The sequence below is a fragment of the Bartonella sp. AA126HLJHH genome (assembly GCF_042197425.1).
Lineage (GTDB): Bacteria > Pseudomonadota > Alphaproteobacteria > Rhizobiales > Rhizobiaceae > Bartonella.
In genome coordinates this window covers 116,880-232,222 of record NZ_JBHIRU010000001.1, presented here as the reverse complement: position 1 = coordinate 232,222, position 115,343 = coordinate 116,880, and the positions used below count along the sequence as shown (strand labels likewise).

General features: G+C 36.5%; 83 protein-coding genes and 1 tRNA gene (2 of these 84 cut by a window edge). 40 read left to right on the top strand and 44 right to left on the bottom strand.

Going from position 1 to position 115,343, the window contains the following annotated elements; genetic code table 11:
• Nucleotides 1–494, top strand: partial view of a hypothetical protein gene (locus ACFIQC_RS00795; protein ID WP_375629108.1) — the 3' portion only. 4 nt of this gene lie to the left of the window's left edge; only the last 494 of its 498 coding nucleotides appear in the window; its start codon lies beyond the left edge, outside the window; it ends in the stop codon at nucleotides 492–494.
• Nucleotides 495–689: 195 nt separating this feature from the next.
• The gene (locus tag ACFIQC_RS00790) at nucleotides 690–1,157 is read left to right on the top strand and encodes a hypothetical protein (RefSeq protein WP_375639857.1); all 468 of its coding nucleotides are present in this window, start codon (nucleotides 690–692) and stop codon (nucleotides 1,155–1,157) included.
• A 23-nt stretch (nucleotides 1,158–1,180) separates the two neighbouring features.
• Here the strand turns inward: ACFIQC_RS00790 and ACFIQC_RS00785 are convergent, their stop codons facing one another.
• The 6 genes from ACFIQC_RS00785 to rho form a co-directional block, all read right to left on the bottom strand.
• Entirely contained in the window at nucleotides 1,181–2,077 is an 897-nt protein-coding gene (locus ACFIQC_RS00785) for a ParB/RepB/Spo0J family partition protein (RefSeq protein ID WP_375629114.1), read from the bottom strand.
• Nucleotides 2,078–2,118: 41 nt separating this feature from the next.
• Nucleotides 2,119–2,916, bottom strand: a complete 798-nt coding sequence (locus tag ACFIQC_RS00780; protein WP_273790170.1) for a ParA family protein — start codon at nucleotides 2,914–2,916, stop codon at nucleotides 2,119–2,121.
• A gap of 6 nt (nucleotides 2,917–2,922) precedes the next feature.
• Nucleotides 2,923–3,570: a 16S rRNA (guanine(527)-N(7))-methyltransferase RsmG gene (gene rsmG, locus ACFIQC_RS00775; RefSeq protein WP_375611339.1), complete on the bottom strand. Its 648-nt coding sequence runs from the start codon at nucleotides 3,568–3,570 to the stop codon at nucleotides 2,923–2,925.
• Nucleotides 3,570–5,438 carry a tRNA uridine-5-carboxymethylaminomethyl(34) synthesis enzyme MnmG gene (gene mnmG / locus ACFIQC_RS00770; protein WP_375629117.1) on the bottom strand — a complete coding sequence of 623 codons (1,869 nt, stop codon included), beginning with the start codon at nucleotides 5,436–5,438 and terminating at the stop codon, nucleotides 3,570–3,572. The genes rsmG and mnmG overlap by 1 nt, the downstream gene beginning before the upstream one ends.
• Nucleotides 5,439–5,544: 106 nt before the next feature.
• A complete protein-coding gene (gene mnmE / locus ACFIQC_RS00765) occupies nucleotides 5,545–6,852 on the bottom strand; it encodes a tRNA uridine-5-carboxymethylaminomethyl(34) synthesis GTPase MnmE (RefSeq protein ID WP_375620894.1) in 1,308 nt (435 codons plus the stop codon).
• 31 nt (nucleotides 6,853–6,883) lie between these two features.
• Nucleotides 6,884–8,149, bottom strand: a complete 1,266-nt coding sequence (rho, locus tag ACFIQC_RS00760; protein ID WP_015857121.1) for a transcription termination factor Rho — start codon at nucleotides 8,147–8,149, stop codon at nucleotides 6,884–6,886.
• Nucleotides 8,150–8,701: 552 nt separating this feature from the next.
• Between rho and ACFIQC_RS00755 the strand changes: the two genes are divergently transcribed.
• The 6 genes from ACFIQC_RS00755 (at nucleotide 8,702) to polA (ending at nucleotide 15,521) form a co-directional block, all read left to right on the top strand.
• Complete coding sequence (locus tag ACFIQC_RS00755; RefSeq protein ID WP_375645374.1) at nucleotides 8,702–9,541, top strand: pyruvate, water dikinase regulatory protein; 840 nt, start codon at nucleotides 8,702–8,704, stop codon at nucleotides 9,539–9,541.
• Entirely contained in the window at nucleotides 9,538–10,134 is a 597-nt protein-coding gene (locus ACFIQC_RS00750; protein ID WP_375639837.1) for a Maf family nucleotide pyrophosphatase, read from the top strand. Before ACFIQC_RS00755 ends, ACFIQC_RS00750 begins: the two co-directional genes overlap by 4 nt.
• The gene (locus ACFIQC_RS00745) at nucleotides 10,127–10,999 is read left to right on the top strand and encodes a shikimate dehydrogenase (RefSeq protein WP_375645375.1); all 873 of its coding nucleotides are present in this window, start codon (nucleotides 10,127–10,129) and stop codon (nucleotides 10,997–10,999) included. The genes ACFIQC_RS00750 and ACFIQC_RS00745 overlap by 8 nt, the downstream gene beginning before the upstream one ends.
• A complete protein-coding gene (coaE, locus tag ACFIQC_RS00740) occupies nucleotides 10,996–11,583 on the top strand; it encodes a dephospho-CoA kinase (protein ID WP_375612770.1) in 588 nt (195 codons plus the stop codon). Before ACFIQC_RS00745 ends, coaE begins: the two co-directional genes overlap by 4 nt.
• 4 nt (nucleotides 11,584–11,587) lie before the next feature.
• A complete protein-coding gene (gene dnaQ / locus ACFIQC_RS00735) occupies nucleotides 11,588–12,295 on the top strand; it encodes a DNA polymerase III subunit epsilon (RefSeq protein ID WP_375706604.1) in 708 nt (235 codons plus the stop codon).
• 298 nt (nucleotides 12,296–12,593) lie between these two features.
• Nucleotides 12,594–15,521: a DNA polymerase I gene (gene polA, locus ACFIQC_RS00730; protein ID WP_375706603.1), complete on the top strand. Its 2,928-nt coding sequence runs from the start codon at nucleotides 12,594–12,596 to the stop codon at nucleotides 15,519–15,521.
• Nucleotides 15,522–15,526: 5 nt separating this feature from the next.
• Here the strand turns inward: polA and ACFIQC_RS00725 are convergent, their stop codons facing one another.
• The 7 genes from ACFIQC_RS00725 to ihfB form a co-directional block, all read right to left on the bottom strand.
• On the bottom strand, nucleotides 15,527–16,390 hold the full coding sequence (locus tag ACFIQC_RS00725) for an endonuclease/exonuclease/phosphatase family protein (protein ID WP_375620887.1): 864 nt from the start codon (nucleotides 16,388–16,390) through the stop codon (nucleotides 15,527–15,529).
• Between the two features lie 112 nt (nucleotides 16,391–16,502).
• Entirely contained in the window at nucleotides 16,503–17,276 is a 774-nt protein-coding gene (locus ACFIQC_RS00720; RefSeq protein ID WP_375611347.1) for a Bax inhibitor-1/YccA family protein, read from the bottom strand.
• A 1,123-nt stretch (nucleotides 17,277–18,399) separates the two neighbouring features.
• Nucleotides 18,400–18,903 (bottom strand): signal peptidase II, encoded by a 504-nt coding sequence (gene lspA, locus ACFIQC_RS00715; RefSeq protein ID WP_375611348.1) that lies wholly within the window; start codon nucleotides 18,901–18,903, stop codon nucleotides 18,400–18,402.
• Complete coding sequence (locus tag ACFIQC_RS00710; RefSeq protein ID WP_375611349.1) at nucleotides 18,893–19,747, bottom strand: TrmH family RNA methyltransferase; 855 nt, start codon at nucleotides 19,745–19,747, stop codon at nucleotides 18,893–18,895. Before ACFIQC_RS00710 ends, lspA begins: the two co-directional genes overlap by 11 nt.
• 2 nt (nucleotides 19,748–19,749) lie before the next feature.
• Nucleotides 19,750–20,682 carry a class I SAM-dependent methyltransferase gene (locus tag ACFIQC_RS00705; RefSeq protein ID WP_375620886.1) on the bottom strand — a complete coding sequence of 311 codons (933 nt, stop codon included), beginning with the start codon at nucleotides 20,680–20,682 and terminating at the stop codon, nucleotides 19,750–19,752.
• A gap of 171 nt (nucleotides 20,683–20,853) precedes the next feature.
• Nucleotides 20,854–21,150 carry a lipopolysaccharide assembly protein LapA domain-containing protein gene (locus ACFIQC_RS00700; protein WP_273790185.1) on the bottom strand — a complete coding sequence of 99 codons (297 nt, stop codon included), beginning with the start codon at nucleotides 21,148–21,150 and terminating at the stop codon, nucleotides 20,854–20,856.
• A 7-nt stretch (nucleotides 21,151–21,157) separates the two neighbouring features.
• Entirely contained in the window at nucleotides 21,158–21,436 is a 279-nt protein-coding gene (ihfB, locus tag ACFIQC_RS00695; protein WP_273790186.1) for an integration host factor subunit beta, read from the bottom strand.
• Between the two features lie 183 nt (nucleotides 21,437–21,619).
• Here ihfB and lptC point away from each other — a divergent pair, with 183 nt between their 5' ends.
• From lptC to rlmN, 6 genes are all read left to right on the top strand, one after another.
• Nucleotides 21,620–22,264: an LPS export ABC transporter periplasmic protein LptC gene (gene lptC / locus ACFIQC_RS00690; protein WP_375611351.1), complete on the top strand. Its 645-nt coding sequence runs from the start codon at nucleotides 21,620–21,622 to the stop codon at nucleotides 22,262–22,264.
• A 76-nt stretch (nucleotides 22,265–22,340) separates the two neighbouring features.
• Nucleotides 22,341–22,940, top strand: coding sequence for an LptA/OstA family protein (locus tag ACFIQC_RS00685; RefSeq protein ID WP_375639809.1), 600 nt, complete (start codon nucleotides 22,341–22,343; stop codon nucleotides 22,938–22,940).
• Nucleotides 22,941–22,946: 6 nt separating this feature from the next.
• Nucleotides 22,947–23,741, top strand: coding sequence for an LPS export ABC transporter ATP-binding protein (gene lptB / locus ACFIQC_RS00680; protein WP_012754448.1), 795 nt, complete (start codon nucleotides 22,947–22,949; stop codon nucleotides 23,739–23,741).
• Nucleotides 23,742–24,653: 912 nt separating this feature from the next.
• On the top strand, nucleotides 24,654–25,118 hold the full coding sequence (ptsN, locus tag ACFIQC_RS00675; protein WP_375611353.1) for a PTS IIA-like nitrogen regulatory protein PtsN: 465 nt from the start codon (nucleotides 24,654–24,656) through the stop codon (nucleotides 25,116–25,118).
• Between the two features lie 1,886 nt (nucleotides 25,119–27,004).
• Nucleotides 27,005–27,508, top strand: coding sequence for an invasion associated locus B family protein (locus tag ACFIQC_RS00670; protein ID WP_375611465.1), 504 nt, complete (start codon nucleotides 27,005–27,007; stop codon nucleotides 27,506–27,508).
• A 41-nt stretch (nucleotides 27,509–27,549) separates the two neighbouring features.
• Nucleotides 27,550–28,776 (top strand): 23S rRNA (adenine(2503)-C(2))-methyltransferase RlmN, encoded by a 1,227-nt coding sequence (gene rlmN, locus ACFIQC_RS00665; RefSeq protein WP_375706602.1) that lies wholly within the window; start codon nucleotides 27,550–27,552, stop codon nucleotides 28,774–28,776.
• A 789-nt stretch (nucleotides 28,777–29,565) separates the two neighbouring features.
• Here the strand turns inward: rlmN and ACFIQC_RS00660 are convergent.
• The gene (locus tag ACFIQC_RS00660) at nucleotides 29,566–30,207 is read right to left on the bottom strand and encodes a LysE family translocator (protein WP_375612781.1); all 642 of its coding nucleotides are present in this window, start codon (nucleotides 30,205–30,207) and stop codon (nucleotides 29,566–29,568) included.
• Between the two features lie 170 nt (nucleotides 30,208–30,377).
• Here ACFIQC_RS00660 and ACFIQC_RS00655 point away from each other — a divergent pair, with 170 nt between their 5' ends.
• The 6 genes from ACFIQC_RS00655 (at nucleotide 30,378) to trxA (ending at nucleotide 42,708) form a co-directional block, all read left to right on the top strand.
• Entirely contained in the window at nucleotides 30,378–31,613 is a 1,236-nt protein-coding gene (locus ACFIQC_RS00655) for an argininosuccinate synthase (protein ID WP_375639799.1), read from the top strand.
• 373 nt (nucleotides 31,614–31,986) lie between these two features.
• Entirely contained in the window at nucleotides 31,987–33,648 is a 1,662-nt protein-coding gene (locus ACFIQC_RS00650; RefSeq protein WP_375706601.1) for a lysine--tRNA ligase, read from the top strand.
• Nucleotides 33,648–35,222, top strand: coding sequence for a peptide chain release factor 3 (locus tag ACFIQC_RS00645; RefSeq protein WP_375639794.1), 1,575 nt, complete (start codon nucleotides 33,648–33,650; stop codon nucleotides 35,220–35,222). Before ACFIQC_RS00650 ends, ACFIQC_RS00645 begins: the two co-directional genes overlap by 1 nt.
• A gap of 386 nt (nucleotides 35,223–35,608) precedes the next feature.
• Nucleotides 35,609–38,728, top strand: coding sequence for a double-strand break repair protein AddB (addB, locus tag ACFIQC_RS00640; RefSeq protein WP_375706600.1), 3,120 nt, complete (start codon nucleotides 35,609–35,611; stop codon nucleotides 38,726–38,728).
• Nucleotides 38,729–38,730: 2 nt separating this feature from the next.
• Nucleotides 38,731–42,207, top strand: a complete 3,477-nt coding sequence (gene addA, locus ACFIQC_RS00635; protein WP_375706599.1) for a double-strand break repair helicase AddA — start codon at nucleotides 38,731–38,733, stop codon at nucleotides 42,205–42,207.
• 177 nt (nucleotides 42,208–42,384) lie between these two features.
• A complete protein-coding gene (gene trxA / locus ACFIQC_RS00630) occupies nucleotides 42,385–42,708 on the top strand; it encodes a thioredoxin (protein ID WP_273790200.1) in 324 nt (107 codons plus the stop codon).
• A gap of 659 nt (nucleotides 42,709–43,367) precedes the next feature.
• Here the strand turns inward: trxA and tsaE are convergent.
• The 11 genes from tsaE to gyrB form a co-directional block, all read right to left on the bottom strand.
• Nucleotides 43,368–43,838, bottom strand: coding sequence for a tRNA (adenosine(37)-N6)-threonylcarbamoyltransferase complex ATPase subunit type 1 TsaE (tsaE, locus tag ACFIQC_RS00625; protein ID WP_375612787.1), 471 nt, complete (start codon nucleotides 43,836–43,838; stop codon nucleotides 43,368–43,370).
• Nucleotides 43,839–43,889: 51 nt separating this feature from the next.
• Nucleotides 43,890–46,355 carry an ATP-binding protein gene (locus ACFIQC_RS00620; protein WP_375639777.1) on the bottom strand — a complete coding sequence of 822 codons (2,466 nt, stop codon included), beginning with the start codon at nucleotides 46,353–46,355 and terminating at the stop codon, nucleotides 43,890–43,892.
• Nucleotides 46,356–46,389: 34 nt separating this feature from the next.
• Nucleotides 46,390–47,787, bottom strand: a complete 1,398-nt coding sequence (ahcY, locus tag ACFIQC_RS00615; protein ID WP_375620877.1) for an adenosylhomocysteinase — start codon at nucleotides 47,785–47,787, stop codon at nucleotides 46,390–46,392.
• Nucleotides 47,788–48,500: 713 nt separating this feature from the next.
• Entirely contained in the window at nucleotides 48,501–49,499 is a 999-nt protein-coding gene (locus tag ACFIQC_RS00610) for a complex I NDUFA9 subunit family protein (RefSeq protein WP_375620876.1), read from the bottom strand.
• Nucleotides 49,500–49,543: 44 nt separating this feature from the next.
• Nucleotides 49,544–50,863 (bottom strand): bifunctional folylpolyglutamate synthase/dihydrofolate synthase, encoded by a 1,320-nt coding sequence (locus tag ACFIQC_RS00605; RefSeq protein WP_375620875.1) that lies wholly within the window; start codon nucleotides 50,861–50,863, stop codon nucleotides 49,544–49,546.
• Between the two features lie 4 nt (nucleotides 50,864–50,867).
• A complete protein-coding gene (gene accD, locus ACFIQC_RS00600; protein ID WP_375611366.1) occupies nucleotides 50,868–51,788 on the bottom strand; it encodes an acetyl-CoA carboxylase, carboxyltransferase subunit beta in 921 nt (306 codons plus the stop codon).
• A gap of 1,006 nt (nucleotides 51,789–52,794) precedes the next feature.
• Nucleotides 52,795–53,493 carry a sulfate transporter family protein gene (locus ACFIQC_RS00595; protein WP_375620874.1) on the bottom strand — a complete coding sequence of 233 codons (699 nt, stop codon included), beginning with the start codon at nucleotides 53,491–53,493 and terminating at the stop codon, nucleotides 52,795–52,797.
• Nucleotides 53,494–55,370: 1,877 nt separating this feature from the next.
• Nucleotides 55,371–56,792: a bifunctional phosphopantothenoylcysteine decarboxylase/phosphopantothenate--cysteine ligase CoaBC gene (gene coaBC, locus ACFIQC_RS00590; RefSeq protein ID WP_375645390.1), complete on the bottom strand. Its 1,422-nt coding sequence runs from the start codon at nucleotides 56,790–56,792 to the stop codon at nucleotides 55,371–55,373.
• 69 nt (nucleotides 56,793–56,861) lie between these two features.
• Complete coding sequence (gene ubiB, locus ACFIQC_RS00585) at nucleotides 56,862–58,448, bottom strand: 2-polyprenylphenol 6-hydroxylase (RefSeq protein WP_375639764.1); 1,587 nt, start codon at nucleotides 58,446–58,448, stop codon at nucleotides 56,862–56,864.
• Between the two features lie 2 nt (nucleotides 58,449–58,450).
• Complete coding sequence (gene ubiE, locus ACFIQC_RS00580; RefSeq protein ID WP_375612796.1) at nucleotides 58,451–59,233, bottom strand: bifunctional demethylmenaquinone methyltransferase/2-methoxy-6-polyprenyl-1,4-benzoquinol methylase UbiE; 783 nt, start codon at nucleotides 59,231–59,233, stop codon at nucleotides 58,451–58,453.
• 118 nt (nucleotides 59,234–59,351) lie between these two features.
• Nucleotides 59,352–61,784 carry a DNA topoisomerase (ATP-hydrolyzing) subunit B gene (gene gyrB, locus ACFIQC_RS00575; RefSeq protein ID WP_375706598.1) on the bottom strand — a complete coding sequence of 811 codons (2,433 nt, stop codon included), beginning with the start codon at nucleotides 61,782–61,784 and terminating at the stop codon, nucleotides 59,352–59,354.
• A gap of 1,257 nt (nucleotides 61,785–63,041) precedes the next feature.
• Between gyrB and ACFIQC_RS00570 the strand changes: the two genes are divergently transcribed.
• Nucleotides 63,042–63,947, top strand: coding sequence for a transporter substrate-binding domain-containing protein (locus ACFIQC_RS00570; protein ID WP_375612797.1), 906 nt, complete (start codon nucleotides 63,042–63,044; stop codon nucleotides 63,945–63,947).
• An 11-nt stretch (nucleotides 63,948–63,958) separates the two neighbouring features.
• On the opposite strand, the gene ACFIQC_RS00565 is transcribed toward ACFIQC_RS00570, so the two are convergent.
• Nucleotides 63,959–65,491 carry a YifB family Mg chelatase-like AAA ATPase gene (locus tag ACFIQC_RS00565; RefSeq protein WP_375612798.1) on the bottom strand — a complete coding sequence of 511 codons (1,533 nt, stop codon included), beginning with the start codon at nucleotides 65,489–65,491 and terminating at the stop codon, nucleotides 63,959–63,961.
• Between the two features lie 409 nt (nucleotides 65,492–65,900).
• Between ACFIQC_RS00565 and ACFIQC_RS00560 the strand changes: the two genes are divergently transcribed.
• Entirely contained in the window at nucleotides 65,901–67,865 is a 1,965-nt protein-coding gene (locus ACFIQC_RS00560; RefSeq protein ID WP_375629174.1) for an autotransporter assembly complex family protein, read from the top strand.
• Nucleotides 67,865–72,523 carry a translocation/assembly module TamB domain-containing protein gene (locus tag ACFIQC_RS00555; protein WP_375706597.1) on the top strand — a complete coding sequence of 1,553 codons (4,659 nt, stop codon included), beginning with the start codon at nucleotides 67,865–67,867 and terminating at the stop codon, nucleotides 72,521–72,523. Before ACFIQC_RS00560 ends, ACFIQC_RS00555 begins: the two co-directional genes overlap by 1 nt.
• 2,242 nt (nucleotides 72,524–74,765) lie before the next feature.
• Here ACFIQC_RS00555 and ACFIQC_RS00550 read toward each other — a convergent pair.
• The 3 genes from ACFIQC_RS00550 to infC all read right to left on the bottom strand — a co-directional run bounded on the left by ACFIQC_RS00550 (nucleotide 74,766) and on the right by infC (nucleotide 77,646).
• A complete protein-coding gene (locus tag ACFIQC_RS00550) occupies nucleotides 74,766–76,532 on the bottom strand; it encodes an ABC transporter ATP-binding protein (RefSeq protein ID WP_375692994.1) in 1,767 nt (588 codons plus the stop codon).
• Nucleotides 76,533–76,596: 64 nt separating this feature from the next.
• Nucleotides 76,597–76,782, bottom strand: coding sequence for a hypothetical protein (locus ACFIQC_RS00545; protein ID WP_375620867.1), 186 nt, complete (start codon nucleotides 76,780–76,782; stop codon nucleotides 76,597–76,599).
• Between the two features lie 345 nt (nucleotides 76,783–77,127).
• Nucleotides 77,128–77,646 (bottom strand): translation initiation factor IF-3, encoded by a 519-nt coding sequence (infC, locus tag ACFIQC_RS00540; RefSeq protein WP_026500140.1) that lies wholly within the window; start codon nucleotides 77,644–77,646, stop codon nucleotides 77,128–77,130.
• 196 nt (nucleotides 77,647–77,842) lie between these two features.
• Here infC and ACFIQC_RS00535 point away from each other — a divergent pair, with 196 nt between their 5' ends.
• From ACFIQC_RS00535 to dapE, 3 genes are all read left to right on the top strand, one after another.
• Nucleotides 77,843–78,622 carry an alpha/beta hydrolase gene (locus ACFIQC_RS00535; protein ID WP_375612802.1) on the top strand — a complete coding sequence of 260 codons (780 nt, stop codon included), beginning with the start codon at nucleotides 77,843–77,845 and terminating at the stop codon, nucleotides 78,620–78,622.
• A 31-nt stretch (nucleotides 78,623–78,653) separates the two neighbouring features.
• Entirely contained in the window at nucleotides 78,654–79,400 is a 747-nt protein-coding gene (locus tag ACFIQC_RS00530; protein WP_375673681.1) for a M48 family metallopeptidase, read from the top strand.
• A 222-nt stretch (nucleotides 79,401–79,622) separates the two neighbouring features.
• Nucleotides 79,623–80,795 carry a succinyl-diaminopimelate desuccinylase gene (gene dapE / locus ACFIQC_RS00525; protein ID WP_375706596.1) on the top strand — a complete coding sequence of 391 codons (1,173 nt, stop codon included), beginning with the start codon at nucleotides 79,623–79,625 and terminating at the stop codon, nucleotides 80,793–80,795.
• 1,601 nt (nucleotides 80,796–82,396) lie between these two features.
• Here dapE and hemW read toward each other — a convergent pair.
• The gene (gene hemW, locus ACFIQC_RS00520) at nucleotides 82,397–83,596 is read right to left on the bottom strand and encodes a radical SAM family heme chaperone HemW (protein ID WP_375629182.1); all 1,200 of its coding nucleotides are present in this window, start codon (nucleotides 83,594–83,596) and stop codon (nucleotides 82,397–82,399) included.
• Nucleotides 83,593–84,240: an RdgB/HAM1 family non-canonical purine NTP pyrophosphatase gene (rdgB, locus tag ACFIQC_RS00515; protein WP_375629186.1), complete on the bottom strand. Its 648-nt coding sequence runs from the start codon at nucleotides 84,238–84,240 to the stop codon at nucleotides 83,593–83,595. Before rdgB ends, hemW begins: the two co-directional genes overlap by 4 nt.
• A gap of 513 nt (nucleotides 84,241–84,753) precedes the next feature.
• Here rdgB and hrcA point away from each other — a divergent pair.
• On the top strand, nucleotides 84,754–85,824 hold the full coding sequence (hrcA, locus tag ACFIQC_RS00510; RefSeq protein WP_375620862.1) for a heat-inducible transcriptional repressor HrcA: 1,071 nt from the start codon (nucleotides 84,754–84,756) through the stop codon (nucleotides 85,822–85,824).
• Nucleotides 85,825–85,958: 134 nt separating this feature from the next.
• Complete coding sequence (grpE, locus tag ACFIQC_RS00505) at nucleotides 85,959–86,621, top strand: nucleotide exchange factor GrpE (RefSeq protein ID WP_375620861.1); 663 nt, start codon at nucleotides 85,959–85,961, stop codon at nucleotides 86,619–86,621.
• A 106-nt stretch (nucleotides 86,622–86,727) separates the two neighbouring features.
• On the opposite strand, the gene thpR is transcribed toward grpE, so the two are convergent.
• The 6 genes from thpR to ACFIQC_RS00475 all read right to left on the bottom strand — a co-directional run bounded on the left by thpR (nucleotide 86,728) and on the right by ACFIQC_RS00475 (nucleotide 91,776).
• Nucleotides 86,728–87,267 (bottom strand): RNA 2',3'-cyclic phosphodiesterase, encoded by a 540-nt coding sequence (gene thpR, locus ACFIQC_RS00500; RefSeq protein WP_375620860.1) that lies wholly within the window; start codon nucleotides 87,265–87,267, stop codon nucleotides 86,728–86,730.
• Nucleotides 87,268–87,895: 628 nt separating this feature from the next.
• A complete protein-coding gene (locus ACFIQC_RS00495; RefSeq protein ID WP_012754483.1) occupies nucleotides 87,896–88,189 on the bottom strand; it encodes an HPr family phosphocarrier protein in 294 nt (97 codons plus the stop codon).
• Nucleotides 88,190–88,206: 17 nt separating this feature from the next.
• Complete coding sequence (locus tag ACFIQC_RS00490) at nucleotides 88,207–88,605, bottom strand: PTS sugar transporter subunit IIA (RefSeq protein WP_375611386.1); 399 nt, start codon at nucleotides 88,603–88,605, stop codon at nucleotides 88,207–88,209.
• A 136-nt stretch (nucleotides 88,606–88,741) separates the two neighbouring features.
• Complete coding sequence (locus tag ACFIQC_RS00485; RefSeq protein WP_375611387.1) at nucleotides 88,742–89,206, bottom strand: HPr kinase/phosphatase C-terminal domain-containing protein; 465 nt, start codon at nucleotides 89,204–89,206, stop codon at nucleotides 88,742–88,744.
• 23 nt (nucleotides 89,207–89,229) lie between these two features.
• Nucleotides 89,230–91,014, bottom strand: coding sequence for a stimulus-sensing domain-containing protein (locus ACFIQC_RS00480; RefSeq protein ID WP_375629192.1), 1,785 nt, complete (start codon nucleotides 91,012–91,014; stop codon nucleotides 89,230–89,232).
• Nucleotides 91,015–91,053: 39 nt separating this feature from the next.
• Nucleotides 91,054–91,776 (bottom strand): response regulator transcription factor, encoded by a 723-nt coding sequence (locus ACFIQC_RS00475; RefSeq protein ID WP_005774392.1) that lies wholly within the window; start codon nucleotides 91,774–91,776, stop codon nucleotides 91,054–91,056.
• 386 nt (nucleotides 91,777–92,162) lie between these two features.
• Between ACFIQC_RS00475 and lysM the strand changes: the two genes are divergently transcribed.
• Nucleotides 92,163–92,618, top strand: a complete 456-nt coding sequence (gene lysM, locus ACFIQC_RS00470) for a peptidoglycan-binding protein LysM (RefSeq protein WP_375606145.1) — start codon at nucleotides 92,163–92,165, stop codon at nucleotides 92,616–92,618.
• 110 nt (nucleotides 92,619–92,728) lie between these two features.
• Here the strand turns inward: lysM and ACFIQC_RS00465 are convergent, their stop codons facing one another.
• Nucleotides 92,729–93,283: a copper chaperone PCu(A)C gene (locus ACFIQC_RS00465; RefSeq protein ID WP_375611390.1), complete on the bottom strand. Its 555-nt coding sequence runs from the start codon at nucleotides 93,281–93,283 to the stop codon at nucleotides 92,729–92,731.
• A gap of 960 nt (nucleotides 93,284–94,243) precedes the next feature.
• Here ACFIQC_RS00465 and dnaK point away from each other — a divergent pair.
• The 5 genes from dnaK (at nucleotide 94,244) to lepA (ending at nucleotide 104,262) form a co-directional block, all read left to right on the top strand.
• The gene (dnaK, locus tag ACFIQC_RS00460) at nucleotides 94,244–96,136 is read left to right on the top strand and encodes a molecular chaperone DnaK (RefSeq protein ID WP_273790233.1); all 1,893 of its coding nucleotides are present in this window, start codon (nucleotides 94,244–94,246) and stop codon (nucleotides 96,134–96,136) included.
• A 158-nt stretch (nucleotides 96,137–96,294) separates the two neighbouring features.
• A complete protein-coding gene (dnaJ, locus tag ACFIQC_RS00455; protein WP_375639743.1) occupies nucleotides 96,295–97,437 on the top strand; it encodes a molecular chaperone DnaJ in 1,143 nt (380 codons plus the stop codon).
• A 1,720-nt stretch (nucleotides 97,438–99,157) separates the two neighbouring features.
• Entirely contained in the window at nucleotides 99,158–100,063 is a 906-nt protein-coding gene (argB, locus tag ACFIQC_RS00450) for an acetylglutamate kinase (RefSeq protein WP_375611391.1), read from the top strand.
• Between the two features lie 32 nt (nucleotides 100,064–100,095).
• Nucleotides 100,096–101,010 carry a DMT family transporter gene (locus ACFIQC_RS00445; RefSeq protein WP_375706595.1) on the top strand — a complete coding sequence of 305 codons (915 nt, stop codon included), beginning with the start codon at nucleotides 100,096–100,098 and terminating at the stop codon, nucleotides 101,008–101,010.
• Between the two features lie 1,446 nt (nucleotides 101,011–102,456).
• A complete protein-coding gene (lepA, locus tag ACFIQC_RS00440; protein ID WP_375611467.1) occupies nucleotides 102,457–104,262 on the top strand; it encodes a translation elongation factor 4 in 1,806 nt (601 codons plus the stop codon).
• 574 nt (nucleotides 104,263–104,836) lie between these two features.
• Here lepA and dapD read toward each other — a convergent pair.
• Nucleotides 104,837–105,685, bottom strand: coding sequence for a 2,3,4,5-tetrahydropyridine-2,6-dicarboxylate N-succinyltransferase (dapD, locus tag ACFIQC_RS00435; RefSeq protein ID WP_375620857.1), 849 nt, complete (start codon nucleotides 105,683–105,685; stop codon nucleotides 104,837–104,839).
• Between the two features lie 106 nt (nucleotides 105,686–105,791).
• On the opposite strand from dapD, the gene ACFIQC_RS00430 reads away from it, so the two are divergent.
• Nucleotides 105,792–106,655, top strand: a complete 864-nt coding sequence (locus ACFIQC_RS00430; RefSeq protein WP_375639740.1) for an LOG family protein — start codon at nucleotides 105,792–105,794, stop codon at nucleotides 106,653–106,655.
• 32 nt (nucleotides 106,656–106,687) lie between these two features.
• Here ACFIQC_RS00430 and truA read toward each other — a convergent pair whose 3' ends face one another.
• Genes truA through def form a run of 3 tightly spaced genes read right to left on the bottom strand, consistent with a single transcriptional unit; the run spans nucleotide 106,688 to nucleotide 108,898 of the window.
• Nucleotides 106,688–107,431: a tRNA pseudouridine(38-40) synthase TruA gene (gene truA / locus ACFIQC_RS00425; RefSeq protein ID WP_375706594.1), complete on the bottom strand. Its 744-nt coding sequence runs from the start codon at nucleotides 107,429–107,431 to the stop codon at nucleotides 106,688–106,690.
• A gap of 1 nt (nucleotide 107,432) precedes the next feature.
• Nucleotides 107,433–108,362 carry a methionyl-tRNA formyltransferase gene (fmt, locus tag ACFIQC_RS00420; protein ID WP_375706593.1) on the bottom strand — a complete coding sequence of 310 codons (930 nt, stop codon included), beginning with the start codon at nucleotides 108,360–108,362 and terminating at the stop codon, nucleotides 107,433–107,435.
• Complete coding sequence (gene def, locus ACFIQC_RS00415) at nucleotides 108,362–108,898, bottom strand: peptide deformylase (protein ID WP_375649083.1); 537 nt, start codon at nucleotides 108,896–108,898, stop codon at nucleotides 108,362–108,364. The genes fmt and def overlap by 1 nt, the downstream gene beginning before the upstream one ends.
• A 90-nt stretch (nucleotides 108,899–108,988) precedes the next feature.
• On the opposite strand from def, the gene ACFIQC_RS00410 reads away from it, so the two are divergent.
• On the top strand, nucleotides 108,989–110,170 hold the full coding sequence (locus tag ACFIQC_RS00410; RefSeq protein WP_375629208.1) for a DNA recombination protein RmuC: 1,182 nt from the start codon (nucleotides 108,989–108,991) through the stop codon (nucleotides 110,168–110,170).
• Nucleotides 110,171–110,281: 111 nt separating this feature from the next.
• Complete coding sequence (locus tag ACFIQC_RS00405) at nucleotides 110,282–110,869, top strand: hypothetical protein (protein WP_375629210.1); 588 nt, start codon at nucleotides 110,282–110,284, stop codon at nucleotides 110,867–110,869.
• A 1,602-nt stretch (nucleotides 110,870–112,471) separates the two neighbouring features.
• Here ACFIQC_RS00405 and ACFIQC_RS00400 read toward each other — a convergent pair.
• Both ACFIQC_RS00400 and ACFIQC_RS00395 read right to left on the bottom strand, forming a co-directional pair.
• Nucleotides 112,472–112,547, bottom strand: a tRNA-Ala gene (locus ACFIQC_RS00400).
• Between the two features lie 117 nt (nucleotides 112,548–112,664).
• Nucleotides 112,665–113,045, bottom strand: a complete 381-nt coding sequence (locus ACFIQC_RS00395; protein WP_375611400.1) for a TIGR02300 family protein — start codon at nucleotides 113,043–113,045, stop codon at nucleotides 112,665–112,667.
• A gap of 187 nt (nucleotides 113,046–113,232) precedes the next feature.
• Here ACFIQC_RS00395 and aroA point away from each other — a divergent pair, with 187 nt between their 5' ends.
• From aroA to rpsA, 3 genes are all read left to right on the top strand, one after another.
• On the top strand, nucleotides 113,233–114,561 hold the full coding sequence (aroA, locus tag ACFIQC_RS00390) for a 3-phosphoshikimate 1-carboxyvinyltransferase (RefSeq protein WP_375639730.1): 1,329 nt from the start codon (nucleotides 113,233–113,235) through the stop codon (nucleotides 114,559–114,561).
• A complete protein-coding gene (gene cmk, locus ACFIQC_RS00385; RefSeq protein ID WP_375629216.1) occupies nucleotides 114,558–115,205 on the top strand; it encodes a (d)CMP kinase in 648 nt (215 codons plus the stop codon). The genes aroA and cmk overlap by 4 nt, the downstream gene beginning before the upstream one ends.
• A gap of 132 nt (nucleotides 115,206–115,337) precedes the next feature.
• On the top strand, nucleotides 115,338–115,343 hold the 5' portion of the coding sequence (rpsA, locus tag ACFIQC_RS00380; RefSeq protein WP_026500132.1) for a 30S ribosomal protein S1. The gene runs 1,695 nt beyond the window's last position; the window shows 6 of its 1,701 coding nt (coding positions 1–6); its start codon is at nucleotides 115,338–115,340; its stop codon lies off the right edge, out of view.

Sequence of the window (115,343 nt, the reverse complement as noted above, 5' to 3'; positions counted from 1 at the left end):
TTAAGTTCGTATTACGTTTGTTCCTCCTTTTTCTTTTCGTGATACATATTCAACTAACAAGGGCAGAGGAAAAGGAAACAGATAATTCTTCTCTTATATCATCTCTCATTGCAAATTATCCCTTAACAGAAGATTTTCTTTTAAAGCTGGAAAAAATTGAAAAAGAATGTAAAAACTTACTTCCAGAAACAAAAAATAATCTTATAACTTATGATTCTAGTATCCACTCTAGTATTGAAAATTACACTACCTATATTTCTAGTAAACCAAAACTTGTAAATATTTTAAAAGAAAATAATATAACATCGAAAGATTTTGCTTCAGGAACCTTAGCTCTTAAAGAAATATCAACGCTTCTCATATTTGTACCTGAAAAGGAATATTCTACTGAGAAAAATACTATATTTCTAAACAATCTTGAATTTGTTAAAAAACATTTTTTTAAAGCGACAATTCTTTTAGATAGCTGTGAAAAACTCATTTTGAGCAACTAATCAGCTATGACACATTAAAAATATCATCCCATTAATCTAATAAAAAAGTCCGTGCATTAAAAATCACCGTGTTTTTATCATTCCTAATAATTGTGTTTATTTCGACTATATTTAACAAATGTTTTTATAAAAATAAAGAATAACAGACGAAAAAATATTTATTGAAATTCAAAAAAGAAAGGATAATTTTTAGTCATGTTTAAACTTCTTTTGTGCTTTTTCTTCATTTTTCCTTTTGCATCATACGCTCAAGAAAAAAAACAAGAAATAGATGATCTTTCTTTTATACCGCCTTTCATTGCAAATTATCCCTTAACAGAAGATCTTCTTTTAAAGCTGGAAAAAATCAAAATAGAATGTAAAAATTTATCTTCAGAACCAGAACAAATAAATAAAAAAAGTGACTTCAATACTTATAATGATAATATTGAAAAATACGCTGCCTATATTTCTAATAATCCAAAACTTGTGAATATTTTAAAAGAAAATAATATAACACCGAAAGAGTTTGTTATTGCTCACCTAGCACTTCAAGCGACATTGTATGTACTTACTGATGAAGAAAATTCTACTTATGAAAAAAACTTTTTACCTTCAAGCAATATAGAATTTGCTAAAGAGCATATGTATAGAATAATAAAAATTTTAAAAGATAACTGTTAAAAAAATCTTTTTAGAACAATTGATTAACTTTGTAAACGCCGACAAATTTCATCTAATTGTTCTAATGAAGAGTAATGTATTTTTAAATCTCCACCTTTTTTACCATGTCGAATAATAACTTTCATTCCTATCACATCTGCAAGTAATTTTTCTAAAGATTTTGTTTCAGCATCTTTCTCCAAATTGGTACGTTTTTTAGTTTTAGGATTAGCTTGCTCATATGCAAGTATTTCTGTTTGACGTACTGAAAGCCCTTCACGAATAATTTTCTCAGCTAAATTTTGTGGATCATCAACGGTTATAAGACAACGTGCATGACCTGCAGAAAGTTGTCCATCAGTTAAGAATTGTTGTACTTTTTCTGGAAGTTTTAACAAACGAAGCGTATTTGCAACATGACTACGACTTTTTCCTATAACTTGCGCTAAATCTACTTGCGTATAATCATGTTCATTTAGAAGCATCTCATATCCCTTTGCTTCTTCGATAGGATTAAGATCTGCACGTTGAACATTTTCAATAATTGCCAATTCCAAAGCCGTTTTATCGTCCACATCACGAATAATAACGGGTAATTGACTTAAATTTGCACGTTGTGCTGCACGCCAGCGCCGTTCACCCGCAATCAATTCAAACTGATGAGGATGATCTCTTAAAGGCCTCACAATAACCGGTTGAACCACACCGTGTTGACGAATTGATTGTGTCAAATTATCAAGCTCTGTTTCAGTAAAATGACGCCGAGGATTGTGAGGATTACATGAAATAGATTCAATAGAAATAAATCGCTCAGAAAGACTACCGGATTCATTTAATTTATCAAAGCTTGATGAACGTGCAATATTGTTGTTTAAATTGATATCTCCAATCAATGCCGCTAATCCACGTCCTAGTCTTTTTTTTGATAGATCATCGTTCATAATTTTGCTCTTTGAGTTTTCTTACAAAAAATTTTACATTTTTAAGCAGCAGCACGTGCTTGTTTTTCACGTTGAATCATTTCTGATGCTAGACGCAAATAAGCTTGGCTCCCAGCACATTTAAGATCATAAAGCAATACAGGTTTGCCAAAAGAAGGCGCTTCTGATACTCTTACATTTCGTGGAATAACAGTACGATAAACTTTATCTCCCATAAAAGAGCGTACATCTTCAACAACTTGATTTGAAAGGTTATTACGTCCATCATACATTGTTAAAACAATACCTTGGATCTCTAAAGATGGATTAAGTACGGATCGCACTTGTTTTACTGTTTCAAGTAATTGACTTAAACCTTCAAGTGCTAAAAATTCACACTGCATAGGCACTAAAACAGAATCCGCAGCCCCCATAGCATTAAGTGTTAAAAGATTAAGGGAGGGAGGACAATCAATTAAAATATAATTGAATTTTTTTTCCATTTCCGGATCATCATAGAGAGCTTTACGTAAACGTTGTATGCGATCTTTTGATGAAGAAATTTCCATTTCCACACCTAAGAGATCAAGTGTAGAAGGAACTATATAAAGATTGGGTACGGCTGTTTTTAAAGCCGCCTGTGTAATTGAAACGCCCGAAACCAAAACATCATAAGAAGATAAAGGACGGCTATTACGATCAATCCCTAAACCTGTACTAGCATTACCTTGTGGATCAACATCCATAATAAGGACATTTTCACCAATAGCCGCTAAAGCTGTAGCAAGATTAATTGCTGTGGTTGTTTTTCCGACTCCACCCTTTTGGTTTGCAATAGCGATAATTCGTGTTTCGCTCATTTTGCTCTACCCTCTATATGATCGAATATGAGAAATTTCCAAAATAACAGAATTTTCATCAACTTTACTTTTATGTTTTAACAGATCAAAGTGCCAATTGGCAGAGGCATTTTTTATTTCTGTAGCGTAATCCCGACCTTTTTGCAAAAGAGCTATTGTTTTTTCTGTTAATAAAGGAAAAATGAGTTGTAAAAGAGTATCAAGCGGCGCTAATCCCCGTGCTGTTATAATATCAGATATGGGAATTTTTTGATATATATCTTCAATTCTAGCGTGATAAACCGTTGCTGGAAGATTAAGTTGAGCAATAACTGTTCGCAAAAAAGCAACTTTTTTCCCATTACTTTCAACAAGATTAATATGTCCTGCTTTTTTTTCTTTCAAAAAGATAGCAATCACAATTGCAGGAAAACCTCCTCCTGATCCTAAATCACACCAATGTAAAGAATGAGCATACAAAGGAAAAATTTGTGCTGAATCTAGAATATGTCGTGTCCATAGATCTGGTATAGTTGTAGCAGATATCAAATTAATATGTGCATTCCACTGAAGTATTAAAGACTCAAACTGAATTAAATTTTCCATCGTTTCACGTGAAACAGAAGGAACAATATTTAATAATTGTTGATATTTTTTTTCTGTAGAAAAATTCATTAAGCTGTTTTAGCCTTTTCACGTCGTTGACGTTGAATATGTGTAATAATAAGCGATAACGCGGCGGGTGTCATGCCATCAATTTTTTGTGCATCAGCAATTGAACGCGGCGACACTTCTTGAATTTTTGATTTAAGTTCATTTGAAAGACCTGAAATTGCCTGAACATCGAGAGAAGAAGGAATTTCTAAACGCTCATCTCTCTGAAGAGAGGCAATATCTTGTGCTTGTTTATCTAAATAAACCGCATATTGTGCTTCAATTTCTAAAGATTCTGCTGTTTTAGAATCAATTGTTTTTAATTGTGGCCAAAAATCTGAAAGACGCTCTAAGGTCATATGAGGATAAGCAAGAAAATCATAAGCCGAACGCCGAATTCCATCATGATTAACATGTAATCCATGAGCAGAAGCTTCATTGGGTGTTAAAAAAAGATTTTGACATATTGATCGTGCTTGATCAAGCCGTTGTTGTTTTTTCTGATAACATTCCCAACGTATTTTACTTACAATACCCCATTTTTGTGCCAAAGGTGTTAAACGCGTATCAGCATTATCAGATCGTAAAGATAAACGAAATTCAGCACGTGATGTAAACATCCTATAAGGTTCACAAACACCACGTGAAACCAAATCATCAATCATAACACCAATATAAGCAGTAGAACGACTTATAAGTATTTCATCTAATTTACCTACTTTACGTGCAGCATTTAATCCAGCTAAAAGTCCCTGTGCTGCTGCTTCCTCATATCCTGTTGTACCATTAATTTGGCCTGCTAAAAATAAACCTAGTAAAGAGCGTAATTCTAAGCTTCTCGTTAATTGTTGTGGATTAACAAAATCATATTCAATAGCATAACCAGGTTGCAAAACTATAGCATTTTCCAATCCTTCAATGGTTTTCAATAGAGAAATTTGTACATTTTCAGGAAGAGAAGTAGAAAGACCATTTGGATAAACAGTATCATCATTTAATCCTTCTGGTTCCAGAAAGATCTGATGCCCATCACGTTCTCCAAATTTCACAATTTTATCTTCAACAGAAGGACAATAACGTGGTCCTAACCCTTCAATATTTCCAGAATATAAAGCAGAGCGATAAATATTCTCGCGAATAATTTGATGTGTTTTCTCATTTGTACGTGTTATTGCACATTCAATTTGTGGTTGTTCAATTTTCTCTGTTAAAAGAGAAAAGGGTATGGGATTTTCATCTGCTTGTTGTTTTTGGAGAGCTTCCCAAGCAATTGTTTTTTTACTCAAACGAGCAGGGGTTCCTGTTTTTAATCGTCCAAGTTTTATATGATATTTTTTCAAATGTTCAGCAAGTTTTACACTTGACTGATCTCCCATACGACCAGCAGCCCATGTTTTATTACCAATATGAATAAAGCCATTTAAAAACGTACCTGTTGTTAAAACAACAGCACCAGAAAAAATTGTTCCTTGTTTTTTTAAAATAACACCTGATACACAATTATCTTTAACAACCAGATCAATAACTTCATCCTCAATAAGAGTAAGATTTTCTTGTTCTTTTAATAATTTTTGAATTGCTTTTTTATAAAGTTGTCTATCTGCCTGTGTCCGTGGTCCTCTTACTGCCGGTCCTTTACGTCTATTAAGTAGTCTAAACTGAATTCCAGCAGCATCTGCTGCTCTTCCCATAAGACCATCTAACGCATCTATTTCACGAACTAGATGCCCTTTTCCAAGTCCACCAATAGCAGGATTACACGACATTGTTCCCAGTGCTGATATTTTATGTGTAACAAGCGCTGTTTTGGCTCCTACACGTGCTGAAGCTGAAGCCGCTTCACAGCCAGCATGACCACCACCAACAATAACAACATCATATGATTGCATTTAATTCATTCCGTAGAAAATATTCTAAGGTTTCACGTGAAACAGTATATAAATTACATAATCTTTATAATCTGTCTATGAAATAATCAATGTTTCACGTGAATCATTATTTACCAACACAAAATTCTGAAAAAATAATATCAAGCAAATCTTCAACATCAATATCTCCTGTAATTTTCCCAAGAAAATCACTTGCACAACGGAGATGTTCTGCACGTAAACTGAGATCAAGAGAATGATAATTAAGAGAAAATTCAATCTCTTTAACAGCCTGCTTTAATAATTGAAGTTGCCTTTTACGTGCTGGAACAATATTTCCAATTTCAGAAGCACGATGATGACAAAATAATTCAAGTTCTTTTATAAAATAATCAAAATTTAAACCAGTTAATGCGGAAAATTGTATAGACCAACGCTGATCATTTTTTTCATAAAGATCAAGTTTATTGCCAACACACCATATTTCAGCCGATGTTTCTGGTAAATCAACTTGCTTAGGATTTCCTATATCATAAACCAAAATAACCAAATCAGCTTCCCTAACATGCTGTTTAGCAATTTCTATTCCCATCTGTTCTATTTTATTTTCTGTTTTTCTAAAACCAGCAGTATCGGTTAAAAAAATAGGTAAACCACCAAGAATAATTCTCATTTCTAAAGCATCACGGGTTGTTCCTGCTTCTTCCGTTACAATAGCAACAGATCTTCCTGAAAGACGATTCATAATGCTTGATTTTCCAGAATTTGGAGCACCAGCAATAACAATTTTTAATCCATCACGTAAAATACTTGCACGTTCTCCTTCAGTAATATATTCCCGAATAGAAGTACAAAGATCCTCAACATCTTTCCAAACTTTATCAGATATTGCGTTGGGAATATCTGCTTCATCAACAAAATCAAGTTCTGCCTCAATAAAAGCACGCGCCTTCATAAGCTTATGACGCCAATCACGATAAAGCGTCGTTAAATGTCCACTTGTACCCATAACAGCTAAACGCCGTTGGCTTTCCGTTTCTGCTTCTATTAAATCAGCAAGACCTTCTGCTTGAACAAGATCTAATTTTCCTTCCATAAAAGCACGACGTGAAAATTCACCTGCTTCTGCAATACGGCATCCAGAAAATGTCGACAATTCATCGAGAAAACGATTAACGACTGCTTTTCCTCCATGTAAATGGAATTCTGCACAATCTTCCCCCGTAAAACTATGAGGAGCAGGAAAAAAAACAGTTAAACCAGAATCTAAAAAACTACCATCACGAGCAGTAAGATTTCCATAATGCATAAAACGTGCTTTAGGTAAACGACCACAAAGCGTTTTAACTATATCCACAACATGAGGACCAGAAAGCCGAATGACTGCAACCCCTGAAGGTAACAATCCACTCGAAACAGCAAAGATTGTATCCACAGGTTTTATCCTAATAAAAACTTTAATGACTTTACGTATTCATTGAATCAAAAAATTCACTATTATTTTTTGTTTGCTTTAATTTATCAATCAAAAATTCAATTGCATCTGTTACATTCATAGATGCTAAAATACGACGAAGAACAAAAATTTTGTGTAAATCTTGTCGTTCTACCAGCAGTTCTTCCTTACGCGTTCCTGACTTTAAAATATCCATAGCAGGGAAAATACGTTTATCAGCAACTTTTCGATCAAGAACAATTTCCGAATTACCTGTTCCTTTAAATTCTTCAAAAATAACCTCATCCATACGACTTCCTGTATCAATCAAAGCCGTTGCAATAATGGTTAAAGATCCGCCTTCTTCAATATTACGTGCTGCACCAAAAAAACGCTTTGGACGCTGGAGGGCATTTGCATCCACACCACCTGTTAAAACTTTACCCGAAGAAGGAACAACTGTATTATATGCACGCCCAAGACGTGTAATAGAATCGAGAAGAATAACAACATCACGCCCATATTCAACGAGACGTTTGGCTTTTTCAATAACCATTTCTGCCACTTGTACGTGACGTATTGCAGGTTCATCAAAAGTAGAAGAAACCACTTCTCCTTTTACTGAACGCTGCATATCAGTAACTTCTTCTGGTCGTTCATCAATTAAAAGAACAATGAGATAACATTCAGGATGATTAGTGGTAATAGAATGAGCAATATTTTGAAGTAAAACTGTTTTTCCCGTCCGAGGAGGAGCTACAATTAATCCTCTTTGTCCTTTTCCCAATGGAGATATCAAATCAATCACACGTGATGACATATCTTTCTCTGTAGGATCTTGTATTTCCATTTGGAAACGTTCATTTGAATAAAGAGGAGTAAGATTATCAAAGTGGATTTTATAACGAATCTTTTCAGGTTTTTCGAAATTAATTGTATTAATTTTAAGGAGAGCAAAATAACGTTCTCCCTCTTTTGGACTGCGTATGGGGCCTTCAATTGTATCGCCTGTTTTTAAAGAAAACGACTGTATTTGTGCAGGTGAAAGATAAATATCATCAGGACCAGGAAGATAATTAGCATCAGCAGATCTCAAAAATCCAAATCCGTCTTGTAAAACTTCAACAACACCTTCTCCTATAATTTCAACGTCTTGTAGAGCAAGTTTTTTCAAGATAGCAAACATTAATTCTTGTTTGCGCATAAGGGAGGCATTTTCAACTTCTAATGTTTCAGCAAAAGAAACAAGCTCAACGGGATTTTTGCTTTTAAGTTCTTGTAGTTTCATTTTTTGCATGAAATATGCTCTTTGTGATTAAGGAGAAGATTGTTCTAAATAATTTATGGAAATTTATGAGTGAAATATTACTAAGAAAAAATATCCTACACTCAATTTTTTTAATCTGCAAGTACCATTTATATGAAATTTGTTCCTGTAATATTAAGTAATTATATGAAAAACTTGAAAAAATATAAAATTCAAATAGTATTTAATTATTTTAATAACAAAAATGTGAGTTAGGATTATAACATTAATGAAATGCTATTCAAAAGTATTTTTTACAGAAATTTATATTAATAAATTTATATTAAAGAAAGGATTATTCTTATTTATAACTGTGTTTAGTGTGGATTATTATTTATCCTCAATTTTATCCACAAAAGGAACTGAAAAAAGAATAAAAATATCACTATCTTAAAGATATTATCCCCTCTTTTTTTATAAGAGGGATTAAATTATCACAAGCATTTAATTTGTGCATAAAAAAGGAGAATTTTTCATAAATTTTAGTTTTATAAAAAACGACGAGGATATATACACATGTCTTAACAAGGAGTTAAAATTTTTGTGACAAAAGAAAAAAAATTCTTTCATTTACACATGCTTTCTGATGCAACAGGAGAAACATTAATTTCTGTGGGAAGAGCTGTAGCATCGCAATATGCAATGATTCAGGCAACAGAGCATATCTATCCTATGATTCGTAATAGAATACAGTTACAGAAAGCTCTTGATGAAATACAACAAGAGCCAGGTATTGTTCTTTACACAATGATTGATGAAAAATTTAAACTTCTCCTTCAAAAAAGGTGTAAAAAAATAAAAGTTCCCTGTATTGATATATTGCATCCCGTTTTAAATGCTTTTCAGTCTTACCTTGGAATGCCAACACATTTACGTGCGAGCGCACAACATGATCTTAATGCAGATTATTTTCGCCGTATTGAGGCACTGGATTTTACAATAGAGCATGATGATGGACAGTCTTCCAGTAGCTTATCCGAAGCAGATGTGATCCTTGTGGGAATTTCAAGAACCTCTAAAACGCCAACAAGTATCTATTTAGCAAATCGCGGAATAAAGACGGCTAATATTCCTCTTATTCCTAATATTGATTTGCCAGAATCCCTTTTAGAGGCAAAAAATTCTTTAATTATTGGTTTAATTGCTTCAGCTGAAAGAATCTCACATATCCGCCAAAATCGAGATTTGGGAGAAAGTTTTGCTCTTGATAATTATACAAATCGTATAAACATAGTTGAAGAATTAATCTATGCAAAACGCATTTGCGAACGTTTTGGTTGGCCTATTATTGATGTCACAAGACGTTCTATTGAAGAAACTGCTGCTGCAATATTTGAACTGTTATCACGATTTCGTGAAGGAAATGAGAGAAAATTCTCATGAATGCAGATACTTTAATATTAGCATCTCTTAGTTTTTATCGTGCAAAATTATTAAAAAAAGCAGGTTTAAATTTTTTCATTGAAGGAGCTTCTTTTGATGAAAGAGAAGTAGAAAAAAAAGCAAAAGAAAAAACACCTAAAGAACTCAGCTGTTTTCTTGCGAGCGCAAAAGCAAAAAATGTTTCAGATCGTTTTCCTGATGCTTTCGTTATTGGTTGTGATCAAGTTCTTGATTTGGAAGGTCAAGTTTTTCACAAAGCAACAAATATTAAAGAAGCACATCAACGTTTATGTGAATTATCAGGAAAAACCCATTCTCTTCATAGTGCGGTAGCTTTATTTAAAAATGGTCAAAAAATTTGGGTTGAAGCTTTTAGTGCACATATGTCCGTCCGTTTACTCTCATCAGAATTTATTGAACGTTATTTAGCACGCGTAGGAAAAGATGTTTTAAACAGCGTGGGAGTATATCAAATTGAAGGAGAAGGAATTCATCTCTTTGAAAAAATTGAAGGAGATTTTTTTACCATTGTTGGTTTACCTTTGCTGCCTCTACTCATAAAACTGCGCCACTTAGGAATTATTGATGGTTGACTTAACAATAAAAAAAACAAATTATCCGCGTGCTTTTGTTGTTGGTTCTCCAATTCATCATTCAAAATCGCCAAAAATTCACAATTTTTGGCTTAAACAATATGGTTTACAAGGAGAATATATTGCACAAGAAGTAACATCTGAAGAATTCAGTCATTTTATTGCGTCTTTACAAAAAATAGGCTTTTGTGGAGGAAATGTTACTTTGCCTTATAAACAGGAAGCTTTTCGTTTAGCAGATTATAAAGATGAGAGAGCAACAATGATTGGTGCTGTTAATACACTTTGGTATGAAGGAGATAAGCTTTGTGCCACGAATAGTGATGCCTATGGTTTTAGCGCTAATCTTGATGATTTTGCATCTGATTGGGGAGGGGAAACAGCTCTTATTTTTGGAGCAGGTGGTGCCGCACGCGCTATCATATATGCCTTAAAAAAACGTGGATTTGAACAGATTTATTTAATTAACCGTACAAAACAACGTGCTGATAATTTAGCTCAGCATTTTGGAAAAATCATTAAAGTTTACGATTGGCATAAAATCCATGAAATACTTCATCAAGCTGATTTGATTGTTAATACAACCTCTATTGGCATAAAAAGTCCAGAAGAAAAAAGTGATTCTTTTTTTTGCGATTTTCATAAAGCAAAAAAAACGGCATTAGTAACAGATATTATTTATACACCATTGATAACTCCTTTTTTACAACAGGCAAAGGCTTGTGATCTCAAGACGGTTGATGGACTTGGGATGCTTCTACATCAGGCTGTTATAGGGTTTGAACAGTGGTTCGGAATAAGACCACAGGTAACAAAAGCGTTACGGACAGCTATTTTAGAGGATATAAGTGAAAAAAGAGAATGAAGATCATAGGATTAACGGGATCAATTGCTATGGGAAAATCAACAGTTGCTGATTTTTTCAAGCAAGCGGGTATTTCTGTTTTTAGTGCTGATGAAGCAGTACAACAGCTTTATAAAAGTGAGCCAGCTTTGTCATTCATAGAGCGTATTTTTCCAGGTGTTGTTGAAAACGGAGAAGTTAACCGTTTGAAACTTTCTGAAATTTTGATTGATGATAAAGAAAAATTACAAACATTAGAAAAAATAATTCATCCTTTGGTGCAAGAAAAAGAAAGGGAATTTATTGATATAGCGCGTGAACAAGGGAAAAAATTAGTTATTCTTGATATTCCACTTCTGTTTGAAAAAAATGGTGAAAGTCGTGTGGATAGCGTTATTGTTGTTTCTGCTCCACCAGAAATACAAAAAGAACGTGTAATGATTCGCCAAGGTATGAATGAGAAAAAATTTGCCTTTATCAACGCTCAACAAATGCCAGATGAAAAAAAACGAGAACGCGCTGATTTTATTATTGATACAGGGAAAGATTTAGAGAATACACGTCAACAGGTTTTTGATGTGATAAAAAAATTGCTAAAGAATTAAAATTATGCGTGAAATTATTTTTGATACAGAAACAACAGGTTTAGATAAAGAGAAAGATCGCATAATCGAAATTGGTTGTGTAGAAATGGTTGATCGTTATCTCACAGGACGCCAATTTCATGTTTATTTAAACCCTGAAGGCGTTATTATTCCTGATGAAGTTGTAGCAATTCACGGATTAACCAATGAACGCTTGAAAAACGAGAAAAGTTTTAGTGATATTGTTGATGAATTTTTGGAATTTATCAAAGACGCGACAATGATTGCGCATAATGCGAGTTTTGATATTGGTTTTATTAATGCAGAATTAAAACGCGTCAACAAACCGCTTATCAGTGTTGATAATATTCTTGATACATTGGCTATGGCGCGGCGTAAATTTCCTATGGGTCCTAATTCTCTTGATATTTTATGCAAACGTTTTGGAATTGATAACAGCCATCGTGTTCTTCATGGTGCTTTGCTTGATGCAGAGATTCTAGCCGATGTTTATATTGAGCTCATCGGTGGAAAGCAAGGTGTATTGGGTTTTGATAACAGAAGGGGTATTGATGAACATATCCAGAACGATAAAGATACATCTTATGCCGTTAAAATTCGCCCACAGGCTTTACTTTCAAGATTGAGTACGCAAGAAAAAAAGTTACACGCTGATTTTATCTACAAAATGGGTGAAAAAGCTCTGTGGAAAAATTTCAAAATTCATGAATAACATCATTTTTTATCTAAAAGAGTCACGATTGAAATTAAAAAATATCGATGTCAAAAAAACGGTCGTTGTGGGGAGGGGAACACCACAACGACCCTGTCGCTACATCGTACCTCAGCTATCATAGGAGGAGCAAAATGAAAGCTATTAATCCTGTAACAGCAAAGAAAAGCTCTAGGTACTTAATATAAAGTGCAACGACTTCACATCTTATGAAGAGAAAAAATGGCTTTTTAGAGGCAAAGTGAAAAAATATATAAGGGTAATTTGTTTTTTTAGCTGAAATGGAGAAAAAATTGTCATGAAAGCAACAGATCGTCTTTTTTTGGTTGACGGATCAGGCTATATTTTTCGTGCTTATTATGCTTTGCCGCCTTTAAAACGTAAAAAGGATGGACTTCCTGTAGGAGCAGTAGCTGGTTTTTGCAATATGTTATGGAAATTACTTTGTGATGCTCGTAATACAGCTACGGGTGTTGTTCCAACACATTTTGCTGTTATTTTTGATTATTCATCTGATACTTTTCGGAAACAAATTTATCCTGAATATAAAGCGAATCGCGTTGAACCTCCTGAAGATCTAATTCCTCAATTCGCGCTAATACGCCAAGCAACGAAGGCTTTTAATTTGCCTTGTATTGAAAAGGAAGGCTTTGAAGCGGATGATTTAATTGCTACCTATGCAAAGTTGGCAACAAAGGTTGGGGCAAAAACAACCATTATTTCTTCTGATAAGGATCTTATGCAACTCGTAAATACGCATGTATCTTTGTATGATGGAATGAAAGATAAGCATATAGGTATCTCAGAAGTTATAGAAAAATGGGGTGTTGCGCCTGAAAAAATGATTGATTTACAAGCATTAATTGGAGATTCAACGGATAATGTACCGGGTATTCCAGGCATTGGTCCAAAAACTGCAGCTCAGTTGTTAAATGAATTTGGTTCTCTTGATCTTTTATTGCAAAACGTAACAGAAATTAAACAAACAAAACGACGTGAAAACATTCAAGCTTATAGAGAACAAGTTAAAATATCTCGTGAACTTGTCAGGCTTAAAACAGATGTTCCTATAGATAATGATTTAGATGATTTTATTTTGGAGCCACAAGATGGTCCACGTTTAATTGCTTTTTTGAAAGCAATGGAGTTTTCAACATTAACGCGTCGCGTGGCAGAGGCAACAACATGCGATGCAGCTGTTATTGACGCACTTGATATAGATGTTGAATGGGAAAAACTAAGCCCCAGGAATGATTCTGATATCAGGCATGATTCTGATATCAAGAATACTGAGCGCGCATCCCTTCATAATTTTTCTGAAAATTCTCCACAAGTTTTTGCACAAGAACGTAAAGATCAAGCGCTGACTCAAAAAATTACAAGAGATGCTTATACAACAATTCTTGATGAGGAAATTTTAAAAGACTGGTTATCACAAGCACAAGAGCGGGGTTTTTTCGCTTTTGATACTAAAACAACATCTCTTGATCCGATGCAAGCAAAGCTTGTTGGTTTTTCACTCGCATTACAGCCGGAAAAAGCAGCTTATATACCTCTTGAACATTTTGATGAAGGAGAAGAGGACCTTTTGAGGGGCGGGCGCATTGCTTCACAGATTGGGGCTCGAAAAGCTTTAGCACTTTTAAAACCGATATTAGAAGATTCAGCGGTGTTAAAAATTGGTCATAATATAAAATATGATTGGTTGGTGATGAAGCAATACGACATTATGATAAGCTCTTTTGACGACACCATGCTTTTATCATATGCTTTTGATGCTGGAATGTTAACCCATAATATGGATGATTTGTCTGAACGTTGGCTTAAGCATAAACCAATTGCCTATAAAGATTTAACGCATAACGGGAAAAAAATTACTTCTTTTGCACAAGTAGATTTAAAACAAGCAACCCTTTATGCGGCGGAAGATGCTGATATAAAGCTACGTCTTTGGCAAGTATTGAAACCACAACTTGTTGCTCGTGGAATGACAAAAATTTATGAGCGTCTTGATCGACCTCTTGTAGAAGTTCTTGCAAGAATGGAAGAACGGGGGATTCTTATTGATAGGCAGATTTTATTGCGTCTTTCAGGAGAGTTGGCACAAGCTGCTTTGATTCTAGAAGAGGAAATTTACAAACAAGCTGATGAAAAGTTTAATCTTGCTTCGCCAAAGCAATTAGGGGATATCCTTTTTGGCAAAATGGGATTGCCTGGAGGCGCTAAAACAAAGGGTGGACAATGGTCAACTTCTGCACAGACCTTAGAAGAGTTGGCTGCTGAAGGTCATATTTTACCGCGTAAAATTATTGAGTGGCGTCAATTTTCAAAGCTAAAATCTACCTATACAGATGCCTTGCCTTCTTATATTTTTTCAAAAACAGGGCGAGTTCACACGAATTATTCTTTGGCAATAACATCAACAGGTCGGTTATCATCATCAGAGCCAAATTTGCAAAATATTCCAGTGCGAACTGCTGAAGGACGTAAAATTCGAACAGCTTTTATTGCTCCCAAAGGACATGTGTTACTTTCTGCTGATTATAGTCAGATTGAGTTGCGCATTCTTGCACATATTGCGGATATAAAAGCATTAAAAGAAGCTTTTGCTAAAGGGCATGATATTCACGCTATAACGGCATCACAAATGTTTGGTGTTGCGATAGAAGGAATGCATTCAGATATACGACGGCGTGCAAAAGCGATTAATTTTGGTATTATTTATGGTATTTCAGCTTTTGGATTAGCCAATCAGTTGGGAATTTCACGCCAAGAAGCGGGTCGTTATATTCAACTGTATTTTGAAAGATTTCCAGGAATTAAAGATTATATGGAGAAGACCAAAATCTTTGCACGTGAAAATGGTTATGTAGAAACAATTTTTGGACGTCGTATCCATTATCCAGAAATAAAAGCAAAGAATGTAAAAATTCGTTCTCTTAATGAGCGGGCAGCTATCAATGCTCCAATTCAAGGTTCTGCAGCCGATATTATTCGCCGCGCTATGATACATATGGAAGATGCTTTAAAAGCAGAAAAACTATCAGCAAAAATGTTGCTGCAAGTTCATGATGAACTGATTTTTGAAGTACCAGAAGAAGAAAGTAAAAAAACCATGACTGTTGTTAAAAATGTTATGGAAAATGCTACAATACCGGTTCTATCTTTATCTGTCCCGCTTGAAGTAAAAGTTATGACGGCTCAAAATTGGGATGAGGCACATTAATTTTTTTATTTATTTTTAAGAATATTGATTGCGTTGGAAAGATTAAGATAGGCTTTGATAGGCAAATGATCTGAAGCAATGCGTGCAAGTGGTGAATAATGATTTTCAATACTTGTTACCAATTGGTGGGGAAAAGAAAAAACTCTATCAAGGGCTAACAAAGGAAAACGAGAGGGAAAGCTTGGTACAACTTCAAAAGTGCTATCAAAATAGGGAAAAAAATGATTTAAAGATGAGCCTTTTCCCATTCGCCATTCATTAAAATCTCCTATGAGGAGTGTAGGCATAAGGGGGCGTTTTTGGAAAATTTCAAGGAGCATTTTTGTTTGTTGTTTACGAGAGTAACGTAATAAGCCAAAATGAGCCGCAATAATACGAATAGGTCCTGCTGCCATTTCCAACTCTACAATTACAGCCCCACGTGGTTCAATACTAGGAAGAGTGACTTGTAAAGTATCACGTACATATCCCTTTCGCAAAAAAAGAGCATTCCCATGCCAACCATGGCCATGAGGTGACATAGTATTAAGAGGTACAGGAATCAAACCGGTTTCAGCTTTTAATAGCTGAAGATTAATCAAACCGATGCGTTCCCCAAAACGTTTATCTGCTTCTTGAAGAGCAAGGATATCAACTTGTAATTCAGTAATAACACGGACAATTCTTGTAGGATTAAAAACTTTATCAACACCTACACATTTATGCACATTATAGGAAGCAACGGTCAGATCATAATTACTATTTTGATTGACGATGTTTGATTGATGATGAGAGCGGCTGTGAATTGTATTTAAAAAGGAGCTATGGAGTTTTTGTTGGATAAAACCGGTAAACCAAGGGAATTTTTGCTTATAAGGGATTTTTGTCATTTTGCGAAAAGAATAGTTTCTAAGAAGCAGAAGGTAAAGATTTACACTAAAAACAAAAGAACCTTGTTTCTTTTAGAAACAAGGTTCTTTAATTAAGTAATGATTTTTGCAATCAATCACGATTTGAGCCAAGAAACTGTAGCAAGAAGACAAACATATTGATGAAATCAAGATAAAGATTCAGCGCGCCCATAATAACTTTACGTCCTCTGGTATCGCTTTCATCTCCTTCATAATACATCAACTTAATGCTCTGGGTATCGTAGGCTGTTAAACCAGCAAAGATAAAAACACCAATCACAGAGATAGCAAACTGCAAAGCGCTTGATCCAAGAAAAATGTTCACAATCATGGAAAGCAACAAGCCGATCAATCCAATGAATAAGAATGAACCGATTGCTGTGAGATCACGCTTTGTTGTGTATCCATAAAGTGAAAGAGCTCCAAAAGTTGCGGCGGAAATGACAAAGGTTTGCACAACACTTTCTGTCGTATAGCGCAAAACGATTGAAGACAGTGAAAGACCAACCAGAGCAGCATAACCAAAAAAGAGACTACGAGCAGCATTTGTGCTCAATGTATTAATTTTAAAACTGAGAAATAAGACTGCTATGAGTGGTGCAAACATAACAATATAAGAGAATGGCGATGTATAAAATGTTACTCCAAATGGTGTTAGATAAACACTGCTATTGATTTGAGCTGCTGCTTGGCTCATATCTGTTGTCGTTGCTAATGATACAATTGCATAAGCGGCAGCAGCTGTAATAAGCAAACCAATGGCCATTGCATTGTAGACACCCAACATATAGTCGCGTAATCCCTGATCAATTGATGCATCGGCATGAGAAGCAGGTGCCGAACGTAAATCTTTAAAATTAGCCATAATATAAAATCCTTTAGCATATGTTCTGTCAGATATAGGGCTTTAAAGGTGTCTCTGTCATTACACAGATAAGCTTGGTATAAGCCTTAATTGGGCAAATACAAAAACCCTTAAGAATCACTGACAGAATTCCAGCATATATGCTCTTATTATGGAGATTTATTTAAAAATTACAAGAGATTTATATGAAGAAGGAACCTTACAAATTGGTAAGGAAATAGTTCATTTTAATAAAAAATATTTCCATTTTTTGCCATATTTTTGCAAGATAAAAAGACTACACTTAAAAACTTTTCTATTTTCACAAAAACTATGTAATACAATCCCTTATAAAATATTCACTATTTTTGCGTTTATGAGAAGAGCGGCAAGTATCATCACACTATTTTCAACCTCTAATATTGCATCTGTTTTGCACGGTTATAAGAGCTATTGAATTGGATTTTTATATAATATATCGATGTATAATGATAAATTGTCTTTTTGAATGCTAAATGATACTCCGAATATCGCAAGATTCTCTGGTTGAAAATCTGTTCATATTAAATCAATCAAGATTATTGACTTGCTTGTGTCTTGCAAGAGACATGGTTTTAATGGATTCAACATGAACAGATTCCAAATAAAAGAGATTTAGGATAGTAAGGGCTTTTATTCAATATGAAAAACGGTAATTTATATTTATAATCAATATGTTGCTTTAACAAGACACTATTGAAAATAGTTGAAAAAATGTTTTTTATTAAACAATATATAAAATAAAAAAGGAGAGTTTTTAAACGAAGCACTTAAGAAAGGCTCTGTAAAATCGATATCTGTAAAAACTAAAAAACATACGAAAAGCAATTGTTCTAATCAAATAAACAGAACTTCAAATGCTGTGAAATGTCTCCTCAAAAATTGTGATGTAGGACACATGGATAAAAAATATTGATTCTATTTGAGTTCATTTCTTTTGCACTAACTAAGTGTAGAAATGTAAAGTTGAAAAGAAAGTAAGATCTTATAGTCCCATGAAGAGAAACTCGTGAAATGACGAGCAACAAGAATTGATTAAGAGAAATCAATGCGTAATCAGACTTGTGATGGTCAATAATCTCTGTTTTCTAAGGTACTGAACATATCAATGAGAAGATGTACTATTGGAATGACGCCTTGCTTTCATCCAAGTACGCAATTCTTCAATAAGGATGGCAATAACACCGAGAGTGATAAAACTATCTGCAAGGTTGAAAATAGCAAAATAAAAAATATCATCAATATGAAAAAGTATATAATCAGTGACATGATGAAAGCGAATACGATCAATGAGATTGCCGATGGCTCCCCCAATAATAAGAATAAGGCCAAAGCGCATTAAAGACTTATTATATTCAGTATTTTTCCATAACCATAGAAGAAAGATAATCACAATGATCGTGATGGCGATGATTCCCCACTGAGAAAAGGAAGAAAAAAACGAAAATGCAATGCCAGAATTGCGCACATGATAAAGGGAAAGAAAAGGAATAAGCGAAATTTCTGTTCCTAAAGGCATATTGTGCATAACCCAGTATTTGACAGCTTGATCAAGTACTACTGTAAAAGCCAAGCCCAAGAGAAGAAAAGGGAGTGATTTACGAATCATGTTTTTCCTCACATGGTTCCAGTATTAAATAGGGGCGACGGATTTCATAAAGCATAACAGCTGTTGCTACAGCTAGATTAAGCGAGTCTGCTCGTCCGCTTTGTGGAATACGCGTAAGTTTATCACACCGATTTGTAAGAAGATCTGATAATCCCTGTTTTTCATTCCCCATTAAAAGGATAATAGGGCCATTTTTGAAGTCAAGTGTGCGATAATCCAGAGAACCTTTGAGGTGTGTTCCAACAATCATACCTTTAAAGTGAGAAGACCAGTTTAAAAAGCCGTTTTCATCAAAACGATAAAGTGGTACAGAAAAAATAGATCCCATGGTTGCACGGACTGTTTCAGGCGAGAAAGGGTCTGTTGTCTCGCCAATTAAAATAACACCTTTAGCACCTACAGCATCAGCGGTTCGAATAATGGTACCAAGGTTTCCAGGATCACGTACACGATCAAGCGCGATGTAAACATCTTTAATCTGCCCTTTTATCATTTCAAAAGAGTGCCATTTTTGCTTGAAAATACCAATAACTGTTTGTGGATTATCGCGTCGGGTAAGTGATTCCATAACCTTTTGTGAGGCTTTAATAACAAAACCACCGTTGGCTACAGCACGTGCGGCAGTATTTTCGATAGTAGCATTACCGATTTCACTTTTAGAAAAAATAAGCGTCTGTATTGTCCAGCCAAGATTGAGAGCATCAATGACCAATTTCAATCCTTCTGCCATGAAAAGACCTTCTCTATTACGGTTTTTCTTTTGGCTAAGTGCTTTAAGATTTTTTATGATGGGGTTGCTAAGAGAGGTAATTTCTTTCACTCTACCAGTTTTGGGTCTACACATATTCAAGCAATCCAACGGCTAAAAAGAGAAGTAGAAAGAGCACGTCCTGCAACTTCTTCACGCAAAATAAGTTCTCCTGATTCGACCGTACCACCAAGATTTACAAATGCATCACGCATTAAAGCATGAAGTGCAAAGAAGGAAGCACGAATAGAATAAGCTGTAAGGACAACAGAGAGCGGTTTATCAGAGAGAAGTTTACGACAATTTGTGATCATGGCGGGTAAATGATCAAACAGTTGCCAAATTTCACCATGGGGTCCACGCCCATAAGCAGGGGGATCAAGAAGAATCATATCATAGCTTTTCTTACGACGCAGTTCACGCTCGACAAATTTCATAGCATCATCGCAAATCCAGCGAATAGAATGATCTGGTAATCCTGCTCTTTCTTGATTAGCTTTTGCCCACGCAATGGCTTTTTTAGAAGCATCAACATGGGTAACATTCGCACCCGCTCGTGCTCCAATCAAAGAGGCAATACCTGTATAGCCAAAAAGATTCAACAATTTTATAGGGCGTTCGGCTTTAACAATTTGTTCTTCCATAGAGCGCCAATGGGCATCTTGTTCAGGAAAAACCCCCACATGACGAAAGGAAGTAAAACGGCCTAGAAAAGACAATCCATTCCAAGCAAGAGCCCATGTTTCATCAAGTGGCTTTTTAGGAAAATGCCAACGCCCAACCCCTTCTTCATCAAGGTTTCCTGTGAAAATAGCATCAACATCAGCCCATTGTTTTTGTGGTAAAGCGGGTTTCCATAGTGCTTGACCTTCTGGTCGAATAATGCGGTAAGCTCCATAACGTTCTAATTTTTGTCCATGACCAGAATCAATGAGAGCATAGTTTTCGCTTATACCCGTTTCTAAAATAAGGGGCAGCTTTTCTTGCGGATATCTATTGTTATGGGAGAATTGAAAGCATTGTGCGGGCATGTTTTGTATCACGGTATATGAGGTATAAAAATATATTATAAAGCTCTTAAATGTTTCGTAAAAGTGCAAAAAAGCTAAAGTCAATTAAAACATGTATAAAAAAGAAAAAGAGCACTTTTAACTCTGTACTGAATATAGAATACAGAGAGAAAAGATTTCATTTAAATACCATTACACCAGATTTGTGATAGATGTTTTCAATTTTTCAATCTCGGCTTTACTTTTTTTGAGAGCTTTTTTGTATTTGTGATAGGAAAACCAACTGATCAGATTTCCTAATAAAATACCAAAACCAAAGAAAATAAAGAGCCATATAAAGAGGGGAGCATGATAAGTAAAACTTTCAGGATTTGCTCGAAAAGGATCAAGGGTTAACGGAACCATTTGACGATTAGCCACGATAAAAACAATCAAAACCGCTGCGAGAATCACACCGATACTTGTTAGAAGAATACGTTTAATTATCATAAGTTTCTCACTGATTAAGACGGTCGCGTAAATCCTTGCCAGTTTTAAAAAAAGGAATCCACTTTTCTTCAACAGAAACGGCTTCACCTGTTCGTGGGTTACGTCCATTACGGGCTGAACGGCTTTTTACAGAAAAAGCTCCAAATCCACGAAGTTCAACGCGATTGCCATTTGCAAGTGCTGTTGCAATTTCCTCAAAAATAGCGTTTACAATATTCTCCACATCCCGTTGAAAAAGATGCGGGTTATGACGAGCGATAATTTGTACAAGCTCTGATTTTACCACAATAGCCTCACTTTCACACAAAAAAATTTTGTAATTGTGCACTCCATGCATATTACAATATATAAACAGATAAAAGCAAAATAAAATCAAGAAAAAACAAATTGCAAGAAACAAAATTTGAAAATACCTTCTATAAAGGGTATACAGATTAAAAATGCGGAGGATTTAAGAGATCAGGAGAGTATGTCCGTACACAATCATTATAAAGCCTTTTCAACGCAATCATCTTTTGGAGATGTTTTAAAAAAAGCATCCCGTCATTCGCGTCGCATTAGCATATTAAAAATTTTTTTACCTCTCTTAGCGTTGATTTCAGCGCTGGTTTTTTGCTGGTTTACGTTTTTCTTGGTTCCCGTTACTTCTGATTCTATGCCTTTGAATAATGGAGAAAGTGGCGTGATGAATTTGACGATGCTCAATCCAAAATTAGAAGGGTATACGCGTGCTCATGAACCTTATTGGCTTAAAGCAGAAAAGGCATTTCAAGATCATACCCACGCTGGAATGATTGGGTTGCAAAACATTACAGCTAGAGCATTTATGGGCCAACAACGACAGGTTTTTCTCGTCGCACAAGGGGGGGTTTACGATAACATTAATGGTTTTTTACAGTTGGATAAGCCATTCACGATTACGACGAATGATGGGATGATGGTACAATTTATGTCAGCTAGTATTAACTTATCCGAGGGACAGTTAAAAACAGATCAACGTGTTAATATTCAGCAAGCCGGTTTGAATCTTGCCGCAAACGCCTTACAAATTCGAGAAAAAGGAAAAAACATATATTTCCATGGTGGTGTGCATTTAGTGCTTCAAAAGCAATAACGCAATATCAATACAAATCTTTAAAGGATATTTATAAAGAGAAGTATGTGTATATACAAACAGAAGAATTGAAATAATGAAATCGTACAAAAGATGGATAGGTGTGATGTTAGCTTTTAGCATGGGAATGTTAGGAGAAGGAGCAGTTTTAGGATATGCTGAAGTGGCTCATTTTGGAATAAGTCTATCAAGCGACAAAGAACCGGTAGAACTTCATGCAGATTCTTTGGAAATACGTGATAAAGAAGGGATAGCGCTTTTTAAGGGTGATGTTTCAGTGGTACAAGGTGAACGTCTTTTAAAAACGGCAAAATTAGTTGTTTACTACGATAAAGCATATAAAGAAATTGATAAAAACAAGGAAGATACAAAGGCATCATCTGTTTCTTTATTTGGTTCGTCGAGTATACAAAAAATGGAAGCTTTAGGAAAAGTTTATATAAAAATTGCTACGCAAGTTGCTACGGGTGATAAAGGCGTTTTTGATGGAAAGTCAAAAATGATGAGTTTGACAGGGAATCATGTTGTGTTAACTGATGGTGATAATGTGGCAACGGGGTGCAAACTAACGGCAAATATGGAAAGCGGAAAGGCTTTTTTAGAAGGTTGTGAGACGCCTAAGAAAAAAGGTCGTGTTTCTATTATTTTAAAACAAAATCAAAAGAATGGCCATTAAGATTTCATGTTTGGAATCAAAAGAAAAAAACAGACTGATAGGTATAATCTTGAAAGTGAAGCTTCAAAAAATCCCTTAAAAGGGACCTTGATTGCCAGTAATTTGATTAAAGTTTATCGAGGAAGACGAACTGTTAATGGTGTTTCTTTTGGCATTCGTACAGGAGAAGCCGTTGGCATTTTAGGGCCCAATGGGGCAGGTAAAACAACTTGTTTTTATATGGTGACAGGGCTTATAAAATCTGATGGAGGATCCATTAAAATTGATGGATTTGATATTACGCATCTTCCGATGTATCGACGTGCGCGTTTAGGTATTGGATATCTTCCACAGGAAGCGTCTATTTTTCGTGGTCTTTCAGTAGAAAATAACATTAAAGCTGTTTTAGAGGTCGTTGAAAAAGATCGCCTTAAACAACGTGAAGAGTTAGATAGCCTTTTACATGAATTTAAAATTGATCATTTACGTAAAATGTCTGCACTTTCGTTATCTGGAGGTGAACGTCGGAGACTTGAAATTGCGCGCGCTTTAGCTTCTCGTCCCCATTTTATGTTACTTGATGAACCATTTGCAGGAATTGATCCTATCGCTATTTTCGATATTCAACAACTTATTCGTCATTTAACGAGGCGTGGCATTGGTGTTTTAATAACGGATCATAATGTGCGTGAGACATTAGGGCTTGTCGATCGCGCTTATATTATTCATACAGGGCGGGTGTTAGTTCACGGTTGTCCTAACGATATTATCAACAACGTTGATGTACGCAGAATTTATTTGGGAAATCAGTTTTCTCTTTGATTTTACAGCTTTCACGAGTTTCCATTTAAGTTTAACCAAACATTATTACTGAAAATTTCCTTATTTATGCCAAAACTTCTTTTATGACTATAACCTTAATGTTGTTATTGAGTGGTGAAAAAGGCTTCATCATTAGAGGTTAGTTTGTTGTTTTATAAGTTTAGCTTACTCATAATTGTATCATAGAAAAGATATCACTAGATTAACGTGATAATGAGTGATAAACGAAGCTCTCAATAAATGCGTGTGTTATTGAAAGGTAAGAGATATTTATCATATTTTTCTCTGTCGAATCAAAAAATATATCGATGATGCTGTTTTAGGTATTTTGATGGGAGCACCGGTTTATATATTGCGGTTATTCAATAGGAGTTGTCGTATTTTATTGGTTTATATCGCCTATTTGAAAATAGGAGCTTGGCTACAGATATCAGGCTAAATCTATAAATCTTTTAAAATAATCATTAAATTTCTAAAAATCTTTATATTCTTGTTATAAGTCGATGTTCAAGCTATACAGTAATTTTCAAAGTAAAGGTCCATTTTGCTCAGTATGCTTTTCATCTTAATTTAAGGGCTCATTTTTAAAGAAAGAAAAACTTTGATGGCGGATTATACATCAAACTCTTATGACAAGTTTAATAAATTTATGAATAATGGCCTTTTCTAGAGTCGTAAGGAAATTAACTTTATGAACAACTTCATTTCTTTGGTTTCTCATGCCGTTAATGATGATCCGAATACTATTTATTATTGTTTTAGAAGTGATATGAGATGTATTGAGCCATCACCTATTATAAATTGAAAAGTAAAAACACATGCGATGTTGCTAAAAGTGAAAGAACATTAAGTATCTATAGCGTTTATAGGTTTATTGATGAGCATTTTAGCGTGTAAGAGGAAAATTAAAGTATGAATTTGAGTGAGTTAATAGCACCGGAAGCGATCATTCCGGCTCTTAAGGCTAATTCGAAAAAACAGGTTCTGCAAATTTTAGCCGAAAAAGCTTCTAAGCTAACAGGTCTTAGTGAGCATGTGATTTTTGATGTTGTTTTACAACGCGAGAAGCTTGGTTCAACGGGTTTGGGTGGAGGTATTGCGATTCCTCATGGAAAATTACCTGATATTAATCGGATCATTGGTATATTTGCACGTCTTGAAAGTCCTGTTGATTTTGAAGCTCTTGACGATGAACCTATAGATCTCGTTTTTCTCCTTTTAGCACCTGAAAATGCTGGTGCAGATCACTTAAAAGCTTTATCACAGATCGCACGTGTTTTGCGTCACACTGATGTTGTACAAAAGTTGCGCAGTACGCATAATGCCAATGCGCTTTATGCTTTATTGATTCAAACTTCAGAATCAAATGCAGCTTAAAAGTTATTATGAGCGTATAAATTGCGAGGTATGCACTACAGAGCGTAGGAAATAATATAATTTGCATCTTAAGACTAATAACAAAAGGTTATGTCATGAGATTTAAGAAAATTACTTCTAATTGAACCTTCTTTTTAAAGAGCAACCAACAAAAACGAAGGGCTTTTCCTTTCTTGTTCTCGTATATTAAAGCATCTAATTATTATGTTCGTGGATTCTTTTATCCTATTATACTGTAAAAACACTATCATTTGAGATATGGTGAGATAAATTCTGTAAGTCTTCTTAATATATTAAGTGCTTTTAGAGTGCGTGGTAAATATTTTTAAACAGGACTTGTCTGTAGAGCCTTTAGTTAAGTGAATCACATGAGTGGGAAGAAAAGAGGAGATCGCTCGACAAGAATCCAAACTTTTTCAGTCCAGATTGGATTAAGAATCTTCGTCCTTTGAAAGCGGGAAAGAAATCAACAGAAAAGTTTATTTGTGCATTGAATTTTTTTGTAAGTTGAGTTTGAGTGTTTAGGGATAATATTTTAATGCTCAAGAAGAAATAAGAGATATATTGTATCTTCAGTATAGCAAGATATTGATTTTAAATATAATTCACTATTTCGCATGTTAGATGAGAGATCCGAATATTGTAAAATTCTCTCATTCCAAACTTGTTTATGTTGAATCAATCAAAACCATTTCCTTGCACGTTGTAAACGAAATTAGCGTGTGGATAAAAACTGTACAAGAAAGGGGTAAAAATGCTTCCTATGAATCGTCTCAAGTATCGAGAGTTGTAGCAAAACATTGGGAGCTGGAAAATAGTGTTATGGTGCCAGCTTTCTTCTTCACAAGTGGAGAGATCAACTATTTTATAGATATGATTTAGATGTCTGCTGTTGTATAGAGCTCATGCTAAAGAACAATTTTGTACGGTAAGAATGAAAATTATACCTTTAGGTTAGGTGAAAGAGTTTTTATGCATAGGAAGATTTATTTAAGTGTCTTTAATTGATTAAAATATTGTTTAAAAAACGGTAATGTTAGAACTGCTATAGAAAAAAGTTTTATATTTCTTTTTATAAATTACTTAGAAATAAGATAAGGAGACTTTCCCAAAGAATTCTTAAGAAGTTTTTTATAACAGAAAGAAAAATATCGTCTAATACATTAAAATAATACGATTAAGCTATTATAAGCTACTAAAATCATTTTAGAAATTAATAATTGGAGATGAAATATATAGGGAAATAAGATAAAAAGAAACAAAATTGTATGTGATTATTGAGATAGAATCTAAACTCTTTATGTTTTATTATTAATATCTTGATAATATTTTATTATTTTTACAAGGTCTTTTGAAGATTGAGAAAAAGTGTTATCGGGACGATATTGAATACGAAATATGAATGCACTATAATGAGTAAAAGATGGAGTATTTTGCGAACATAAATGTATTGAATGCATAAAGTCGAGAAGTGATATTCGTAAGGCGATTAAGCTTTTTTGCGGGGAGTCTGGGGTGTATTTTCAAAATTTTGCATCAGATTGCTTGTGATATAAAGAGTATGGTTTATTTCTTAACAGAGTGATGGTATATTTTCATCTCGTTTTGAAGTTTTATAGCTTAAAGAAATCGTTTTTTATACAAAAATGAAATAAGTAGCGTAAAATGAAGATATTATTTTTTAATGTGGTTATTGAATAAGAAGTTTATGTTTTGGTAACGATTAAAAGGTCACAATGAAACGTAGAAATCTATTTTGATTAGTGTGAAAATATTTCGCTTATTGAAGGAATTAGGACAATAACACATGAATATCGAGGAGTTTTTGTTGAATTTTTCCAATGAAGAAAATCTTGTTAGAGACTAAAGAAGTGAGCTAAATGAAGATGTTTGAAAAGACTGTTATTGCTGCATCTGTAATGGTTCTTGTTACAGCGGGAGTGGCATATGCACAAACGCCAAGCCGTTTAAATCAATTTGAAGCGTGGGGAGCCTATTCTTATAAATCGCCCAAAAATACGATTTGCTATGTGTTGTCGGTACCTTTGAAGGCTCTTCCAACGACAGTTAATCATGGTGATAATTTTTTCTTGGTTACCAAGCGTTCTCATTCACCTATTTCGTTTGAACCGCAGTTTATGGCTGGTTATACCCTTCAAGAAGGGTCGAGAGTGACAGTGACCATTGGAGGTAAGGACTTTGATTTTTTCACGAAAGATTCCTCAGCTTGGCTGGCGTCATCAGAGCTAGAAAAGCAGCTTGTTTCTGCTATGCGTGCTGGAAGCAATATGACAGTGCAAGCGATATCAAAACGAGGAACGCATACCACTTATACTTATTCCTTAAAAGGGGTCACTGCTGCATTAAATGCAGCTCAAAAGTGCCATTAAGGTTTCGATAACTCTAAAATAGTGATGTGAATTGGAAAGCAATGGCCATTTCCTATGACCTTAGACCAGTTGGTTCATGTTTTGCACGAAAAACAGATAATGTGGTCGTGAAGGAGAGTTCTAAGCTCTCTTTAATTGGTTTGTCGCAAGATGAAATGATGCAAGCTTTAAAGACAGTTGGTGTACCAGAGCATCAAACGCGTATGCGTGTGCGTCAGCTTTGGCATTGGCTTTATGTGCGTGGTGTTTCAAATTTTGATGATATGCTGAATATTTCTAAAGCAATGCGAGAAACACTTAAGTGTCATTTCTCCATTGCGCGCCCAGAAATTGTTGGAGAACAAATATCAAAAGATGGTACGCGTAAATGGCTCTTACGTTTTCCTGCACGTGGAGCTGGAAGGCCTGTTGAAATTGAAACGGTTTATATCCCTGAAGAAGGACGTGGTACTTTATGTCTTTCATCGCAAGTAGGGTGTACGTTAACCTGCTCTTTTTGTCATACGGGAACGCAGATACTTGTTCGTAATCTGACCGCAGAAGAAATTTTGGCACAATTATTGGTTGCACGTGATTGTTTGGGTGATTTTCCTGATAAGAATACCCCTGATGGAGCAATTGTTCCCATTGAAGGACGAAAAATTACCAATATTGTTATGATGGGAATGGGAGAACCTCTTTATAATTTTGAAGCTGTTAAAAAAGCTTTATTGATTGCCTCTGATGGCGATGGACTTTCTTTATCAAAACGTCGAATTACGCTTTCAACTAGTGGAGTTGTTCCTGGAATTATCCGAACTGGAGAAGAAATTGGTGTTATGTTAGCAATTTCACTCCACGCAGTACACGATACACTAAGGGATATGCTTGTTCCCATTAATAAAAAATATCCGCTTGCTTTACTAATGGAGGCTTGCCGTAATTATCCTGGTCTTTCCAATGCAAAACGAATCACATTTGAATATGTTATGCTGAAAGATATCAATGATAGTTTAGATGATGCTAAGCGATTGATTCAGTTATTGAAAGGGATTCCTTCTAAGATTAATTTAATCCCTTTTAATCCGTGGCCAGGGAGTAATTATCAGTGTTCTGATTGGGAGAAAATCGAGCGTTTTGCTGATGTTGTTAATCAAGCGGGCTATGCTTCTCCTATTCGGATACCGCGTGGACGCGATATTTTAGCTGCATGTGGACAGCTTAAATCAGCTTCAGAGCGCTTACGTAAATCTGAACGTTTACGACTTGAAAATGCCATTGGTCATTAGGTAACGCAATTTTCAGCGATATCGAGGCCTATACTTTTTTGTTTGTAATTTAATATCCAAACTTCATGCGATGGCATATGTGAGACAGAGATTAAGATGGATAAGTGCTAGACGAACAGTTTCAGCGTTTATATGCTAAATGGGGTAAGAGATTGTCTATAGTCTGTTTACATAATCTCTGAAATAAGAAGGAAACCTAATTTAGAGGGAATATGAGGTCTTAAGGATTATAACTAATTTCTACCTTATTATCATACTCGTTAATTCGGTTTTATGTCTTTTAAAAGCATCTACGGTAATATCTTTAAAAAGTGGAGATTGTGCACTGCCTCATGCTTTTGTTTATTATTTTCTTAAATAAGATCACGCATCACAAGCAAAACAGAGGATCTAAAATATAAATACCATTGAGTTATCCATTGATATGTTTTTTAAGTATCTCTTAGTACACTCTTCATATCACGATAATGCTTGTGAGGAGTATAACAAAAAGCTTCTGTGAATGTATTGTACTCCTACACCTTTATGTTTAATAAAGGTGTAAATTGGTACCACCATTCTATTTTTCAGCTCCCAATGTTGTAACAGCTTTTAGTACTTGAGATGGTTTATAAGAGGTGTTTTTATTCTTTTCTTAGATAGTTTTTATCCATACGAAAACTCCAGCTTCTCTTGTGATGTACAAAGGAAAGGTATTGTTTTATCCAAAACAAACAGGTTTGAAATGAAAAAATCTTATAATATTTGTTTTTTTTATTTAAATTAAAAGCGATACATTACACGTATAAATCAATGTTTTGTAACCACAAGGAGATGGAGGGCAAAGCTGGTAAAAGTACCAGCAATAAGCCAGTCGAGAAAGCGAATATAAAGAGGGTTCTTTTTGAGAGTTTTGGTAAGTTTATGCGCTGTAAAAACGATTGCAATTGTAATGGGGAAAGAAATAGGGATATAAGAGAGTCCTAAAAAGAGCAATTTTTGTGTTGCCATAGGATCATTCGCATTGATAAATTGTGGTAAGAATGTCGCGTTAAAGAGTATAACTTTAGGATTGAGAAGATTAATCCCAATACCAGCAAGATAGTTACGTTTAGCGCTTTGAGATTTAGAAGATGTCTGTTCAAAGGAAAAAGTGGGGTTTCTCCGTAAAGCTTGAAAGGAAAACCATAAAAGATAAAAGGCGCCAACAATTTTCAGAAGAACAAAAGTATGTGGGGCAGCAAAAATAAGCGCTGATAAGCCAAGTGCTACAGCCGTAACCTGAATGGCAAACCCTGTTGCACTACCCAAGGCGCACATAATTCCAGCTTTTTTGCTTTGTGTAATGGTTCGTCCTACAGAAAGCATCATATCTGGTCCTGGAATAAGTGCTAAAATCAACGATGCTAAAGCAAATTGTACAACAATAGACCACTCCGGTAGAAATGACACGTAAATCTCCTTTTATTTTTAAGCAGTGTTCACTATTTATACTTTGAGGCGCCTTTATTTACGCTTTTTGCGTCTTTTTAATGTTGCTTAAAAAGAATTTATTTTTATATTTCTTGCATCGTTTTGATTTTTGGGTAGAAATAAAAAAGTAGCTCATATAGAACGTTAAAATGAAAAAGTGGCAAAATATTAGAAAAGTTGTTTTGGCTTATTCAGGTGGATTGGATACGTCAATTATTCTTAAATGGTTGCAAAGTGCGCTAGGTGTTGAAGTTGTAACTTTTACAGCAGATTTGGGGCAGGGAGAAGAGCTAGAACTTGCTCGTCGTAAAGCTGAAATGCTAGGTGTTAAAGAGATCTACATTGAAGATTTGCGCGAAGAGTTTGTGCGTGATTTTGTGTTTCCGATGTTTCGAGCCAATACCGTTTATGAGGGGACTTATCTTTTAGGAACATCAATTGCACGTCCACTTATTTCAAAACGCCTTATTGAAATTGCTGAGGAAACAGGGGCAGATGCCATTGCTCATGGAGCAACAGGAAAAGGCAATGATCAGGTACGCTTTGAGCTTTCCGCTTATGCGCTTAATCCTGATATAAAGATTATTGCTCCATGGCGTGATTGGGATTTTAAGAGTCGGACAGATCTCTTTGAATTTGCTCGTATTCATCAAATTCCTGTAGAAAAGGATAAGCAAGGTGAAGCGCCTTTTTCAGTGGATGCAAATTTATTGCATTCTTCATCAGAAGGAAAGATTTTAGAAGATCCAGCACTTCCTGCTCCTGAATATGTCCATATGCGTACTCTTTCGCCGGAAGATGCTCCAGATCAAGCAACCAGAATTACTCTTGGCTTTAAAAAAGGCGATGCTGTTTCAATCAATGGAAAAAATTTATCTCCTGCAACTTTACTTGCAGAATTAAATCATTATGGGCGCGATAATGGTATTGGTCGGTTAGATTTGGTAGAAAATCGCTTTGTGGGTATGAAATCGCGGGGTATTTATGAAACACCAGGTGGAACCATTCTTTTGACGGCTCACAGAGCAATAGAATCTTTAACGTTAGATCGTGGTGCAGCGCATTTGAAAGATGAATTGATGCCACGTTATGCAGAACTCATTTATTATGGATTTTGGTTTTCGCCGGAACGTAAGATGTTGCAGGCAGCGATTGATTTATCTCAAGAACATGTTGAAGGTGAAGTCACGTTAAAGCTTTATAAGGGGAATGTAATTATTGAAGGGCGCCAAAGTAAAAAATCACTTTATTCCAGTGAGTTGGTAACTTTCGAGGATGATCAAGGTGTTTATGATCAAAGAGATGCAACTGGTTTTATTAAATTAAATGCCCTACGTTTATGTACATTAGCAAGGCGTCATCAAGTTGATAAAGAAAAGAAATAGAAAGTTACGGTGACAAGTGTAATGTGGATTAATGCTTTTGTATGAAATGCCTAGTTTAAGCATTTTTCTGTTGGTTTTTACCGTTCTTTCGTTCAATACTAGAAGCTTATCTTCTGCGCTAATAAATATAATAAGCAAAACCCATGATAATAATAGCAATGAAGGCTTCGATAATCAAAACAAGTCAATTTTGCTTTATAATATTGAATGTTTTTGATTTTTATCAGAACAAAATATGTTTATAACGAGGGCGGTTTTTGTATAGTGACTTAAGAGTATAAAGAAATTTTCATCTTTTTGCTTGCTATTATTGACGAATAAATTCAAGAACCATACACCCTATTTTGAAAGAGTGTAATTTTTAGGATAAATAATGATGCGTGATCAGTGTGATACCCTCAACCTTACGCCTGAATTAAAAGATGCAGCTTCTCAATCGAGAACTTGGCCATTTGAAGAAGCACGTAAGATTATCAAACGGTATGAAAAAACGGGTTATCCAGACAGTGTGATATTTGAAACAGGTTATGGCCCTTCTGGTTTACCGCATATTGGAACTTTTGGGGAAGTTGCACGTACAACCATGGTGCGTCATGCATTTCATATTCTCACGGAGAATAAAGTAAAAACAAAATTACTTTGTTTTTCTGATGATATGGATGGTTTGCGCAAGGTTCCTGAGAATGTGCCTGATCGCGAGAGGATGGAACATTATCTTGGTCAACCGTTGAGCCGTGTACCCGACCCTTTTGGAGATGATTATCCTTCTTTTGGAGCGGCAAATAATGCGCGGTTACGGGCTTTCCTTGATCGTTTTGGTTTTGATTATGAATTTGCAAGTGCTACGGATTATTACAATTCCGGTCGTTTTGATGAAACACTTTTGAAAATCCTTGCCTGTTATGACAAGGTTATGGCAATTATTTTACCAACATTAGGTGAAGAACGGCAAGCGACCTATTCACTCTTTCTACCGATTTCTCCCTTTTCTGGAAAAGTATTACAGGTACCGATGATTGCGCGTAATGTTGAAAAAGGGACTGTCACTTATATTGAACCTGAAACAGGAGAAATCATAGAAACAGAGGTTACGGGGGGCAAAGTTAAGTGTCAGTGGAAGGTAGATTGGGCAATGCGTTGGACAGCACTTAGCATTGATTATGAAATGGCCGGAAAAGACCTTATCGATTCCACAAATCTTTCTTCTAAAATTTGTAAAGTATTAGGTGGACCCCCCCCAGAAGGATTCAACTATGAGCTCTTTTTAGATGAGAAAGGGCAGAAAATTTCCAAATCCAAGGGAAATGGCTTAACCATTGATGAATGGCTTACTTATGCCCCAACAGAGAGTTTAGGGCTTTATATGTTTTCAAAACCTAAAACAGCAAAAAGGCTTTATTTTGATGTTATTCCTAAAGCTGTAGATGAATATTATGCTCATCTTTCTGCTTATGGTCGTCAAAAATGGCAAGAACGGCTCAGTAATCCTGTATGGCATATTCATAATGGTTGTCCACCGCAGGTTGATTTGCCTGTATCCTTTGCGATGCTTTTAAATTTGGTAAGTGCTTCAAATGCGGAGAATGCAGAAGTTCTTTGGGGTTTTATTTCTCGTTACGCTAAAGAAGCAAATGCACAAACTTATCCAGAACTTGATCAATTGGTGAAGTTTGCCATTAAATATTTTGATGTTTTTGTTAAACCAAACAAGAAATTTCGTATACCAGATGATAGCGAACGAGCAACATTAGCACAAATTGATGAAAAATTAGCTCATTTACCTGAAACTGTTGATGGCAACATATTACAAAATATGCTTCTTGATGTTGCACGATTAACGGAACGCTATCAAGATCATAGCAAAAAAAGCCCTGAAGGTGGGCCTGGTGTTTCTAATGTTTTTTTTCAAATGTTGTATGAAGTCCTTCTTGGACAAGAGCGAGGTCCACGATGGGGATCATTTATAGCGCTTTATGGGATTAATGAAATGCGTGCACTGATTGCTGAAACACTTGCACGTCCTGTGGAGGAATAATGGAACGAAGAGTGCAGGAAGTAAAGCGACGCCGTACATTTGCAATTATTGCTCACCCAGATGCGGGGAAAACAACATTAACAGAAAAGCTTTTATTGTTTGGTGGTGCTATTCAACTTGCAGGAGAAGTAAAAGCCAAAAAAGATCGTATTCAAACCCGTTCTGATTGGATGAATATTGAGCGTGATCGTGGTATTTCCGTTGTGACTTCGGTGATGACGTTTGAATATGAAAATCATATTTTTAATCTCCTAGATACCCCAGGCCATGAAGATTTTTCAGACGATACCTATCGCACACTCACAGCTGTTGATAGTGCTGTTATGGTGTTGGATGGGGCCCGCGGGATTGAGCCTAGAACATTAAAATTGTTTGAAGTGTGTCGGATGCGGGATATTCCTATTGTTACTTTTATCAATAAAATGGATCGTGAGGCACGTGATCCTATAGAGCTTTTAGATGAAATTGAAGAAAAGCTTGCTCTTGATACCGCCCCCATAACATGGCCCATTGGGTCGGGTAAAGATTTTGTCGGGACCTATGACCTTCATCATAACCGTTTTCGCCAAAAAGATGATGAGATAACACAGCGGATCGTTTCAAATCCCAGTGAGGTTGTCCATTTACTCCCTGAATATCAACGTTCCACTTTTATTGAAGGGGTAGAACTTGCTCAAAGTGTTTGCAAGAATTTTGATCTTCAAGCTTTCCGTGAAGGTCATATGACTCCGGTTTATTTTGGTTCAGCTTTACGAAATTTTGGTGTTCGTGATTTGATCAATGCACTTATTGATTTTGGTCAAAGTCCTCGTGATCAAAGTGCAGATCAGCGCAATATCATAGCAACTGAACCTAAAATGACGGGATTTGTTTTTAAAATTCAAGCGAATATGGATCCTAATCATCGTGATCGTATTGCATTTTTTCGGGTATGCTCGGGAACACTTGAACGTGGTATGAAAACAAAGTTGGTCCGAACAGGAAAACCGATGACACTTTCGGCTCCACAATTTTTCTTTGCGCGTTCGCGCCAAATTGCTGATCAAGCCTATGCTGGTGATATCGTAGGAATCCCTAATCATGGAACATTGCGTATCGGCGATACTTTGACTGAAGGAGAAGATATCCTCTTTAAGGGAGTACCAAATTTTGCACCAGAGATTTTGCGTCGTGTTTGTTTGGGCGATCCAATGAAAGCAAAAAAGCTCAAAGAAGCTTTGCAACAAATGGCTGAAGAAGGGGTTGTGCAATTGTTTATTCCTGATGATGGGTCGCCTTCTCTCATTGGTGTTATTGGTGCTTTGCAAATTGATGTTTTAAAAGAGCGATTAAAAATAGAATATTCTTTGCCAGTGAATTTTGAGTTTGCACGCTTTAATTTATGCCGTTGGATTTCAGCGCAGAGCAAAGATGAGTTGCAAAAGTTTCTCAGCAATCACCGCTCTGCTATTGCGTATGATTTAGAAGGTGATCCAGTTTTTTTAGCGGAGAACCATTTTTCATTAAATTATGAAGCAGAAAGAGCTCCTAAGATAAAATTTTCTACTTTTAAAGATTATCAAGTAAGCTTTTAATGTAAAGAAGAATTTTTTATGTAACAATTTGGTTGATAATGATTTTTCATATTGAGTTGGGGATCTGAATATTGTTATTTTTTCTGAAAACAAAAGGAGTATGTAAAGAACACTTTCAGATTGCACTGTATAAAGAATACGGTAAATTTATTTTATAATATTCAATAAGTTATAATATATTTGTAATTGTAACGTCTTTTAAAATTTTGATATATTTTTTCACAATAGCTTAAGACAAGGTCATATATTTCAGTATTTTGAATGTCAGCTAAAAATCTCCTGTATAAATAGAGCTTTTCAGTTTTTTCTTGTATGAAAATTGTATACAGTCAAAATAAAGCAAATAATCAATAAGATGAAATTTGTTATTCCCAATATGAGATCATATGACTTATAAACCACGTGTCTTTTCTATATCTTCTGGAATGGCTTTTTTGCCTCACTTTGTTGAGGCACTGCTCTCCGGTACCCTTATTGATAATTTCGCTCCCAATGGAGACATTCAAACTGCTCTTGCCGATAGCTTTATTTATGTTCCGACACGTCGTGCTGCTCGCGCTTTACGTTTAGCCTTTGTTGAAAGAAGCGATACACAATCAACTTTCTTACCAACCATTCGTGCTCTAGGAGATGTCGATGAAGACAGTTTCCTTTTTGTTGAAAATCATACCAGCACTCTGAATCCACCCATTGGAAAAAGTGAACGCTTACTGCTTTTAGCGCGCCTTATTCGCCCATGGCGTGAAAATTTACCTGCGCATCTGCGTGCCATGTTTGGTACAGAAGATGTACTTATTCCGGCTCATAGTGCTGATGCAATTTGGCTTGCTCAGGATTTAGCGCATTTGATGGACGAAATTGAAACAGAAGGAGCAGATTGGTCGAAACTTAAAGATATTGCACCTGATATGGTCGCTGAATGGTGGCAAATAACGCTCGACTTTCTGACTATTGTTACGCAAAATTGGCCACAAATCTTGACCGAAAGGCAACGAAGCAATCCCGCGGAATGGCGTAATCAAGCACTCACAATGCATGCAGAGACTTTGCGATGCACGCAGCCTGATAAACCTATCATTGCTGCTGGTGTGTCAGGTTCTATGCCCGCAGTTTCTCATCTTTTAAAGGTTATAGCTTCTCTGCCCAAAGGGGCTGTTGTTCTTCCTGGCCTTGATCTTCATATGGATGAAGAACAATGGAATGCACTAAGCACAAGCAATAAAGAAAAAACAGCTTGTGATTTTTTTGATCCTGCAGAAAATGTTTTTAGCCATCCTCAATATCATTTAAAAAAACTTCTAACTCTCATGGAGTGTCAACGTCATCATGTTTGCGAAATTGGCCAACAAAGTATAACAAAGAAAAAACGAATGGCTCTTTTATCAGAAGCACTCCGACCTGCTTCTACAACAGATAAATGGATACAAATTGTCCGTGATGATTATGAAAATCTTTGTGCAGATTGGTCATTTATTGAAGCTATAAATGAACGTGAAGAAGCTCTCGCTATAGCTGTTACCTTACGCAAAGCTATTGAAGAACCCAAAAAAACTGCAGCCCTTATTACAAATGACCGTAATTTAGCACGCCGTGTTGCCGTGGAATTACAGCGATTTGGAATTGAAGCAAATGATTCAGGCGGAATACCACTTGCACAAACATTGCCTGTAACTCTCTTACGACTTATCTTAGAAAATGTATTGCAACCTGATGATCCCATTGCTTTTCTTTCTCTTCTTAAACATCCCCTTACAACACTCCAACAAAATCGTCATCGTTTACGGGAAATGGCAGAAAATTTTGAACTTTTTGTTCTTCGAGGGTATACAGGGCGTATTAATCTTTGCGAGTGTGATCAATTTCTTGAAAAATGGATTGATACATCCTTTCATAATAGTTCTGAAATCAACACCCTTGATCAGCAGAAATGTGAAGAAGCACGTCTCCTTTGTCATCTTTTGAGGACAGCTGTTGAACCTTTAACATCTCTTATGAAACAAGAGAAAGAATGCACCATCAATGAGGCTGCAATAGCAACTGTTGAGGTTTTTGAAAATTTTGGTCGCAATGAGGATAATTCTCTTGCACATCTTTATCAACACGAAGCAGGACAAGCCCTATCAAAGTTTCTACGTGAATTGGTCAGTGATCAATCGGGATTAACATTTCATCTTTGTGAATGGCCCGCTATGTTTTCTGCCATAATAGCAACCCGTTCCGTCGCACCTTCGCCTGGAGGACATCCACGTTTATTCATCTGGGGTACTTTGGAATCGCGCTTGCAAACGGTTGATACAGTGGTCATCGGCGGTCTTAATGAAGGATCATGGCCGATATCAACCCGAAATGATGCTTTTTTATCGCGACCGATGAAAATGATGTTAACTCTGGAACCACCAGAGCAGCGTATTGGTCTTTCTGCGCATGATTTTCAATGGGCGATGGGAATGGATAAAGTGGTGATGAGTCGCGCATTGCGCGTTAATCATACGCCTTCCATTCCATCACGCTGGCTACAACGCATGGAAACAGTTGTAGGAAAACAGGTTTGGGAACAAATCCGTGAACGAGGTGAAATACTACGCCATTGGGCAAAGATGCTTGATCATACAAGCATAACTTCTGAGGTGAAACGTCCTTGCCCTTCTCCACCTCTTGATATACGCCCGCGCCATTTTTCAGTCACTGAAATAGAAACATTGCGATATGATCCCTATGCTATTTATGCTAAAAAAATCTTAAGGCTTAAACCACTTAAAGAACTTATTCATGATCCTAGCGCTTCAGAACGAGGAACACTTTATCACGCTATTCTTGCAGCTTTTTGCACACAAATGAAAAATCCAAATGCTGCAAATGCACTCAATGTACTGCTTGCTATTGGGCGTAAAGAGTTTGATAAATTCAACTTTCCACCCGATATTGAAGTAATTTGGTGGAATAGTTTTGAAAATCTTGCTCCACGCTTTATTCAATGGGAACAAAGTTTAGGACTGCGAGAGCGATATTCGGAAGTGGTATCACAAAAAATCCCTATAGGAACAACAGGAGTAACCCTTTCAGGACGTGCTGATCGTCTTGATGTTTTGCCAGATAAAACGGTTGAAATTCTAGATTTCAAAACCGGAACGCCTCCTTTATCAAAACAAGTTCGTGAATTATTATTTCCGCAATTGGCTTTAGAAACAGCTTTACTCATACAAGGGGGCTTCCCAGATTTTCAAGATTTTACACCCTCAAATTTATTTTACATTCCCCTTAACAAAAAAGGTGAAATTAAATCCCAATCAATTCTTTTAAAGAAAAAAGACGGAAAAACTTATCTAAGTGCTGTTGATCTTGCTGAAAATGCATGGGAAAATCTTATCGCACTCATAACTTATTATCAAAATCCACAACAAGGCTATCTCTCACATGCTGTCCCCATGTCAAAACGATATGAAGGTGACTACGACCATTTGGCTCGGTTGTGGGAATGGTCAAGTGGTTTTCATAAAGAAGAGTAATCATGACGTTTTTTTCTATTCCTGAAGCCGCTCTTGATGCACAAGCAACAGCAACACATCCCCAAAAAAACGTGTGGGTTTCTGCAAATGCTGGATCTGGAAAAACCCACGTTTTAAGTGAACGTGTTATCCGTTTGCTTTTAAACGGTACGCCTCCAGCACGTATTTTATGCCTTACTTATACAAGAGCTGCTGCTGCTGTTATGCAATCACGAATTTTTCGCACGCTTTCTAGTTGGAATGAGCTCGATGATGCACAGCTGCAAGAAACCTTAACACGGTTTGAAAAAAAACCTGTTAATGCGCAAAAACTAACTTATGCAAGGCAACTCTTTGCGCGTGCCCTCGAAACGCCTGGTGGCTTAAAAATTCAAACGATTCATGCTTTTTGTGAAGCTCTCTTACATCAATTTATGTTAGAAGCCAATATTGCAGGGCATTTTGAACTTCCCGATGATATCGGTCGAAAAAAATTACAACAAGAATCCCGTCGCGAACTTTTAGCCCGTCGTGATGTACAACCTGCTTTGCAACAGTTACTTCAAGTTATTAGCGAACATACTTTTAATCAATTGCTCTATGAGGCAGTTGAAAAGCAACATAAATTGTCTGATTTTTTATCTTCTCTTTTATCTGAAAATGGAGAAGAAAAATTGCGCGCGCTTTTTAACTTAGCGCCCAATGAAACAAATCAATATCTTCTGGAACAAATTAAACAAACAGCGCGCCTTCCTCTTTATGCTCTTAAGCATTGTGAAACCAATGGTAATCAAAGCTTTAAGGATATGGTGGCAAAACTTTCCCAATTAGAAAAGGTGCATGATGAGACAAATATTCTCAATATTATTTCTGATGTTTATTTTACAACAAAAGGTGAGCCGCGTAATTTTTCACATTTATTTCATAAAAAATCAGATGAAATTTGGCCTTTTATTCAACAAATGCTTGAAGATAAACAAAACAAGCTTTCTGTTCTTTTAGAAAAATATCAATGCGCAAAGGTTGCCACCCTCAATATGGCTGCTTTTCAGCTCTGTACTATTTATCTCAAAATTTATAAGAATCTAAAAAAGTCCAATGGCTTCTTAGACTTTGATGACCTTATTGAGCGTACACTTCATTTGTTACAGCGCAAAGGTGCAAGCCAATGGGTGCACTATAAACTTGATCAGGGACTTGATCATATTCTACTTGATGAAGCACAAGACACCAACCCTGAGCAATGGCAAATTATTCAACTGTTGGCACAGGAATTTTTTTCAGGGTATAGCCAACGAACAAACATACGGACTCTTTTTGCTGTTGGAGATGAAAAGCAATCTATTTATTCTTTTCAAGGCGCTGCTCCAGAAAATTTTGCTGCAAATGGACGAATTATTCAAAAAAAAGTGCAGCAAACAAATCAGCAATTTGAAAAAATACAACTGCATTATTCTTTTCGCTCTACAGCAGATGTTCTTAAAAGCGTTGATCTTGTTTTTGAAACACCAGAAAACTATAAAGGACTTTCGGCAGAAAATACAAAAACGGTGCATGAAGCTATCCGTGTTCACAGTCCCGGTGAAGTTGTTATATGGGATGCCATTTCAAAAGAAACGAGTGAGTTTCCTCAAGATTGGCATGCAACTGTTAATCATTTAGATACACCTGAAGTCCGTTTAGCAGAAAAAATTGCTGAAACGATTGCTGACTGGTTACAAAAAGGCGAAATGCTTCCAGCAAAAGGACGCTTAATACGTGCAAGTGATATTATGATCTTGGTCCGTAAACGTGATCAATTTGTCTCAGCTCTTTCTCGTGCTCTTAAACACCGTAATATTCCCGTAGCAGGGGCTGATCGTTTACAGCTTACCAAACATATTAGTATCCGTGATTTAATGGCGCTTGCGCGTTTTGTTTTACAGCCACAAGATGATCTTTCTCTTGCTTGTGTTTTAAAAAGCCCACTTTTTGCTCTTAGTGAAGAGGAACTCTATCAGCTTGCCGCACACCGCACCGGCTCTCTTTGGCAAAGTCTGTGTGCGCATACATCATCGCAGGTATCTTTTAAAGATGCTTTTGAAAAGCTAAACCATTATCGCGCTTTAGTGGATAAAATACCAGTTTTCGAGTTTTATAGCCATATTTTGAATAATGATAAGGGACGGCAAAAAATTCTATCCCGTTTAGGATCTGAAGCAAATGATGTGCTCGATGCTTTTATGGATTATACGCTCACTATTCAAAAAACAGGATTACCAGGATTACAAGCTTTTTTAGAAACATTAAGTGCAAGCGAACCAGAAATTAAACGTGAATTTGAACAAAGTAATGAAGAAATTCGCATTATGACTGTTCATGCTGCAAAAGGACTAGAGGCTGCTGTTGTGTTTTTAGTCGATCCTGGCAGTGCGATTTGGCATCCTCAGCATGCGCCTCACTTGCTTAAAGTTCCTTTAAACAATGCACAATGGAACGGAAAACAAGCCTTTATTTGGCATCCCAATGAAAAGTTTAATACAAAACTCTCTAAACAAGCAATTTCATATTTAAAAGAGCGTGCAGAAGAAGAATATAGGCGTCTTCTTTATGTAGGAATGACACGCGCTGAAGATCGCTTGTTTATTTGTGGGTATAAAGGTCCGAAAACGCCATCTCATACATGGTTACAACTCGTAAAAAAAGCCCTCGAACCGCATGCCCTTGCTATAAAAGATTCTTCGGAAGATATTGCAGCTTGGCGTTATTGCATTACACCTGCTTCTTCTGCTTCTATAAACTCAAAAGTTCCTTGCACTGAATCTCAAACCTTACCAGCGTTACCTGCTTTTTTCTCTCATAAAGTACCAGCAGAACCAGTGTTACCAAAACCGTTAAAACCGTCAGTGGCGAGCCTTTCCATTGAGGCTGATACCGAGATTTCTTTTAATTCAAAATATCATAGCGTTTCGCCTGTTTTGGGAGAAAAAAATACCAACAGGGCTTTTTCCATTGAATATGGTAATCTCGTTCACCGATTGTTACAATACTTACCCGATTGTCCCCCACAAAAACGTCGAGATTATGCTCGAAACTATCTCAATATCAAAGCCTCTCATTGGGATGAAAGCCAAAGAGAAGATGCTCTTCGCCATGTTTGGAAAATATTAGATCATGTTTACCTCAAGCCCCTTTTCTCTGAGCATTCACGTGCTGAGGTCTCCTTAATGGGTATTGTGAAAATTCGTGGAAAAGAACAAGCAATTTCTGGTCAAATTGACCGTCTTTACATCACGCAAAACAGCATTATCTTTGCCGATTTTAAAACAGGAACCCCACCAGAAAATGAAGCTGCTATTGCTTCCCATCACTGGTTGCAAATAGCTCTTTACCGAAAATTGTTGCAAGCTATTCATCCCGATAAAGATATCCAGGCTCTGCTTATCTACAGTAAAGAAGCCAAAATTTTTAAACTTCCTCCAGAAAAACTTGAGGCATTTCTTAGTGAAGTTGCTTTATAAGCTACTCTTTTCCTTGCAAATCATCTTTACACTTTATTTACTTTCATAAAATCGCTCAAACAAACACAACGCACAATCTCTGGTGTAAAAAAGTCCTTTAATAATTTATCTTTGCAATAACTTGATATGAATTGTTATTATACCAATCTATAAAAGGTGAATATAAAGGATAAATCAATGACGTGTATAAAAGTTGATAAGGACAATTTCGAAAGTGAAGTTCTAACTTCTTCCACCCCTGTTGTGGTTGATTTTTGGGCAGAATGGTGTGGCCCTTGCAAAGTGATTGCTCCAATGTTGGATGAGATTTCAATAGAAATGCAAAATCAAGTTAAAATTGCTAAGGTAAATATTGATGAAAATCCGGAACTGGCTACCCAATACGGAGTACGTTCTATCCCTACATTATTAATGTTTAAAAATGGAAATATTTCATCGAATATGGTTGGCGCTACCTCTAAAGGACGTCTTTCTGAATGGATAAAAGATGGGCTTAGTTAATTCCACATATAATCACTCTAAAGGAGAGAAGTTTTGTCTCTCCTTTTGACTTTTTTAAAATATTCTTTTTTGCATTATATTATAATGAAAAGACAATAAAAATCAAAATTGTAAATGAATTTAAGAATTCGTGCTTTTATGCATGATTCAATTGACCATTTTTATAAAAAATTGCTTTGTATGAAGAATATAGGCAATTCTTTCCTTATAGGCGCGTTAAAAATATTGGGTGAATGATAATTTCATAAAGGTATTTCTTCTTAGATAAGATTATTGAGATAGATAGTGCTTTCAACACATAAAGGGAGATTTTAAGCAAAAACTTTGCAAATTACTTTTCTAAAGCTCACAACTTTTAAGCAGAAAGAAACAAGCAATTCACTACAGGTTATATAATGCTCTTCTAAAGGGTTATCACTTCAATTTAAAATTCTCTTATACTATTCTCTAAAATAAATTGATGAATTCCTATAAATTAACGGCTGTCCTTTGCAATTTATGTCATTGTTATATGAAAGAGTCAGCACTTCGTTTCATCTTCCATGGTTGCTGCCTCCATGAAGCCTTCTTTATGTTGTTCATCATCTCAAATTTCATAGGTATATCCTGAGATATTACCAACTAAAAAATGATGATGCCCATGATTATATCTATATTTTTTAAAATGTACGAATTGTAAAAGACTGTTGCAAACATTCAATGGAATGTTGCGCTGATCTAACTGTTACATGACGCCCATGTTCTTTATAGTGTAAGGTGAGTGCAAAAGTGGCGAGCTCTAAAAGAGCTGTATTTCTTTCTGGCCATTCAACAAGTAAAATATTTTTCTCACGAGCTTCATGAAGCCCTAATTCATCAATTTCTTCTGCCATAGAAAGGCGATAAAGATCAGCATGAATAATTTCAAACTTTGGAAGTTGATAGCTTTGCACAAGAGTAAAAGTAGGGCTTGGAACATCCATAGTGTTATCGTTCGCAAGTGTTTGAATGATTGTACGTGCAATGGTTGATTTTCCAGTTCCAAGATCTCCTTGCAGCGTTACAAGATCTCCTGGCTTTAAAGAAAGAGCTAAATTTTGTGCAAAAAGCTTTGTTGCCTCTTCATTTTCAAGAAAAAAACTAAAATTCATTAAAAGTTCCATGAAATGGATGAAAAATTTTTGTTATCATAAAGGTTAAAATTAAAAAATCGTATCTCCTTTGGAGAGTGGGAAAAAACATTTAACTGTTGTTCCTTTTCCAGAACCGGTAAGAATTTCAACATGTCCACCGTGTAGTTCAACGAAACTTTTTACAAGGGAAAGGCCAAGACCCGCTCCCGCACGCCCACCATGGTGTGAATGGGAAGAAAAACGTTTAAAAATACGATCAAGGACGTCTTCTGGGATGTCAGAGCCCTGATTGTGAACGCTAAAGACAATGTTATCATCTTGTTCATCGACGCAAAATTCAATAGTACTCGCCTCCGTTGCAAAATTAATAGCATTACTCAGTACATTCACAAAAATTTGATGCAAGCGTTTTTCATCAGCAGAAATAGAATTTAAGGAAGGAGAAATTTGTTGTAAAAGCGTAATATGACGTTCATTAAGGCGATCTTCTACACGTGCTACTGCTTGTATCATAGCATCGGCAATGTTAACCGATTTTATGTCCAACTCCATAATGCCTGCATCAAGGGTAGCAAGATCAAGAATATCGTTAACAATATTTAAAAGAGTTCCTGATTCTGAATGAATGTGTTCAAGATATTCTTGTTGACGTTCATTGATAGAGCCGAAAATTTGATCACGTAAAATATCGGAAAATCCAATAATATTGGTGAGAGGTGTGCGTAATTCATAAGAAACATGTTGGACAAATTCATTACGCAAACGATCAGCACTTTCTAATGCTTCATTTTTTTCTTGAAGAGCACGCGCAACATGGACAGTGTCCGTAACATTCACAAAAGTAAGCATCGTTTGTCCATTAGGAAGAGGGACCAGAGTATAGTCAATAATCATATCATTTTTAAGATCTATACGACCTGAAAATGTTTCACGTTTTTCAGCAAAACCGGTAATGAACTTGGTAAATTGATCCCATTCTTGCCCCAAGGTTAAGGCTGAACAATGGCTTTGTAACTGCGTAATATGGGTTCCTTCTACCAGTAAATTATAAGGAAGAGACCACAATTTCGACAAGGCAGGATTCGATAAGCGAAGGCGTCCATCAGTACCAAAAACGACCACACCTTCAGAAAGTTTATCAAGTGTTTCACCTTGTATTTTAATAAGTGTATTATAACGGCGCTCAAGATCAATTTTTTCTGTAAGGTTTTCGTAAAGCCAAGTGACACCTCCTTGTGGATGAGGGTTCGAGACAACACGCACCGTACGTCCATCTGGAAGATTCCAAATTTGTTGGTTCGATTCTGTTTGCCAATAGGCTTTTAAAAGTTCTTCTTTCCATGCGCGCCAATCAGGGTGTTCAGCAATGAGCCCCTTTTCACGTAAACGTTCAAGAAACAATGTATGGCTTGGTTCACTTTCTAAAAAAGAACTCTCCAACGGCCATAAAATTTTGAAAGCATGATTACAGAATTTTAATTTTTGGTTTGTATCAAAAATGGCTACAGCTGTTGAAATTTGGTCAAGTGTTTCACAATGGCTTTGAAGAACATATCTTAATTCATGAGCAAGATTTTCATATGCGCTGTCATCACGTGCAAAAGCTGCCATCCCTTCAGCTGTTGTAATACGTGTGAGATGAAAACGGTGCCGTTCTCCACCAATAACCGTATAAACATGTTCTTGAAAAATTGTTTCTGTTTCATCTGTTTTGCGTTGTGTATTTTCATTGAAAAGATCCCCCACGTCATCACTGTCTTCACGAAAGTCTGTCATTTCTCTAAAGGCGCGATTGATAAAACAAACTTTTCCTTCACAATCTTTTATCCATACGGGCTCTTGAATAAGATCAAGAAGATTACGCTGCATTCTCAATTCAGTAAGAAGGCGGGCGATATCTTTCTGTAAACGAGAATTTTCTTTCTGTTGTTTTGAGATATCTTGAAAACGAGCAATGGCGACTGTTCCTGCGATGACTCCTGTAACTTGTAGCGGTACATTGTTTGTGGTGGTGATAGAAAGATCAAAAGGGTGACATTTACAACGTAGTTGAGTCAATGCATAATCAAGTTCTCGCAGAGAATTTTCTTCAACCCAGAGCTCAAAACGCTGAAAATCTTTCTGATCGATTCCTATTTTTTGCAATGCAGAAAGAGCACCAACAACACGGGGTAAGGTTGTTGGATTTTCCCAAATAAGAAGGAATTGCTCGGTTTCTTCCAGAAGCCATTCATAATATTTAAGTTTTTCAGAAAAATTTGCCTGAATTATCTTCAAAGGCTTCTGTGCAGTTTTTTTTGCACGCACGGTAACAGCTATACACGAGAGAAGTGAAGCACAAGAAATTCCTCCACACAGCGCTAAAAGCAGCCATGGACCATTCGGCAAAGTGAAGAAAAATGGTAAATAACCTTCCAATGACTGAGCAAAAGCGCATGTTGGAGAAAAAAAGAAAAAAAAGCAAAATATATACGTATAGATTCGGATCTCTTTTTGAGTTTTTTCTTTGGGGTTATAGTCACCAAAGCTGAGCACGGCATCTTTCCCTTTTTTAACCCAAGGAAACGTATTAGTAACGGTAATGGTTTGGTTTATAAGGTCCTTGTGGTGAGACTCCAATATAAGCGGCTTGTTCTTCTGATAAAACACTTAATTTTATTCCTAACCGATCCAGATGTAGACGTGCAACCTTTTCATCAAGATGTTTAGGCAAAACAGTGACTTCATTTGTATAGTGTTCTGAACGGGTAAAAAGTTCAATTTGCGCTAAAACTTGATTAGTAAACGAGGCCGACATGACAAAAGAAGGATGCCCAGTCGCATTCCCGAGGTTTAACAAACGCCCTTCAGAGAGCAAAATGATGCGTTTTCCATCGGGAAAGGTGATCATATCAACTTGTGGTTTAATATTTGTCCATGGCAAATTTCTAAGGGCAGCGACTTGGATTTCGTTATCAAAATGACCAATATTTCCAAGAATACACATATCCTTTACTTGTCGCATATGATCTAAACGAACAACATCTTTATTGCCTGTTGTCGTGATGATAATATCAGCACTGGAAGCAGCATCATCCAAATTAACAACTTCATAGCCATCCATAGCGGCTTGAAGAGCGCAGATAGGATCAATTTCTGTTACTTTAACACGAGCCCCAGCACCAGAAAGAGATGCTGCTGAACCTTTTCCTACATCACCATAACCACAGACAATGGCAGTTTTACCAGCGATCATCACATCTGTTCCACGTCGAATACCATCGACCAATGATTCTTTACATCCATATTTATTATCAAACTTTGATTTAGTGACGCTATCATTAACATTAATAGCAGGAAAAGGTAGAAGTCCTTCTTTTTGTAACTGATAAAGACGGTTTACACCTGTTGTGGTTTCTTCGCTTACACCTTTAATTGCCGCGCGCTGTCGTGTAAAAAAACCTGGCGTTGCATCCATACGCTTTTGTATTTGTTTGAAAAAAATTTCTTCTTCTTCTGTTTTGGGATGCGATAAAATATCTTTATTTTGTTCTGCACGACTTCCCATTAAAATATAGTTTGTGGCGTCAGCTCCATCATCTAAAATAAGATTGGAAGGATTACCATCTGGCCATTGGAAGATTGCATCTATATAAGTCCAATATTCTTCCAATGTTTCACCTTTAATGGCAAATACAGGAATGCCAGTTGCGGCGATAGCTGCTGCTGCATGGTCTTGCGTAGAAAAAATATTGCTAGAGCTCCATCGTATATCGGCGCCAATCGCTTTTAATGTTTCAATTAAAACAGCTGTCTGAATTGTCATGTGCAATGAGCCAGAAATACGCGCTCCGCGCAAAGGTTGACTGGAAGAAAACTCCTTACGACAAGCCATCAAACCAGGCATTTCTGTTTCAGCAATATCAAGTTCTTTACGACCATAAGCAGCAAGTGCAATATCTTTGACAACAAAATCTTGAGCTGCCATTCTTCATTCCTTTAAAATAAGTTTTTCCAAGACGGTAGGAGAAATTAAAAAAAAATGCAAGACAAGAAGAGGACTTCTTTATGTGAAAAAGCTCTTTTAAAATCTCCATAAATTTGTGCAACAAATATGCATTTATGGATCTGAGTAGTGATGTTGCTGACGGAGTAGGAGATCTTCATGATAAGTTTTATTATATAAACAAAATTCTATCCTTTTCACGTAACTTTAAAGCTTTTAAAAGTCTCCAGAGGGAATACCTTTTAAATAATAAAAATGGTGCATTGCTTTACAGTTTTTATATTGATTTTTATGGGATAATATCGAAAGTAGTATACTCGTATTCTACTCACTTATGCGGTTGTTGAAAAAGGAAGAATTACTTTAATCTCATTATTAAGCTTTTTAGCAAAATAATATAAATGTAAAGCCATAGATTATCATGTTTATGGATAGGCAGTTCAGAATCGGTTCTTTAGGATTCCAATGTTGCACCTGCTCTTGGATAAAGACAGTTTATAAGAAGTGCTTTTCTCCTGTTTTCAACGATTTTTATCAAAAGACTATAGATATACGATTAAACATTTTTTGTGATACTGAATAGAGTATTTAAAATGTAAAAACATCACTCTATTGAACACTCTGATTTTAAAACCGCTAACAACGCGCTATGAATTATAAATCAAATAATTAACTCAGTTTTGGAAGAATTTATTCTAGACGAGTAGGTTTTGGGAAAATTGACCATGTGGACGAAATCGCCAGAGATAACTTGGCAAGAATGCTGCCATTGCTCTGGGGGTAATACCCACACCTTCTAGAGTATATCCATTCTCTATAGCTTCTTTAGAAACAATGTTATCCATTTGCAAAAAACGTATCTGATTGGCTGTTACGAGTGTTGGTACAAAAGGCAATTTACCGATTGTTCCCAAAATTCCTCCAATCAATAGACCAGCAGAAAGGGGCATGGATAGGATTGTTTTTTTACGGTGAATAATTTTGAGTATATTTTCAAGAGTATTTTGGAAGGTGATAATCTGGGGACCACCAAGATCATAATTTTTTCCCCAAGCAACCTGTCCATCTAAAGCGCGCACGATAAACTCAGCAACGTCACCAACATACACGGGTTGCAATTTGCTTTGTCCACCTCCAAAAAGAGGCATAATTGGTAAAAAACGTGACAAATCTGCTAAGGTGTTAAAGAAACAATCCTCTGGTCCAAAGATAACGGATGGACGGATAATAATTGCTTGAAGATGCTTGTTGTGAATGATTTGTTCACCCATAAACTTAACACGTGCATAAAGACATGAAGCATTCTCGTTAGCCACAAGTGTTGACATATAGATGAGCGGAATACCAGTTTCTGCTGTTAATTCAGCAACATTGTAAACACCATCAATTTGTGTGTTTTTAAAATTCGATTGACTTGCTTGTTTTAAGCTACCAGGCAAAAACACTGCCGCATCAGCTCCAAGCAACGCGCGTGCAACAGAGGCACGATGCTTGATATCTGTTTTAAGCATTTGGGTTTGTCCTACTTCTCCTATTTGGAGCATATAATAAGCTTTTTGCGGACAACGAACAGCGATACGAACGCGATATCCCCGCTTAGTCAAAGTTTCAACGACATGTCGTCCTACAAAACCGGATCCGCCAAAAACAGTAATGAGTTTAGGATGTTGATAAAGTGCACAATCAAGTTGCATGATTAAAAAGTCTATCTTTCAAAGCTTTAAAAATAGCTAATTATCTAGCACGGTGGTGTTTTATTGTCACGCAAAATATCACCCGCAAGATAAAGAGAACCACTAATAAGAACAATAGCCTCTTTATATTCCATTTTAATTTTATGTAAAGCATCTTGTAGGTGCGCTTTTGGGGCAGCAGGGATTCCTACTTTTTGGGCTGATTTAGCTAAGTCTGTTGGAGAGATACTGGCATTATTGTTAAGCAGCGGTATCGTATATACTTTATCGACAAGGTTAGCTAAAGGACGAAAATAACCGACAGCATCTTTGGTATTAAGCATGCCAGCAATCATAATAATGGGGCGATCTGTTTTTTTTCTCCATTGTGTAAGTTCTGCCGCAATAACTTTTCCTGCAGCAGGATTGTGACCACCATCTAACCATAAATCAATATCAGGAGATAGTTGATCAACCAAAAGTCCTTGGGTAAGATGCTGCATTCGTGCGGGCCAATAAATATTTTTCAAAGCGTCATTTATGGTTTGTTCTGAAAGTTGAAAACCCGCTTGATAAACTGCTTCAAGAGATGCACCAGCATTAGCAATTTGGTGGTCTCCAATAAGGTTAGGAAGAGGAAGATCCATGAGACCTTGATGGTTTTGAAAAACCATACGTCCATGTTCTTTATAGCTTTGATAATCTTGATCAAAGAGAGCATAAGATGCTTTATTTTTATCGGCAAGGGGTATTAAAGTAGCAAGAGTTTCTTCATAATTCTGCTTTCCGATGACCACTGGAACGTTTGGTTTTATAATTCCCCCTTTTTGAAAAGCGATTTGAGCAATTGTATTTCCAAGAAAGCTCTCATGATCATAATCAATGGGCATAATAAGCGATACAGCTGGTTTGTTAACGACATTGGTAGCATCAAAACGTCCTCCCAATCCAACTTCTAAAATGACAACATCAGCTGGATGTATACTAAACAACATAAAGGCAGCGGCTGTAAAAATTTCAAAAATAGTAATCGGCTCTTGACGATTTACTTTTATAATTTCACGGATTGTCTCAGCCAATTGGTTTTCTGTAACAAGTTGACCACCTCCTTTTTGACCTAACCGGCAGCGTTCATTCCAGTTGACGAGATGAGGTGAGCTATAAACATGAACGCGGTATCCTGCACTTTCCAAAAGAGCACGGCAAATTGCTGAAGCAGATCCTTTGCCATTTGTTCCAGCGATGTGAATAACAGGGGCAAGTTTTAAATGTGGGTTACCAAGACGCTCTAAAAGGTGAACAATACGCTCTAAAGAAAGATCAAATTTTTTCGGATAATTTCTTAGTAAATCATCCACCACCCTTTGTATTTGACTTTGTTGCATAAACTTAAGCTGCTTTTGTCCTAGAAAGCGATGTTTGAGAGTCTGTTGGGGATGGATCGGAAGGGTTAAAAACAGCAGGGCGTTTCATCATCAAGCGTAAAATACGCGCAATTGTTGTTTTCATTTCTAAACGCGATACAACCATATCAATCATACCATGTTCAAGCAGATATTCACTACTTTGAAAACCTTCTGGTAGGGTTTCGCGTATAGTTTGTTGAATCACACGTGGACCAGCAAAACCAATCATAGCGCCAGGCTCGGCAATGTGAATATCACCAAGCATGGCGTAAGAAGCAGTAACACCACCGGTGGTTGGATTAGTCAGCACAACAATATAGGGAAGCTTTGCTTCTTTCAACATTTCAATCGCTACAGTTGTACGGGGCATTTGCATCAACGAGAGTGTTCCTTCTTGCATTCGTGCACCACCAGAAGCAGCAAAAAGAACCAGCGGACGCCTTTCAGCAATGGCAGTATCAAAAGCTTTGATAATAGCTTCTCCTGAAGCCATACCAAGTGATCCACCCATAAAGGCGAAATCTTGAACAGTTGCAATAATTGGTAAGCCTTCAATCGTACCACGTGCACTTAAAATATTGTCATCAACCCCAAGTTTAGAACGATAATCTTTTAACCGGTCAATATAGCGTTTTTCGTCACGAAATTTTAAAGGATCTGTTACAACTTTTGGATTTTCAAGAGCTGTATAAACACCATCATCAAAAAAATGCATGAGACGATTTTTAGCACTGATACGCATATGATGACCAGAATTGGGAGCTACAAATTGATTAGCTTCCAGATCTTTATGGAAGACCATTTCACCACTGGTAGGATCTTTAATCCATAGATTTTCTGGAATTTCACGGCGCCCCAATATAGAGTTAATTTTAGGACGAACATAATTTGTAATCCAGTTCATCTTTATAACCTTCCTTTAAATATTGTGCATCTTTTGCATGATTTGAAAGAATATAGAACTTAAGCAGTCACATTTACTTTACCGGTTGAACAAAGGAGTCTATTTAATACTTTTATCAGCGTACGTATAGCTTGTTTTTTAATTTTTAATTTTTCCCATATCATAACAATCATATGCATCATGAAGAGTATTCCCTATAATAAATTTCTCATAAATTCTAAGAACTTACATGTTTGTATTTTTTACTTTGGTGTTAAAATTTACTCCTTGCGATGGTTAACAAACGCCTTATTTTTAATAAAAAATGAATATCCAATTAATCATTCGTATCAACAGTTTTGAAGAAAAGAAACCTTATAGTATAAGGCGCTAACAAGGCTAAAATAATCCATTAAAGATAATGAATACAATAACGCTATATTAGCGAAACGCTAACATCAGAGCAAGATTTTTTTCAAAAGGTTTCTTTAAAGCGCACGCTTTTTACAATTAAAATAGAATACGCTCAAAATATCATTATATTACTCATTTACGTGCTTGTTTTACACAGATATCTTTCAATAATTTCCAAAACTCTCTTATGAAGAGTATACACTCTCCATGAATGGTATAAAAGACATTATGCTATCCGTTTTTACTGAAATAGAGGGTACAAAGCGGCACCATCATATTCTTTTTCAGTTTTCAATACGACGATAATGTTTGCATTAAGAGGATTCATATAAAGATATTTCACGCTTTTTTGAAAGTACTTTTATCCGCACACCACCTCCGTTTATGACATATTAACAAACGATTTCAATTGATCCAATATGAATAGGATTAAAATGAGAAACCCTCATAATATTTAGGTTTTTCACTCATGTCATAAAACGATAAATTATCATTATAAATCAATATATTGCCTTAATAAAAAGAAAAGCATAAAATTTTATATTATGCTTTTGGGGGCTTACAAGTTTTGTTTGATTTAAAGTTAAGGAGCATTATTTTTGTGTGATGCGTGCTATGTCTTTTGGGAAAGCGTTTTGTGTAAATGTGTCATAAAGGCGGCGGCAAAAAGCGGTGTTGCTAGATTAATAATAGGAATCGAAACAAAAAGCGCTATCAATAATCCTGCGCCAAAAACCGTTGTGTAATGAGTATGTAAAAAAGCACGGGCATCTTGTTCTGTTCGAAAACGGTAAGCCGCAAACAAGAAATATTCATGACCGAGCAAATAACCATTAATAAGATAAAAAGCAATTAAATTAATACCTGGTATGAAGAATAAAATAAAAGCAATTCCATTACCAAGAAGGCTTAAAATAACAAATTTAAAGGAAATGATAAGAGAACGCTGAAACGGCAAAGCTTGTCCAATAGGCTCGTTTGGATAATCCTCTTTTTCAATGATTTCAGCAGCAGAGTCAATGAAAAAACCACCAATCATAGCTGAGATCGGTGCAATCAAAAAAGCCAACAAAAGAGCCAAACCAAGATTAAAAATGATAAGCATGCTAAAACCAATCCATCCCGCCCAACTAGGGAGTCCAGGAAGAAATTGAGCAATCCAGGGCCAAAAGTAAGACACAAAAAGTTGGTGCACACATAACCATAAAATGGTGAGAATGAAAAAAGTAACCCCCAATGCTTTCAGTATCATAATACGATATTGCGAGGTTAGAAGACGTTGTAAAGCACGATAAGCAGCAGTAAAAATCATAGATTAGTAAATTAAGGAAAGAAGCAAAAAAAACAAGAAATATATTTATTGTATGATTTTTTCTTTCTTTGAATTACAAGATTTTTTTCAAGAACATTATAAAAAACGGTTAAGGTTTCTTTGTTAAAAATAAAGTTTGAATAAATAGAAATTTTGATTTTTAAAAACAAAGAAGAATTTAACAAAGTAGCTGTTGTAGAAGAAATTTTTAGTATTTTTGTACATAGTGTAGATTATTGCGTTTATATGATATATGTAAAAAATTAAGGAATAAAAACTATTTGGTAGAAAAGTTGTTTATTTCTATTTATTCAGTAGAGTTATCTAACTTCGTTTATCTAAATGTTTAATTGTTTTGCACAATTCCTAAAATTCTGTACTTTTCTACTATTTGGCGGCATGCTTTTGCCTCTCGCTTTCAAAAAAATATTGAGTTCAATGGAATAGGGGTAACGTAGTAGCTCCGTAGATATTCTAATTTTGGGCAACAGAATGATTAATATGATAGAAGTGGAAAAAATAAGCTTAGGCGATTGACCGTCAGATCCCATAGAAGAGCAGTTTTTTGAGAAGAAGCAAAGAAAGGGAGAAACCACGGATGCTTAAAAATGATGAGATTTTGAATTTTAAAAGCTATAAGTGCAATGAAGTAAGCATTCATTGAAGCACTTTTCATACAAGTGGTGCACTGTATCAAATAATTTTTAGATAATAACACCACTAATTTATCGAAGAGAATTGATCATTTTCAACTTGAATAAGAATCCCAAATATAGAAATATTCTTTAATTTCAAAGACTCTATTCAACATCAAAAAATTATTTACGTACACATTATAGGCGAGACCAATGTATGGATACAAAGCTTTCGATAAAGGAATAAAAATGCTTCTCATGAAACATCACAATGTGAGGATATCATGGATAAAATTCTAGTTTTTGTGGTCTTGGTATTCTGGAGAGAGGACATACACATTTAATCTTAAAGACCGATCACTGAGGAAAATAATAAAGGCTTCAGTTTCATAAACTTATAGACAGTGGTGCAGTGAATTTTGTCTACACTCTTTATAAGCGTCAGTGTGAGATATGCTTCAAATTGCATTGAGATGTTATAATATCATTGATTTATACATTATTTTTCATAGCGAATAAGAGCTCAAAATAAAGTTGTCATATTTTCTCATTAGCTGCTCTCATTATGAAACAATCAAAATCATTTATTTGCATATCATAAATATGACCAATATGGGGATAAAAACATTGAAGAAAGAAAATGCTTTTTATAAATTTTATCCATTACAAGAGCTTTGTCAAAATTGATGGTAGCCAAAGTGAATGATAGCTTGTTTTTTATAAGCTGGCGAGACAGTGGTGCAATAGATTCTACTTTTATGAAGGCTAGGGTGAGATAGGATTTTAAAAAAACATTTCCCAACGCTCATCATACCCATTTCGCAACAGCGTTTGTGAATGGTATATGGGTAAAGCTCTCGTGAATAATATAAAACTTATAGGGCATCACTAACTTTACGCTTAATAAAAAGAGCACGCTGGCACCATCATCCTCAGTGTTGTCCGAGACAAGCCCTTGGTGCTTGAGATGGTCCATTATAAGCGCTTTTAGTTCTTTCTTAAACGTTTTGTATTCATACAGTTATCCTTGTTTAAAACGTGCAAGAAAATGATTTTTATTGATTCAATATGAGAGAGATTGGAAATAAGAGAATCTTACGATGTCTGGGATTCTAATTTAATATGAACAATGCTAGGTTATCATTATAAATCAAAAATATTATATACTAATTGAGATGGATAGACACCTATTGTCAGTTCTATTTTATAAGGTGTTTTAATATCAACGCGTTTGAAGAGTTCTTATTTGCAAAGGGGTATATTTTTCTCATGAGGAGTAGATGTTTGGGGGGCAAAAAATGATACAATCACGTTTGCTAATTTTTGCGCTACGTGTTGTTTACTCATATGAGGCCATTGTTCAACTTTTTTTCTACTTACGAGATAAACTTGATTTGTATCAGCACCCATGACACTTGTACCATCTACTTGAAGAGAAATATCATTAGCAAGAATGAAATCAGCTCCTTTTTCAACACATTTTTTTTGCGCATTGGCAATGATATCACATGTTTCAGCAGCAAAACCAATGACCAATGAGGGGCGGTTTGGAGCGTGTCCAATCGTTGCTAAAATGTCAGGATTTTCGACTATATCAAGGGATGGTGGTATTTTATGAGCATTCTTTTTAATTTTGTGTAAAGACTGCGTTTGACTGCGCCAGTCACAAACAGCGGCAACAAAGATGGCACCATCAGCAGGCAATGCGGTTTGAACGGCTTTTAACATCTGTTGTGCTGTTTCAACATGAATTGTTTTTACTTCTTGTGGGTTTGCAAGATGAACAGGTCCACAAATAAGTGTTACTTTTGCACCCAAATGTGCAAGAGCGGTTGCGATGGCATGACCTTGTTTACCTGAGGATCGATTAGCAAGATAACGTACTGGATCAATTGGTTCATGGGTAGGACCAGAGGTAACGATGAAATGGCGGCCAAAAAGAGGTTTTTCATGCACATTCAAAAGATTCTCTATAGCAGCGACAATAGTTAAAGGTTCGCTCATACGTCCATATCCAATCTCATCACGTTCAGCCATATTTCCGATTTCTGGTCCGATGATATGAACGCCATCTGCGTGCAATTGTGCAACATTACGAATAGTTGCTGGATGCACCCACATGGCTGGATTCATGGCGGGTGCAATCAAGAGTGGACAGCGTGCTGCTAAAAGGACACAATCAGCCAGATCATCTCCTATGCCATTGGCTATTTTTGCAATGCGGTTGGCTGTAGCAGGAGCTAAAATAATCAGATCAGCATCACGTGCTAATCGGATATGTCCGATATCATGTTCTTCTTCGCGTGAAAATAAATCAGTATATACAGTACCACCGCTTAAAGCTTCAGCGGCTAAAGGCGTAATAAATTTTTGCGCCGCTTTTGTCATCACAACTTTTAAATGTGCTCCACGTTCTTGTAAACGGCGAATCAAATCAAGGGCTTTATAAGATGCAATACTTCCACCAATAATAAGAAGGAGAGATTTTGATTTCAATGATTGCACTTCAACAGCACTGGCATGAGAGGGGAGTGTGGTGTCAGTAGGGGGATTGCTTAAAAGACGGCGGGCTTCTTCTTCCATAGAAATACCGTTTTGCGCGGCGCGTATGCGCAAAGCTTCTTTGGTTTCAAGAGACAGGTTACGAATAGTAATACTGGCCATAAAATACCTCCAAGAAATAAAAATGATTTCATTGATTTCATTGTTGATATTTTTAGCATATTAAGGAGATTAGAAAAGATGAAAAAAGTAAAAAGTAAGACAAGCGCAACAAAGTGCAATGATGAAAAGACTATAACGACCATAACGGTTTCTGTGGCTTTGTTCCACAGCAAGTTGTTTGAGGGTAGCAGGAGAAAGATTAAAACCTGTTTTTCTCATTTGATTGAAATCTTCTTCTATTCGTTGGAAATTTTGAACCAATTGTGGTGTTTTGCGTGCCAGCGAAAGGAGAGCTTGTGCTCCTTCACTAAAGTCTTTTGCAACGCCTACGGGTCCTAAATTTTTACTAATCCATTCTTTGACAATGGGTTCAGAAGCTTTCCACATATTAAAAGTGGGGTCTAATGTGCGGGCAACACCTTCCACGACAACCATCGTTTTTTGCAGCAATAAAAGTTCAGGTCGCGTTTGCATGTCAAATAATTCAGTGACTTCAAACAATAAAGTGAGCAATTTAGCCATGGAAATGCTTTGTGCTGATTGTCCGTGAATTGGTTCGCCAATAGCGCGATTGGCTTGTGCAAAGCTTTCGATATTATGGTGTGAAGGAACATAGCCTGCCTCAAAATGGGCACGTGCAACTCGATGGTAATCGCGGGTAATAAAGCCGTAAAGAATTTCAGCAAGGAAATGCTTTTCTTTTTTGCCAAGCCTTCCTGTAATGCCTAGATCAACAGCGACAATACATCCTTTTTCATCTACGAATAAATTACCAGGATGCATATCGGCGTGAAAAAAACCATCACGCAGTGTATGACGAAGAAAAGATTGAATAAGCGTAATAGCAAGCGCCTTCAAATCAAATCCTGCCTCTTTGAGTTTGGAAGTTTCGGATATTCTTATACCATCAATCCATTCCATTGTAAGAACATTACGTCCTGTCCGTTCCCAGTCAATACGTGGAACCCGAAAGCCTGTATCATGTTGAATATTTTCAGCCATTTCAGATATAGCTGCTGCTTCTAAGCGTAAATCCATTTCAAGTCGTGTTGTTTGTGCTAAAGTATCCACCACACAAACAGGACGAAGCCTTCGAGAGGCAGGGATATAGCGCTCTTGTAAATGAGCAATGAGATAGAATCCTCTAAGATCTTTAGAAAAACGTGCTCTGATATTGGGACGAATAACTTTTACAGCACATTTTTTCTTATGGCCAGTTTCATCACTGTATTCAGCTGGATGAACTTGAGCAATAGAAGCGGCGGCAATGGGGGGATAAAAATTTACGAATAAATCATCAATAGAGCGACCAAGAGAACTTTCAATTTGAGCAATAGCGGCAGTGCAAGAAAATGTTTGGACACGATCTTGTAGCTGTGACAAATCTTCCGCAATATCACGCCCAACAATATCAGGTCTTGTGGCAAGAAATTGACCAAGTTTTATGTAAGAGGGTCCAAGCTTATTAATGGCATATGAAATATTTTCAGATCGCTGTTTCTTTTTTGTTTTGCGTCGTGCTAATGCACTCGCTATACGATGACATAGCGCTGGAAATCCTTGAAGATCATCATGAGGAAGAGCACTTAAAACACCTTCACGTGTTAAAACCCATCCTGCACGCATCAATTGAAAGTAAGGGGAAATTTGCACCATTTTTAAATTTTCCAACCTGAATGCAGCGCTGCAATCGCACCGGTGAGATTGCGGTACGATACCCGCGAAAACCCCGCATGCTTGATCATATGGGAAAAATCATCTTGCTTAGGAAATTTGCGGATAGATTCAACCAAATAACGATAAGCATCGCCATCATTTGCGATAAATTGACCTAGCTTAGGGATAGCATGGAAAGACCAAAGATCATAAATTTTATCGAGCCAAGGCATCTCGACATTTGAAAATTCTAAACATAAGAAACGTCCACCGAGCTTTAAAACACGAAAAGCTTCTCTAAGAGCTTGATCAATATGAGGAACATTGCGAATTCCAAAAGCAATCGTGTAAGCGTCAAAGCTTTGATCTTCAAAAGGTAGATTTTCTGCATTGGCTTCAACAAAATCAATCAGAGGGGCAAGACCATTTTTTTGTGCGCGTTTTTTGCCAACGCTGAGCATTGAGCCATTAATATCAAGCACTGTAGCATGGGCTTTTTGGCGTGAAGCATTAAGAATACGAAAAGCAATATCACCTGTACCGCCAGCGACATCAAGAACTTTCCAATGAGAAAGTGCTGGTGGGGAAAGCCAAGCAATCATGGAATTTTTCCACACACGGTGTAGCCCTAAGGATAAGATATCATTCATCTTGTCATAATTTTCAGCAACAGAATGAAACACACCATCCACCATGGATTGTTTTTGTGTTTCATCTACTATTGTAAAACCAAAAGAGTGCTCCATGCCACCCTTGGTTCCTACACGTTCTGTTTCAATTGCCATGTATATGATCTTCCTTATTTTTCTTTTATCGTAAATGAAATAGAGAGGGAATGTTCAACTACGAAAAAACAACGTATAAAACTACGATATTTACACAGCCAAAAACAGAAGAGTACCTTTAGATATCAAGATTGGCAACGCTTAAGGCATTGTCTTGAATAAAAATACGCCTAGGTTCAACTTCATCACCCATGAGACGAGAAAAAAGTGAATCTGCATCGGTTGCATCATTAATTTTTACTTGTAAAAGAGAACGTGCATTGGGATCAAGCGTTGTTTCCCAAAGTTGTTCAGCATTCATTTCCCCAAGACCTTTATAACGTTGAAGAGTAACACCTTTTTTACCGTTTGTAAAAATGCTCTCTAAAAGGCTCATAGGACCAAAAATACGCTCTGTTTTATCTTTGCGACGTAAAAGAACAGGAGGATGATATATGTCGATAAAATTTTGGGAAATGCGATCAATTTGGCGTGCGTCAGTTGAATTTATAAGTCCCACATCAAGCGTAACAACATCTTTAACACCACGCAAAATACGCTCAAAACATAAACTTCCATCTGCTGTATATTGTCCACTCCAACCTTGTTCCATATCATCAGCAATCAGATTAAGGCGGTGTGCTGTAGTATCTGCTATTTTTTGCGCTTTTTCTTGTGTTGCAAAGACTTCAAGATTAAAAGCGCCAGCAATTGCTGCTTGTTCAACAATATTACGGTCATAACGGGTATGAAGACCATTTAAAAGTTGACGTAATATACGAGCATCTTTAGCGAGTTGATACAAATCAGCTCCTGCACGAACTTCTCCCGTTGAAAGCTCAAGCGTTGTTTCTTCTAATCCAGTATCGATCAAGAATTCTTCAAACGCTACTTCATTTTTAATATATTGGGAAGATTTTCCACGCGATACTTTATAAAGAGGAGGCTGAGCAATATAAAGATGTCCACGTTCAATCAACTCGGGCATTTGTCTAAAAAAGAAAGTGAGCAGCAGAGTACGAATATGGGCTCCATCAACGTCCGCATCCGTCATGATAATAATCTTATGATAACGTAATTTATCTGGTGAAAATTCATCCTTACCGATAGACGTTCCAAGAGCTGTAATAAGTGTTCCAATCATATCAGATGAGAGCATGCGGTCGAAACGTGCTCGTTCAACATTGAGGATTTTACCACGAAGGGGTAAAATTGCTTGATTTTGACGTGAGCGCCCACTTTTTGCTGAACCGCCAGCCGAATCCCCCTCGACAATAAAGATTTCTGATTTTGCGGGATCTCGTTCTTGGCAATCGGCAAGCTTTCCTGGTAGAGAAGTGATATCAAGCGCCCCTTTTCGTCTTGTGAGTTCACGTGCTTTGCGTGCTGCTTCACGTGCTGTTGCAGCTTCTACCACTTTACTAATGAGAAGTTTTGCTTCATGAGGATGTTCTTCCAGCCATATTGAAAGACCTTCATTGACCAAACTTTCAACAATAGGGCGCACTTCAGAAGAGACTAACTTATCCTTTGTTTGTGAAGAAAATTTTGGATCAGGAACTTTGACAGAAAGAATAGCTGTTAATCCTTCACGGCAGTCATCACCGGTTAAGTTCACTTTTTCTTTTTTAGCAATACCTGAAGATTCAGCATAGCCATTAATTTGGCGTGTAAGGGCACTTCTGAAACCTATCAAATGCGTTCCACCGTCACGCTGAGGGATATTATTGGTAAAACACAAGACCTTCTCATGATAGGAATCATTCCACCACAGGGCAACATCAACGCTCATACCATCCTTTTCACTTGCAATATAAATAGGAGTATCAAGCAGAGCTTTTTTTGATTGATCAATATATTTCACAAACTCTATTAATCCACCTTCATAATGCAATTCAACGGATTTAATATCAGCATGACGCTCGTCAACAAGAAGAATATAAACCCCAGAATTTAGAAAAGCTAATTCCCGTAAACGACGCTCTAAAGTTTCAAAATCAAACTCAACCATAGTAAAGGTTTCAGAGCTTGGTAAAAATCTAATTTCTGTTCCACTTTCTTGATCGCAATCGCCAACAACTTTTAATGGAGCATCAGCTACCCCGTGGGTAAATGATATTTCATGAATTTTACCATTGCGTTTGATTTGCAATTTAAGCCAAACGGATAATGCATTCACAACAGAAACGCCAACACCGTGTAATCCGCCTGAAACTTTATAAGAGTTTTGATCAAACTTTCCACCGGCATGAAGCTGTGTCATAATAACTTCAGCGGCAGAAATACCTTCTGTTGGATGGATATCTGTCGGAATTCCACGTCCATTATCACGAACAGAACAAGAACCATCAGCATGGAGTGTGACGTTTACAAGAGTTGCATGACCGGCTAAAGCTTCATCGATAGCATTGTCTACAACTTCATAGACCATATGGTGTAACCCCGATCCATCATCAGTGTCACCGATATACATACCAGGACGTTTGCGTACAGCATCAAGACCTTTGAGAACTTTGATAGAAGCGGCATCATAGTTATTGCTTTGTGCTGGTGAGGTTATTTCATCACTCATAAGTTAGTCCATTCCTGTGTTCAATTTACAATATTTTATCCGCTTTCTTTAAAGCTCAATGTTCTGATCAGTTATTTATGGAATAACCACATTAAATATTTACCGTATATCAGATCTAGATTCAATATCTGTCGATATATAATGGAGAGAATGATAAAATGATAGTGTACTGTTATGCTGTAAAACACTAGGGCGGTGATATAAGGCGAATAAACACTTATGACTTATACAAAAAGCTGTTTCATAAACGATGCTATTTACTTTGTTTATTTTTGCATATGCGTAATGTTTCAGAATTAGTTATGCATTTTTGTGTTACACTAATAAAGGTCTCACTTGTTTTATCCATAAATCAATTTTTCAATCCTAATTCTACCATATATTTAAAACAAAGGTTGCGAGCTCTCTAAGCAGTTCAAACTTTTGTATGTTAGATTGAGGCGAAAATATTGTGTATATTGGTTTGTGTCATCTTTAAAATGTGAAAAAAGCTTCATTTGAGGAAAATATAAATGCGTAAATGTAAAAACACGTTTCCACGATCATCTTTTATATTCAACTTTACAATTTAAAAAAACGTCTACGGTGATGTTTTTGAATAATGAGGGTAATGACGAATTATCTTACGCTTTTGTTTCTTGCATTCTCGTGAGGTTGCATCGCTCATTCAAAACAAAACGCCATTGTACTGTTTATTCACGCGCTTTTTTAAGGAGCATCTCTCAATGTTCCCAAACTCATTTTACAACGATGTTTGAATAGTATAACGCAAAATACCCTGTGAATACTACAAGATTTATGTCCCCCATCTTTCCCATCGTGACAATAAAGTGCAAATCAGAATCATCATTTTATTTTTCAGCTCTTAAATGTTGATGCAACCTTAATGTTGAGAAAACCCTCGGCATTTGAGGGGTATTTTTACTCTTTTCTTCAATAGTATCTATATACTTCCCAGGTTGTGATACGCAAGGAAATGGTCTTAATATTTTAAGGTACGCGGGATATTTTGATAAAATAAAGTGTACCACTAAAGTATATACAGCTTATTTCTTATATTAAAAAATTAAATCGCTTTTCTCTAAAATTACTTTTTATATATTCATTTTGGAAAATTAACATCAGAAATCTAAGCATTTTCAATGGTTTCAAAAATAGCAAGAATTTTATTTATTAAACGCCAGATATTTTGGTGAAGTGCGTTAGATAATAGTTAAGAAGTGTTGCATCTTAGTTTTGAAAAATGGGGGAGAGATTTTGAAAATAAAAAAATCTATATATGTGAAACATCTTCAATTGCGTTTACAGTACTTTTTATTCAATAATCCATACAATATTTTTATTCGTATTTTATTTGTAGCGGGGGGGGTTCTATTTTCCTCTTACGCAGAAGCTGAAAGGTTGCCTTCTTTTTTTGATTCGCATGAACATTTGGTACAACCTGATACAACGGATATCTTTCGTTTGCGTTTTGTAACAACTTTTGATTTTCCTCCTTTTAATTTTATTGATCAATCGGGGTATCTTGCAGGTTATAATATCGATTTATTGCGCGCTATTTGCTCAAAATTAAAATTAGAGAAGCTTTGTGAAATAGAAGTGATTCCTTGGAAAGAGCTTGTAGAACATGTTAAAAATGGTGGTGCAGAAGTCATTATTGCGGGTTTAAAAGAAACAAGTAAAACCCAGCAAGATCTTGTTTTTACAAAGTCATATTTGCGCTTTCCAGCGCGATTTGTTGCTTCTCGACGTTTAAATCTCGATGAGCCAATAAGCGATCAATTGATACATTTAACCAGTGGTGTTTTGTCTAAAAGTGTTCACGAAAAACTCTTTCAATATTATTTTCCTAAAGCCAAATGGCAAAGGTTTAAAAAGAGAGAAGAGCTCTATAAAGCATTACAAGAGCGTAAAATTGACCTTATTTTTGATGATGGATTTGCTTTATCATTATGGTTCAAAAAACAAAAATCTGTTGATTGCTGCCATTTTGTTGGGGGGGCATATATGGCGCCACAGTTATTGGGGCAAGGAATGCAGCTTGCTGTTGCAAAAAAGAATGAAAAATTGGTTGATGTACTCAATTATGCGCTGAAATCTCTAGAAGAGGATGGTAAACTTACAGAACTTTATTTGCGTTATTTTCCAATAAGTTTTTATTGATGAGTAGTTTTTTAATTAAGGGCTGTTAATCTTTCTGCGCCTAGTCGATAGGAAATAGCTTCTGCGAGATGATAGCGTGAAAGAGTATCTGATCCGTCAAGATCAGCAATTGTGCGTGCAACTTTGAGAATGCGATGATAAGCGCGTGCGGAGAGGTGCATTTTTTCACTCACATCTCGTAAGAGTATGGTCGCACTTTTATCAGGAATGGCAATCTGTTCTATAATTTTGGCAGGGCAATCGCCATTGGTACGAATATGATCAAACCCCATTGTTGAAAAACGTTTAGCTTGAATGGTACGGCACCGTGCGACGCGTTTGGCAACGTCGCAGCTTTTTTCTGATTGTTCTGGTTGCATAAGGTCCATAGCCGTCAAAGCAGGGACATCAATCCGTAAATCAATTCGGTCAAGCAGAGGACCAGAAATACGGGACTGATAATCGATTTGACAGCGTATCCCTTTAGGGCAAACATGGTCTTTTTCGCCTGCCATACCACAACGGCAAGGATTCATTGCGGCAATAAGTTGGAAGCGAGCAGGATAGCTAATATGGTGATTAGCGCGGGCGATAACTGACTCCCCACTTTCTAAAGGTTGACGAAGAGAATCAAGAACCCGTGGAGAAAATTCAGGCAATTCATCAAGGAATAACACACCATTATGAGCAAGGGAGACCTCTCCCGGTCGTCCTTTAAGCCCTCCACCAATCATTGCGGCCATGGAAGCAGAATGATGTGGGGAACGAAAGGGGCAATGAAGTGAAATGGTATTATGAACCGTTTCTCCTGTAATAGAAGCAATCAGAGAGACATCTAAAAGCTCACGGCTATCAAGAGGTGGCAAAATGGAAGGTAAGCGTTGCGCTAGCATAGATTTTCCAGCACCAGGGGGACCTACAAACAAAAGGTTATGGCGTCCAGCAGCACAAACTTCTAAGGCACGTTTGGCTGTTTTTTGTCCTTTGATTTCGCAAAGATCTGGAAGTTCAGTTTCGATAGTATATTGGCGCGGTTGTGGACGTTTTTGAATTTGGGTTCCTTTGAAATGGTTGACTATAGTGAGCAGAGTCTCTGGGGCAAGAATATTTATTTCTGCATTTGCCCATGCTGCTTCAGGTCCACATTGGAAGGGACAAATCAGTCCTTTATCGAGTGATAAAGCTGTCATGGCAGCTGGTAAAACACCATTAACGGCGGTAAGTGAACCATCCAGTGATAATTCTCCTAAAATGACATAGTCTTGAGCTACTTCGGGAGGGAGGATTCCCATAGCAAGCATTAAGCCTACGGCGATTGGCAAATCATAATGCGATCCCTCTTTAGGCAAATCAGCTGGTGCAAGATTAATCGTAATTCGTTTAGTAGGCATAGAAAGTCCACAAGCGTGGAGGGCTGCTTGTACACGTTCACGGCTTTCTGCAACTGCTTTATCAGCTAATCCAACAATAGCCATTCCTATTTTACCAGACGAAATCATAACCTGTACATCGACAGGGACTGCTTCTAGACCGCGAAAAGCAACAGTTGTAATACGTGCGATCATTTATTTATTTTCCCCCTTTAGACTTGGTAGAGACAATCATATCTATTTATAAAAATCAAGAAGCATCTCTATAGCTTTTTTTATAGAGAGAACTATATACGTGGGCAGTTTTTTAGCATTCCCATGGAAAGTCATTTGTACAAATTTAACCATGATGATATGGGACGCAATAAAACATTTATAATAAGCTAAATAAATATGTTAAGAAAAAAAGAATGAGGCTGTTCGTGTTATACAACAGTGCAAAATTTTATGAAAATATAAGGGGAGGATAACGTTATGTATCGCAGAGTGTTATTTGATGTGATAAAACGTGTAAAATGTGCAAAGTAATTATATTTACCTTTCTTATTTTTATATTATTTCAAAGCGTAGTAGATGCAAAGTGTATTATAAGGTATCTGATTTTATGGTATACCAGACAAGAATTTTGTTAAAATCAGGGACTGTGCGCTGTGTATTTATAGGCTTGTGTTTTACTTTTTCTTTTCCACAGCCACTTGCTGCATTTGATTTTTTCGGCATCCCTCTTTTTGGTCAAAAGAAAACAAATTCTTCTTCACATTATGCCAAAAGTACAGAGAAATTTTATAAAGTTGATGTTGTTGCACCGCCAGGTGCACCATTAGAAGGTATAAAAATAGTTAAATCTGTTTCTTCTCTTGTTGCTGATAAAGAGAAAGCATCCGCCAGTTCTTCTGGTTTGCTCGCCAAGGCGCGTTCAGATTATCGAGCAATTCTTTCTGCTCTTTATGCTGATGGACGCTATGGTGGTGTTATTAGTATTAAAATTAATGGCTTAGAAGTCGCTGATTTAAGTCCGGTAACTCAACTTCCAGCACAATCGAATATCGTTATTACAATTAATGCTGGTCCACAATATGTTTTTAGTATTGCCAATATTGATAAAGTAGCTCCGTTTGAAAAACGTAAAGCGCATAAAATGCCCACAATTGAAGAATTGGGCTATAAAGTTGGGGCTATTGCTAAATCTGAAACCATTTTGAAAGCAGAAAAATGGGCGATAGAAGGATGGCGGCAACAAGGTTATGCTAAAGCTAAAATTATGAAGAGTGAGGTCGTGGCTGACCATGCTGCGTTGCGTGTTGAAGGACGGATTGTTGTTGCTCCTGGACAAAAGGCTTATTATGGTCCTTTAAGTGTGCGTAATATAAGTAAGAAACCACGTGTAGATTCAGCTTATATCGCGTGGATGACCGGATTGAAACCAGGGCAGATATACGATTCTGATGCGTTAGCTAAGGCAAATGAACGTCTTGCGCGCCTTGGTGTTTTTCGTGCTATCAATATACGTGAGGCTGATACTATTAATCTAGATGGTAGTTTACCGCTTGCACTTGTTGTACAAGAACGTAAACCGCGTCGTTTTGGTGTAGGCGGTAGCTATTCAACTTTAGACGGTGCTGGTTTTGAGACTTATTGGATGCATAACAATCTTTTGGGTCATGCAGAGACTCTTAAAATTGAAACAAAAATAAGTGGTGTTGGTAGCAATAAAAAGCAATCATATAATTTTAAAAATTTTGATTATCTTTTCGGTGCTACATTTGTAAAGCCCGGTGTACTCACGCCAGATACAGATTTCAGGTCAGAATTAAAAATACAACAAGATGTTTTAGAAAATTATACGACAAAAGCCATCAAAGGAAAATTAGGTATTACGCATATTTTTAATGGTAATCTATCGGGACAGGCTGCTGTAGAAGTTTCAAATGGTTATTCACGTGATATCTATTTTGGGAGCCGTAATTTTACAACAATCGGTTTCCCTAGCGGTTTGATTTACGATAGTCGTAATAATAAGTTTAATGCAACAAAAGGTTTATATGGTGAAGTTTTCATTGAGCCTTTTTATGAGATGCGTTTTAGCAACTTTGTTGCAAAAGTAACAGCAGAAGGTCGTTCTTATTGGGCGTTGGATGAAGGGGATCGTTTTGTTGTTGCTGCGCGGGCAAAGCTTGGTGCAATTCTTGGGAATGATGCAGCACAAGTACCCGCAAATACGCTTTTTTTTGCTGGTGGTGGGGGCTCTGTTCGTGGTTATGCTTACCGTAATATTGGTATCAAAACAGAAAATGATGGGGTTGTTGGTGGACGGGCGCTTATTGAGGGGTCAGCAGAATTGCGTGTTTCTTTAAATGATAAAATAGGGTTTGTCAGTTTTCTTGATGGAGGTTTAGTCGGGGAAAAGGCGAATTTTGATTTTTCTCAAAAAATTAAATGGGGAGCCGGTATAGGAGGTCGTTATATGACGGGTCTTGGTCCTTTACGCGTTGATTTAGCCTTTCCTTTAAAGAGAGAGAAGGGTGACCCTCGCATTGGTTTTTATGTGGGTATAGGGCAAGCATTTTAATGAAAAAAGGTGTACATTTATCAGCTTTCTTCTTTGTATTTTTGTTTTTTGGGGTGGGTGGTTTTGTTTTTGCGCAAAGAGGAGACATTCTTCCCTCTAGCGAAATGAAAACAGATGATCGCTCATGGTTTGTTTCTTTAATTGAACGAAAGCTTTCAGCGCCTAATCGTCAAGTTCGTTTACACAATATGCAAGGGACACTGTCTTCTCAAACATCAATTGATACTATTACTGTCAGTGATAAAAAAGGGGTTTGGCTTAAAATTACCAATGCTAAAATGGATTGGAATCGTCTAGCGTTGCTGAGAGGACGGATGGATATTAACCAGCTTTCGGCAGAACAGGTTACATTTTTACGCAAACCGCAAGGCAATTCTTCTTTTGTTTCTTCCCTTGAGACTGGTAAATTCTCTTTACCAAAATTACCGCTTGCTCTTTCTATCAATACGCTTACAGCTCAACATGTGACATTTGAACAGAATCTTTTTGGTTTTTCTGCTGATATGTCCTTAAAAGGCAATTTCACCTTGGCTGGTGGTAATTTTGATGTCGATATAGCGGCGCATCGTTTAGATGCACCGGGTTCTTTTTCTGTTCTCACCAAGATATCTGATAGTAATCGTACAGCTCAAATTGATATTTCTGCTAACGAACCACAAAATGGTATTTTGGCGAATATTTTTAACATTGAACAACGTCCAGCATTAAGTCTCGTCGTGAAAGGTGATGGTACTTTTGATGATTTGGTTATCAAACTTTCTTTAGAGTCCGATCATCATTCTATTTTAGATGGTAATGTTATTCTTGCAAGTGTTCCAGAAGGACAGAGTTTTTCTACGAAATTAGAGGGAACACTGAGCCCTTTAATACCTGTTCAATATCGTAGTCTCTTCGAATCTGATATAACATTAAAAGCAAAGGCAAGAAGAACAAAAGAAGGTGTGACACACCTTGATCAGATGGTTATTCAGAACAAAGCAATGAATGTTATAGCCAATGCTGAAATAACCGCCGATGGATTCTTGCGACGGCTTTTTGTTGATGGCAAAATGGCTCTTGATAACGAAAAGGAGTCTATTCATTTACCTATATCAGAAGTGCCAAAACCTGCGAATACTCTTGCTTTGAACATTGACTATGGTCGCGAAGGTCAACAATCTTGGAATGGGCGGTTGGTTGTAAATCATTTAAGCAATAAAAATATTTATATTCGCGATGCAATTTTTGATATGGGAGGAGTAAGCGAAAATCTTGATAATGCAGCTTCTCGTCATGTTGGTGTTCAGGTTAAAGGGACGCTTCAAGGGGTTAAAAAGATTAAGGGAGCGTTAGTAGAAAATTTAAGCCAAGCGGTTCATGTGCATTTAGATACGGATATTGTTTCGAACAAACCAATTTTGATTCATGATCTGAGTGTTACGGCTCAGGGTTTTTCTTCTTGGTTAAAAGGGACAATGGAGAATTTTGTTTTTAAAGGCGATCTCGGTTTAAAAGCTCAAACATTAACTCCTTTGGAAGTGTTCAGTAAACAATCACTTTCTGGTAATGCAGATATTAAAGCCAAAGGAACGATCAGTTTGTTGAGTGGCATTTTTGATCTCCAATTATCAGGAATGGCTGACGATATGAAAATAGGCGTGCAGTCTTTTGATCGTTTATTCAAAGGAAATACTACTCTTTCAGGTGGCACTGCTCGAAATACAATGGGCTTCACTTTACGTCATTTTAATTTGAAAAATCAATATGCAAACATAAAGGCTGATGGTTATTTTTCAGATGAAAGCGCTAAAATGGATCTATCTGCTCAAGTATTTGATCTAGCTCAATTAGATCCGAAGATAAGTGGTGCACTTACAATTCAAAGTACGGCGAGAGGGCGCAATAGCCATATAAAACTAAATACGCGTGCCCATATTTCTGAAGCATTAATTGTAGGGAAGAAACTTCAAAACACAACATTTAACATAGATGCATTTGTAGATAATACAGCACCAGTTACTTCTTTAACAGGGGTGGTAAAGGGTGAAGGAATTTTTGCTAAGAAACCTTTGCATTTATCGGCCTCTTTTGAAGATTCTCATAAAATTCGAAAACTTGAAAATATCGATATTAGAGGGGGAAGTGCAAAAATAACGGGTGATCTTTCTCAACAACTTGGCGGTTTTTTGAAAGGAGCGCTGCATATTGATGCCGATGATATTTCCGTACTTTCAGCGTTATTTTTGCAGGATGGTAGTGGAAAAGTAAAAGGAGATTTTATTTTTGATGAACAAAATGGCAGACAAAAAACCAATGTGAAGGCGCATGTTAACCATTTGAAATTTTCCAAGAATAAAATAAAAAAATTGGCAATAGATGCTGACATATTCGATCCTTTTGGCATGACTCAGTTTGAAGGAGTTATCAATGCAGAACATATTCAAACACCTTTGGTAATGGTCAATCGTTTAAATGCTCACGCTGATAGGAATAATGGACAAACGGTTTTTACTGTCCAGGCGACGTTGCGTGATACTCTCAATGCACGGCTTTCTGGTCGTTTAATGGTTGAGGAACTTCCAGAAAGTATAAAACGAGAAGTGCAAATTGAAGCTGTGGACTTAAAACAACATACTTTTCATGCGACATTGCCGAAGCCATCTATAATCTCTTTTGATAAAGATGGAATGACAATCAATGAATTAGGAATTGCAATAAATGGGGGCAACATCATCTTAGCAGGAAATATTCAAGATACCCTGAATTTACAACTTACAATGAATGCGCTTCCTGCTGCTTTAGTCAATCTGTGGAAATCCGATCTTGGAGCAGCAGGGAGTGTAACAGGGCAGGTTATGATTCGTGGTCATTTAAAAAAACCTGATATAACTTACGATATAAAAGGTGAGGGACTGACAACCGTTGCTTTTCAAGATAAAAAAATTATGCCTTTTTCTCTTTCTGCCACGGGAAACACTGTAGATCAAAATCTTACTTTGAATGCAAATTTAACAGGAGAAGGAGTACAAGCACAAGCTCAGGGGCGTGTATCTCTAGAGAAAAATGCGCTTGATCTTCGTATTAATTTGCAAAATTTATCTGCACGTTTGGCGAATGGTTTTATTGCAGGACAAGCGCTTGATGGGACAGTGATAGGTAAAGTTGATATTGGTGGAACAATGAAGGATCCATCTGCTCATTTTGAGCTTTCTAGTCAAAATTTAACCGCTATGACGCATAAAGGACCGATGTCAATCAATATAAATGCTCGTGGTTCTTATAAAAAATCGACATTTCATATTGAAAATATGATAGCTACTGGAGATAAAGGATTAGATCTTTCCATCCATGGGCCTGTATCTCTTAATGGTTCAGAGGCAAAATTAAACGTTAAAGGGATAATGCCTCTTGATTTTGTTAATCTCTTATTAGCTAAGCGTGGTGCACATATAACGGGTACAGCAAGAATTGATACAGCTCTTAATGGGTCATTATCAAAGCCACAATTGATAGGAAATATTTCTATAGGCGACGGTAGCTTTTTTGATTCACAAACAAATGTAGGATTAAATAATATAACAATTGAAGGCAAATTGAAAGGTGATCATATCCTTATAGAAAAAGCTTCAGCTTCTTCGTTTGAGGGGGGAGGAATTTCTGCTTCAGGTCGTATCTCTAATGATCTAGAGACAGATTTGATATTTCATCTTGATAATGCCAATTATAATGATGGTTCTATGATTCTGGCAACATTATCAGGTGAGATGACAATGACAGGTCATTTTTTAAATAGTCTTGTTCTTGGTGGTGATATCATCGTTGAAAAAGCTGAAGTTTTTGTTCCTGATCATTTTAAAAGTGCCAAGTTTCTTGATGTTAGAAATAAGAATTTAACTAAATCGATTCAAACAACACTTGAACGTGCTGATGTTAAGAACACGAACAAAAGCAAAAGCCGTATAGTTACACAAGAATCTTCATCTGTCGTGCTATCAAACATGCGTATTACAGCACGCAATCAATTTTTTGTACGCGGAAAAGGCTTAGATGCTGAACTGGGAGGACGCATTAATCTAGCAGGTCCATTGAATGATGTGCATCCAGTTGGTGAATTTAGAATGATTCGTGGACGTTTTGATATCTTGTCGCAACGTCTTAATTTTGATCAAGGACAAGCGAGTTTTAGTGGTAATCTTAATCCTACGGTTTATTTTGTAACCAACAATAACAGTGGTGATATTCGTGTCACTGTAACTGTAAGTGGGACGGTTGATAATCTTGATATTAATTTTTCATCACAACCAAATTTGCCTCAGGATGAGATTTTGGCGCGTTTGATTTTTAAACGCTCTCTTAATGAATTATCACCATTTCAGATTGCTCAACTTGCAGCAGCAGCGGCTGATCTTGCAGGTAGTTCTAATACATCTTTGTTGAATACTTTACGAACTAAAATTGGACTTGATGATCTTGATGTTATCGTTAATGAGAAGGGGAATACAGGCTTACGTATTGGACGCTACATACACAATAATATTTATTTGGGCTTTGAAGCAGGGTCTGATGGAACGACGAAAGGGACAATTAATTTAGATATTTCGCGTCATCTCAAAGCTAAAGGTGCCATAGGAAATGAACAAAATTCTAGTATAGGTCTCTTTTATGAAAGAGATTATTAAAGATTGAATTTTAAAAAAACAATTTCTTCGTTTTTTGTCTCTCATTTCTAAATCTGAGGAAGGAGGCATAGACTAGAAATCCTATAAAAGAAGAAGCTTTTTGTTGAGGCGTGAAGAGATGTATCTGAAATATTTGATTTTTGTTATGCTATTCTCTAAAGGGACAAAATCTTCACGAAAGATAGTATGTTATTTTGCTGCTATATATTTATTTTAGAGAAATACCTTACCTTGTTTTCAAGCCCATATCGTGCTGTTGCCTAAAGAATGTAGTGTGTGCAATATATTGATTTATAAAGATAATTTATTGTTATTCAACTTGAATTAGAACTTTGAATATCGTACGAATCTCTTTCGTATTGAATCAATCAAAATCATTCGGCTTGTATGCTACAAGCGGAGAATCCTGTGTGGATAAAACTATTAAGAAATAACTAAAAATGCCTCTTATGAATCATCTCGAGAGCTAAGAGCTGTCGCAACATTAGGGACTGGCAGAATAGTGTGAGTGGTGCCGGCTTGTTACTCCATAAGCGTAAAGATAGAGGGGGTTAATGGATTTATCGTTATACAATTCACGAATGTTATTGCGAATGGGCTTAGGGAAGACTTTGAGAGAGATCTCTTTAAAACAAGTACGTGAATTTGCAACACAATGGCATTCTGTTTTTACGTGAAGGACATGATTCCATTAAAGACCGTCAAAAACGTGAGGCAAGCAGAGAATTCATAAGATATCGATTTTATTGTCAAACGCATTTAAAGCAATATTTTTTAATAATAAAAATTACCTATTATTTTAGATTTTGTTTATTGTGTCTGGAATAAGATCACTTTTCTTATAACGAATAGCTCCCCAAACAGAATACTCCAAAATATAACATTATTGTGTTGCAAGTTTATGTACTTGTTTTAAAGGAACATTTCTCAGTGTGCGCTTGAGTCTATTTCATAAGATTGCTTGTGAAATGGTATAAAGTATCTCTTATGAATGGTATAAAATCTACACTACCGTTATTAATAAAGGTATAAGTATTTACTAAAGCTATAAGCCGGCATTATCATTCTATTTTCCAGCTTCTCATGTTGCTGACAATCTTTTCACTTGAAAGTGTAGAGGTATTTTTATTGCTTATCTTAAGAGTTTTTATGCATATACCAATATCTCTTATGACGTACAACAAGCGCTTTTGATTGATCCATCATAAATATAAAGAAAATTTGCAATAAGCAAATTACATCTTATCTTTTGTTTAAGATATAAAATAACAAATTACGATTATAAATCAAAGTATTAAAATGTATATTAAAAGATATTTTTGTAAAAGTATTTATCAGAATTATATGTCGTATTTTTCTATTTTAGCGGTTAAAAGAAAGAGGAATGTCATTTTGCTTTTCATCTGTTTTTTTACATATTGAAATTATAGCCTTATATAGGCACTAACGTTGTGCATTTATAAACTCTTCAAGCCGTTAAGGTATTGGAGGAATATCATTTTAGTTTCTAAATGTAGAAAAAGCAGCAAAGCTTGCTTTAAAGCAAGCTACAACAGTAAAAAAGTTTTATAATAAAACCTCTCTTATTTTTTCAATGTTTTTCTTTTAAACGGAGTGTATCTATAATTTGCAACACAATTTATAATTGTTAGCTTATTCTGTTGTACCATAAAAGACCGACATTTGAGGTGTGGTGATATAAGGTATGTAAGCCTTTTTGACACAGTATTCTGAAAGCACGTGGTGAATATTTAGGGTAAGCCTTGTATAAGTGAATCACATAAGTTGTTATCAAGAGGAATGAGCTCAATAAAAATCTAGATTGTTTACAGATCAGATTGGGTAGAGTCTTTGTCCTTTAAAAGTTGTGTGGAGAAAAAAATTATCAGTGCAGGGATAAACACGGATAAAGGTTGTATTAATCCAGATTCATCATCATCCGCGATAATTTTTTCAAACTTTTATGCTTTCTCTTTCAGGATTCACAACACTTATGAATGTTTCAACACTTATTTGAGGAAGGGAAGGGGTTTTTGAAATTTCATGGTTAAAGTCAATTGCATTCAACAAAATAGCGAGTAAAGTTTTCATCTAAATCCAAGAAGTTTATTTTCAATAAACCATAAATTCCTTGCCAACTTTGATTAAAGTAATGCTTTTTCGTGGTAACAAGTCTTTTTTATAAATGGAGCATTACCTTCTATCCATTTTTTATTTCAAATTTTATTTAAGGATCTAGAAATTAGGAGGTATGTTTTTTGAACTGGATATTATGAAGTTTTTTATAAAACCCATGTTCTTTTGCTAGCAATTCTTTTTGAGTACCTTGTTCAATCAGTTGTCCATTTTGTATGACCACAATTTTATGAGCACGAGCAATCGTTGAAAGGCGATGAGCAATAATGATCGTTGTGCGTCCTTTAGTAAGGTGATGAATAGCTTCATTAATTTGTGCTTCGGTGTGTGAATCGAGCGCACTTGTTGCTTCATCAAGAATCAGAATTTCACTATCGTGAATCATTGCTCTAGCGATAGCGAGTCGTTGTTTTTGCCCCCCTGAAAGATTACAGCCATTATCACCTATCTGTGTATCATAACCATTTGGCAAACTCATAATAAAGTCATGAGCATTTGCTGCTTTTGCTGCTTCGATAATTTCGTCATCACTAGCCCCTTCTTTTCCAAGCCCGATATTATATTTAACAGTTCCTTGAAAGAGAAAAGTATCCTGTCCTACATAGGCCATCAGGTTTCTCAGAGAGCGAAATGTTGTGTAGCGAATGTCTTGATCATTAATCAATATGCGTCCTTTTGTGGGGTCATAGAGGCGCATAATAAGGTTGATAAGGGTTGATTTTCCCGAACCGGATGGTCCCACCAATGCTGTCATTTTTCCGGCTTCTATTTCTAGGTTGATGTCTTTCAATATCATTTTGTTATTAGTGTATGCAAAAGAAACATGTTCGAAACGAATAGTTCCTTGCGTTTTATTCAGATCTTTAGCTTCTTTATGTTCTATAACTGTAAGGGGACAATCGAGTATTTCAAACATCGTACGGATATTGACCAAGCCAGATTCAATTTTAACACGTACATTTGCTAGTCTTTTTGCGGGTTCATAAGCTAAAAGTAAAGCAACAATAAAGGACATAAATTCACCTTGAACACCTGCGCGTTGGGTTGCAAGATAACCGGAAAAACAAATAATACCTGCAATGGCAACACCCGTGAGTGTTTCCATAATTGGATTGGTAATAGCTTCGAGTGTTGCAATACTGTTTGTTTGTTTTTCAACATCACAAATGGCTTTGTCCATCCGTTTTTTCATGACTTCTTCTAGTGAAAAGGCCTTGATGATTCGAATACCAACAGCCGTTTCCTGTACGATTTTGATAATTTCACCAAGTGAAAGGAGCTCTTTTTCCATCAAGCTGCGAACGCGTTTTAAAGCCATTCGAACGCCTAAAAAAGCTAGTGGTCCTACGATTAAAGTAATGGAGATTAACACAAAGTTTTGAATGAACATGACAAGCAACAGACCACTAACGGAAAGCAAATCACGTACAAAAGTTGTGATAATAGTATCAATTATATTACGTACGGCTGTCGCGTTATGAGTTACACGAACAAGAAGATCAGATGAAGTGTTATTATGATAAAAAGAGACACCTTGTTCCATAAGTCGTGCAAAAATTTTACGCTGTTGTTCAGCAATGATACTATTGCCTGCTTTGTTTAGAAAGTAAGTTTGGAAAAAAGTTGCAACTCCTTTGAGAATAAAGATAAAAGCAATGAAGCTAGAAATCAAAACAATCATAGGAAAATTTTGTGCATCAATAATCTGATTAACAACATCCCGCATAATCCATGCACTGGTTGCTGTGGTACAAGAAATGATGATCATTGAGAAGATAGCCGCACTGTACCAACGCATATGTTTACGAAAATTTTCTCGCAAAAGGCGGATAATAAGATGTTTGTCAAAAGAGGAAATTTGTTTTTTAGCCATGAAGAGCTTCTATATTCTCTCATTATTTTATGCAAGATTGAAACACTCTTAATTAAAAAGCCCCTTAATCTTTTTTACAAAAATAGCTTTTTCTTTCAAGGTTCATCACATCAATTTCACGACGGTGAGAGTGAAGAATGTAGTTCAAAGTTTCTGTAAAAGGTATAACGAAAATTCGTTGTTCATCATTATTTTTAGTTTTCAATAAAAGATACCGGTGAGTTTCACTATTGTATTTACCAATTTCCATATTGTGATAGCCTTTGGCACTTGAAATGGCTCACAAAAAACATTTCTGCTTTTTTAATAATTTTTATGTATCATCTCCATTTGTGATGTGTAAGCAAACAATTTTGCCGCATTGCATGATAAAAGAGCTTGAAATAAGAAGACCTTACGATGTTTGAGCTTTCTCATTAATATGCAAAATAACGAATTCTTCTTATAAATTGATAAAGCATTATTAAACTCTTAAAAGGATTTATACACATTTATAAAACCTTAAAAGCACCACAAAAATTCTATGTGGTGCTTCTAAATAATACTATACACATCATTTTGATGCGTTGCATGCGAATATTATTCCAATGCAAAACTATTTAGGTGCTATCACCATCATCATTTGCCGGCCTTCAAGCTTTGGCTCCAATTCGATTTTGGCAATTTCACTTGTATCTTCTTTCACACGCTGAAGAAGCTTTAATCCAAGATCTTGGTGAGCCATCTCACGACCACGAAAACGCAAAGTAATCTTTACTTTATCACCATGATCAATAAAGCGATGAACAGCCTTGAGTTTGACTCCATAATCATGGACATCAACATTTGGGCGCATCTTAATCTCTTTGATTTCGATGACTTTTTGCTTCTTACGTGTTTCAGCAGCTTTTTTTTGGGTTTGATATTTTAATTTTCCCAAATCGATGATTTTACATACAGGTGGCTCCGCATTTGGTACAATTTCAACCAAATCAAGTCCCGCATCTGCAGCCATAGCAAGAGCTTCTTGTATCGCAACAACTCCCTGATGTTGTCCCTCATCATTGATAAGCTGAACATGAGGTACCCGAATATCCTGATTTGAACGTGGTCCGTCTTTTTGGGTAGGTGTCATTTTAAACGGTTTACGAATGGTTTATGCTCCTTAAATTTTGATTCAACTACAGTTAATTTAATATACAATTATGTACCTAAAAACAACTATAATTCGTGTTATTTTCATTATTTGATTTATTACTTTTTGGAATGATTTAGATTATAAAAGTTTTTCTCTTAATTTAAAGAAATTGTTTTATAGAGGATAAAAAATCATGGATCAAAATATTCCTTGTCAGTTTTTTTCATTTGAGAACACCGCACTTGCAGTACGCTATCGCAAGGGGCGCCAATCTCCAGGTTTGGTTTGGCTTCCTGGCTATCAATCCGATATGTTAGGAAGTAAGGCAACGTTAGTTGATCAGTTTGCTCAGAAGAATGATTTGTCTTGTTTACGTTTTGATTATTCTGGACATGGAGAATCTGAAGGTGATTTTTTTCAAGGAACAATTTCGCGTTGGGTTAAGGAAAGTTTAGCGACTTTTGAAACCTATTGTGAGGGTCCACAAATTTTGATTGGTTCCTCTATGGGGGGGTGGATTGCGCTAAGGCTTGCAATGATGCTAGCACAGAAAAATAAGAAGCTTGCTGGCATGATATTGATTGCTCCAGCACCTGATTTTACACAAACATTGGTGGAACCAAAATTAGGCCCAGAAGAATGGAAGATTTTGGAGGAGAAAGGCTATATTGAACGACCTGCAGTTGATGATACAGAGCCAATGCCCTTTACAAAAACATTGATTGAAGATGGGCGCGAAAATTGTGTTATGAAAGGATGCATTGATGTTGGATGTCCAGTCCATATTCTACAAGGGATGGAAGATGAAGATATCCCCTATCAGCATACATTGACTTTACTTGATCATTTACCTCTCCATGATGTAACATTGACACTTGTTCGTGATGCGGATCATCGCTTTTCTCGTCCACAAGATTTAGATTGCCTTGAAACAGTATTGAGATCTTTTATTAATCAGATTAATGCAAAGTAAGGGGTACATTTATTGATGAAGATAAAAATATATGAGCATTTCTAAACAGCATTTTATTTTTTCTGAGCGTTTTGTACCTGTACGGGTGCGGGAAAATAAGTATGCGCGCCGTCTTACCTTACGTATTGATGCCAGAAGTCAGGAGATTTGTGTAACAACACCACCAGCAATAAATCTCTATGCGGTTGAAAATTTTATTGAAAAGCATCGATCTTGGATTGAGGCACGTCTTGCTCATGTACAAATCTCTCATAAAAATGCTTATCTCAAAGAAGGGGCGACAATTTCCTTATTGGGTGTTTCTCATACCATAAAGCATAGAGAGGGACGTGGGGTAACAGAAATCATTACAGCAGATGCGGAGCAAGGGCCTGAAATTATTGTTTATGGTCAATTAGAATATCTCCCAAGACGCATTGCTGACGTTTTGAAAAAACAAGCGGCGCTTATTATAACGCCTTTGGTGGCACATTATGCTCATCAGGTAGAGCGTAAAGTCAAATCCATTTGTTATAAAGATACGAGAAGTCGTTGGGGCTCTTGTTCAATCGATAAGCGTCTTTCTTTTTCTTGGCGCCTTATTATGGCACCAAAAGAAGTTGTTGAGTATGTTGTTGCCCATGAAGTTGCTCATCTTGTTGAAATGAATCATGGGCCAAGATTTTGGGCTCTTTGTGAAGAGCTATGTCCTGATAGTAAAACATATCGTGCTTGGTTGAAAGAAAATGCTTCTAGACTGCATGCAATTAATTTTGATTCATATAATTTAGAGGCGTAAAAAACTTTCAAATGAAGGCAATATTTAACGGAACTTTTTGTTGAGTGTTTTGTTGAGTGTTTGCTTGCTCATGCATAATGAGGAAGCCATTGAAGCTCTCAGCACGATTGTTCTCCCCTGCTTGGTTTGCTGAGTGTCTTCAATGTTTTGCTTTATCTTTTTTGTAATTCAGCGTAATAACCCTAAGTTCCGATGACTTATAAAAAAATGGGAAGGTTTTTTATGTCTGTTCTTACAGATCCACTTCAGCTATTACAGGCACTTATTCGTTGTCCTTCTGTTACACCTCATGAAGCAGGGGCTTTATCAACTTTGGAACAATTTTTAAAAAAAATGGGATTTCACGTCGATCGCCCTGTTTTTACGGATAAAAATACAGATAATGTTGAAAATCTTTATGCAAAAATGGGAAGTGAAGGACCCCATCTTATGTTTGCGGGTCATACGGACGTCGTACCGCCAGGTGCATTGGAAGATTGGACTTATCCACCTTTTGAAGCTGTTATAGATCAGGGGAAATTATATGGGCGGGGTGCTGTTGATATGAAGGGTGGTATCGCTTGTTTTATTGCGGCTCTAGCGCGAGTTCTTGAGAAACGACCCATTAAAGGAAGGGTAAGCCTTTTAATTACTGGTGACGAAGAGGGGCCTGCTGTTAATGGTACGGTAAAACTTCTCAAATGGGCAGAAAAAAAAGGCGAAAAATGGACTGCGGCTCTTGTGGGAGAACCAACAAGCGTAAAGACTGTTGGTGATATTATCAAAATTGGTCGCCGCGGATCGATTTCTGGTGTCATTACCGTGAAGGGTCGCCAAGGTCATGTTGCTTTTCCAGAAAGGGCTGCCAATCCTTTGCCTTTGGCAAGTAAGCTTATTCAAGCATTGACACAAACCGTTTTAGATAAAGGGACAGAAAATTTTCAACCCAGTAATTTAGAGCTAACAACCATCGATACCGGTAATTTAGTGGTCAATGTTATTCCAGCGCAGACAACGATTCGTTTTAATATACGCTACAATGATCTTTGGACAAAAGAAACACTGATGAAGGAAATTGAAAAGCGTCTTGCTTTGGTACAATCAAAAAACAATGGTGACCAATATCCCTCTTATCAGCTTGAATGGATTCCAAGTTTAGGAGATGTTTTTTTGACCAAAAATGATAAACTCATTCAAACTTTATCCAATGCTATTAAAAGTGTAACAGGGAATATACCAGAATGTTCCACTTCTGGTGGTACTTCAGATGCACGATTTATTAAGGATTATTGCCCAGTGGTCGAATTTGGTTTACTGGGGCAAACGATGCATATGGTAGATGAGTGTGTAGCCCTTGATGCAATAGAAACACTTACTACTATTTATGAGCGTTTTATTATTGAATTTTTTGCATAAAGAAAAGGTTGCTGGTTCAAAAATACCTTTATCTTGTTGTGCCATAAGATATTGCCATTTATGGTGTGGTGATACGAGACTCGTAAAACTTAATATATTAAGTAGTCTTAGAGTAAGTAATGAATATTCTTAAGTTGGGATTCTTGCCTGTAGAGTCTTTAGTTAAGTGAATTACATAATTGAAAAGCCAAAAGAGATCTGCTTGAAGAAGCAGAACTGTTTAGACCATATTGGATTGAAAATATTCGTTCTTTAAAGTGTAGAAAGGAAGTCACACGCAATCATATATGGAAAACAATGAATATTATATCATCATTGTGTGATGACAGGTTGATGCCATAAAGATACACAAAAACATGCTACTATTGTAAAAAGTTCGTACAACATAAATGCGCTCATTCACAGCTCATGTTTTGATATGTTTTCTGCACTCGCATAAAAGGTACTTCTTGTTCCTATAGACTTTCTTAGAATAAAGACTATAGGAAAAGCGCTTTAAGTTTGTTTTATTTCATATATTTTACCTTGCTTTTTTTGTCCCCAAGAACTTCCGTTGCAAATCATTACGAGATAGAAGGTGAGCGTATTTAATCAGCTTTAATCTTGGTTATGATAAAGATACACAGAATTTTTTTGTAGCAGCACGTTGATTTCTTTAACCAAAGATTGTCCTAGTATTATTCTCAATTTTTTAATTAAATAACCTTAAAGGACGGGTACAGACACTTATAAGCATATACGCATACAAGTAAGATCATATGAGATTAACATCGTTTCGCTCGCTAACAAAGCAATACCGATTCATATTTAGTATATTTGCCATTTGAGCACATTATTTGTTTAGTAAAGCTCATGATGTTGCTGTTACCTATAAATTAATACGATCATACAGCCGCGTATCTCAAATAAATATTGGTTCAGTATTTTTTGCGATAACAGCTTTTATATGACAGAATAGGATAAAAGCATTGTGTATATCTATTTTTTGTAATCTCTGAAACAGACATACAACCACAACCTGATTGAGGGGAAATATAAAGGTATAAAGGTGAAAATCAGCGTTCTTTTTTACTTTCTCTTTTATTCAGCTTTACGGTTTTCAAAATTATCTAGAGTAATATCTTTTAAATAATCAGAAATTGATGCATGGTTTCATGTTTATTTCTCTGGTTCTTTTAATGGTGCCACGATTTCATAAAGAAAAAATACATTATCGTATTATGCATTCACGTACTTGTTTTAAAGAAATTTTCTTAATGTTTGTCACATTTGTGCTACTACGGTGCTTATGAATGTTGTAATATAAAATCTATAATGCCTTCTCATCTTTATGTTTATGAAAAATAAAGTTAGAGCACCATACACTTTCTAGCTCAAAATATTGCAATAGCTTTTAGCACTTAAGAGTGTTCATAAGAGGCCTTTTTACTCCTTTTTATAGTTTTTATCCACATGCTTCTCTATTTTTAAGGTGTAAGCAAATGGCGATAACTAACTTGCTATAAATAGTTTTGAAATGAAAGAATCTCACAATATTCTAGTCTCACCTTGCTATGAAAAATGATAATTATGATTAAAATAAGTATGTTGTTATAAAAACTTTAATTTGCGAGTTGGCTGATGATGTGATCAAGAACAATACGTCCTTTGGCTGTTGCTTTTAAGCGTTGGTTATCGACCATTTCTATCAATTCTTGGTGTTGTAACTCGATCAGTTTTTCCATAGGGATGCGTTTGGGACTTAAGGTTTCATAGCGTATAAGTTCTAAGCCTTCGCAAAGGCGTAATCCCATAAGGAGCATTTCATTTGCCTGTTGTTCAGTGGTTAAATGTTCCGTTTCAATACAGCCATGTCCTGTTGTTTCTACCAAATTAAGCCACTGTTCGGGATGCTTTTCATTTATTGTGACATAACGTTCGCGGTTTTCAAGGTGTGATGACAATGTTTTTGAACAGAAAGAGGAATGATTCGGTGTATGCTCAATGAAACGTCCATGTGCTCCTGGACCAAAGCCTGCATATTGGTGATAACGCCAATAAAGAAGATTGTGTGCTGATTCGGCACCGGGCATTGCATGGTTTGAGATTTCATAGGCAGGAAGTCCATGTAGTGCCGTTATTTCTTGAGTAAGATGATACAGATCTGCTGCTAGCTCTGATGGGGGAAGGATAAGTTTTCCTGCATCATGAAGGCGTTTAAAGGCGGTTCCTTCTTCGATCGTCAATTGATAAAGAGAAAGATGGTCTGCTGCCAAATCAATTGCTTGGGAAATTTCAGATTTCCATTCTTCGAGGGTTTGTTCGGGGCGGGCATAAATGAGATCAAAGGATAAACGTGGAAAAATTTGTCGTGCTAAAGCAATGGCACAAAGAGCTTGTTCCACATTATGGAGTCGGCCAAGTTTGCGCAATGCTTTATCATTGAGCGCTTGTATTCCTAGAGATAAGCGATTAACACCTGCCGCACGGTATCCACGAAAGCGCTCTGCTTCCACACTGGATGGATTAGCTTCTAATGTAATTTCAACTTTATCATCGACTACCCATTTTTTTGCAAGTGCTTGCAATAGGGCATCGACAGTTTGTGGCTCCATAAGAGAGGGGGTTCCTCCACCAATAAAAATACTTGTAATATGGCGTGGTCCTATTTTGTGGTATTGCGTTTCTATTTCGCGCTTAAAGGCGGTGACAAAACGTGGTTGATCAACACCATGGATGCGAACATGCGAATTAAAGTCACAATAAGGACATTTAGCTGCACAAAAGGGCCAATGAATGTAAATGCCGAAAGGTTCATTCATGAGAATGCTAAAAGGTTTTCTGCTAAAAGTTTGAAAGCACGTGCGCGATGTGAAAGAGGGGGAAGATCATTGCGTTTCCAGTTGTGTTTTTGTTCTGTTGACATTTCTCCAAAGGTATTTTCACATCCATCTGGTAAAAAAATAGGATCAAAACCAAAGCCTTTATCTCCCCGTGGAGGCCAAATGAACGTTCCTTCAACGCATCCACGGAAGTAATCTGCATGAGCATCAGGCCATGCAATGCAAATGACGGATATAAAACGGCATTTCCGTTGACTTTTTTCTCGTGCTCCGACTTTTTGGAGTTCATTTTCTATTTTTTTCATAGCTTTTGGAAAATTACGTGTACCATCGGCTTGAATTGCCCAATCAGCGGTATAAACGCCTGGCGCACCCTCCAATGCATCTACCTCTAAGCCTGAATCATCAGAGAGGGCAGGAAGTCCTGTTTTTTTTGCTGCTGAAAAAGCTTTAATATAAGCATTTTCTTCAAATGTTTTTCCCGTTTCTTTTGGTTCTGGCAAGCCTAGTTCTTTTGCCGATTGTATTATTAAACCGAAAGGCGTAATTAAAGTAGTGATTTCATGCAATTTTCCAGTGTTATGTGTAGCAATGACAAGTTTTTTATCTGCTATGCTTCTCATATAGATTTCTCCAAAAATGAAAGGGGAATTATTTTTGTGCTAAAAAACGGTTTAAATGCTCATATACACACATTCTGCTTGATTTCACATAATATGATTATTTTACACGTTTTATGATATTTTATTCCAATAAAATTTTTTATCTTGCACGAAGATAACCTTGCAAAGATAGGGAAGACATGTCTTTTTTATGATAGCATTTTATGGTAAACTTCCAATTTTCTGCTTGCTCTAAAGGGTGAAATTTTCTATTTACAGCGATTTTTAATCAATCTAGATTCTCTTGACAAGTCCCTACAGCAGACCACTTTACAGATCAATTCTTAATCTTAAATATTTCTCACACACTCTAACAAAAATATTTCCTGCGTAATTTATCAAGCATCACTCTGAAAGGTAGCATTTTACAGCTCAATAGGATAATATGTTTTTATACTACTTTAGACTATTTGACCAAACCTTGGCAAAACTTATATAAGAGATGAGGATTTTAAAAGTAGTGAAACAGTTGTGATGAAGCACAAAACTATTGATAATGAACTAAAATATCTTGATGAACGTTCGCGTGATATTTTTCGCCATATTGTTGAAGCTTATCTTAATGATGGTGAACCTGTAGGATCACGTAATCTTTCGCGGCTTTTACAACAGACATTATCGCCTGCGACGATTCGCAATGTGATGAGTGATCTTGAACATCTCGGTTTGATTTATGCACCACATGTTTCTGCGGGTCGAATGCCAACACAATCAGGTTTACGCTTTTTTGTTGATGCATTTATGGAAGCGGGTGATTTGCCAAACGAAGAGCGAGAAAATATTGAAATGCAAGTCAAAGAGGCTGGTCATGCACAATCGGTTGAACATTTTCTTGTTCAAGCAAGCCGAGTTCTTTCAGATCTTTCACGTGGGGCAGGGCTTGTTTTAGCAACAAAACAAGAAGGAACATTGAAACATATTGAATTTGTGCGCCTTGATAGGGAGCATGCTCTTGCCGTTTTGGTGACTCAACAAGGTGAAGTTGAAAATCGTATTGTTCATTTACCGGAAGGGGTTACTCATGCACAATTGACGGAAGCAACGAATTTTCTCAATGCCCATATCCAAGGGCTTACATTGAGTGAAGCTAAAGGGGAAATTGCCCGCTTATGCGCAGAAACACGGGCTGCACTTGATGATTTATCGCATCATCTTGTTGAAACGGGATTAGCTCTTTGGGGAGGAGAAGGTGCTGATCATAAAATACACCTCATTGTTCGCGGGCGTAGCAATTTACTTGAAGATGTGAAAGCAGAAGAAGATTTAGAACGATTACGCCATTTGTTTGATGATCTTGAAACGCGTGAAAGTATGGCACAACTTCTCGATTTAACGGATGAAGGTTCTGGGGTTAGAATTTTTATTGGTTCAGAAAATAAGTTATTTTCACTTTCTGGTTCTTCTTTAGTTGTAGCACCTTATCGTGATTCACAACAAAGAGTCATTGGTGCTTTAGGTGTTATTGGTCCTACACGGCTTAATTATGCAAGGATCGTGCCCATGGTTGATTATACAGCTCAACTTGTGTCACAGTTATTGCGTTAAAACGATGCAAGTAAGTATTTGTACTATAAAAGCTCATTGTATTATATAGTATTATATACATCGATACCCCTTGATTTTTGTCTGTAGAATTTCGATATCGAGAATAACGAATCTTATGAAGGAATAAAATTTTTATGTCTGATGAAAAAAACAAATTTACTGACGCTTCATTTGAAAATTGTGATTTAAAAAATCCAGCTGATCGTAATACACTTAAACAGGCAGCCGATGAATTTTTAAAAACACATAAAACAGAGGAACACGAAGTCGTTGAAACAGAAAGCAATGAGGTTAGTGATCTTTTAGCGTCTTTGCAGGATGAAAATAAAGAACTGAAAGATCAGCTTTTACGTCTTGTTGCAGATATGGAAAATCTTCGACGCCGTACTATGCGAGATGTGGCGGATGCAAGAGCTTATTCCATTGCTAATTTTGCACGGGATATGTTATCGGTTTCTGACAATCTCAATCGTGCTTTGGAAGCTATTCCAGAAGGTGCACGGGAGAGTGATGCTGGTTTGAAATCATTGGCAGAAGGCGTTGAAATGACTGAACGTGCCATGATGGCAGCATTAGAACGTCATGGGGTGCAAAAAATTCATCCAGAGGGGCAAAAATTTGATCCTCACTTTCATCAAGCGATGTTTGAAATTCCCAATGCTGATGTTCCAGATAATACTGTTCAACAAGTGGTTCAGGCAGGTTATATTATCGGGGAAAGGGTGTTACGTCCAGCTATAGTGGGTGTAGCCAAAGGAGGAGCAAAAGAAACTTCTGTTGAAGATGATTCGGCTTAAAACACATCAATAACAAACCTCTATCGTAAAATGCAGTATTCCCTGCAGTTTCATATACATAGGGTCTTTTCTCAAAGAGTTTTTAAAGGGTGTGACAAACACCCTTTTATTTTTGAAGTGGCCAATTTCCTTTTACAACATACACGGCATCGCTTGAGGGAAATGGCGATGAAAATAAAACAAAATGATCAACCTCAAAAGGAGGAAATGAAAAATTCCTTCGAAAGAACAGATAAGGAACAAGGTCTTCAGGTTTAGTATCAAGCAGTCGCGCAATAGTAATATGTGGAGTAAATTCTCTTTCATCAGGTGTTAGACCTAAATGGCTACGGATAGATTGCATCTTTTCGTGTAGAAGATTGAGAGCTTTACAAGGTTTAATGCGAATAACAAGAGAGGGGGCAGTATTTTCTGAACCAAAAATATCAAAACCATCTATTTGTAGCATAAAAGGAGAGAGCTTTATTGTGTCAAAGGCGTGCATAAGTATATCTGCGGTAGAACTTTCAACTTTGCCAAAAAAAGATAAGGTGACATGAAAATTTTGCGAATTAATCCACTGCGTATTTGGTAAGCCACTTTGCAACGACACAAGTTGTTGTGTTGTTTGTTGAGGAATTTGAAGGGCACTAAATAGACGACCCACAATATTACCTCTTTACAATGAAAAGATGCCACTCCAAGCACAATGATAGATAACGAGAGTGAGTTGTCTACCAAAGAACATAAGGCAATAGTATAGAAAAATAATGTTTAAAAAATGCTTACCATAATTATGAATATACACAGCTTATTTGTTTTAAGAAAATGGTTATGATATTGATAAGAATTGCGTTTTCAGGATCTGTATCACAATGATGTGCAATGGAAGATTACTTGTGTATTATAAAGGCTACAAAGTTAGCAGAAAATAAGAAAAGTTGATAGATTTTTGATGTGCGAAATTATTTTGACATTTATCTTTAGCCTAAAATAAAGCATACTTTAATACAAGGTAAAGAGTTCTCTTTTCTGTAAAAATTTAATTATATGATTAAGTCGGGGAATAGCCATAATACGCAAAACTATTCAAATTGGTCAAATAATGTTAGGAAAGGAAGAAAAAAATCGAGCATAACAAAATTATTATAAGCTTTTACATTTATGATAATTATGCCAATCTATAATGGATATGAATATTTGTATAAAAGCGGGAAGAGAAATTAAAATTCAAAATAATGATGGAAAGTTCCTATTTTCTAAGAATTATCATCTTTGTTTATGATGAAAAAGCACTAGTTTTCCTCTCCAAAGTTGTTATTGATGAGCTTTTCAAGAGCATTAAGAGCATCTGTTGCTTCTGGTCCTGAAACACGAATGGTGAGGTTGCAACCGGATGAAGCCGCTAGCATCATAAGTCCCATAATTGATGATCCGCCAACAATTTTCCCGTCCTTTTCAACTTCAACAGTAACATTAAAATTGTCAACAGTTTGTACAAATTTTGCAGAAGCACGTGCATGTAACCCACGTTTATTACAGATATTGAAATGACGACTTATACATGGGAGGGTATCTTTGGAAAACATTGGTATTTTATTATCCGCTATAAAATCATACTTGGTACATTAATATATTTACGCCCTGCTTCTTGTGCTATTCTTAACGCGTCTGATAATGAAATATCAGGACATTTGCGAATAGAAATCAGTTTAATAAGCATGGGCAAATTAACACCCGCAATCATTTCAACGCGTCCTTTTTCAATAGCAGGAATAGCTATATTTGATGGTGTTCCACCGAACACATCTGTTAATATGATGACGCCATGATCCGTATCTGTATCGGTTACTGCGGCTATAATATCACCTCGGCGCTGATCTATATCGTCATCGGGATAAACGCATATTGTTGCGAACTTTTCTTGTACTCCAACAACATGTTCCACGGCATGTAAAAATTCGACAGCCAGCTCACCGTGCGTTACAAGCACGAGTCCAATCATTTACGCAAACTCCTGTTAACTAATAAGACCCAACCATAGTTGGTGGGAAAGACATTGTACAAGGCTTTATCTTGCTGCCAAGAAAAATTTGCAAAAAAAAGGCAAAAATTGTGATTTTTTTATCTTTAGAAAAAAATTAGACAGATTTTTGCCATATTTTTCTAAACAAAAATGCTTCAATAGCTTGACAAATGGCTGTACAATCGGCTTCACGAAGAGAGGGAAGTTTTAAAAGAGGAATGTGCAAATTTTCAAATTGAAAAGTTTTATTTGTGGAAAAACGTTCATATTCCGGACCGAGAAAAATAACACAATCGATAGTTGTGTGCTTTTCAAATTCTATCATATAAAGACCAACGCCACGAATCTCGATGCCGCCCTCTAAATTATCAGGAGTGTATCCGTGAAGCTTTCCATTTTCCGCACGCAACATTGTATAATCATCACTGATAAGCTTCGCTTCACGTTTTGACCACTCAGCGCGGTCAAGCAAAGAAAGGGTGATGGTTGATTTTCCTGATCCGGATGGACCTATAATTAACAGCCCCTTGCCGCCTAGTTGAAGGCAATTTGCGTGGAGTATTTCACATTTTGTTTTCATGTCTTTTACTTTGGATAAAAGATTTATTTAGCAAGCGGAAGCATGATAGTAAAACGTGCACCAGTTTTACACTTCCCAAGTGTAGGATCAATAATATTTTCGGCTGTAATTGTCCCATTATGAGCCTCGATGATTTGCCGACTAATAGAAAGGCCAAGTCCAGAGTTTTGTCCAAAAGCATCTTCATTTGGTCGATCTGTGTAAAAACGTTCAAAAATGCGTTCAATATTTTCTGAACGAATACCTGGGCCATTATCTTCAATGGTTAAAATAAGGGTTGAAGCATGGCTTTTCATAGTAATGCAAATTTTGCCACGATTCCGAGGAATAAAAGAACGCGCATTTTCAAGAAGATTTGAAATCACTTGTCCTAAACGAAGTTCATGTCCCAATACAAGATAAGCTTTTCCATGAGGACGTGGGACAATATTAAGGCTTATATCAATAGTTTGCGTATTACGATACACTTCCTGAACAGCATGAACAAGACTTTCCAAAAGTGGTGTCATATCAACAATCTCTGCGGTTTCTCGTGCAAGCTCTGCATCGAGTCGCGATGCATCAGAAATATCTGTAATCAACCGATCAAGGCGGCGCACATCATGTTGAATAATTTCCAGCAATTTTTCTTGTGCTTCTTCATTTTTAGCCAGAGGGAGCGTTTCAACAGCACTGCGTAGGGAGGTGAGAGGATTTTTTAATTCGTGGCTTACATCAGCAGCAAAACGTTCAATGGCTTCAATACGCATATAAAGGGCATTGGTCATATCACGAATAGAAGTTGAAAGGTGACCAATTTCATCTTCACGCATTGAAAAATCAGGAATTTCTACACGCTGATTATTGCCATTACGCACTCGATTAGCCGAGGCAGATAATTTACTTAATGGATGGGCAATCGTATGGGCCAAAAAGAGAGAAAGAACCAAAAGTACGCTACCTACAACGGCAAAAACTTTAAAGATAACCAGTCTTTCGCCTTTTACAATGTTATCAATATCGGAACCAGTGGTTGAAAGAAGAAGAGCTCCAACCACTGCGCGATAGCGTTGAACAGGAACGGCAACAGAAACAATTAATTGCCCTTGTCTGTTGCGTCTTTTAGCCGTAGCAAGAGATCCGTTTAATGCGCGGTACACTTCTGGATAAGCAATACCACTGGTTTTTGTTTGTTCTCTGTCAAGAGCAATACCTTTGCCATAAAATGCGTTTGAATACCATGAAGTAAGGCGATCCCACATGTTTTGTTCTGTTTTAAGTGGGGGTAAATCATAACTAAAAACTTCTCCACTAGAATAAAGAACGCGCGAATCAAGAAGGAGAGTAGCATCACGATCATAGATACGTGCTCTTGTCGTTTTAGGTGTAATAAGACGCCGTAAAAGAGGGGCAACTTGCTCAGGGTTAATAGGAAAATCCCAAGAATCGGTTGATTGAGGAGCGGGTGTAACGCTTTCACCAGTCTGTAACTCTAAGAGTTTTTGAGGGTCAATGAGGATAGAATTTGTATCTACTGTTGCAGAAGCAGCAATAGCCCCAGCAATAATTTTTCCTTGGGTACATAAACTTTTGATTTTTGCTTCAATTAAACCATCGCGAAATTGGTTAAGGTATAAAATGCCTGTAACTAAAACGGCAAGAGCAGCAATGTTTAATATAACAATGCGACGTGTGAGGCTGGAAAAAAGCAATTGTCTAAAGAGACGTTGTGTTCGAAGATGCAAACGAGCGAACATAAGAAATGGCGTTGAGGATGTACCATTAACGGTTGTTTTTTGTAAAGTTTCCAGTTGAGAATTGTCTGTCATCGATTTGATTGCCATTCAAATTTTTGCGACAAAGTAGTTTTATACCTCGTGGAAACGATAACCTACACCATAAAGTGTTTCAATCATTGCAAAATCATCATCCACTTGTTTAAACTTTTTACGCAGACGTTTAATGTGACTATCAATGGTGCGATCATCTACGTAGACTTGATCACTATAAGCAGCATCCATTAAAGCATCACGACTTTTTACAACTCCTGGTCTTTGTGCTAAGGTTTGCAGAATCAAAAATTCCGTAACGGTTAAAATAACAGGTTTATCTTTCCATGTACAGGTGTGGCGTTCTTGATCCATCACAAGATCTCCACGTTTGAGAGAAGAGGTGGAAGAAGTTCCTGTAGAAAGCGGTTGGTTACGTGCATTAGAACGGCGTAAAATAGCTTTCACGCGTTCAATAAGAAGACGTTGGGAGAAAGGTTTAGTAATAAAATCATCAGCTCCCATTTTGAGACCAAATAATTCATCAATTTCATCATCTTTAGAGGTAAGAAAAATAACTGGAAGATCAGATTTTTGACGCAAACGACGCAAAAGTTCCATCCCATCCATTCGGGGCATTTTAATATCAAAAATAGCTAAGTGTGGAGGGTGAAGTGTGAGACCCTTGAGTGCAGATGCTCCATCTGTATAGCTTTCAACCCGATATCCTTCTGTCTCAAGCGCAAAAGATAAAGATGTCAAAATATTGCGATCATCATCAACAAGTACAATCGTTTGTGTGATTGTTGGTGTATCTTTCATGGTTTCTTAGACCTTTCTATTGCTGTGGTAGCAAATTACCCACACTTATTTATATGGGAGTTCATATTTTTTTTGCAAAACAAATATGATACAAATTGTAGCAAAGTAAAAAACCTTTTGTCATTACTGTAAAATCTTGTTTTGCTTTCATAATTTATAATGTTTCTACGTCTATTAAGATCCCTTCATTTGAGAGAAAATTTTCATAAAGGCTTTTTTTATCAAGGTTTATTACAAAGTTTATTATTGTATTTGTCTCATAATTGAACAGATGTAGTTTTGATTGTTGAAGTTTAGAAAATCTGCCTATGTGTTTTAAGAGCAAAGAAAAGAATGTGGCAATATATGCACAAAAATTTGTTTCTGCTACACGAAAGGAGGTCGTAATGGGATTTTTTAATTTTATTAAAACTGTAGGGGAAAAGTTAGGTATTGGGGACCATGAACCAAAAGAAAAGGATTTTAAGAGAGCATTTGATCATTTTCAACTCGGTACAGAAAAAGTCAATATTCAAGTTGAAGACGGTAAAGCTATTTTAAGCGGTGAAGTTCCAGATAGGGAAACACTTGAAAAAGCACTGCTGGTTGTTGGCAATTCACAAGGTATCTCTTCTGTAGATGTTGATCAATTAAAGGTTATAGATACAACGCCTAGAAAAACTTCTCGCTTTTATGAGGTTAAATCTGGTGATAATCTTTGGAAAATTGCTGAAGAGGTTTATGGAAAAGGGCAAGGTAATAAAAACACATTTATTTTTGAAGCCAATAAGCCAATGCTAAAATCTCCCGATAAAATTTATCCTGGACAAGTTTTACGTATTCCTGAAATTGACCATAGTTAATTCATCAAAGGGGATAATTTTTTACTGATGGCATAAAACAAAAAATAAAGAAGCGTAAAAAATTTCACGCTTCTTCATTTTATAAAGTGTGTATTTATAATAAAAGGAGCTTAGTGAACAGGAGAGGATTTAGAAGGTGATGGTACTTTCATAGCGTTTACAGAGAAATCAACATCAATGGTTCCTGCTTTCTCAAATGTTAATTTTGCGCTAATTTTATCACCTAACTTAAATGGTTGTGAAAGCCCCATGAACATAATATGATCACCGCCAGGCTTAAGCGTGATTTCGCCATTTCCCGGAATTTCAATGCCATTGTGCATTTTTTCCATTTTCATAATATCATTAACGACAGCCATAGAGTGTATCTCTGTTGTTTTTACTCCGTTTGTGGAAATAGAAACCAAACGGTCTGGGGTATTACTGTGATTGATAATGTAGAGATAACCGCTACCAACTCTTATACCTCTAGGTGTTTCGCGTGTCCAAGGATTGAGAATTTCTATGTCGCCAAGTTTATATTGCTGAGCACCTGCTGGCAGGGTTATACCAGCAAAGAGAAGAGCACACACGATATTTATGATAACCTTTTTGTATGGATATTGTGTATGTATTATATTCTTAAAGATGAGATTTGTTATTTTCTTAATAATAGATGTCATCATTGATTTACCCTCCTTCATAAGATTCACACTTTGAATATTTTTATTTTAGCAGAGCTTTTATTTAAAATAAAAGAAAGAAATGCTAAAATGAAATTGATTTTAATATAAAAATCATAGAATTCTTGAAATTTAAAAGAAGACAGTAAGATTTACAATGACAACACACCTCTTAACGCTTCCGTGTTCATCTCATAAATAGTATTTGCAAATGGTATAAAATCTATGATGCACTACTGTTTTACTTAATGAAGATATAATACAGAACAATCATCAACCACTTTACCAATTTTTAATATTATGACAGCTCTTGGCATTTTAAAGCGTTTATACAGAGGTATTTTTATATATTTTCAAAGTTCAAAATTATACAGTTAAGAAAAAACGCTTTAGGTGAATTTAAAGCACAGATTTCAAATAGCCGCAAACAATGAGACCGTTAGAAGGAGAATTTTTGAAAGGAGATAGATAGATAATACCTTTACTGATATGAGCATTAGATATGATGACTATTTTAGTCCAAGGAAAATTTATAATATTTGTGATATAAATTATTCGCCTTTTAAAAAGCTTTTACGTGAGTATGATTTTATCAATGATGAGAAGATCAAGAGCGAGAGTGCAATCATTCTTTTATTTTTTAGTTTTTATAGAAAGATATATTTTTTGAGAATTGCAAGAAAAATATATTATCCTCTCAAGTCTCTCATAAATATGGTATTTATGGGTCATTAGAGTGCCTATTTTAAAATAAATTTTTTATTTTAGAGATGTTTCTCTCATTATTCTCTTGTAGCAATAAAAGCCTGTTCTTATATACGAGGCAGCAAGGCTTGTTGCGACTTGCAGTTTATCATTATTTATATTGCTTGAAGCAATATACGGGCTTTAGGTGTTATGAGGAGCTATCTTAAAAAGATGCTTTATGAAGGTTGAGGTAGCTTGCTGAATGGAGATTATAATATGGCAAAAGTAATTGGTATTGATTTGGGGACAACGAACTCTTGTGTGGCTGTTATGGATGGCAAAAACGCAAAAGTTATTGAAAACTCAGAAGGAGCGCGAACAACACCTTCCGTTGTTGCCTTTACTGATGGGGGGGAGCGGCTTGTTGGGCAGCCTGCTAAACGGCAGGCGGTGACAAATCCTGAAGGGACAGTTTTTGCAGTTAAACGTTTGATAGGGCGCCGTTTTGATGACCCTATGGTTGAAAAAGATAAAGCGCTTGTTCCTTATAAAATTGTTAAAGGTGACAATGGTGATGCATGGGTTGAAGAGGCGGGAAAGAAATATTCTCCGTCACAAATTTCAGCTATGATTTTGCAAAAGATGAAGGAAACAGCAGAATCTTATCTTGGTGAAAAAGTTGAACAAGCCGTTATTACGGTTCCTGCTTATTTTAATGATGCGCAACGTCAAGCCACGAAAGACGCAGGTAAAATTGCTGGACTTGAAGTTTTACGGATTATTAATGAGCCAACTGCTGCTGCTTTAGCTTATGGTTTGGACAAAAAGGACGGAAAAACAATAGCAGTTTACGATCTTGGTGGTGGTACATTTGATATTTCAGTCCTTGAAATTGGAGATGGCGTTTTTGAAGTTAAGTCAACCAATGGGGATACGTTTTTAGGGGGTGAAGACTTTGACATGCGCTTAGTCGGTTATTTTGCCGATGAATTCAAAAAAGAACAAGGAATTGATCTGAAAAATGATAAACTCGCTTTACAGCGCTTAAAAGAAGCGGCAGAAAAAGCAAAAATTGAGCTTTCTTCGTCACAGCAAACAGAAATCAATTTACCATTTATCACAGCAGATCAATCAGGTCCTAAGCACTTAACAATGAAATTGACTCGGGCAAAATTTGAATCTCTCGTTGACGATTTAGTGCAGCGTACCATTGAACCTTGTAAAGCTGCGTTGAAAGATGCTGGATTAAAGGCCGGTGAGATTGACGAAGTTGTTTTAGTGGGTGGAATGACGCGTATGCCCAAGATTCAGCAAGTTGTGCAGAGCTTCTTTGGTAAGGATCCACACAAAGGCGTTAATCCTGATGAAGTGGTCGCAATGGGTGCTGCCATCCAAGGAGGTGTATTGCAAGGCGATGTCAAAGATGTATTGTTGCTAGATGTAACACCTTTATCTTTGGGTATTGAAACCTTGGGTGGGGTTTTCACACGCCTTATTGAGCGCAATACCACTATCCCGACGAAAAAATCGCAAGTTTTTTCGACAGCCGATGATAACCAGAGTGCTGTGACGATTCGTGTTTTTCAAGGTGAACGGGAAATGGCAAGTGATAATAAGTTATTGGCTCAATTTGATCTTGTTGGTATTCCTCCAGCTCCACGTGGTATACCTCAAATTGAAGTTACTTTTGATATCGATGCGAATGGTATTGTTAATGTTTCGGCCAAAGATAAGGGAACAGGTAAAGAGCATCAAATTCGTATTCAGGCATCAGGTGGTTTAAGTGATGCTGATATTGAAAAAATGGTAAAGGATGCAGAAGAGCACGCGGCTGAGGATAAAAAACGCCGTGAAGGTGTTGAAGCTAGAAATCAAGCGGAGGCTCTTATTCATTCAACTGAAAAGTCGCTCAATGAATATGGCGATAAAGTATCAGCTGAAGAAAAGGGACAGATTGAAACAGCAATATCTGATTTGAAATCTGCGCTTGAAGGCAGTGATACGGAAGAAGTAACAACAAAGATGCAAAAATTAGCAGAAGTCAGTATGAAGCTTGGACAGGCTATGTACGAAGCCTCACAAGCAGCGAGCGCTGACACTGAAACAGAGGCAAAGAATGATGATGTTGTTGATGCTGATTTTGAAGAAGTTAATGATAAGAAGAAATAGTGTCAGCATATGTGTTGATTAATTGATAAACCCGGCCTTTGAAATATAAGGCTGGGCTTTATTATTTGAGATAAGTTGCAACTTTGTTGCTAAAAATATAAATTAAAAGCAATATTATCCATAAAGATGGATGACAGAAAAATTATCAGGAATACATGATGAAGGTTGACTATTATGAAATTCTTGGCGTGACTCGCGAATGTGATGATAAAAAGTTGAAATCTGCTTTTCGTAAGTTGGCAATGCAATATCATCCTGATCGCAACGCGGGGGATAAAGAGGCAGAGCGAAAATTCAAAGAAATTGGCGAAGCCTATGAAGTTCTTAAAGATCCCCAGAAGCGTGCTGCTTATGATCGATTTGGCCATGCGGCCTTTGAAAATAGCGGTGGTCAAGGGGGAGCAAATCCCTTTGGTGGTTTTGCTGCTGGTGGTGGATTTGCGGATATTTTCGAAGACTTTTTTGGTGAGATTATGGGAGGGACACACCGTAAGCGTGGTGATAGTCGCGAACGTGGCGCAGATTTGAGTTATAATATGGAAGTGACTTTAGAAGAGGCATTTTCAGGAAAAACTGCAGAAATTAATATTCCCAGTTCCGTTACGTGTGATGTTTGTGAAGGATCAGGAGCAAGAAAAGGCTCTAAGCCGCAAGTTTGTGGAACATGTCATGGATCTGGTCGTGTGCGTGCTGCACAGGGGTTCTTTTCTATTGAGCGGACATGTCCTACATGTCATGGACGTGGTGAAACTATTACGGATCCATGCCCCAAATGTCAGGGGACACGGCGTATAGAGAAAAAACGTTCATTAAGCGTAGATGTTCCAGCTGGTATTGAAGATGGAACGCGTATTCGCCTTTCTGGTGAGGGTGATGCTGGTATTCGTGGTGGCCCCAATGGTGATCTTTATATTTTCCTTTCCATTAAACCGCATGAGTTTTTTCAGCGAGAAGGAGCAGATCTTCACTGTCGCGTTCCTATTTCAATGGTAACAGCTGCTTTAGGAGGAGAGTTTGAAGTTTCCGACCTTGATGGTGTTAAAGCACGCGTTAAGATTCCAGAAGGGACACAAAATGGACGTCAATTCCGCCTTAGAGGCAAAGGTATGCCCATGTTGCGCCGTCAGCAAGCAAGGGGTGATCTTTACATCCATATCACGATTGAGACGCCGCAGAAATTAACGCAAGAACAACGTGAATTGTTGCAAAAATTTGAGAAACTCTCAAATCATGAAAATTCACCGCAATCACATGGTTTTTTTTCACGTATGAAAGAATTTTTTGAAAATATTTCTGGTTAAAATTATGTGAATGTTCTCAGAATAATTAGAGAGAACTGTGGGAAAGTTATTTTCATTAAGCTTTCTATTGTCTCATTATCTTTGAAAAGCATTTTTTCTTGAAAAGAAAAGAGAGAGACAGCTAATTTAGGATAAACTCCTGCTGCTGATAGTTTTTATATTTCATGAGTTTTATGGATAAGTCTTATTTTTGAGTGTCTATGACATTTTAAAAAGGGCTTATCCATATAAGAACGCAATTGAGTGATTGATAATAAATATTGCCAGTGTCATGATAACTGCCTTTATGCATTCAGTATTTTTGGTGTTTATTTTTTCACTCAAAATTTCTTTTTAAAGGCTCTATAATAAAACTATAAAATAGGTAGCGGCTTGCCAAGAAACGCTAAATAAGCTGTTAGGCAATCCATCTTTTTCAAATAAAGTATCAACTTCTTATAACCGATTTTATTTTTGGCATTTTTCATAGTTTTAATCACTGCTTCCTTTAAAATAAGGGTTATTTTGTTCGGAATAGCTTTTACATGCCTCATCTTAGCTTTTAGCAGTAATCATGTCTTTTTAGATGCGGATTTAGTTTTGTATTTCTGATGTCATAAATAGTTTTTCCAGATAATAAAAACGCTATAATCAAGTTTATTTTGTTCCAAAGAAATTGTGGAATGAGATAATGTGTGTTGAATGCTAAAGAAGACATAACAAAACACTTTTCGATATATCTCTCTTGTGGGGAAACAGATTCGATGGAATTCACTTAATTGAATTTATTGGCATAATAAAAAGTTGGTGGGAAGATAGAGGAAGTTACCTTTAAAAAGAAAAAATAAATACAATAAAAAATAGCACAATATGCTTAGAAAACAGCACGATATATTGTTGAAATTGATTGGTGATATGGAAAGAGAAATTTACGAAATGAATCTTTTTTCATAAAATAACATAATTAAAAGAATTAAAAATTCTACAAAACATTGAATAATTCAAGCATGTATCGCTATGCAGAAAGAAAAACTTAATGACCGATCATGAAAAATGAGAAGTTTTATAAAACCTTACGAAGAGAGTAATCTAAACAATTAAATGCTTTTACGAAGATGCTTCTGAAGAGTTATCGAAATAAAGTCACAATATATGATAATTTTGCAAAGCCTTTTTTCGATTTTACGATATAAAAAGATAAATTATGATTATAAATCAACTTATTATGATTCTCCATGAGGAGCGTTCAATTGACATTTCCTCATGTTTAATGATTGAGAAAAAGTCAAATTTTTAAAACCAAAGTTATAGTTTATTGGGATAAGCTATAAAGCAGTTGAGTGATTTCTTATCTTGGGAATATGTTAATTTTATTATTATAAGAAACTTTATTTTTATCTTACAAAATCAATGGTTGTATATATTCCTATTCATTGTTAAGTATCCATAGGGATAAACTAATGAGTTGAATGTACGGCTTAGCTTCAAAATTTTGCTTTTCAATTTTATATATAAGGTCATAAAATAATGACATTTTTTTACGTCTATTTTGTTTAATTTTTCGCTGTCAATTTTTAAAGGAAGTTTTTTGTATTTCATTTTGCTATTCCTTTTTCGTAATTTAGAGGAAAATTGACGATTTTCAGGGGAGGGGGTGGATAGAGTAAAGTTTGGTTTTATTGTTTTCACTTTTCCTAAATTTCATTAAGAGATGGTAAAAAGTGATGAGGAGGCTCTATTGATGGATGATGCTAAAAACGGTGATGTAGATGTTTTGGAAAAACAAGCAGCATTTTTATCGTCTGCTTTACCTTATATGCAAAAATATGAAAATGAAACGGTCGTGGTAAAATATGGCGGCCATGCTATGGGTGATCCTGCTTTGGGGCGAGCATTTGCGCGTGATATTGCTCTATTAAAGCAATCGGGGATCAATCCTGTTGTTGTTCATGGTGGTGGGCCTCAAATTGCTGAAATTTTAATGAAAATGGGGATTGAATCACGATTTGAAAACGGACTACGGGTAACCGATGAGCGGATCGTTGAAGTGGTTGAAATGGTTTTAGCGGGTTCCATAAATAAAGAAATTGTTGCTCTCATCAATGCTGAGGGTGAATGGGCAATAGGATTATGCGGCAAGGATGGCAATATGGTTTTTGCCGAAAAGGCTTATAAAACTGTCATTGATCCTGATTCGCATATTGAACGTGTTTTAGATTTGGGGTTTGTTGGTGAGCCTGTTGAAGTTGACCGCACATTGCTAGATCTTTTAGCATCTTCTGAAATGATACCAGTTCTTGCTCCTGTAGCTCCAGGACGCGATGGTAAAACTTATAATATCAATGCTGATATTTTTGCTGGAGCTATTGCTGGTGCATTAGAGGCTAAACGCCTTTTATTTCTCACTGATGTTCCTGGTGTTTTGGATAAACAAGGTAAACTTTTAAAAGAATTGACAGTTTCTGAAGCTGAGAAATTTATTAAAAATGGGACAATTTCAGGAGGCATGATTCCAAAAGTAGAGACTTGCATAAAAGCCCTTCAAAATGGTGTGGAAGGTGTTGTCATTTTAAATGGTAAAACTCCTCATTCTGTTTTACTAGAGCTGTTTACCGAACAGGGAGTTGGAACGCTTATTGTTTCATAAATTGTGGGGAAAATTGGAAGAGAAAGTTTTTCATGGTGAATCTAAAACAGTTTAAATATCCTTTATTAAGTAAGCCAGAATTGGCAATATTTACTGCGACAATATTGTGGGGCATTACATTTTTAGTCATTCACATTGCGGTACGCTATAGTGGTCCTCTGTTTTTTGTTGGATTTCGTTTTATTGTTGCATCTCTTATATGTGGGGTAATTTTTTGGCGCTCTATAAAAGATATAACTGTTTATGAAGTTTTCGCTGGGATGGCAATAGGTTTAGCCATGTTTTTTGGTTATGCTTTTCAAGCAGCTGGACTTCAAACAATTATTAGTAGTCAGTCAGCTTTTATCACAGCGCTTTATGTACCGATGGTTCCAATCTTGCAATGGATTGTTTTTAAAAAACCTCCCCGTTTAGCTTGTTGGATTGGCATTATTTTCGCTTTTATTGGGCTTGTATTTATTTCAGGACAAAAGCCGGGAAATTTTGATTTTTCAAAAGGCGAAATTTTAACTTTGTTAGGCGCTTTAGCGATTGCTGGAGAAGTCATACTCATCGGAATTTTTGCGAACAAGGTTGATAGTCGGCGTGTAACCATTATTCAGTTATTTTTTAGTGGTTTTTTTTCATTTGCTTGTATGCCTTTGATGGGAGAAAGCATTCCTGAATTTTCGTGGGTTTGGTTTAATATTGGTATAGGATTGGCATTAATGAGTGCCATCATTCAATTAGCTATGAATTGGGCACAAAAGTCTATTTCCCCTACGCGTGCGACACTCATTTACGCAGGTGAACCGGTATGGGCTGGTATTGTTGGGCGTTTGGCTGGAGAACATTTATCTCCCTTAGCTTTATTGGGCGGTTTGCTTATTCTGATTGGGATCATTGTGGCTGAATTACAACCTTCACAATGGCGTAAAAAAAATAAAGCAATTAAAAAAATTGATTAGCTATACATTTTTTTATTATGATTTTATTGCATGAGCTTTTTGCTTATAGAGTTTTCATTTTTGGAGCTTTTTTAATATTCAGATGATTAAGAAGTTCTATAAATTATTCCAGTTTTTGCATACCAAATTGGAGAAATAGTATGCTTCTCTCTGTTTGTCAGATTTCTGAACCGGGCAGACAACCTTCATTGAGCCAAAACATGAGGTGATATAAAGGTAAAAATTAACGCTCATCTTTAAATTCGGCTTTAACAACTTTCAAAAACATCTACGGTAATGTTTTTGAATAATGAAAATTACGCACTGTCGCACGTTATTTCTTTTGTCCCTTAATAGAGTTACGCTTCTCACGCAAAATAGAACGCCCAAAGTATCCCCATAACGTTGTACATTAAAGCGTTTTTTAAAAGATAATTTTCTCAATATACATCATATTCATTGACGGTTTGCATGAAGTATAGAAAAACCACAGAGCATCATCATTTTACTTAAAATAAAAGGCACGAGCATTTTCTTTATCTGTTCTCAATATTACGATAGCTTTTGGCATTTGAAAGAGAGAGGTATTTTTACTCATTTCTTAAACGTTTTTATCCATACACTAGCTCTGTTTTATAATGGGTGAGCAAAAAATTTATTGATTCATTATGAGAAGATTTAAAATGAGAGAAGCTCGCGATATTCAGAGCTTTAATTTAAATTGCAAAACAATAAACGATCATTATAAATCAATGCGTTATCCAATGAATCGAAGAGGATTGGTGTGTTTTATATTTAATGGAGGAAGGAAGGAGTTATATAAAAAGTATATAAAAACATCACTCAATAGAGCGTATTTCTAAAGTTTTAAAAATTGAGAAGAAACTCTCTCGATATTCATGTTATTTTATATAAGATTGCTAAAAAAGCAGATTATTGCGTACAAATAAAAAGCATTTCTTGCGAATTTTATTGCAAGCCTAAGTGATATACACGCCCATCATATAAATATGATAATACATTGATTTATAATTATAATATAGCATTATTCACATTCAATTATGACCCTGAATACCGTAAAATTTTCTCACGTCAAATCATTTTCATGTTAAATCAATCCAAATCACTTTCTTACACGTCACAAGTGAGTGGGTGGGGCCATGTGGGTAAAAACTGTAAAAGAAAAGCATATCTCTTATAAAATTTTTCAAATGTAAAGGATCGTCGCAATATTGAAGATTGGCAAAGTGTGTGATGGTGCCAGCTTACTACAGCATATGAGTTATCAAATAAGATGCGAAAAGATCATTTTAGCAGCCTTGGATTTAATTTAGCAAATAAAAGCCTCATTTTTTAGGCTATAAAAAGTTGTGTTTTGAGAGGCTTTTTAGGTTTATATTCTTTTGTAAGGAGCTGGAGCATAATTGGTCTTTGCGTTTTGTATTATTCTTTGCTAAATCGCCTTATATGACAATAGATCGTAATTATATTCGTAATTTTTCCATAGTGGCGCATATTGATCACGGCAAATCCACTTTAGCTGATCGTTTGATTCAAATAACAGGTGGGCTTGATACACGTGAGATGAAAGAACAAGTACTCGATTCCATGGATATTGAGCGTGAACGTGGAATTACTATTAAAGCACAGACGGTACGTTTACACTATAAGGCAAAGAATGGTGAAACCTATATTTTAAATCTTATGGATACACCAGGTCATGTGGATTTTGCTTATGAGGTTTCGCGTTCATTGGCAGCTTGTGAGGGTTCTCTGTTGGTGGTGGATGCAAGCCAAGGCGTAGAGGCGCAGACGTTAGCAAATGTTTATCAAGCCATTGATAATTCCCATGAGTTGGTTGTTGTTCTCAATAAAGTTGATCTTCCAGCAGCAGAACCTGAGCGAGTTAAAGAACAAATTGAAGATGTGATAGGCATTGATACATCTCAAGCAGTAGAAATATCAGCAAAAACAGGTTTGGGTGTTCCTGATGTTTTGGAGGCAATTGTTGCACAATTACCACCTCCACATACAGGCGATGTTGCAAATCCCTTGAAAGCAATGTTGGTTGATAGCTGGTATGACGCATATCTTGGTGTCATTGTTTTGGTACGGGTGATAGACGGTATTTTAAAAAAAGGCCAAACCATTCGTATGATGGGTACAGGTGCAAAATATCCAGTTGAGCGCGTTGGGGTTTTTACACCTAAAATGGTACAGGTTGATGAATTAGGACCAGGCGAGATTGGTTTTATCACTGCTTCTATCAAAGAGGTAGCAGATACACGGGTTGGGGATACGATTACTGAAGAGCGTCGTCCTTGTGAAAATGCTTTGCCTGGTTTTAAGCCGGCGCAACCGGTTGTTTTTTGTGGGCTTTTTCCAATTGATGCTGCTGATTTTGATGATTTGCGTGCAGCCATGGGCAAATTACGCTTAAATGATGCGAGTTTTTCTTTTGAAATGGAAACATCTGCGGCTTTGGGGTTTGGTTTTCGCTGTGGCTTTTTGGGACTTCTGCATCTTGAAATTATTCAAGAGCGATTAGAGCGTGAGTTTAATTTGGATTTAATTGCGACAGCACCTTCAGTTGTTTATCGCATGAATATGAATGATGGTTCTGTTAAAGAGTTACATAATCCAGCGGATATGCCTGATGTGGTTAAAATTTCTTCCATAGAAGAACCATGGATTCGGGCAACAATCATGACTCCTGATAATTATCTTGGGTCAATTTTAGAGCTATGCCAAGAGCGGCGTGGGGTACAGGTTGGTTTATCCTATGTTGGAACCCGTGCTATGGTAACGTATGATTTACCACTGAATGAAGTTGTTTTTGATTTTTATGATCGGCTAAAATCGATTTCAAAGGGTTATGCTTCTTTTGATTATCAAATGACAGATTATGCAGAAGGTGATTTAGTTAAAATGTCTATTTTGGTGAATGGAGAGCCTATTGATGCATTATCGATGCTTGTTCACCGCACGATTGCAGAAAAGCGTGGGCGTTCAATGTGCGAAAAACTGAAAGATCTTATTCCTCAGCATATGTTTCAGATTCCAGTTCAAGCGGCTATTGGTGGTAAAGTTATAGCGCGCGAAACGATTCGTGCTTTGCGTAAAGATGTAACAGCGAAATGTTACGGGGGTGATGTTACGCGTAAGCGCAAACTTTTGGAAAAGCAAAAAGAAGGCAAAAAGCGGATGCGCCAATTTGGAAAAGTAGAAATTCCACAATCGGCATTTATTCAAGCGCTCAAAATGAACAAATAATGAAAAAAGGGGTATTTTCTCTCATTGATTGCGCTTTTGCTTTTGTCGATTGGTTCAGATGTTTAAAGAACACTTTTAAATAGAATTGCGTCGTGCTTCATGTTCTTGTGTATTGCATAATGGTATCACTTCCTCACGTAAAACAGAATGCTTTAAACAAAATACATTTATGTTGCATATTGGCGTGCTCGTTTTCGTAAATCATCACTCAATACATCAAACTCCATTTCACAACGGGGGCTATGAAAAATATAACGTAAAATACACTGTGAATGATATAAAATCCATTTGGCATTACCGCTTTTACGCGTCAGAAAGGTGCAAAGCGCACCCATCATACTTTTTTTCAGCTCAAAATATTATGACAGTCCTTATCACTTGAGAGAATTCATTAAAGGTATTTCACTCTTTTCTTGAAGTGTTTCTTACCCACACACCAACTGCGTTTATAACGTGCAAGGAAATGATAGTGATTGATTCACTATGAAAGGATTTGAAATGAGAGAATCCTTGTATTCGAGGTTATTATTCAAGTTAAAAAACGATGAAATATTATTATGAATTAATCTTGTGTCTAAGAACGTAAAAGATCATTAATAGATGTTTTTTCTCGTGTTTTTTGATCAACGCGTTTTACAATAACAGCACAATAAAGGTTTGGGCCTGCTTCACCATTTGGTAAAGGTTTTCCGGGGAGAGAACCTGGTACAACCACTGAATAGGCTGGTACTTCACCAATAAAAATTTCACCTGTTGTACGATCAATAATCTTTGTTGATTTTCCAATAAAGACTCCCATTCCCAAAACAGCACCTTCACGGATAATACAGCCTTCAACAATTTCAGAGCGAGCACCGATAAAGCAATGATCTTCAATGATTGTTGGATTTGCTTGCAGTGGTTCTAAAACACCTCCAATACCAACACCGCCAGAAAGATGGACATGTTTACCAATTTGTGCACAAGAACCAACGGTGGTCCATGTATCAACCATTGTGCCCTCATCGATAAAAGCACCAAGATTGACAAAGGATGGCATCAATATAACATTGGGTGCAATGTAAGCAGAATGACGTACAATGGCTCCAGGAACGGAACGGAAATCAGCACTTTTAAAATCTGCCTCTTGCCAACCAGAGAATTTTGAAGGAACTTTATCCCACCAATGTGTCCCATTGATTCCACCAGTAATAATTTGCATAGGATTAAGCCGAAAAGAGAGTAAAACCGCTTTTTTCAACCATTGATGAACATGCCATTGTCCATTTTTTTGTCGTTCTGCAACACGGATTTCACCTTTATCAAGAAGGTTCAATGCATGTTCAACACTCTCACGTATTTCGCCTTTTGTGGTAGTATCGATAGAATCGCGATCGTCAAAAGCTTTTTCGATAATAATTTCAAGTTGTGTGATATGAGTCATGACGAGAGTTCCGTTAAACAAGTTGAAAGCTTCAAGATTTATTCTCTATGAACTATGCGAAGAAATGTGTTCAGTCAATAAAACGATGAGGAAGTAGGACAGGTGCATGAAAAAAAGCTGTAAAGAAAAAAGAAAAAGGGAGCAAGAAAACTGGACACCACTTCTCCATACGAAGGATGCTCTACAACAGATCCATAAAATCTCTAATTCAGCACAAATGCGTTCGTCTACTTATCGTTTAGCCTATATCGATCAAGATTTTATGATGCGTCCAGAGCTGCGCTCACAACGTATTAGTCTTGAATTTTTAAAGCCGGAAATAACCCTTAAAGAATATGATATTCAATCAACAGTTGTTTTATTTGGTGGTGCGCGTATTCCTGAACCTGGGCAAGCAGCGTGGGCTGCAAAAAATGAAATACAAAAGAAAAATTTGCATGCTATGTCACATTATTACGATGAAGCAAGAGAGTTTGCGCGTTTGTGCTCACTCTATTCTGCTACGACACAATATCGTGAATTTGTGGTTGTTACGGGGGGCGGACCAGGAATCATGGAGGCGGGAAATCGTGGTGCTTGTGATGTTGGTGCCCCAACGATTGGCTTGAATATTATTTTACCACATGAGCAAGAGCCTAATTCGTATGTGTCGCCGCATTTATGTTTCAATTTTCATTATTTGGGGATGCGCAAAATGCATTTTTTAGTACGAGCGAAAGCCCTAGCCATTTTCCCTGGCGGATTTGGAACTCTGGATGAACTGTTTGAGACGTTAACTTTAGTACAGACGGGGCGTATGAAACAGGTACCAATTTTATTGTTTGGCAAAGAATTTTGGAGCAATACTGTCAATTTTGAGTATCTGTCTGCACAAGGTACAATTTCTCCTACTGATATTAATTTTGTGAAATTTGTTAATACAGCAGCAGAAGCTTTTGAAGAAATTCGTTCTTTTTATAAATTGCCTTAACGACTTTTGAGATGCTCACTCTTGAAGGATCATTAATACTCTACTTTGGTTAAATAAAGTCCTGAGGGGGGGGCAACAACACCACAACGTTTACGATCTTTAGCATGAAGAGCTGTTTCGAGATCTTGAGCTGTCCAACGTCCAATACCTACTTCCATGAGGCTTCCTGCGAATGAACGGATTTGATGATGAAGAAAAGAACGAGCTTGTGCATAAAGGAAAATTTCTTCACCTTCTCTTTGAATATCGAGGCGTTCAAGGGTGCGAATAGGGCTTTTGGCTTGGCAATGTGCTGAACGGAAAGTTGTAAAATCATGTTGTCCTACAAGCTTTTGCGCAGCTTCATGCATGGCTTCAGCATGAAGAGGTTTTGGTATCCACCACACGCGTTTGGCATTTAAAGCTGGTGGAGAGCGACGATTAAGTATTTTAAAAAGATAATGGCGTTTTACAGCGGAAAATCGTGCATCAAAGTCATCAGGAACATTTTCTACATTTAAGATTGAAATCGCCTCTCCCTGTTTACGTAAAAGAGCATTGAGCGCGTCACGCACAGTATGGGGGGGCCAGTTTTTTATGAAATCAACATGCGCAACTTGTCCCGTAGCATGTACGCCCGCATCGGTTCTTCCTGCTGTTGTTATGGTCAATTGTTGTCCACTAAAGCAAAAAATTGCTTGTTCAAGAGCTCCTTGTATCGTGTGAAGTTTTGCTTGACGCTGCCAACCAGCATAATTTGAACCATCATATTCAAGAGTGAGTTTAAAACGTGGCATCTTAAAAAACAGCAGAAATATGAGCACCTCGCAAAAAGGTGGCGCACTCAAGAATTTTACCGCCAGATCTTTGGAGAGAGGTTATTTCTATCCGTCCTTGCCCACAATGGATAATCAAAGAATCTGGTTCTATCCGTCCAATTTCAAGAGAAGGACCTGTTGTTAAACGACTATCAAGAATTTTTACACGTTCTTCTCGTCCACCGATATTCATATTGCACCAGCAACTAGGAGAGGGAGAGAGCGCGCGAATATGCCTATGAATAAACTCTGCAGGTTTTGTCCAATCAATGCGGGTCTCTTCTTTTCTAATTTTGGCGGCATAGGTGATGCCTTCTTCTGATTGTGGGGTCAGTTTAAGTTGTTCTTTTTCAAGAGTTGATAAAGTCTCTACCATAAGTTCTGCGCCAATATGTGAAAGTCTGTTTGAAAGCTCAGCAGTGGTGGTGTTATCAGTAATGGGGATGGAGCGAGAAAGAGCGATAGGCCCCGTATCAAGTCCTTCATCCATTTTCATGATCATGATACCTGTTTCTTTATCACCAGCCATAATTGCTCGTTGAATAGGCGCAGCACCACGCCAACGTGGTAAGAGTGAAGCGTGGGCATTAAAACAACCAAAACGTGGCGTTTCGAGAATAGCTTTAGGTAAAAGGAGTCCATAAGCCACCACAATAGCAGCATCAACAGAAAGTGCTGCAAATTGCTCCTGTTGTTCGATTGTTTTGAGTGTTTGAGGCGTAAAGATGGGAATAGATTTCTCTTTTGCTACGGTGTGAACAGCGGAGGGGATTAATTTCAGCCCTCGACGTCCTGCTGGACGAGGGGGTTGACTATAAACAGCAACAACATCATGACCTGCATCCAATAAAGCATGTAAAATAGGAACAGAAAAATCTGGTGTTCCCATAAAACTTAATCGTAAAGCCATTACAAAACTGCTTCCTGCATGTTTTTTTCTTTTGCACGTTTTTTAAATTTTCGTATCACCATATCGCGTTTGATCTTTGAAATGTAATCAATAAAAAGGCGCCCATCTAAATGATCAATTTCATGCTGTAAGCAAGTTGCTAAGAGATCGTCTGCTTCAATTTCTGTTTGTTTTCCTTCACGGTTCTGATAGCGAACACGAAGGCGTTTAGGACGTTCAACCTCTGCAAAATAATCAGGAATAGAAAGACAGCCTTCTTTGTAAATATTACGCTCATCTGAAAGCCATAAAATTTCAGGGTTGATAATAACAAGTGGTTTTTTTTGCTCATCTTCAGAATTTCCAGAGACATCTATAACCAACATACGTAGCGGTATACCAATTTGAATAGCAGCAAGACCAACGCCCTTAGAATTATACATGGTTTCCAACATGTCATCCGCAAGTTTTTGGAGAGCTGAATCGACCTGCTCAACAGGTTTGGACACTTCCCGTAAAATTGGATCAGGTAAAGTAACTAAAGATCTCATTGGCATAAGTAGAGATTAATCAATGGTTTGTTATTGGTCAATATTGAATAACGGATTCTTGCGTTTTTTTACAATAAGAGCGTTATATTACAATTTATGTTTGATTCGTTTTTTTCCATATTCGCTGGTGATTTTTTTTCTAAACTAATGCTTTTGCTTTTATTTATACTTGTCTGTTTGGCATTTTTTATGTTGATACATTCTCATCGAAAAAAAGCATTTTTGGAAAATGAAATTGCTGAACGCGCACGTGAGGCACAAATGCAGATGGCTACCTTGTTGAAAACACAAGCTGAAATGCAAGGACGAATGCAAACGATGGCGGAAATTTTTGGTCAACGGCAGGCTGAATTGAATAAATCACTCAGTGAGCAACTCAATGGGATGACAACAAGCTTAGGCCAAACACTTCAGGTACAAACCAAATCCACTTATGAAAATTTGAATCGTTTGCAAGAGCGTTTAGCAGTGATTGATGCAGCACAAAATAATATTCAATCGCTTACGGGACAAGTTGTTCAGTTGCAGTCCATTTTAAGTAATAAGCAGACGCGTGGTACTTTCGGTCAAGGGCGGATGGAAGCAATTATTGCCGATGCCTTACCAACAAACGCTTATGCTTTTCAGGCTGTTCTTTCCAATGGAAAGCGCCCAGATTGTCTCATTCATATGCCCAATAAAGCTCCTTCTCTTGTTGTTGATGCTAAATTTCCTCTGGAAGCTTGGAATGCTATGCGTAAGGCAGAATCAGCGCAAGAGCGTCAAGAGGCAGAACGCCAATTTCGTACCGATATGGAAGTTCATATTCGTGATATTGCACAAAAATATTTGATTCCTGGAGAAACCCATGACACTGCTTTCCTTTTTGTTCCATCTGAATCGATTTTCGCAACAATTTATGAGGATTTTGAGGCATTGGTACAAAAATCCAATAGAGCCCATGTGATTATTGTTTCACCATCTTTGTTGATGCTCTCTGTCCAAGTGGTACAAACCATTATGAAAGATGCGCGGATGCGTGAACAAGCGCATTTAATTCAATCAGAAGTAGCAAAATTGATGGAAGATTTTGGACGAATGGATACGCGTGTTCGCGCACTACAGAAGCACTTTCATAAAGCAGGCGAAGATATAGAGGGAATTTTGATATCGTCTTCCAAAATCATGAAACGGGCAAATCGCATTGAAACTGTCGAATTAAAAGAAAATTACTCTGAACCAACAAAAATGACAACATTGGCTCAGTCGCAAACATTGCGTTTTGCTGATGAGGAATAAAGCAAAGCAAGCTTCTTAAATATTACAAGTTAGATCATGTTCTTTATTGATTGGTAATCATTTTTTAGTATCTCTATCTTGTTTTATTTCTTAAACGAGAGGAATAGGAATATGCGACACCTTTTGTTTTTAGGGGCACTGGTGTTTTTGCTAGAGGGATGCGCAACAACCACTCCCATTCACACAAACAATGCTTGCGTTATTTTAGCACAAAAAAATGGTTTTTTTGATAATTGGAGAAAGGCGTCTCAAAGAGCAGAAATGCGCTATGGGATTCCTATGCCTATTATTCTTGCAACCATTAAGATGGAATCGAGCTTTCGTCACAATGCACGTCCTCCACGCAAAAAACTACTTGGTTTTATTCCATGGAAGCGTCGGTCGACAGCTTATGGTTATGCTCAAGCGCTTGATAGTACATGGGCAATGTATCTTCGCTCTACAGGAAAGTCTTTTGCATGGCGTACGAATTTCGCAGATGCTGCTGATTTTGTTGCTTGGTATCATCGCCAAAGTGTTCAACGCAATGGGGTGAGGTTTGATGATGCATATAGCCTTTATTTAAATTATCATATGGGGCATGGTGCTTATGCACGTAGTGGTGGGCATGTCAGTGCTGCGCTTTCACAGACAGCACAGCGCATGGCAAGGATATCGAGGCTCTATGAACAGCAATTAAAAAGATGTGGATGGCATTAGGGAAGATTTTTGAAAATCTCAATCAGGGAATTGATGGGATAAAATTATTCGAAAGCAAAATTCCGCATGATATGATAAAATAGTGTCGTTTTTCCGATCGTTCAATGAAATAAATTGTTATTTTTTTAGAATAAACTCAAGTAACAGAAAGTTTTTGCAATACACAATATATTTGAAGATACTCTCGACATTTTTACCTCCTTTGTTAAAAAAATTTATAATAGAAACTATCTTCTATTTAGCGCTGGCATTTCGCATTGGGCTAAGTGCCAGAGATTATTGAAGAAAAATTTTAAAATATAATATCATTTTTTATTTTCATTATGCGTATTACTGGCTGATTATTATATGAATATTTTCTTTGTTAAGCGTATAAAATAGCAATTAAAACAAATGCAATTCGGGCATCATAAAAAGGGTAAAATATTCAATATAAAAAAACGAGAAATGCATTAAACGAAAAAACGTTATTTTGTATAAAGAGGGCGCTACAGTCTTCAAAAGAACTAGGTGTATTTAGTATTGTATGAAATAAAACATATTCGTCCATCCAGTCCATCTTAATTGAAAAAAGTTATCTTATTGTATTGTAAAAACACTCCCGTTTATAGGATGATAAGGTATATGCAACTTTACACACAATGAATATTCAGGGTAGGGAATATTCAGAGAAAGATTTGTAACGCCTATGAAGTAACAAGTCAGTCTCCAATGTTGTGATAGCTTTTGCATTTGAGAATATTTATGAGAAGCATTTTTATTCTTTTTCTTAAATGGTTTAAGCATATTGATTTATAAAGATAATATATCGTTATTCATATTAAAGTAAGAATCTCGAATGGCGTAGGGTTTTATCGTTTCAGATCTCTTGAGGTTGAATCAATAAAACCATTGGCTTGCAGATAATAAGCACAATGGGTATGTGGATAAAAACTGTGAAAGAAAAGACTAAAAATATTTTTTTATGAACATACATTTTCAAATGTAAGAATTATCGGTAACATTGGGAATTAGCACATATAATGATGGCACCACTTTGCTCTCACACCTCGACCTTGTTTGTGACGTGCAAGGAAAAAAATTAATTGATTCAATATATTATTTAAGCGTTAATATACCTTAGTATTGAGCAGGTATACGCTACTCAAGGTGGGTATTTTTTAATTGGCAGAACATCTGATCAGGCTAAAAATACTCGAAAAAAGTTCTGATTCGCAATAATTGAGAAGTATATTTTAATATTTTATTCTCTACTCTTTGTTTAAGTACTTCATATCTTTTAAAAAGATACCAGTAACCAACATATTATGATATTTGTGGAAATATTGTGGTAAAGGAAATTCAGATTTTGTCCTTTAAGACAAGGCGCAGGTTAAACAGATCATTTTCTATTTCTGTGCAAAGCATAAAAAAATTATCTACTTTCATGGTTGCGACAGTAAATTTTATAATCCAACAAATGATTAAAAATGTATTATAATATCATTAAAATGCAAGGAACAGGCGCTATTGAAATGATAATTAAATAGCACATAAACCTTTTAAATTGATGCACACATCTTTTATTATGATTGATTCCCTTGATAGAACAGTTGGTCCTTTTGGTGGAGCTAAGCGGGATCGAACCGCTGACCTCTTGCATGCCATGCAAGCGCTCTCCCAGCTGAGCTATAGCCCCTATAAAAACAAATTGTCCCAAAAAGACAGTATACAATTCCAACTTTTCTAGAACGATCAAAATTGAAGATCAAGAAGAATTTACATTCAATAGAAAAGATGTCCTCTTTTACTTCTTTTAAGCATCGTCATCATTAGAAACACCGCCTCCGAGAATATCAGTAACGTCATCATCTTCATCGTCACCATCATGAGACAAAAATGTATCATCATCATCACCAAGATCTACATCACTATCTTCTAAATCAGGAAGATCGTCATCTTTAGAATCCACATCATCATCTTCAAGAAGCATAAAAGCAGATTTTTCAAGTGCTGTATCAAGCTCCTCAGTATCAACTTCTTCTTCATTATTTGCTTCAGCTGCTGCAACTTCAAAGTAAGAACGCGGATAAGAAATTCCTGTATAGGGCGACACAATAGGATCGCGATTTAGATCGTAAAATTTTTTTCCTGTTTCTGGATCAACACGTTTAGTTCCAAGTTCTTGTTTTGCCATAAACCGTGCCTCTTTGATTAACTATTATTCCATTAAAAGATAAATTTTATGGTGCTTAATCGAAAAATAATACCTTTGTCAAAGATAAATACACTGTTCCACAGTGATTTTTTCATGACGTCTTTTAAAGCATGTGCTAAAGGATGCACAATTTCATAAAAGTTAGATAGAATTAAATAGAATTTCCATGCAAAAAGCAATCCCTATAACCACCTATAAATCGAGTAGTCTCTCTGGAAAAATTCAAATACCAGGAGATAAATCAATCTCTCATCGCTCTCTTATATTGGGAGGATTAGCAAGTGGTGAGACATATATTCATGGATTACTTGAAAGCGCTGATGTACTCAATACAGCTGCTGCTATGCAAGCTATGGGTGCCTGTATTATTAAAAAAGGAGACTTCTGGATCATACGAGGAACAGGGAATGGTTGCCTTTTAGCTGCACAAAAACCTTTAGACTTTGGAAACGCTGGAACAGGTGCTCGTTTGGTTATGGGAATGGTTGGTCCGTATCATATGAAAACAACCTTTATTGGTGATGCTTCTCTCTCTAAACGTCCAATGGGGCGTATCCTTGATCCACTGCGTCTCATGGGGGTTGAAATTGAGGCAACGCGCGACGATTACCTTCCTTTAACGCTTTATGGTCCGAAAATGGCTAATCCGATTCGTTACCGTGTTCCAATAGCTTCCTCCCAAATTAAATCAGCAATCCTGCTTGCTGGACTCAATACCGCCGGCACTACAACTGTTATTGAACCAGTTCTGACACGAGATCATACGGAAAAAATGTTAAAAGCATTCGGTGCGCAACTTGAAATAGAAAAAGATAACAAAGGTGCGCGTTTGATTCATCTTAATGGTCAACCCCATCTTACTGGACAAACGATTCATATTCCGGGTGATCCTTCTTCTGCTGCTTTTCCAATTATCGCAGCCCTTCTTGTAGAAGACTCTGATATCACCATTGAAAATGTTTTGATAAATAACTCTCGAATAGGACTTATCGAAACATTGTGGGAAATGGGTGCTCAAATTGAATTTTTGAACCGACGTCAAACAGGTGGAGAGAATGTTGCTGATCTACGGATAAAATCATCGGTCCTTAGAGGCGTTACGGTGCCCAAAGAACGTGCTCCATCGATGATAGATGAATATCCTGCTTTGGCAGTAGCAGCAGCCTTTGCAGAAGGCAAAACAGTTATGCTAGGAATTGAAGAATTGCGTGTAAAAGAATCAGATCGATTGTCTGCTGTTGCGCAAGGATTAAAAATTAATTGTGTAGACTGTGAAGAAGGTCAAGATTTTCTTATTGTTTATGGAAAAGGTTCTGCCAAAGGTTTGGGGGGGGGGTATGTTGCCACACATCTTGATCATCGAATTGCTATGTGTTTTCTCATTTTTGGGCTTGTGTCAGAAAAACCTGTTACCATTGATGATAAACGAATGATCGCTACGAGCTTTCCAGAGTTTATTCCTTTTATAAAAAAACTTGGGGGGAAAATCGCTTGAAGCCTTTTGTTATTGCCATTGATGGACCTGCAGCCTCAGGCAAAGGAACCTTAGCACGCAAAATTGCTGCACATTATCGCCTTCGTCATCTCGATACTGGTCTTACTTATCGTAGTGTTGCTCATACGCTTTTACAACAAAATTTAGCTCTTAATGATGAAAAAAATGCTATTATTTATGCTACAGAACTTGATTTTAATACCTTAAATCCTTCTCTTCTTTCTTCTCATGAACTTGGTGAAGCGGCTTCAAAAATAGCAATTAACCCTGCTGTACGCAAAATTCTTGTCGAAAAACAACGCAACTTTGCTAAAGTTTTACCCGGCTGTGTGCTTGATGGGCGTGATATCGGAACGATTGTTTGTCCTGATGCCGATATCAAGTTTTATATTCTAGCCAATGTTCAAACACGCGCCAAACGCCGCTACCAAGAGATTTTAAAAAAAGGTGTTCAAGCAAATTATCATGAAATCCTAGCTCAACTTGAACAGCGCGACAGTCGCGATATAACGCGCAAACAAAGTCCACTAAAACCAGCAAAAAACGCCCACTTGCTTGATACGTCAGAATTGAGTATAGAAGCAACATTTGAAATTGCATGCAGTTTTGTTGATCCAATCATAAAAATGCATATAATTGGATAAATTCGTTAAGGTAACTTCCAGCCTAGCGCTAACTTTTTTCCCTTATTCAAGGGAAAAGGCTAGGGAGTTGCTTATGTTAACACTAACCTAGCGCTCATACCTTATAATACAAGGTATATATTAGGAGTTCTTATGTCA

Excerpts from the sequence above, each read along its gene's own strand:
- ubiE (WP_375612796.1), bottom strand. The coding sequence starts at position 59,233 with ATGGCAATTGAAACAGAACGTGTAGGAACCAAGGGTGGCATGGAGCAC.
- ACFIQC_RS00405 (WP_375629210.1), top strand. The coding sequence starts at position 110,282 with ATGCGACACCTTTTGTTTTTAGGGGCACTGGTGTTTTTGCTAGAGGGA.
- ACFIQC_RS00565 (WP_375612798.1), bottom strand. The coding sequence starts at position 65,491 with ATGATCGCACGTATTACAACTGTTGCTTTTCGCGGTCTAGAAGCAGTC.
- addA (WP_375706599.1), top strand. The coding sequence starts at position 38,731 with ATGACGTTTTTTTCTATTCCTGAAGCCGCTCTTGATGCACAAGCAACA.
- ACFIQC_RS00545 (WP_375620867.1), bottom strand. The coding sequence starts at position 76,782 with ATGGAAATTGGTAAATACAATAGTGAAACTCACCGGTATCTTTTATTG.
- ACFIQC_RS00430 (WP_375639740.1), top strand. The coding sequence starts at position 105,792 with ATGAAAAAAAGCTGTAAAGAAAAAAGAAAAAGGGAGCAAGAAAACTGG.
- ACFIQC_RS00480 (WP_375629192.1), bottom strand. The coding sequence starts at position 91,014 with ATGACAGACAATTCTCAACTGGAAACTTTACAAAAAACAACCGTTAAT.
- ACFIQC_RS00490 (WP_375611386.1), bottom strand. The coding sequence starts at position 88,605 with ATGATTGGACTCGTGCTTGTAACGCACGGTGAGCTGGCTGTCGAATTT.
- ACFIQC_RS00535 (WP_375612802.1), top strand. The coding sequence starts at position 77,843 with ATGGATCAAAATATTCCTTGTCAGTTTTTTTCATTTGAGAACACCGCA.
- ACFIQC_RS00465 (WP_375611390.1), bottom strand. The coding sequence starts at position 93,283 with ATGATGACATCTATTATTAAGAAAATAACAAATCTCATCTTTAAGAAT.
- lepA (WP_375611467.1), top strand. The coding sequence starts at position 102,457 with ATGACAATAGATCGTAATTATATTCGTAATTTTTCCATAGTGGCGCAT.
- lptC (WP_375611351.1), top strand. The coding sequence starts at position 21,620 with ATGTCCGTACACAATCATTATAAAGCCTTTTCAACGCAATCATCTTTT.
- coaE (WP_375612770.1), top strand. The coding sequence starts at position 10,996 with ATGAAGATCATAGGATTAACGGGATCAATTGCTATGGGAAAATCAACA.
- argB (WP_375611391.1), top strand. The coding sequence starts at position 99,158 with ATGGATGATGCTAAAAACGGTGATGTAGATGTTTTGGAAAAACAAGCA.
- ACFIQC_RS00670 (WP_375611465.1), top strand. The coding sequence starts at position 27,005 with ATGTTTGAAAAGACTGTTATTGCTGCATCTGTAATGGTTCTTGTTACA.
- ACFIQC_RS00655 (WP_375639799.1), top strand. The coding sequence starts at position 30,378 with ATGAAAAAGTGGCAAAATATTAGAAAAGTTGTTTTGGCTTATTCAGGT.
- ACFIQC_RS00395 (WP_375611400.1), bottom strand. The coding sequence starts at position 113,045 with ATGGCAAAACAAGAACTTGGAACTAAACGTGTTGATCCAGAAACAGGA.
- ACFIQC_RS00700 (WP_273790185.1), bottom strand. The coding sequence starts at position 21,150 with ATGATAATTAAACGTATTCTTCTAACAAGTATCGGTGTGATTCTCGCA.
- fmt (WP_375706593.1), bottom strand. The coding sequence starts at position 108,362 with ATGGCTTTACGATTAAGTTTTATGGGAACACCAGATTTTTCTGTTCCT.
- ptsN (WP_375611353.1), top strand. The coding sequence starts at position 24,654 with ATGAATTTGAGTGAGTTAATAGCACCGGAAGCGATCATTCCGGCTCTT.
- ACFIQC_RS00485 (WP_375611387.1), bottom strand. The coding sequence starts at position 89,206 with ATGAAAACAAAATGTGAAATACTCCACGCAAATTGCCTTCAACTAGGC.
- ACFIQC_RS00720 (WP_375611347.1), bottom strand. The coding sequence starts at position 17,276 with ATGGCTAATTTTAAAGATTTACGTTCGGCACCTGCTTCTCATGCCGAT.
- ACFIQC_RS00610 (WP_375620876.1), bottom strand. The coding sequence starts at position 49,499 with ATGCAACTTGATTGTGCACTTTATCAACATCCTAAACTCATTACTGTT.
- dapE (WP_375706596.1), top strand. The coding sequence starts at position 79,623 with ATGTCTGTTCTTACAGATCCACTTCAGCTATTACAGGCACTTATTCGT.
- rsmG (WP_375611339.1), bottom strand. The coding sequence starts at position 3,570 with ATGAATTTTTCTACAGAAAAAAAATATCAACAATTATTAAATATTGTT.
- trxA (WP_273790200.1), top strand. The coding sequence starts at position 42,385 with ATGACGTGTATAAAAGTTGATAAGGACAATTTCGAAAGTGAAGTTCTA.
- ACFIQC_RS00605 (WP_375620875.1), bottom strand. The coding sequence starts at position 50,863 with ATGCAACAAAGTCAAATACAAAGGGTGGTGGATGATTTACTAAGAAAT.
- ACFIQC_RS00410 (WP_375629208.1), top strand. The coding sequence starts at position 108,989 with ATGTTTGATTCGTTTTTTTCCATATTCGCTGGTGATTTTTTTTCTAAA.
- ACFIQC_RS00560 (WP_375629174.1), top strand. The coding sequence starts at position 65,901 with ATGGTATACCAGACAAGAATTTTGTTAAAATCAGGGACTGTGCGCTGT.
- dnaK (WP_273790233.1), top strand. The coding sequence starts at position 94,244 with ATGGCAAAAGTAATTGGTATTGATTTGGGGACAACGAACTCTTGTGTG.
- rdgB (WP_375629186.1), bottom strand. The coding sequence starts at position 84,240 with ATGAGAAGCATAGCAGATAAAAAACTTGTCATTGCTACACATAACACT.
- ACFIQC_RS00725 (WP_375620887.1), bottom strand. The coding sequence starts at position 16,390 with ATGACAAAAATCCCTTATAAGCAAAAATTCCCTTGGTTTACCGGTTTT.
- hrcA (WP_375620862.1), top strand. The coding sequence starts at position 84,754 with ATGAAGCACAAAACTATTGATAATGAACTAAAATATCTTGATGAACGT.
- ACFIQC_RS00705 (WP_375620886.1), bottom strand. The coding sequence starts at position 20,682 with ATGCCCGCACAATGCTTTCAATTCTCCCATAACAATAGATATCCGCAA.
- grpE (WP_375620861.1), top strand. The coding sequence starts at position 85,959 with ATGTCTGATGAAAAAAACAAATTTACTGACGCTTCATTTGAAAATTGT.
- ACFIQC_RS00495 (WP_012754483.1), bottom strand. The coding sequence starts at position 88,189 with ATGTTTTCCAAAGATACCCTCCCATGTATAAGTCGTCATTTCAATATC.
- ACFIQC_RS00530 (WP_375673681.1), top strand. The coding sequence starts at position 78,654 with ATGAGCATTTCTAAACAGCATTTTATTTTTTCTGAGCGTTTTGTACCT.
- ACFIQC_RS00550 (WP_375692994.1), bottom strand. The coding sequence starts at position 76,532 with ATGGCTAAAAAACAAATTTCCTCTTTTGACAAACATCTTATTATCCGC.
- addB (WP_375706600.1), top strand. The coding sequence starts at position 35,609 with ATGACTTATAAACCACGTGTCTTTTCTATATCTTCTGGAATGGCTTTT.
- tsaE (WP_375612787.1), bottom strand. The coding sequence starts at position 43,838 with ATGAATTTTAGTTTTTTTCTTGAAAATGAAGAGGCAACAAAGCTTTTT.
- ACFIQC_RS00645 (WP_375639794.1), top strand. The coding sequence starts at position 33,648 with ATGGAACGAAGAGTGCAGGAAGTAAAGCGACGCCGTACATTTGCAATT.
- ACFIQC_RS00555 (WP_375706597.1), top strand. The coding sequence starts at position 67,865 with ATGAAAAAAGGTGTACATTTATCAGCTTTCTTCTTTGTATTTTTGTTT.
- mnmG (WP_375629117.1), bottom strand. The coding sequence starts at position 5,438 with ATGCAATCATATGATGTTGTTATTGTTGGTGGTGGTCATGCTGGCTGT.
- lptB (WP_012754448.1), top strand. The coding sequence starts at position 22,947 with ATGTTTGGAATCAAAAGAAAAAAACAGACTGATAGGTATAATCTTGAA.
- ACFIQC_RS00650 (WP_375706601.1), top strand. The coding sequence starts at position 31,987 with ATGATGCGTGATCAGTGTGATACCCTCAACCTTACGCCTGAATTAAAA.
- hemW (WP_375629182.1), bottom strand. The coding sequence starts at position 83,596 with ATGAATGAACCTTTCGGCATTTACATTCATTGGCCCTTTTGTGCAGCT.
- lspA (WP_375611348.1), bottom strand. The coding sequence starts at position 18,903 with ATGATTCGTAAATCACTCCCTTTTCTTCTCTTGGGCTTGGCTTTTACA.
- ACFIQC_RS00685 (WP_375639809.1), top strand. The coding sequence starts at position 22,341 with ATGAAATCGTACAAAAGATGGATAGGTGTGATGTTAGCTTTTAGCATG.
- ACFIQC_RS00745 (WP_375645375.1), top strand. The coding sequence starts at position 10,127 with ATGGTTGACTTAACAATAAAAAAAACAAATTATCCGCGTGCTTTTGTT.
- polA (WP_375706603.1), top strand. The coding sequence starts at position 12,594 with ATGAAAGCAACAGATCGTCTTTTTTTGGTTGACGGATCAGGCTATATT.
- ACFIQC_RS00790 (WP_375639857.1), top strand. The coding sequence starts at position 690 with ATGTTTAAACTTCTTTTGTGCTTTTTCTTCATTTTTCCTTTTGCATCA.
- ACFIQC_RS00750 (WP_375639837.1), top strand. The coding sequence starts at position 9,538 with ATGAATGCAGATACTTTAATATTAGCATCTCTTAGTTTTTATCGTGCA.
- ACFIQC_RS00595 (WP_375620874.1), bottom strand. The coding sequence starts at position 53,493 with ATGATTTTTACTGCTGCTTATCGTGCTTTACAACGTCTTCTAACCTCG.
- ACFIQC_RS00475 (WP_005774392.1), bottom strand. The coding sequence starts at position 91,776 with ATGAAAGATACACCAACAATCACACAAACGATTGTACTTGTTGATGAT.
- ubiB (WP_375639764.1), bottom strand. The coding sequence starts at position 58,448 with ATGGTGCAAATTTCCCCTTACTTTCAATTGATGCGTGCAGGATGGGTT.
- dnaJ (WP_375639743.1), top strand. The coding sequence starts at position 96,295 with ATGAAGGTTGACTATTATGAAATTCTTGGCGTGACTCGCGAATGTGAT.
- ACFIQC_RS00710 (WP_375611349.1), bottom strand. The coding sequence starts at position 19,747 with ATGTGTAGACCCAAAACTGGTAGAGTGAAAGAAATTACCTCTCTTAGC.
- def (WP_375649083.1), bottom strand. The coding sequence starts at position 108,898 with ATGCCAATGAGATCTTTAGTTACTTTACCTGATCCAATTTTACGGGAA.
- truA (WP_375706594.1), bottom strand. The coding sequence starts at position 107,431 with ATGCCACGTTTTAAACTCACTCTTGAATATGATGGTTCAAATTATGCT.
- coaBC (WP_375645390.1), bottom strand. The coding sequence starts at position 56,792 with ATGGCCAGTATTACTATTCGTAACCTGTCTCTTGAAACCAAAGAAGCT.
- rho (WP_015857121.1), bottom strand. The coding sequence starts at position 8,149 with ATGCAAAAAATGAAACTACAAGAACTTAAAAGCAAAAATCCCGTTGAG.
- lysM (WP_375606145.1), top strand. The coding sequence starts at position 92,163 with ATGGGATTTTTTAATTTTATTAAAACTGTAGGGGAAAAGTTAGGTATT.
- accD (WP_375611366.1), bottom strand. The coding sequence starts at position 51,788 with ATGAACTGGATTACAAATTATGTTCGTCCTAAAATTAACTCTATATTG.
- rlmN (WP_375706602.1), top strand. The coding sequence starts at position 27,550 with ATGGCCATTTCCTATGACCTTAGACCAGTTGGTTCATGTTTTGCACGA.
- ACFIQC_RS00445 (WP_375706595.1), top strand. The coding sequence starts at position 100,096 with ATGGTGAATCTAAAACAGTTTAAATATCCTTTATTAAGTAAGCCAGAA.
- infC (WP_026500140.1), bottom strand. The coding sequence starts at position 77,646 with ATGACACCTACCCAAAAAGACGGACCACGTTCAAATCAGGATATTCGG.
- dnaQ (WP_375706604.1), top strand. The coding sequence starts at position 11,588 with ATGCGTGAAATTATTTTTGATACAGAAACAACAGGTTTAGATAAAGAG.
- gyrB (WP_375706598.1), bottom strand. The coding sequence starts at position 61,784 with ATGAGTGATGAAATAACCTCACCAGCACAAAGCAATAACTATGATGCC.
- ACFIQC_RS00785 (WP_375629114.1), bottom strand. The coding sequence starts at position 2,077 with ATGAACGATGATCTATCAAAAAAAAGACTAGGACGTGGATTAGCGGCA.
- ACFIQC_RS00780 (WP_273790170.1), bottom strand. The coding sequence starts at position 2,916 with ATGAGCGAAACACGAATTATCGCTATTGCAAACCAAAAGGGTGGAGTC.
- aroA (WP_375639730.1), top strand. The coding sequence starts at position 113,233 with ATGCAAAAAGCAATCCCTATAACCACCTATAAATCGAGTAGTCTCTCT.
- ahcY (WP_375620877.1), bottom strand. The coding sequence starts at position 47,787 with ATGGCAGCTCAAGATTTTGTTGTCAAAGATATTGCACTTGCTGCTTAT.
- dapD (WP_375620857.1), bottom strand. The coding sequence starts at position 105,685 with ATGACTCATATCACACAACTTGAAATTATTATCGAAAAAGCTTTTGAC.